The sequence below is a fragment of the Sphingomonas lacusdianchii genome, assembly GCF_022664395.1.
Taxonomy (GTDB): domain Bacteria; phylum Pseudomonadota; class Alphaproteobacteria; order Sphingomonadales; family Sphingomonadaceae; genus Sphingomonas; species Sphingomonas lacusdianchii.
This window is the reverse complement of record NZ_JAKRET010000010.1, coordinates 1-115343: the sequence shown is the minus strand read 5'-3', so window position 1 is coordinate 115343 and position 115343 is coordinate 1. Positions and strand designations below refer to the sequence as shown.

Annotated in this window: 90 protein-coding genes, 2 tRNA genes and 1 pseudogene (1 of these 93 running past the window's edge); 50 read left to right on the top strand and 43 right to left on the bottom strand. The window is 67.2% G+C overall.

Going from position 1 to position 115343, the window contains the following annotated elements; all coding sequences use genetic code 11:
- Together MF607_RS14345 and MF607_RS14340 are read left to right on the top strand one after the other, a co-directional pair.
- Nucleotides 1–1889 carry the 3' portion of a TonB-dependent receptor gene (locus MF607_RS14345; RefSeq protein WP_242119966.1) on the top strand. The gene continues 916 nt to the left of window position 1, outside the view, so 1889 of the gene's 2805 nt are visible here — the last part of the coding sequence; its start codon lies off the left edge, out of view; its stop codon occupies nucleotides 1887–1889.
- Nucleotides 1890–2018: 129 nt separating this feature from the next.
- Entirely contained in the window at nucleotides 2019–3644 is a 1626-nt protein-coding gene (locus MF607_RS14340) for a glycoside hydrolase family 32 protein (protein WP_242119964.1), read from the top strand.
- Nucleotides 3645–3702: 58 nt separating this feature from the next.
- On the opposite strand, the gene MF607_RS14335 is transcribed toward MF607_RS14340, so the two are convergent.
- Together MF607_RS14335 and MF607_RS14330 are read right to left on the bottom strand one after the other, a co-directional pair.
- Entirely contained in the window at nucleotides 3703–5052 is a 1350-nt protein-coding gene (locus tag MF607_RS14335; RefSeq protein WP_242119962.1) for a GntP family permease, read from the bottom strand.
- A gap of 435 nt (nucleotides 5053–5487) precedes the next feature.
- A tRNA-Gln gene (locus MF607_RS14330) sits at nucleotides 5488–5561 on the bottom strand.
- A gap of 166 nt (nucleotides 5562–5727) precedes the next feature.
- Here MF607_RS14330 and MF607_RS14325 point away from each other — a divergent pair.
- Nucleotides 5728–6768, top strand: coding sequence for a Ppx/GppA phosphatase family protein (locus tag MF607_RS14325; protein ID WP_242119960.1), 1041 nt, complete (start codon nucleotides 5728–5730; stop codon nucleotides 6766–6768).
- The gene (locus MF607_RS14320; protein WP_242119958.1) at nucleotides 6765–7490 is read left to right on the top strand and encodes an RlmE family RNA methyltransferase; all 726 of its coding nucleotides are present in this window, start codon (nucleotides 6765–6767) and stop codon (nucleotides 7488–7490) included. Before MF607_RS14325 ends, MF607_RS14320 begins: the two co-directional genes overlap by 4 nt.
- On the opposite strand, the gene MF607_RS14315 is transcribed toward MF607_RS14320, so the two are convergent.
- Nucleotides 7480–8541, bottom strand: coding sequence for an SDR family oxidoreductase (locus MF607_RS14315; protein WP_242119956.1), 1062 nt, complete (start codon nucleotides 8539–8541; stop codon nucleotides 7480–7482). The genes MF607_RS14320 and MF607_RS14315 overlap by 11 nt on opposite strands.
- Before the next feature lie 103 nt (nucleotides 8542–8644).
- Here MF607_RS14315 and MF607_RS14310 point away from each other — a divergent pair, with 103 nt between their 5' ends.
- The gene (locus tag MF607_RS14310; protein WP_242119954.1) at nucleotides 8645–9025 is read left to right on the top strand and encodes a winged helix-turn-helix transcriptional regulator; all 381 of its coding nucleotides are present in this window, start codon (nucleotides 8645–8647) and stop codon (nucleotides 9023–9025) included.
- A gap of 212 nt (nucleotides 9026–9237) precedes the next feature.
- Here the strand turns inward: MF607_RS14310 and rpoZ are convergent, their stop codons facing one another.
- Nucleotides 9238–9582 (bottom strand): DNA-directed RNA polymerase subunit omega, encoded by a 345-nt coding sequence (gene rpoZ / locus MF607_RS14305; RefSeq protein WP_055758348.1) that lies wholly within the window; start codon nucleotides 9580–9582, stop codon nucleotides 9238–9240.
- A gap of 125 nt (nucleotides 9583–9707) precedes the next feature.
- Between rpoZ and MF607_RS14300 the strand changes: the two genes are divergently transcribed.
- The 3 genes from MF607_RS14300 to MF607_RS14290 are packed head-to-tail and all read left to right on the top strand — an operon-like array spanning nucleotide 9708 to nucleotide 11616.
- The gene (locus MF607_RS14300; RefSeq protein WP_242119952.1) at nucleotides 9708–10856 is read left to right on the top strand and encodes a phospholipase D-like domain-containing protein; all 1149 of its coding nucleotides are present in this window, start codon (nucleotides 9708–9710) and stop codon (nucleotides 10854–10856) included.
- Between the two features lie 45 nt (nucleotides 10857–10901).
- On the top strand, nucleotides 10902–11246 hold the full coding sequence (locus MF607_RS14295; RefSeq protein WP_242119950.1) for a hypothetical protein: 345 nt from the start codon (nucleotides 10902–10904) through the stop codon (nucleotides 11244–11246).
- Nucleotides 11247–11280: 34 nt separating this feature from the next.
- Nucleotides 11281–11616 (top strand): hypothetical protein, encoded by a 336-nt coding sequence (locus MF607_RS14290; RefSeq protein ID WP_242119948.1) that lies wholly within the window; start codon nucleotides 11281–11283, stop codon nucleotides 11614–11616.
- A gap of 132 nt (nucleotides 11617–11748) precedes the next feature.
- Here MF607_RS14290 and MF607_RS14285 read toward each other — a convergent pair whose 3' ends face one another.
- On the bottom strand, nucleotides 11749–12339 hold the full coding sequence (locus tag MF607_RS14285) for a TlpA family protein disulfide reductase (protein WP_242119946.1): 591 nt from the start codon (nucleotides 12337–12339) through the stop codon (nucleotides 11749–11751).
- 16 nt (nucleotides 12340–12355) lie between these two features.
- Here MF607_RS14285 and argH point away from each other — a divergent pair, with 16 nt between their 5' ends.
- A complete protein-coding gene (argH, locus tag MF607_RS14280; protein ID WP_242120077.1) occupies nucleotides 12356–13717 on the top strand; it encodes an argininosuccinate lyase in 1362 nt (453 codons plus the stop codon).
- Nucleotides 13717–13953 (top strand): hypothetical protein, encoded by a 237-nt coding sequence (locus MF607_RS14275; protein WP_242119944.1) that lies wholly within the window; start codon nucleotides 13717–13719, stop codon nucleotides 13951–13953. The genes argH and MF607_RS14275 overlap by 1 nt, the downstream gene beginning before the upstream one ends.
- A 67-nt stretch (nucleotides 13954–14020) precedes the next feature.
- On the opposite strand, the gene gspN is transcribed toward MF607_RS14275, so the two are convergent.
- Nucleotides 14021–14659, bottom strand: coding sequence for a type II secretion system protein N (gene gspN, locus MF607_RS14270; protein WP_242119942.1), 639 nt, complete (start codon nucleotides 14657–14659; stop codon nucleotides 14021–14023).
- Nucleotides 14660–14730: 71 nt separating this feature from the next.
- Between gspN and MF607_RS14265 the strand changes: the two genes are divergently transcribed.
- The 4 genes from MF607_RS14265 (at nucleotide 14731) to MF607_RS14250 (ending at nucleotide 17798) form a co-directional block, all read left to right on the top strand.
- Entirely contained in the window at nucleotides 14731–15750 is a 1020-nt protein-coding gene (locus MF607_RS14265) for a type 1 periplasmic-binding domain-containing protein (RefSeq protein WP_242119940.1), read from the top strand.
- Entirely contained in the window at nucleotides 15747–16280 is a 534-nt protein-coding gene (locus MF607_RS14260; RefSeq protein ID WP_242119939.1) for a type II secretion system protein GspJ, read from the top strand. The genes MF607_RS14265 and MF607_RS14260 overlap by 4 nt, the downstream gene beginning before the upstream one ends.
- Nucleotides 16277–17146, top strand: coding sequence for a type II secretion system minor pseudopilin (locus tag MF607_RS14255; protein WP_242119938.1), 870 nt, complete (start codon nucleotides 16277–16279; stop codon nucleotides 17144–17146). Before MF607_RS14260 ends, MF607_RS14255 begins: the two co-directional genes overlap by 4 nt.
- 88 nt (nucleotides 17147–17234) lie before the next feature.
- On the top strand, nucleotides 17235–17798 hold the full coding sequence (locus tag MF607_RS14250) for a hypothetical protein (protein ID WP_242119937.1): 564 nt from the start codon (nucleotides 17235–17237) through the stop codon (nucleotides 17796–17798).
- A 106-nt stretch (nucleotides 17799–17904) separates the two neighbouring features.
- On the opposite strand, the gene MF607_RS14245 is transcribed toward MF607_RS14250, so the two are convergent.
- Nucleotides 17905–18288: a YraN family protein gene (locus tag MF607_RS14245; RefSeq protein ID WP_242119935.1), complete on the bottom strand. Its 384-nt coding sequence runs from the start codon at nucleotides 18286–18288 to the stop codon at nucleotides 17905–17907.
- A gap of 36 nt (nucleotides 18289–18324) precedes the next feature.
- Complete coding sequence (locus MF607_RS14240) at nucleotides 18325–19482, bottom strand: extracellular catalytic domain type 1 short-chain-length polyhydroxyalkanoate depolymerase (RefSeq protein ID WP_242119933.1); 1158 nt, start codon at nucleotides 19480–19482, stop codon at nucleotides 18325–18327.
- 237 nt (nucleotides 19483–19719) lie between these two features.
- Between MF607_RS14240 and MF607_RS14235 the strand changes: the two genes are divergently transcribed.
- Nucleotides 19720–21189 (top strand): glycoside hydrolase family 125 protein, encoded by a 1470-nt coding sequence (locus MF607_RS14235; RefSeq protein ID WP_431311955.1) that lies wholly within the window; start codon nucleotides 19720–19722, stop codon nucleotides 21187–21189.
- 350 nt (nucleotides 21190–21539) lie between these two features.
- Here the strand turns inward: MF607_RS14235 and MF607_RS14230 are convergent.
- Nucleotides 21540–21616 (bottom strand) — tRNA-Pro (locus MF607_RS14230).
- Nucleotides 21617–21780: 164 nt separating this feature from the next.
- Here MF607_RS14230 and lepA point away from each other — a divergent pair.
- The 6 genes from lepA to MF607_RS14200 all read left to right on the top strand — a co-directional run bounded on the left by lepA (nucleotide 21781) and on the right by MF607_RS14200 (nucleotide 27465).
- Entirely contained in the window at nucleotides 21781–23589 is a 1809-nt protein-coding gene (gene lepA / locus MF607_RS14225) for a translation elongation factor 4 (RefSeq protein WP_242119929.1), read from the top strand.
- Between the two features lie 624 nt (nucleotides 23590–24213).
- On the top strand, nucleotides 24214–24549 hold the full coding sequence (locus tag MF607_RS14220) for a phasin family protein (RefSeq protein WP_242119927.1): 336 nt from the start codon (nucleotides 24214–24216) through the stop codon (nucleotides 24547–24549).
- 67 nt (nucleotides 24550–24616) lie between these two features.
- Nucleotides 24617–25375, top strand: coding sequence for a molybdate ABC transporter substrate-binding protein (gene modA / locus MF607_RS14215; RefSeq protein WP_242119926.1), 759 nt, complete (start codon nucleotides 24617–24619; stop codon nucleotides 25373–25375).
- Nucleotides 25372–26064, top strand: coding sequence for a molybdate ABC transporter permease subunit (modB, locus tag MF607_RS14210; protein ID WP_277925915.1), 693 nt, complete (start codon nucleotides 25372–25374; stop codon nucleotides 26062–26064). Before modA ends, modB begins: the two co-directional genes overlap by 4 nt.
- The gene (locus MF607_RS14205; RefSeq protein ID WP_242119923.1) at nucleotides 26054–26674 is read left to right on the top strand and encodes an ATP-binding cassette domain-containing protein; all 621 of its coding nucleotides are present in this window, start codon (nucleotides 26054–26056) and stop codon (nucleotides 26672–26674) included. Before modB ends, MF607_RS14205 begins: the two co-directional genes overlap by 11 nt.
- An 89-nt stretch (nucleotides 26675–26763) precedes the next feature.
- Nucleotides 26764–27465 (top strand): hypothetical protein, encoded by a 702-nt coding sequence (locus tag MF607_RS14200; protein ID WP_242119921.1) that lies wholly within the window; start codon nucleotides 26764–26766, stop codon nucleotides 27463–27465.
- Here the strand turns inward: MF607_RS14200 and MF607_RS14195 are convergent.
- The 3 genes from MF607_RS14195 to MF607_RS14185 are packed head-to-tail and all read right to left on the bottom strand — an operon-like array spanning nucleotide 27456 to nucleotide 28872.
- Nucleotides 27456–27875 (bottom strand): hypothetical protein, encoded by a 420-nt coding sequence (locus MF607_RS14195; RefSeq protein WP_242119919.1) that lies wholly within the window; start codon nucleotides 27873–27875, stop codon nucleotides 27456–27458. The two genes, MF607_RS14200 and MF607_RS14195, sit on opposite strands and share 10 nt — an antisense overlap.
- On the bottom strand, nucleotides 27863–28312 hold the full coding sequence (locus MF607_RS14190) for a hypothetical protein (RefSeq protein WP_242119917.1): 450 nt from the start codon (nucleotides 28310–28312) through the stop codon (nucleotides 27863–27865). The genes MF607_RS14195 and MF607_RS14190 overlap by 13 nt, the downstream gene beginning before the upstream one ends.
- Nucleotides 28309–28872 (bottom strand): hypothetical protein, encoded by a 564-nt coding sequence (locus MF607_RS14185; RefSeq protein WP_242119916.1) that lies wholly within the window; start codon nucleotides 28870–28872, stop codon nucleotides 28309–28311. Before MF607_RS14185 ends, MF607_RS14190 begins: the two co-directional genes overlap by 4 nt.
- A 190-nt stretch (nucleotides 28873–29062) precedes the next feature.
- Between MF607_RS14185 and MF607_RS14180 the strand changes: the two genes are divergently transcribed.
- Nucleotides 29063–31576, top strand: coding sequence for a PhoX family protein (locus MF607_RS14180; RefSeq protein WP_242119914.1), 2514 nt, complete (start codon nucleotides 29063–29065; stop codon nucleotides 31574–31576).
- Between the two features lie 392 nt (nucleotides 31577–31968).
- Here MF607_RS14180 and gspD read toward each other — a convergent pair whose 3' ends face one another.
- The 5 genes from gspD to gspG form a co-directional block, all read right to left on the bottom strand.
- A complete protein-coding gene (gspD, locus tag MF607_RS14175; protein ID WP_242119912.1) occupies nucleotides 31969–34017 on the bottom strand; it encodes a type II secretion system secretin GspD in 2049 nt (682 codons plus the stop codon).
- A gap of 10 nt (nucleotides 34018–34027) precedes the next feature.
- The gene (locus MF607_RS14170) at nucleotides 34028–34813 is read right to left on the bottom strand and encodes a type II secretion system protein N (RefSeq protein ID WP_242119910.1); all 786 of its coding nucleotides are present in this window, start codon (nucleotides 34811–34813) and stop codon (nucleotides 34028–34030) included.
- Entirely contained in the window at nucleotides 34810–35229 is a 420-nt protein-coding gene (gene gspI / locus MF607_RS14165) for a type II secretion system minor pseudopilin GspI (protein ID WP_431311953.1), read from the bottom strand. Before gspI ends, MF607_RS14170 begins: the two co-directional genes overlap by 4 nt.
- 77 nt (nucleotides 35230–35306) lie before the next feature.
- Nucleotides 35307–35771 carry a prepilin-type N-terminal cleavage/methylation domain-containing protein gene (locus MF607_RS14160; RefSeq protein WP_277925924.1) on the bottom strand — a complete coding sequence of 155 codons (465 nt, stop codon included), beginning with the start codon at nucleotides 35769–35771 and terminating at the stop codon, nucleotides 35307–35309.
- Between the two features lie 2 nt (nucleotides 35772–35773).
- Entirely contained in the window at nucleotides 35774–36259 is a 486-nt protein-coding gene (gene gspG / locus MF607_RS14155) for a type II secretion system major pseudopilin GspG (protein WP_277925913.1), read from the bottom strand.
- A 34-nt stretch (nucleotides 36260–36293) separates the two neighbouring features.
- On the opposite strand from gspG, the gene gspL reads away from it, so the two are divergent.
- The 5 genes from gspL to glsA all read left to right on the top strand — a co-directional run bounded on the left by gspL (nucleotide 36294) and on the right by glsA (nucleotide 41775).
- On the top strand, nucleotides 36294–37379 hold the full coding sequence (gene gspL, locus MF607_RS14150) for a type II secretion system protein GspL (protein ID WP_242119902.1): 1086 nt from the start codon (nucleotides 36294–36296) through the stop codon (nucleotides 37377–37379).
- A complete protein-coding gene (locus MF607_RS14145) occupies nucleotides 37376–37870 on the top strand; it encodes a type II secretion system protein M (protein ID WP_242119899.1) in 495 nt (164 codons plus the stop codon). Before gspL ends, MF607_RS14145 begins: the two co-directional genes overlap by 4 nt.
- Complete coding sequence (locus MF607_RS14140; RefSeq protein WP_242119898.1) at nucleotides 37867–39348, top strand: GspE/PulE family protein; 1482 nt, start codon at nucleotides 37867–37869, stop codon at nucleotides 39346–39348. Before MF607_RS14145 ends, MF607_RS14140 begins: the two co-directional genes overlap by 4 nt.
- Before the next feature lie 163 nt (nucleotides 39349–39511).
- Nucleotides 39512–40738: a type II secretion system F family protein gene (locus MF607_RS14135; RefSeq protein ID WP_242119896.1), complete on the top strand. Its 1227-nt coding sequence runs from the start codon at nucleotides 39512–39514 to the stop codon at nucleotides 40736–40738.
- Nucleotides 40739–40857: 119 nt separating this feature from the next.
- The gene (gene glsA, locus MF607_RS14130; RefSeq protein ID WP_242119894.1) at nucleotides 40858–41775 is read left to right on the top strand and encodes a glutaminase A; all 918 of its coding nucleotides are present in this window, start codon (nucleotides 40858–40860) and stop codon (nucleotides 41773–41775) included.
- Between the two features lie 166 nt (nucleotides 41776–41941).
- Here the strand turns inward: glsA and MF607_RS14125 are convergent, their stop codons facing one another.
- Complete coding sequence (locus MF607_RS14125; RefSeq protein ID WP_242119892.1) at nucleotides 41942–43270, bottom strand: amidohydrolase; 1329 nt, start codon at nucleotides 43268–43270, stop codon at nucleotides 41942–41944.
- Nucleotides 43271–43714: 444 nt separating this feature from the next.
- Here MF607_RS14125 and uvrB point away from each other — a divergent pair, with 444 nt between their 5' ends.
- The 3 genes from uvrB to MF607_RS14110 all read left to right on the top strand — a co-directional run bounded on the left by uvrB (nucleotide 43715) and on the right by MF607_RS14110 (nucleotide 47407).
- On the top strand, nucleotides 43715–45922 hold the full coding sequence (uvrB, locus tag MF607_RS14120; protein WP_242119890.1) for an excinuclease ABC subunit UvrB: 2208 nt from the start codon (nucleotides 43715–43717) through the stop codon (nucleotides 45920–45922).
- 442 nt (nucleotides 45923–46364) lie between these two features.
- A complete protein-coding gene (locus MF607_RS14115; RefSeq protein WP_242119888.1) occupies nucleotides 46365–46883 on the top strand; it encodes a hypothetical protein in 519 nt (172 codons plus the stop codon).
- Nucleotides 46880–47407 carry a hypothetical protein gene (locus MF607_RS14110; RefSeq protein ID WP_242119885.1) on the top strand — a complete coding sequence of 176 codons (528 nt, stop codon included), beginning with the start codon at nucleotides 46880–46882 and terminating at the stop codon, nucleotides 47405–47407. The genes MF607_RS14115 and MF607_RS14110 overlap by 4 nt, the downstream gene beginning before the upstream one ends.
- Nucleotides 47408–47980: 573 nt before the next feature.
- On the opposite strand, the gene MF607_RS14105 is transcribed toward MF607_RS14110, so the two are convergent.
- The 4 genes from MF607_RS14105 to rpoB form a co-directional block, all read right to left on the bottom strand.
- Nucleotides 47981–48757 (bottom strand): formate/nitrite transporter family protein, encoded by a 777-nt coding sequence (locus MF607_RS14105; RefSeq protein WP_242119883.1) that lies wholly within the window; start codon nucleotides 48755–48757, stop codon nucleotides 47981–47983.
- Nucleotides 48758–48813: 56 nt separating this feature from the next.
- Complete coding sequence (locus tag MF607_RS14100; protein ID WP_242119881.1) at nucleotides 48814–49893, bottom strand: DUF5694 domain-containing protein; 1080 nt, start codon at nucleotides 49891–49893, stop codon at nucleotides 48814–48816.
- 523 nt (nucleotides 49894–50416) lie between these two features.
- Complete coding sequence (gene rpoC, locus MF607_RS14095; protein ID WP_242119878.1) at nucleotides 50417–54697, bottom strand: DNA-directed RNA polymerase subunit beta'; 4281 nt, start codon at nucleotides 54695–54697, stop codon at nucleotides 50417–50419.
- Nucleotides 54698–54828: 131 nt separating this feature from the next.
- Nucleotides 54829–58974, bottom strand: a complete 4146-nt coding sequence (gene rpoB / locus MF607_RS14090) for a DNA-directed RNA polymerase subunit beta (protein ID WP_242119876.1) — start codon at nucleotides 58972–58974, stop codon at nucleotides 54829–54831.
- A gap of 325 nt (nucleotides 58975–59299) precedes the next feature.
- Between rpoB and MF607_RS22725 the strand changes: the two genes are divergently transcribed.
- The 5 genes from MF607_RS22725 to MF607_RS14065 all read left to right on the top strand — a co-directional run bounded on the left by MF607_RS22725 (nucleotide 59300) and on the right by MF607_RS14065 (nucleotide 64110).
- On the top strand, nucleotides 59300–60442 hold the full coding sequence (locus MF607_RS22725; protein WP_277925911.1) for a hypothetical protein: 1143 nt from the start codon (nucleotides 59300–59302) through the stop codon (nucleotides 60440–60442).
- Between the two features lie 73 nt (nucleotides 60443–60515).
- Nucleotides 60516–61037 (top strand): DUF2975 domain-containing protein, encoded by a 522-nt coding sequence (locus tag MF607_RS14080; RefSeq protein WP_242119874.1) that lies wholly within the window; start codon nucleotides 60516–60518, stop codon nucleotides 61035–61037.
- The gene (locus tag MF607_RS14075; protein WP_242119872.1) at nucleotides 61037–61267 is read left to right on the top strand and encodes a helix-turn-helix domain-containing protein; all 231 of its coding nucleotides are present in this window, start codon (nucleotides 61037–61039) and stop codon (nucleotides 61265–61267) included. The genes MF607_RS14080 and MF607_RS14075 overlap by 1 nt, the downstream gene beginning before the upstream one ends.
- A gap of 19 nt (nucleotides 61268–61286) precedes the next feature.
- The gene (locus MF607_RS14070) at nucleotides 61287–62696 is read left to right on the top strand and encodes a M16 family metallopeptidase (RefSeq protein WP_242119870.1); all 1410 of its coding nucleotides are present in this window, start codon (nucleotides 61287–61289) and stop codon (nucleotides 62694–62696) included.
- Between the two features lies 1 nt (nucleotide 62697).
- Entirely contained in the window at nucleotides 62698–64110 is a 1413-nt protein-coding gene (locus MF607_RS14065; RefSeq protein WP_242119868.1) for a M16 family metallopeptidase, read from the top strand.
- 56 nt (nucleotides 64111–64166) lie between these two features.
- Here MF607_RS14065 and MF607_RS14060 read toward each other — a convergent pair whose 3' ends face one another.
- The 3 genes from MF607_RS14060 to rplJ form a co-directional block, all read right to left on the bottom strand.
- On the bottom strand, nucleotides 64167–65246 hold the full coding sequence (locus MF607_RS14060; RefSeq protein ID WP_242119866.1) for an energy transducer TonB family protein: 1080 nt from the start codon (nucleotides 65244–65246) through the stop codon (nucleotides 64167–64169).
- Nucleotides 65247–65464: 218 nt separating this feature from the next.
- Nucleotides 65465–65842 carry a 50S ribosomal protein L7/L12 gene (rplL, locus tag MF607_RS14055; RefSeq protein WP_242119864.1) on the bottom strand — a complete coding sequence of 126 codons (378 nt, stop codon included), beginning with the start codon at nucleotides 65840–65842 and terminating at the stop codon, nucleotides 65465–65467.
- Between the two features lie 48 nt (nucleotides 65843–65890).
- Nucleotides 65891–66406: a 50S ribosomal protein L10 gene (rplJ, locus tag MF607_RS14050; RefSeq protein ID WP_055761025.1), complete on the bottom strand. Its 516-nt coding sequence runs from the start codon at nucleotides 66404–66406 to the stop codon at nucleotides 65891–65893.
- Nucleotides 66407–66785: 379 nt separating this feature from the next.
- Between rplJ and MF607_RS14045 the strand changes: the two genes are divergently transcribed.
- Entirely contained in the window at nucleotides 66786–67529 is a 744-nt protein-coding gene (locus MF607_RS14045; protein WP_242119862.1) for a copper homeostasis protein CutC, read from the top strand.
- A 22-nt stretch (nucleotides 67530–67551) separates the two neighbouring features.
- Nucleotides 67552–70449 carry a beta-galactosidase GalA gene (galA, locus tag MF607_RS14040; RefSeq protein ID WP_242120073.1) on the top strand — a complete coding sequence of 966 codons (2898 nt, stop codon included), beginning with the start codon at nucleotides 67552–67554 and terminating at the stop codon, nucleotides 70447–70449.
- 162 nt (nucleotides 70450–70611) lie between these two features.
- On the opposite strand, the gene MF607_RS14035 is transcribed toward galA, so the two are convergent.
- The 8 genes and pseudogenes from MF607_RS14035 to MF607_RS14000 form a co-directional block, all read right to left on the bottom strand.
- Nucleotides 70612–72528 carry an alpha-L-fucosidase gene (locus MF607_RS14035; RefSeq protein WP_242119860.1) on the bottom strand — a complete coding sequence of 639 codons (1917 nt, stop codon included), beginning with the start codon at nucleotides 72526–72528 and terminating at the stop codon, nucleotides 70612–70614.
- Nucleotides 72525–74879, bottom strand: coding sequence for a hypothetical protein (locus MF607_RS14030; RefSeq protein WP_242119858.1), 2355 nt, complete (start codon nucleotides 74877–74879; stop codon nucleotides 72525–72527). Before MF607_RS14030 ends, MF607_RS14035 begins: the two co-directional genes overlap by 4 nt.
- Complete coding sequence (locus MF607_RS14025) at nucleotides 74876–77170, bottom strand: GH92 family glycosyl hydrolase (RefSeq protein ID WP_242119856.1); 2295 nt, start codon at nucleotides 77168–77170, stop codon at nucleotides 74876–74878. Before MF607_RS14025 ends, MF607_RS14030 begins: the two co-directional genes overlap by 4 nt.
- Nucleotides 77167–79752, bottom strand: a complete 2586-nt coding sequence (locus MF607_RS14020; RefSeq protein WP_242119853.1) for a glycoside hydrolase family 3 C-terminal domain-containing protein — start codon at nucleotides 79750–79752, stop codon at nucleotides 77167–77169. The genes MF607_RS14025 and MF607_RS14020 overlap by 4 nt, the downstream gene beginning before the upstream one ends.
- Nucleotides 79749–82361, bottom strand: a complete 2613-nt coding sequence (locus tag MF607_RS14015; protein WP_242119851.1) for a beta-mannosidase — start codon at nucleotides 82359–82361, stop codon at nucleotides 79749–79751. The genes MF607_RS14020 and MF607_RS14015 overlap by 4 nt, the downstream gene beginning before the upstream one ends.
- Nucleotides 82358–84643, bottom strand: a complete 2286-nt coding sequence (locus MF607_RS14010; RefSeq protein ID WP_242119849.1) for a beta-N-acetylhexosaminidase — start codon at nucleotides 84641–84643, stop codon at nucleotides 82358–82360. Before MF607_RS14010 ends, MF607_RS14015 begins: the two co-directional genes overlap by 4 nt.
- Before the next feature lie 139 nt (nucleotides 84644–84782).
- A pseudogene (locus MF607_RS14005) lies at nucleotides 84783–85568 on the bottom strand (TonB-dependent receptor domain-containing protein); the annotation flags it as partial.
- A 21-nt stretch (nucleotides 85569–85589) separates the two neighbouring features.
- The gene (locus MF607_RS14000; RefSeq protein ID WP_242119844.1) at nucleotides 85590–87509 is read right to left on the bottom strand and encodes a TonB-dependent receptor; all 1920 of its coding nucleotides are present in this window, start codon (nucleotides 87507–87509) and stop codon (nucleotides 85590–85592) included.
- A 485-nt stretch (nucleotides 87510–87994) separates the two neighbouring features.
- Here MF607_RS14000 and MF607_RS13995 point away from each other — a divergent pair, with 485 nt between their 5' ends.
- From MF607_RS13995 to MF607_RS13970, 6 genes are all read left to right on the top strand, one after another.
- Nucleotides 87995–88732 carry a GntR family transcriptional regulator gene (locus MF607_RS13995; protein WP_242119842.1) on the top strand — a complete coding sequence of 246 codons (738 nt, stop codon included), beginning with the start codon at nucleotides 87995–87997 and terminating at the stop codon, nucleotides 88730–88732.
- 31 nt (nucleotides 88733–88763) lie between these two features.
- The gene (locus MF607_RS13990) at nucleotides 88764–89822 is read left to right on the top strand and encodes an SIS domain-containing protein (RefSeq protein WP_431311951.1); all 1059 of its coding nucleotides are present in this window, start codon (nucleotides 88764–88766) and stop codon (nucleotides 89820–89822) included.
- The gene (gene nagA, locus MF607_RS13985; RefSeq protein WP_242119840.1) at nucleotides 89819–90946 is read left to right on the top strand and encodes an N-acetylglucosamine-6-phosphate deacetylase; all 1128 of its coding nucleotides are present in this window, start codon (nucleotides 89819–89821) and stop codon (nucleotides 90944–90946) included. Before MF607_RS13990 ends, nagA begins: the two co-directional genes overlap by 4 nt.
- Nucleotides 90947–91021: 75 nt before the next feature.
- Nucleotides 91022–93523 (top strand): phosphoenolpyruvate--protein phosphotransferase, encoded by a 2502-nt coding sequence (gene ptsP, locus MF607_RS13980; RefSeq protein WP_242119838.1) that lies wholly within the window; start codon nucleotides 91022–91024, stop codon nucleotides 93521–93523.
- The gene (nagE, locus tag MF607_RS13975) at nucleotides 93520–95199 is read left to right on the top strand and encodes an N-acetylglucosamine-specific PTS transporter subunit IIBC (RefSeq protein ID WP_242119835.1); all 1680 of its coding nucleotides are present in this window, start codon (nucleotides 93520–93522) and stop codon (nucleotides 95197–95199) included. Before ptsP ends, nagE begins: the two co-directional genes overlap by 4 nt.
- A 167-nt stretch (nucleotides 95200–95366) precedes the next feature.
- Nucleotides 95367–98423: a TonB-dependent receptor domain-containing protein gene (locus MF607_RS13970; protein WP_242119833.1), complete on the top strand. Its 3057-nt coding sequence runs from the start codon at nucleotides 95367–95369 to the stop codon at nucleotides 98421–98423.
- A 63-nt stretch (nucleotides 98424–98486) separates the two neighbouring features.
- Here MF607_RS13970 and MF607_RS13965 read toward each other — a convergent pair whose 3' ends face one another.
- Both MF607_RS13965 and hemW read right to left on the bottom strand, forming a co-directional pair.
- Entirely contained in the window at nucleotides 98487–99482 is a 996-nt protein-coding gene (locus MF607_RS13965) for a glycosylasparaginase (RefSeq protein ID WP_242119832.1), read from the bottom strand.
- Between the two features lie 59 nt (nucleotides 99483–99541).
- Nucleotides 99542–100693 (bottom strand): radical SAM family heme chaperone HemW, encoded by a 1152-nt coding sequence (hemW, locus tag MF607_RS13960; protein ID WP_242119830.1) that lies wholly within the window; start codon nucleotides 100691–100693, stop codon nucleotides 99542–99544.
- Between the two features lie 38 nt (nucleotides 100694–100731).
- On the opposite strand from hemW, the gene MF607_RS13955 reads away from it, so the two are divergent.
- Nucleotides 100732–101277 carry a CAP domain-containing protein gene (locus tag MF607_RS13955; RefSeq protein ID WP_347340888.1) on the top strand — a complete coding sequence of 182 codons (546 nt, stop codon included), beginning with the start codon at nucleotides 100732–100734 and terminating at the stop codon, nucleotides 101275–101277.
- 263 nt (nucleotides 101278–101540) lie between these two features.
- On the opposite strand, the gene MF607_RS13950 is transcribed toward MF607_RS13955, so the two are convergent.
- From MF607_RS13950 to rph, 3 genes are all read right to left on the bottom strand, one after another.
- Nucleotides 101541–101756, bottom strand: coding sequence for a hypothetical protein (locus MF607_RS13950; protein WP_242119826.1), 216 nt, complete (start codon nucleotides 101754–101756; stop codon nucleotides 101541–101543).
- Between the two features lie 166 nt (nucleotides 101757–101922).
- Nucleotides 101923–102552, bottom strand: coding sequence for an RdgB/HAM1 family non-canonical purine NTP pyrophosphatase (gene rdgB / locus MF607_RS13945; protein ID WP_242119824.1), 630 nt, complete (start codon nucleotides 102550–102552; stop codon nucleotides 101923–101925).
- Nucleotides 102549–103265, bottom strand: coding sequence for a ribonuclease PH (rph, locus tag MF607_RS13940; protein WP_242119822.1), 717 nt, complete (start codon nucleotides 103263–103265; stop codon nucleotides 102549–102551). Before rph ends, rdgB begins: the two co-directional genes overlap by 4 nt.
- Before the next feature lie 117 nt (nucleotides 103266–103382).
- On the opposite strand from rph, the gene MF607_RS13935 reads away from it, so the two are divergent.
- The 6 genes from MF607_RS13935 to MF607_RS13910 all read left to right on the top strand — a co-directional run bounded on the left by MF607_RS13935 (nucleotide 103383) and on the right by MF607_RS13910 (nucleotide 109346).
- Nucleotides 103383–103880, top strand: a complete 498-nt coding sequence (locus MF607_RS13935) for a DUF6438 domain-containing protein (protein WP_242119820.1) — start codon at nucleotides 103383–103385, stop codon at nucleotides 103878–103880.
- 176 nt (nucleotides 103881–104056) lie between these two features.
- On the top strand, nucleotides 104057–105097 hold the full coding sequence (gene hrcA, locus MF607_RS13930) for a heat-inducible transcriptional repressor HrcA (RefSeq protein ID WP_242119818.1): 1041 nt from the start codon (nucleotides 104057–104059) through the stop codon (nucleotides 105095–105097).
- A gap of 20 nt (nucleotides 105098–105117) precedes the next feature.
- Nucleotides 105118–105675, top strand: a complete 558-nt coding sequence (locus MF607_RS13925; protein WP_242119816.1) for a nucleotide exchange factor GrpE — start codon at nucleotides 105118–105120, stop codon at nucleotides 105673–105675.
- An 83-nt stretch (nucleotides 105676–105758) separates the two neighbouring features.
- On the top strand, nucleotides 105759–108455 hold the full coding sequence (locus tag MF607_RS13920; protein ID WP_431311954.1) for a [protein-PII] uridylyltransferase: 2697 nt from the start codon (nucleotides 105759–105761) through the stop codon (nucleotides 108453–108455).
- A 39-nt stretch (nucleotides 108456–108494) separates the two neighbouring features.
- A complete protein-coding gene (locus MF607_RS13915) occupies nucleotides 108495–108704 on the top strand; it encodes a hypothetical protein (protein ID WP_242119813.1) in 210 nt (69 codons plus the stop codon).
- A 213-nt stretch (nucleotides 108705–108917) separates the two neighbouring features.
- A complete protein-coding gene (locus MF607_RS13910) occupies nucleotides 108918–109346 on the top strand; it encodes a hypothetical protein (protein ID WP_242119811.1) in 429 nt (142 codons plus the stop codon).
- An 85-nt stretch (nucleotides 109347–109431) separates the two neighbouring features.
- Here MF607_RS13910 and infC read toward each other — a convergent pair whose 3' ends face one another.
- From infC to MF607_RS13885, 5 genes are all read right to left on the bottom strand, one after another.
- Complete coding sequence (infC, locus tag MF607_RS13905) at nucleotides 109432–109965, bottom strand: translation initiation factor IF-3 (protein WP_242119809.1); 534 nt, start codon at nucleotides 109963–109965, stop codon at nucleotides 109432–109434.
- A 63-nt stretch (nucleotides 109966–110028) separates the two neighbouring features.
- Nucleotides 110029–112041 carry a threonine--tRNA ligase gene (thrS, locus tag MF607_RS13900; protein ID WP_242119807.1) on the bottom strand — a complete coding sequence of 671 codons (2013 nt, stop codon included), beginning with the start codon at nucleotides 112039–112041 and terminating at the stop codon, nucleotides 110029–110031.
- A 205-nt stretch (nucleotides 112042–112246) separates the two neighbouring features.
- A complete protein-coding gene (locus tag MF607_RS13895; protein WP_242119804.1) occupies nucleotides 112247–113044 on the bottom strand; it encodes a hypothetical protein in 798 nt (265 codons plus the stop codon).
- A gap of 134 nt (nucleotides 113045–113178) precedes the next feature.
- A complete protein-coding gene (locus tag MF607_RS13890; RefSeq protein ID WP_242119802.1) occupies nucleotides 113179–114306 on the bottom strand; it encodes an acyltransferase family protein in 1128 nt (375 codons plus the stop codon).
- Between the two features lie 258 nt (nucleotides 114307–114564).
- Complete coding sequence (locus tag MF607_RS13885; RefSeq protein WP_242119800.1) at nucleotides 114565–114768, bottom strand: hypothetical protein; 204 nt, start codon at nucleotides 114766–114768, stop codon at nucleotides 114565–114567.
- Nucleotides 114769–115343: the final 575 nt, after the last annotated feature.

Sequence of the window (115343 nt, the reverse complement as noted above, 5' to 3'; positions counted from 1 at the left end):
GTGGCGAGGTGCTGCGCGACGCGTTCAACGTCAATTTCGAACGCCGCGACGCGAACGGCGTCGCCCCGACGCTCAGCAACGTCGTGTTGGTGGAGGGCGAGCCGGACAAGGCCGCGAGCTTTACCAAGACTGGCGGCTATGTCCCCGAATTCTATCGCTCGACCCAGAATGACCGCACCGATACGTGGCAAGCGGCGACCGGTTTCAAATGGACCACCGGCCGCGCGATCCTGTCGGGCGACTTCGCCTATACCAACAGCAAGTATCAGGCGTCGGAATACAGCCTCGACGCGCAGCTCGCCTCGGCCCCGACGATCAATGTCGACTGGGACGTGCGCGGATCGGCGGTGTTCGACCTGGGTGGCTATGCCATTGACGACCCCGCCAACACCCGCTGGCGCGGCTATTATCAGCGCGATTTCGTGACCAAGGGGGACGGGGTGCAGGGTCGGGTCGACCTCGACCTCGAAACCGACTGGGCATGGCTGCCGCGCCTGCAATTCGGATTTCGCGCCAGCGACCGCAACGCGTCTTCGCAGAACAATAACCGCTATGCCTATACCGCCGGGCTGAACATCGCGCTCGACAGCCTGCCGAGCGGCCCATTGGGCCTGATCACCGACGGCTTCCGCGGCGATCCGCAGCGGTTCCAGAACTGGCTGGCGCCCAGCCGCGAAGGGATACGCGACAATGGCGAGGCGCTGCGGCTGCTGGCGTTGCAGTCGGTGCAGCGCGCGACGGTGCTGTTCCCATGGGATAATGGCATCCGCGAGGCGGTGACGAAGTTCGCGACGGAGGAAATCCCGTTCGATCCGCTGGGCGGCTTCACCGCCAGCGAGGCGAGCTATGCGACCTATGGCCAGGGCAAGTTCGATATGGATGTGGGCGGGGTGCGGGTCGACGGCACCGTCGGCGCGCGCATCGTCAATACCGACGGCACCTATCGCGGGTTCAGCCGGGTGCAGGCCGCCGACGGCACGGTCGGCATCGTGCCGAGCACCACGCGGCAGAATTATGTCGATGTGCTGCCGTCGGCCATCGCCCGGGTCCGCTTCTCGAACGAATGGCAGATGCGGCTCGGCTATACCCAGACGCGGACCCGGCCGGGCTTCGGCCAGCTCAACCCGTCGATCAATATCACCCGTAACAGCGTCGGGCCGGATGGGACGCCGCCGGTCTTCGACGCGACCGGGTTCGGCGGCAATCCCGACCTCCGCCCGCTGACGTCCAAGAATTACGACGCATCGCTCGAATGGTATTTCTCGAAGAACGGATCGGCGTCGGTCGCTGCCTTCTACCGCGATCTTAACGGCTTCATCGGCTATTATACGCAGGTGGTGAACGATCCCGTCTATGGCCGGGTGCAGCTCAACCGACCGGAGAATGCCGGCGACGGCCGGATCAAGGGCGTCGAGGCGTCGCTGCAGACCTTCTTCGACTTCCTGCCCGGTGCCCTGTCGGGGTTCGGCGTGCAGGGCAATGTCACCTATCTCGACGGGACCAACCAGTTGCCGCAGGTGCTGGGCGAGGGCGATCGTCAGGTCGAGATCACCGGCCTGTCGAAATGGGCGTACAACCTGACCGGCTTCTACGAAAAGGCCGGAATCTCGGCCCGGCTGTCGTACAACTGGCGGTCGCGTCACGTCACCAGCTACAATCGCAACATCAACGAAGAACAATATGCGGGCGAATTGGTGCAGCCGATCTCCCGCCTCGATTTTTCGGCCAGCTATGACGCGTTCAGGAATATCTCGCTGGTCGCCAATGTGAGCAACATCCTGGCGCAGCCGTTCAAGAACTACCGCTTCTACAACGAAACCCAATCGTTCGGCCGCGACCTGCGGATCGAGGGCCGGTATTTCAGCCTCGGCGTCCGCTTCAAGATGTAACACCCGGCAGCGGCGCGCACCGTCGCGCCGTCGCGCTTGCACTACCACCATCCCGCGCGAACCGCCGGCACAGGCGACGCGCGAACCATGCCGCGCGGCCATCCGCCGCGCGCGGAGAGGATTTTTGCCATGAATTCGATCGTTTCACGACGTCAGACGCTCGGCCTGATCGCGACCCTACCCATCCTGCCCGCCTGCGGGGCATCGGGGGACGGGGGCGGGGGACTGGTCTCCGTCGCCGGTCCGGCGCCGACTCCTGCGCCCGGCCCGACGCCGACCCCGACCGCCACGACCGTCAGCGGCCGGCCCCGCTATCACATCGCCGCGCCCGATGGCGGGTGGATCAACGATCCGCAGCGTCCGGTGCGCATCGGCGATGGCTGGACGATGTGGGCGCTCTACAATCCGACCTGGCCGAACGGCGGTACCGAATGGCGGCGCTGGACCTCGACCGATCTGGTCACATGGACCGATCGCGGCGTGTCGATCCCCCGGCGCACGACCTCGTTCGGCGATGTGTGGAGCGGCAGCGCGGTGATCGACACGAACAACACCGCCGGCTTCGGGGCGGGCACGCTGATCGCGCTGGCGACGATGCCCGCCGACAACGCCGCCGGACAGAACCAGTCGACGGCCTTGTGGTATTCGCGCGACAATGGGGCAAGCTTTGCCTTTCACGCGATCGTCCATCCCAATTTCCCAGGCAACAAGCCGTTCCGCGATCCGACCGTGTTCTGGCACGCGCCCACGGCGCGCTGGGTGATGACCCTGTCGGAGGAGGGGAAGATCGGTTTCTACACCTCCGCCGATCTGAAGCAGTGGAGCTATGCCAGCGGCTTCCTGTCGACGCTGGTCGGCGGCGTGATGGAATGTTCACACCTCTTCCCGCTGCATCTGTACGAAGCGGACGGGACGACGAGCGTCGACAAATGGGTGTTGCTCGTCGGTGGGGACGGGACGGGCAGCGGCTTTACCGGCGGCACCTATTACTGGGTCGGCAGCTTCGACGGGACCGGCTTCACCGCGGACAGTGCGGCTGGCCAGTGGCTCGACGGCGGGGCCGATTATTATGCCGCGGTGGCGTGGCAGGATGCGCTGGCCGCCGACCCGCTGGCCGGGGCATGGACGATCGGCTGGATGAACAACTGGGCCTATGCCAACCAGTCGTCCGCCCCCGCGGGCTATCGCGGGCAGCTGAGCATGGTCCGGCACCTCCGCCTGCAACGCACCGCCGGGGGCGCGTCCCGCCTGCGCATGACGCCGATCGCGGCGCAGAACAGCGTCTTCCAAACGGCGGTCATTGGCACGGATCAGACGATCACCGACGGCAGCGACTATGTCTGGCCCGCTGGCGCCGAAATCGTTGCCGGGCGGATCGATCTGACGCTGTCGCGCGTCGGAGCCGACTGGCCGGGCGGGGCATGGCTGTCGGTGCGTGGCGGCGACGGCTATTTCACGCAGATCGGTTTCGAACTGCGCGACAACCGGCTGTTCGTGAAGCGCGACACCAGCGGCCCCGACGCACCCGACCATGCCGCGTGGCGCCAGAATCGCAGCATCCCGTGCGACGCCGCTGGCGGCAGGGTGACGGTCAGCATCTTCCTCGATACCGCCTCGATCGAAGTGTTCGTCAACGATGGTGACGGCGTGCTGTCCGAACGCATCACGGCACCATCGAATGCGGCGAGGTTGAACCTGAATGCGAGCGGTGGTTCGCTTCGCGTATCGGAGGTCCGCATATCGAAGGCGCCTTGAGAACATCGTCCCCGGCCGCCGTTCTCTGGTCCGGGGCGCGCGGCCGTTCTCGCCCGGATCAGACGATGTAGCTGAGGCCGATAACGAAGATGAGCCCGGCGACCGAGATCACCGTTTCCAGCAGCGACCATGTCCGAAAGGTGTCCGCGGTACTGGTGCCCATATAGCCCTTGACCAGCCAGAAGCCCGGATCGTTGACATGGCTGAAGAACACCGAACCCGCGCCGATCGCCAGCACGACCAGCTCCGGTGCGGCGCCGGAGGCGGCAACCACGCCCGGCATCACCCCGACCGCGGTGATCGTGGCGACGGTCGCCGATCCTGCGGCCAGACGGATGCCGACCGCGATCAGCCAGCCAAGCAGCAACGGCGATATCGAATAGGCCATGACGGTACGGGCGAGCAGATCGGACAGGCCGGCGCTGACCAGCACCTGCTTCAGCGCGCCGCCGGCACCGATCGCGAGCAGGATCGCACCGGCCGCACCCATCGTCTGATGCCAGATCGACTCCTGGACACCCGCCTCCCGAAAGCGCCGTCCGAACAGGAGTGGCATCGCCAGCAGATTGGCAAGAAGCAGCGCGATGACGGGATTGGCCGCCGCGTCGAGCAGCATCGACCCTTTGAGGCCCGGCACCAGCTTGCCGAGTTCGCCCGCCGCGATCAGGGCGATCGGCAGCAGGACGATGAACAGCGCCCTGCTACGGGATGGGGTCGCAAGCTGGCTGATCGGATCGCTCGGGACCGGCTCGGCCAGTCTGATCCCCGGCGTCACGAAACGCGCAAGCACCGGCCCGGATAGGATCGCGACCGGGATCGCGATCAGCGTGCCGTACAACATGGTCAGCCCGAGATTGGCGTTCAACGTCTCAACGGCCAGCAACGGCCCCGGGTGCGGCGGCACAAGCGCATGAACCACGCCCAAGCCGGCGAGCGCAGGCATGATCAGCCGCAACTTGGCGCTGTCCCGTGCAGCCGGATCCGCATCGGCAGCCATTTCTTTCGCGGCCGCGACGACGATCGGCAGCAGCAGCACCAGCCCCGTTTCGAAGAACAGCGGCAGACCGATGACGATCGCAATGCCGAGCGTCGCCCATGGCGCCGCGCGCGGACCGGTCAGCCGCAACGCGCCGGTCGCGAGCGACGCTGCCGCCCCCGACAATTGCAGCATCGCGCCGAGCGACAGGCCGAGCGATACCACCAGCCCGGTGCCGCCGATGATGTCGCCTACCCCTTTCTGTACCGCCTTGGCCGTGTCGATCAGCGGCAGTCCGGCGAGCAGCCCGACCGTGAAGGCGCCGCACAACAGGCCGATAAAGGGGTGTAGCCGGCCGCGCACGATCATGACGATCGCCAGTGCGATACCCGCGACCGCGGCCGTCACCAGCCGTACGTCACCGCCGCTCATGCGACCCGCCCCAAGGACAACGATCCGTATGCGGCATGCCCTGCCGCGTCAGGGACGGCGTACCATCTTTGCCGTCGTGCGGGGCGGGACGCGGTGCGGTTACACATTCGGCATACACGCTGTCTGGTGGGTCATACCGATTTGCCGGCCTTCTTGTCAGGGTGCGTTCGGCCGTGGCGAACGATGCCGTTCGCGGCATGCCGTCGCGCAACGGATCGTGCGCCAACGGAAGCTTGCAATGCGATCGCACGCGGAATTGCAGCATCCTCCCGCGCAATTGTCATCGAATAGCTAGTAAGTGCCTGATCCGGCCGATTGCGCAACGCCAATCTGCGGGGTGGTAGGAGCCGAACGGCCGGTCGAGACCGAAGCGCATGCCGCCCACAGACTGCTCCTGTCACGGAGGTCCGGTTTCGATGTCGATGGACAGGTCGCTGGATGCCCCGTGAGGATTCGAACCTCAATTAACGGAGTCAGAGTCCGTGGTCTTACCTTTAGACGACAGGGCAGCGTCGCAGCGAGGGCGGTCCGATAGGCTGGACCGGGAAGCGTGTCAACGCCGAATCATGCGATTCGTCGCAACGCCTTGTCGATCGCGACCGGCTTCGCTAGGTTGTCTGTCAGACACCGAGCGGCGTTCGGCCGTGACGGATAGAACATAAAGCGAGTGACGGCATGGGGGATATGTCCGCCCGGTTGCCGCACCGGGGAGCGCGTGGCGCTTCCCGCCCGGCACCGAATACGCCAGCGCGCCCGCGCTGGCCGGGCGCGCGTCATTATGCCGCGCTCGACCTGGGCACCAATAACTGCCGGCTGCTGATCGCCCGGCCGCAGGGGGACGGCTTCGCCGTCGTCGACGCATTCTCGCGGATCGTGCGGCTGGGCGAGGGGCTGGCGGCGACCGGTCGCCTGTCCGATCTGGCAATGGACCGCACCGTCGCCGCGCTGAAGATCTGCGCCGAGAAACTCAAGCGTCGCGACGTGACGCTCGCCCGCTCGGTCGCGACCGAGGCGTGCCGTCGCGCGAGCAACGGCCCGGCCTTTGTCGAGCGCGTGCTGGCGGAGACCGGCATCCACCTCGACATCATCACCGCCGAGGAAGAGGCGCGCCTTGCGGTCCTTGGTTGTCACGCGCTACTCGAACCCGGCACCGGCCCCGCTTTGGTGTTCGATATCGGTGGCGGATCGACCGAGCTGGTGCTGCTCGATGCTACCGGGCCGGTGCCGCGCGTGCTCGACTGGCATTCAGCGCCATGGGGCGTGGTGTCGCTGACCGAGAGTCTCGGCGGCGGCCGCGCCGCGCCGATGGCGTCGGGCGCCTATGCGCGGATGCGGGAATGCGTCGAGGAAAGTTTTGCGCCCTTCGCCAAACGCCTGCCGACGACCGACCAGCCGCGCCGCCTGCTCGGCACCAGCGGCACGGTGACGACGCTGGCGAGCGTCCATCTGGGCCTGCCCGCCTACGACCGGTCGCAGATCGACGGGCTGATCGTGCCGGCCGATGCGATGCTGGCGGTCAGCCAGCGGCTGGCGGGGATGGACCTCGCGCAGCGGGGCACGGTGCCGTGTATCGGCAGCGAGCGCGCCGATCTGGTGGTCGCGGGCTGCGCGATCCTTGAAACGATTCTGGCGCTCTGGCCTGCCGAGCGGCTAGGGATCGCCGACCGTGGGATTCGCGAAGGGATCCTGCGCCGTTTGATGGCAGGAACCCGATGACCCGCGGAAGCCCCCCCGGCCGGCAGCGCGTGCGCACCGCACGATCGCGCTCGGCCCAGTCGACACGCTGGCTCGAACGCCAGTTGAACGACCCCTATGTGAAGAAGGCGCGCGCGGAGGGCTATCGCAGCCGTGCCGCGTACAAGCTGATCGAACTCGACGAACGCTTCAAGCTGCTGCGGGGCGTAAAGCGGGTCGTCGATCTCGGCATCGCGCCGGGCGGCTGGACGCAGGTCGTGCGCAAGGTGCGGCCCGACTGCACCGTCGTCGGCATCGACCTGTTGCCGGTCGACCCGATCGACGGCGTGACCATCCTGCAGATGGACTTCCTCGCCGATCACGCGCCCGAACGGCTGCGCGAGGAATTGGACGGAGAGGCGGACCTCGTCCTTTCCGACATGGCGGCGAACACCGTCGGCCATCCGCAGACCGATCACCTGCGCACCATGGCACTGGTCGAGGCGGCGGTGATGTTCGCCTGCGAAATCTTGCGTCCCGGCGGCGATTTCGTTGCCAAGGTGCTGGCGGGCGGGGCCGACAACGAACTGGTCGCCGAACTGAAGCGTAATTTCCAGGCGGTGAAACATGCCAAGCCACCGGCGAGCCGCAAGGACTCGTCCGAATGGTATGTGATCGCGACGAACTTCAAGGGGCGGCGCGACGTGCCGGCGGGCGCCGGGGCGGGGACGGGCGAACCGTCCCCGGGCGACATCACGGAATGATCCGGTCGGCGCGCAGCCGTTCGAACAAGGCGAAGAACGCGTCGTCGGTCGCACGATAGCCGGTGAAGCCCAGCCGCCGGCTTTTCGACATGTCGGCGACGACCTCGATCGGGCGGCCGAGGTCGGCGTCGGTATGCCATGGCGAAGCGAGGCGGTGCAGATCGGCCTCGGCCAGCCCGTGGCGCGCGGCGATCGCTGCCCAGCGTGGCGCATCGTCGGCCATCTGCGCGGCGAGCGGACGGACCGTGCCGTTGAAGGGCGCGGCCTCGACTCCGAACCAGTCGGCGATGCGTTCCCACATCCATTGCCAGCGAAAGACGTCGCCATTGACGACGTTGAACGCCTGATCGTGCGCGGCGTCGGTCTGTGCCGTCCACAACAGATGTTCGGCGAGCAGCCCGGCATCGGTCATGTCGGTCAGCCCCTGCCACTGCGCCGCCGATCCAGGGAAGACGAACGGCCGGCCCGCGTCGCGGCACAGCGTCGCATAGACCGCCAACGTCGTGCCCATGTTCATCGCATTGCCGACCGCCTTGCCGATCACGGTGTGCGGACGGTGGACGCTCCACGTAAAGCCGTCGCGCGCGGCGGCGGCGAACAGTTCGTCCTCCTGCGCATAATAGAAATTGGCGATGTCGAGCCGCGGCTGCTCCTCGCGGAACGGCGTCTGCGGCAGCGTGCCCTGCCCATAGGCTTCGAACGGCCCCAGATAATGTTTAAGGCCGGTGACCAGCGCGACATGGCGCGGACGGTCGGGCGCGGGCAGGGCGTCGAGCAGGTTGCGCACCATCGCGCCGTTGACGCGGATATTCTCCGCCTCGCTGTCCTGCCGCGCCCAGGTGGTGACGAACACCGCGTCGGGACGCAGGTCGGCGAGCGCCGTGCGCGTTCCTTCCGCATCGGACAGGTCGGCGACGACCGGCAGCACGCCGTCCTGCGCGACCGGGCGGCGGGCGAGACCATGCACCGTCCACCCTTGCGCGTTCAGCAGCGTCGCGGTCGCGCTGCCGACGATGCCGCTTGCTCCCACCACCAAAGCCGTCTTCGTCATATCCAAACTTCCCTTGTCGAACGAAGTCAGCCAGCTAGGCACGATTACACCGGGGTTGAAGACGGCACCGGTCCCGCCCCCAGGCACCAGAAGGTACCCAGTCATGCAACCCGGATCGGACGAAGCCGAATGGCGCGAGGATTGCGCCCCGCGCCGCGTCCTGTCGCTGTTCGCGACCAAATGGACCAGCATGGTGCTGCACACGCTCCACGCCCGCCACGGCGGGGTGGCGCGGACCGGCGTGCTGCTGCGCAGCCTGCCGGGCATCTCCAAGAAGATGCTGACGCAGACGCTGCGCGAGATGGAGGCGATCGGCCTGATCGAGCGTGAGATACAGGCGGTGATGCCGCCCGCCGTCGAATATCGCCTGACGGCGCTGGGCCGGCGCTTCGTCGAGCCGGTGACGCTGCTCTACGATTGGGGGCGGCGCAATGCCGATGCGCTCGACGCGCTGGGCAGCCGCGCGGGCGCGCGGCGGGAATAAGGCTTCGATCCCGCCCGGTCTGTTCGTCCTGAGTAGCCATTGAGCAAAGTCGAAATGGCGTATCGAAGGACCGTTGGTCGCGGGTGCTTCGATACGAGTCTTCGACTTCGCTCAGCCCCTACTCAGCACGAACGGTTGTTCCCCGGGACGGAGCCAAAACAAAAAGGGCGGCCCCGCAGGACCGCCCCTTGTGTCTCGTCGATCCGACCGCCTCAGCCGTCGTAATCGCCACCGACATTCTGGTTGCGCGGCGGCGCGGCGGCGGTGAGGCGCAGCGCCTCTGCCGACGCGGCCAGCGAACCCAGTTCGTCCGGTGCCTCTTCGTCGTCGATCTGCACCTTCTGCATCGAGGTGATGACCGATTCACGCAGATGGTCCGGAGTGATGTTTTCCTCGGCGATCTCGCGCAGCGCCACGACCGGATTCTTGTCGCGGTCGCGATCGAGGGTCAGTTCGGCACCGCCCGAAATCTGGCGGGCGCGCTGCGCGGCCATCAGCACCAGGTCGAAACGGTTGGGGATCTTGTCGACGCAATCCTCGACGGTGACGCGCGCCATGAAACGCCTTCCTTGCAAAAACGGAGGGTATCGGAAAGCAGGCCGTGTAACCGTCGCCCTCCGCAAAGTCAATGAAACTCGCCCGCGCGCCGGCCGTTACGCCATGACAACGGATGGGAGAGGACATGGACGGCGCGGGCGAACCGACTTTCACCGTGGCCGGAAACCGCCTGACGCTGCTGACCGAAGGACCGGCGCGACTCGATGCGTTGCTGGCGCTGATCGCCGGTGCGCGCCGGTCGCTGCGCATCCTGTTCTATATCTGGGAAGAGGATAGTGCCGGCACGCGCGTGCGCGACGCGCTGGTCGAAGCGGCCCGGCGCGGGGTGCGGGTCGCGCTGATCGTCGACGGGCTGGGCGCCGAGGCGGCGGCGAGTCGCGGCTTCTTCGGACCGTTGCGCGAGGCCGGCGGCGACGTCTGCGTGTTCGTGCCGCGGATCGGGCGGCGCTATCTGCTGCGCAATCATCAGAAGCTGGCGTTGGCCGACGACCTGCGGGTGATCGTCGGCGGCTTCAATATCGAGGACGCCTATTTCGGCACGGTCGAGCAACAGGCATGGCGCGATCTGGGGCTGCTGGTCGAGGGGCCGGCGGCGGGGCGGCTAGCCGGCTATTTCGACGCGCTGAAGGCGTGGACCGCGCTGCCGGGCGCGCCGCTTCGCAAATTGTCGCGGATGCTGCGCGAATGGAGCGAGGAGAGCGGGCCGATCCGCTGGCTGCTCGGCGGGCCGTCGCGGCGGCTGTCGCCATGGGCGCGGACGGTGAAGCACGAAATCCGCACCAGCGAGCGCATCGACATGATCGCCGCCTATTTCGCGCCGGGGCCGTTGATGACCCGGCGGCTGGACAAGGCGGCAAAGCGGACCCGCCTGCGGATCGTCGTTCCCGCGAAGACCGACCATGCGATCGCGCTGCTCGCGGCGCGCTTCACCTATCGCAACCTGCTGCGCCACCGGATCGAGGTGTACGAATATCAGCCGACGAAGCTGCATACCAAACTCTTCATTGCCGATGATGCGGTGCATATCGGATCGGCCAATTTCGACATGCGCTCGATGTTCCTGAACATGGAACTGATGCTGCGGGTCGAGGATGCAGCGTTCGCGGCGCATCTGCGCGCCTATATGGATGGCGAGGTCGCCCATTCGCAGCGGGTGACGCGGCAACTGCACCGCGCACGGTCGGGATGGTGGGCGCGCGTCAAACAGGCCGGCGCCTATTTCATCATGTCGGTCCTCGACCCGCAGGTGACCGCACGGCTTAACCGGGATTAGCGCAAACCACTTGTGACTCGCGGCCGTGCGGTCCATCGGGCAGCGATGGATATTCCCGCTCTCTACGCCCGGATGATTCAGGCGATCGGCGACGGCACCGGCATGGCCGACAGCCTGCTCCATGTCCATGCCGGCATGGCGGTGCTGCTGATCACCCGCATCGTCACCGGCTATCGCCTGTCGACACCGGTGCCGCTGGCCGTCGTCGCGCTGGCCGAACTGGCCAATGAGGTGCTCGACCGCATTTATTGGGGGTCGTGGCGGTGGGAGGATACGTCGCTCGACATCCTCAACACCATGTTCTGGCCGACGATGCTGTTCATCGGCCTGCGCCTGCGCGACCGGTTCGAACCGCGTGCCAAACCGCCGGCGGCAGGGAACGTCGCCTGATCGCGAGCGGTTATGTCGGGCAAGGAGAATTGCCATGGCCGACACCCCCGCCCATCCCAAGGTCGATCCGGATCGCACCGAACCGCTGAACGCCTTCGACCGGCCAAGCGGCTATTCGGGGCAGGAATATGATCGCGAGCGACAGGCGGAACAGGCCGCTGCCGAGGCACGCCCCGTCAGCGCCGCTCCGACCGATGACAGCCGCGACATTCCGCCCGAAGCGGGCCGCCGCGCCTTCGTCGCCGCCAATGGCGAAGTCCATGGCAGCGGCGCCAATGCCGGTGGCGGTGCGCAGGGCGAGAATTTCGACGACGATGCGCCGGGTGAGGGGGCGGGGGTGCCGCCCGCGGAACGCGCGCCGGATCGGTAAGAGGAACAGTACACACCCCTGCCGCCCGTCATGCAATGTCACCCCAGCGCAGGCTGGGGTCTGGTGCGGCTCCAGCCGGGCGCTACTACCAGGAGACCCCAGCCTGCGCTGGGGTGACGTTTGCGGGAGGAGTTACCCCTTCGCCTCGCCAATCAGCTTCGCGGCCTCGGCACCGGCCCAGTCCATGCCGCCGGTCACCCGCCACACTTCCTTGCCCGTCGCATCGTACAGGATCGTCGTCGGCAGGCTGAGATTCATGCCGGTCGTAAACTGCAAATCGGCGTCGCGATAGGCGATCAGATTGGCAAGTTTGCGCTCGGTCAGGAACGGCTGGACCTTGGCCAGCTCCATGTCCTGCGACACCGTCAGGACGTGCAGCGCCGCCTTCTCCCGCGCCGTCAGCGCATCGAGCGTCGGCATCTCGCGCACGCACGGCGCACACCATGTCGCCCACAGGTTGACCAGCACCGGCTTGCCGCGGAACTCGGCCAGCGTCACCGCCTTCCCCGCGCCATCCTGGAACTTGTAGGTCGGCATCGCCTCGCCCTTGTGGCTGCGATCGACCTTGGCCGCCGCTTCGGGGGCGGCGTTGTTGGCGGGGGCGGCGACGTCGGGGACGGTGCCGTCCTCGGTCACGGCGGCTTGCTCCGGCGCGGCGGCTCGCTTATCGCAAGCGCCGACGAACAGGCTCAGTCCAAGGAGAAGCGCGATTACCGGGCGCATGGAAGGCTCCAACAGCATGTGGGGCGGGCGCTTCGCCGAAGGCCCGTCGGCGGTGATGCGTGAGATAAACGCTTCGATTCCCTTCGACAAGCGGATGTGGCGACAGGATATCGCCGGGTCCAGGGCGCACGCAACGATGCTGGGCGCGCAGGGCATCGTCGATGCGGCCGACGTCGCGACGATCCTCGAAGGACTGGACGCGGTCGCGGCGGACTATGCCGAGCACGGCGTGCCTGACGACCTGACGCTGGAAGACATCCATATGCTGACCGAGGCGCGGCTGGCCGAAAAGATCGGCCCGGTCGCGGGGCGGCTGCACACCGCGCGTTCGCGTAACGATCAGGTCGCGACCGATTTCCGGCTATGGACTCGCGACGCGATCGACGCGGTCGACGCGGCGCTGGGACAGTTGCAGGCAGCGTTGCTCGACCGGGCGGAGGAACATGCCGCGACGGTCATGCCCGGCTTCACCCATTTGCAGGTCGCGCAGCCGGTGACGCTCGGCCATCACCTGATGGCGTATCACAGCATGATCGCGCGCGATCGCGGGCGCTTCGCCGATGCGCGGGCGCGGCTGAACTATAATCCGCTGGGGTCGGCGGCGCTGGCCGGGACCGGCTTTCCGCTGGATCGCCATGCGACGGCGCACGCGCTGGGCTTTGCCGGGCCGACGGTCAATTCGCTCGATTCGGTCAGCGACCGCGACTTCGCGATCGAATATCTGACTGCCGCCGTGCAGTGCTCGCTACACCTGTCGCGGCTGGCGGAAGAGTTCGTGATCTGGGCCTCGCAGATGTTCGGCTTCGTCAGCTTGAGCGACCAATGGTCGACCGGCAGCTCGATCATGCCGCAGAAGCGCAATCCCGACGCCGCAGAACTGGTGCGCGGGCATTCGGGGCGGATCATGGGTTGCATGACGTCGCTGATGGTGACGATGAAGGGCCTGCCGCTCGCCTATTCAAAGGATATGCAGGACGACAAGCCGCCGGTGTTCGAGGCGACCGACCTGCTGGCGCTGTCGATCGCGGCGATGACCGGCATGGTCGAAAGCGCGACCTTCCGCCCCGAGCGGATGCGCGCGGCGGCGGAGACCGGCTTTTCGACCGCGACCGATCTGGCCGACTGGCTGGTTCGTGAAGCCGGGGTGCCGTTCCGCGAGGCGCATCATATCACCGGCCGCGCGGTCAAGCTGGCCGAGGAGAAGGGCTGTCGCCTCGACGGCCTGACCATCGACGAACTGACCGGGATCGACACGCGCATCCATGCCGGCATCTTCGACGTGCTGAGCGTCGATGCCTCGGTCGCCAGCCGCAAGAGCTTTGGCGGCACCGCGCCCGAACGGGTGCGCGAAGCCATCGCCGCGGCGCGGGGCCAGTGATGCGCGTCGTCGCGCTCCTCGGGCTGGCGCTGGTGCTGGCCGGGTGCGGGCAACGGCGCGACCTGCGTCCGCAGGAGAATGCGTCGCTGCCACCCGCCCCCTATGGCGCGACCGCGACGCCAAGCTCGGCCGACCTGCTGACCCCGACCACGCAGCAGCGCCCGTCGCGCAGCGACGAATTGCTCACCGAGTCGAAGGAACGCGGCGACGATCCCTTCGCCCTGCCGCCGCGTTAGGGTCTGATCCGGCAAAGCCGGAGTGGGCCGGTGCCGCTTCCACGCAAGTTGATCAGACCCCGACCGGTCAGAAACTGCCCTGCACGCTGGCGCCCGCAGGCAGGCCGGTGAAGGGCAGCATCGCCGCGCCGTCGCCGGTCATCGCGAAGCGCAGCGTCCCATCCTCGTTGATCGTCGCGTCCATCAGCGTGCGGCGGCGCTGACCATCGGGGACGAGGCGGATGCGCGATTGCTGGCCAATATGCTCGGCGGTCAGCAGCATCGCCGGGGTCGGCGTCGCGACATTGCCCGGGCGGGTCACGCAACTGCCCGGATCGATCGCGACGCGACCTTCGGCCATGGCCGACCCGGCGATGGTGGACACCACGGGCAAATCGACCTGCCAGGGCATATCGCAGGCAAAGGGCAGATTGGGTTGCAGCGCGGCCAGCAACGACGCGTCGGCCGACCCCGCCACCCGGTCGAGCCGCACCCCGCCCGGGCGCAGCAGCGCCTGCCCGCCGAGATCGGTGTCGGGGCCGGTCGCGGTCCAGTCGACCGCGAAGCCGAGGCTGGTCAGGCTGCGAAGCGGTGCGAAATGCCATTCGAGGCGGCTGCCCCCGGCGATGCCGACCTCGCCATTCCACACGGTGCCGCCGACTCCGCTGCGCCAGTCGTTATTGCCGATCATCAGGCTGGCGGGCAGCGTCGCGACGATCGCGACCACGAACGAGGCTATGCCGAGCGCGGCGAAGCGGATACTGTGCCTCCGTGCCTGCAACCTCGAAAGACTCGGTGATGCGATCGCGACGCTCGACGCTTGGGCTGTTCCGGGATGCGATGCTGCTGTCGTCTGCGGCATGGGCCGCCTCCCCCCTAATGGCTGCGCGCCGGGCCAAGCGCTCCGCCGCGTTGCTGGTTCCGCTGACCGGAGACCGAAGCGGCCTGGGGCTTAGCATAGCCAATGCGGCGAGGCTCGCCGAAACCGATGCGACCGCGCTGTCGGTGGTCGATACCGGCGGTAGCGCGGCGGGTGCGGTGCGCGCGGCGCGGGCGGCGGTGAAGGGCGGGGCGACGATGCTGATCGGGCCGCTATCGGCCGAGGAGACGCGCGCGGTGGCGGCGGCGGTGTCGGTGCCGGTGGTGGCGCTGACCAACGATGCGGCGGCACGCGGCGGCGCGGCGTTCGTGTTCGGCATCACCCCCGCACAGGCGGCGTCGGCGATCCTCGGCTACGCCCGGTCGCGCGGGGTACGGCGGGTGCTGGCAGTCGATGACGGGACGCCCTGGGCGCGGGCATCGGTGGCGGCGGCCAAGGCGGCGGAGGCCGATCTGGGCCTGACCATCACCGTCGTGCAACCGGTCGCCGGCACCCTGCCGGCGGGGCTGGAGGCCGATGCCGCGTTCGTGCCCGGCGCAGCGGTGGCGCTGGCCCCGGCGTTGAAGGCGCGGGGGATGCAGTTGCTGGCGACGATGCAGGGGCTCGATTACCGGCCCGATGCGGCGGGGGCGCTGGAGGGGGCGTGGATCGCCAGCCCCGATCCCGAACGCTTCGCGACCTTCGCCACCGCATATGCCGCGCGCAACGGCGGCAAGCCCGGTGCGATCGCGGCGCTGGGCAACGACGCGGCGATGATCGCGAGGACTTTGCGCGAGGCCGATGCGATGACCCGTGAAGGCGTGCTGCGCGAAGCGGGTTTCGACGGCGTGACCGGGCGGGTCCGCTTCCGCTCGGACGGGAGCTGCGCGCGCGACTTCGCGATCCTTGTCCCCACCAACGGCGTCTATCAGAAGGTGGCGGAGAGCCGCGGCGCATGACCCCGCGCCGGTCGGGGGAGGCAGGCTTCACCCTCCTCGAACTGATGATCTCGCTGGGGCTGTTCGCGCTGATCGCGGTCGCGGGGCTGGCGCTGGTCGACAGCGTGATCGGCGTCGACGGACGGACCGAGGCGCGGCTCGACCGGGTCGCCGATCTGCAACGGGCGATGGTGGTGATCTCCAGCGATCTCGACCAGATCGCGCCGGGGCCGCTGGGCGGCGATGCGGCGGGGCTGCGGTTCCGGCGAAGCGCGCCGGGGCTGGGCGGACCGCCGATCGGGGTCGGCTATCGAGTGACCGACGGGCAGCTGCTGCGCGTGGTCGATGGCCGGGCGCAGTTGGTGCTCGATCAGGTGACGGCGGCACGCTGGCGTTATTTCGACGGCGGCTGGCGGGACGGCTGGCCGCCCGCGCCCGACCGCTCACTCGACTGGCCGCGTGCCGTCGTGGTCGAGTTGCAGGTGGGCGGCCCCGGCGGCGGCAATTTGCGGCGGATCGTGACGCTGCCGATCCCGGCCAAGACCGCATGACCCGGCCGGTGCCCGAGCGCGAGGCGGGCATGATCCTCGTCAACGTGCTGATGTTCGTGGCGATTGCCAGCGGCCTCGTCCTGCTGATGATCAACCGCGAGGAGGTGGCGCTCGACCGGTCAATTCGGTCGCGTGAGGCGGCGCGGGCGCTGGCGGTGGTGCGCGGCGGCGAGCTGTCTGCGCTTTCGGCCCTGCAACGCGACGCGCGGGTCGCTCCCGAGGCGGACTATCCGGGCGAGCCATGGGGCGCGATCAGCGAGAACGGCATCGCGATCGAGGGCGGGCGGTTCGACCTCGCCATCGCCGATGCCGAGGGGCGCTTCAACGTCAATTCGGTGCGGCGCGAGCTGGACCCGATCCCGCAGCTGCTGTTCCTGCGCATCGCCAAGGCGGCGGGGATCGAGGAGGAAAAGGCGGTCGCGGCGATCGCGCTGATCCGCGAGAAGGGGCCGGTGCAGGACCTGCGCCCGCTCGCGGTGTTCCTGCCGCCCGAACAGGCGGCGCTGCTGGCGCGGATGGTGACCGCGCTGCCCGGCGATACCGCGATCAACCTGAATGCCGCGACGCCCGAGTTGATGGCGGTGCTGTTCGAACCGTCCAAGGCGCAGCGGCTGATCGCGTTGCGCAACCGGCAGGGCTATCTGTCGAAGGACGATCTGGCGCGCGAGGACGTGACCGCGCCCGGCGGCACGCGCTTCCAGTCCGACCATTACTGGGTCCGCACCCGCGCGACGATCGGCGAGACGGTGCAGCAGGGCGCGACGCTGATCCAGCGGATCAAGACCGATCAGGGTGTTGCGACGGTACCGGTCGAACGCTGGCGCAACGCGGCCATCCCGCCGGAAGTGCCGGGATTCGGCGGGTAAATGAGCCAAAGTTCACGAAGTTCACACTCGCCACGTTTTTGCGCGATGTGCGTCGGGGCGATGCGGCGGTGTCAAGGAGCGTGGGCGGATGGCGGCCAGCGATTATGGTCGCAGACTTGGCGGGTGTAGGAAAGTGGGGGATGGCGTGATCGGGTCGTTGGCGGACTTCCTGCCTTTGGCACAATGTCGGCAGATGCGAGCGCTTCTTTTTCTTGCCGTTCTGGTAACGAGTGGGGCGGCCTCAGCCTCTCAGCCGACCGGAAAGATGTTTGGAGCTTGGCGTGTCGTAAGCATCTCAAGCCTGTCAGGAACGGAAGGCAACGACGCTTCTGTGATGTTGACGCAAGGCGATGCGCCAAACACCTTGCAAGCTAGCTGGACGCAGGGTGGCCCCGTCGTGATATCGATCGATATCAAGAAATGTCTGGGCGAGAGCGACTTTCAAGCCTCCTACTCAGTAGAGGTAAAGCGATGGTTGCAGCTGTCCCGTCGCGGAGTCCAGAAGAGACTGCGCGCTGATATAAATGCGTGGCTTGGACAGGCCAAACTCTCTTGTGGATCGACGCTGGCAATCAACACATTCAGGATCGATGGTTTGGACGCTGCAGTTTCCAACTTTACAGATCGGCTGCGCTATTTCGCGGCCAATTGAACTTACTTTTCGAGAACTGGCGCGGCTTTGTTTTGGTGGCCAACCGAGCGACTGACGGCAGAGTTGTTGAACGTGCGTAAGGGGCGACAACTGCCCAAAGCGTGATTCAATACCCGATCCAGGCATTCTCGATATGGCGCGGCGGGGTGCCGGGTGCGAGGAGGATGACGTCGATGCGGACGTCGCAGCCTTCCGCATAGGTCGGCGCTAGTATCTCGGCCGCCGCCGCGACCCGCGCCAGACGGCGTTCGTCGATCGCGTAGTCGAGATCGGCGGTCGTCGCGCGCGTCTTGACCTCGACGAAGGCGACGATCGATCCGCGTCGGGCGATCAGGTCGACCTCGCCGGCCTTGGTCCGGACACGGCGGGCGAGGATGCGCCAGCCCTTCAGGCGCAGCCACCAGCCGGCGATGCGCTCGCCGCGCCGTCCGGCATCGTCGGCGGCGACGCGCGAGGCGCGCGAACGGGGGCGGGGCGGGCGGGCGAGCACGTGGCCGTTGTGCCGCGCCCGATCCGGCGCGGCAAGTCAGCGCATTAAGCCGGCGGCGCGCAATGCCTTTTCGATCGTCGCCTGCACCGTACCGGCGGCCTGGTCGGTAGCGCCGGGTTCGGGGGGCAGGCGTTCGAGCTTTGCAGCGCGAGGCGTGGGGACAGGCTGGGCGGCGACAGGCGGATCGACGGCCTCGGCCAAGCCCCAGCTCCGTGCGATCTCCATGGTGCTCGACAGGCCGACGTCGAGCATGAACGGGCCGGCCGCGCCGATACCGCTGACGCCGTCGATCGGCACGCCGTGGCCCATTGCTAGCACGCGCCATTCCTCGACCAGCGGGGTACCGGCCGGATCGCTCCACACGCGGTGCTGCCAGCCGGGCCGGACAGTCTGGCGCGGCGTAGCGGCGGACAGGCCGTGGACGCCGCGCCACTGGTCGAGCAGCGCATCCATGTTGGCGACGACGACCGTCGTGTCGGCGGTGCCGTGCCAGATGGCGACGCGCGGCATTCGCACCGGCCCCGCCACCGCGCGCACGGTTGCAGCGGCACCGTCGGCGCTCGGCAGACACTGCCCGCGCATCCGCTCCAGCGCTTCGCGCACGCCGATCGCGGTGCCATAGGGCAGGCCGCCGATGATCGCACCGGCGGCGAAGCGTTCGGGCCAGGTGGCGAGCATAACCGCGGTCATCGCCCCGCCCGCCGACAGGCCGGTGATGAAGATCCTCGCCGGATCGATGCCGTGCGCAGCGACCGCCGCGTCGATCATCGCCGCGATCGATTCGGCCTCGCCACCGATGCGGGCAATGTCGGCAGCCTCGAACCAGTTGAAGCACATATTGGCGTTGTTGGCGCGGCGCTGCTCGGGGAACAGCACGGCGAAGCCCTGTGCGTCGGCGAGCGTCGACCAGCCGGTGCCATGGTCGTAGACCGCCGCATCCTGCGTACAGCCGTGCAGCGCGACGACCAGCGCGGCGCCGGGCTTCAGGTCGGCGGGCACGTACATCCGCGCGCGCAGATTGCCGGGATCGGGCGCGAAGCCGGTCAGGTCGTGCAGCCGGTCGGGCACGCTCGGCCGCGCGCCGGGCGGTTGCATGCGCGACAGGCGGGAAATGGTGGTGGAGAGCGAAACCATGGTCGAAAACCTTGTCGTCGCGGCACCCCGCTGGCCGCCCGAACAGGATATGGTCTTCATGCTGCATTGCACAATGGGAAAGCGACGTCGGAGCGGATCGGACGGGTCGCGACCCGTATAACGGCACGCGATCCGGCTCCGGCCTCATGCATTTGCCCCAAGGAAAGAATCCGCAGATGGCGACGCGGACTTGCGAGCATGGTTGCAACGATGCCGATGCATCGGCACTGGATCGCCTGCCAGTACGAGGCAGCGGTCGCCCGCGCCGCCGACCTTCAGGATAACGGAGACCGTCCGATGCTTACCGACCGCCGCACGTTGATGACGCAGGGTGCCCTGCTGGGCGCCGGGCTGGCCTCCGGCACGCTCGCTCCGATCGCACGCGCGCAGGGCGGTGCGAAGGGCGGCTTTGCGAGCAAGCGTCCCGCCCCCGCCGACCGCCGATTCGTCAGCAAGGCGGTCGAACAGGAAATTGCACGGGTCAGCCGGATGATTGCCGATCCCGAGGTCGCGTGGCTGTTCGCCAATTGCTATCCCAACACGCTCGACACGACGGTGCGGATGGGCACGGTCGACGGCAAGCCCGACAGTTTCGTCATCACCGGCGACATTCCCTGCCTGTGGCTGCGCGATTCGGCGGCGCAGGTGAAATCCTACCTCCATCTGGCGAGGCAGGATGCGAAGCTGCGCGAACTGTTCCGCGGGCTGATCGCCCGCCATGCGCGCAGCGTGCTGATCGACCCTTATGCCAATGCCTTCATGGAGGATCCGACCGCCCCGACGTCGCTGGGCTGGGCCAAGGAGGACGTGACCGAGATGCGGCCCGGCGTCGCCGAGCGCAAATGGGAGATCGATTCGCTATGCTATTCGATGCGGCTGTCGCACGGATATTGGACCGCGACGCGCGATGCGACGCCGTTCGACGCGCAATGGGCCGACGCGATGCGGGCGATCGTGCGGACCTTCCGCGAACAGCAGCGCAAGGACGGGCCGGGGCCGTACAAGTTCCAGCGCGCGAGCCGCCAGCCGACCGAGACGCTGCTCGCCGGCTATGGCGCGCCGACGGTCAAGAACGGGATGATCCATTCGGGCTTCCGCCCCTCCGACGATGCCTGCCAATATCAGCTGTTCGTGCCTGCCAATCTGTTCGCGGTGACGACGCTGCGCGAAATGGCGCAGGTCGCGAGCGAAGCCCGCAACGACAATGCGTTGGCGCGGGACGCGACCGCGCTTGCCGACGAGGTCGCGGCGGCGGTCGCGCAGCACGGCACGATGCGGCTCGCCGATGGCAGCGTTGTCTGGGCCTATGAGGTCGATGGCTATGGCAATGCGATCTTCATGGACGACGCCAATGTGCCCTCGCTGTCGAGCCTCGCATGGCTCGGCTGCGTTCCGGCGAACGACGCACGCTGGCAGCGCACCGCGAAGGCGGCGTGGAGCGAGGCCAATCCGTGGTTCTTCAAGGGCACGGCCGGCGAAGGCATTGGCGGGCCGCATCAGGGCATGAACTATATCTGGCCGATGTCGCTGATCGTCCGCGCGCTCAGCGCCACCGACGATGCGACGATCCTTCGGTGCCTCGCCACGCTCAAGCGGACGCATGCCGGCACCGGCTTCATGCACGAGGCGTTCGAAAAGGACGATGCCGCCAAGTTCAGCCGCGACTGGTTCGCCTGGGCCAACGGGCTGTTCGGCGAACTGATCCTGCATATCGCCGCCACGCGACCGCAACTGCTCAAGGCGCCGCTCGATACGATCCGGGTCTAGGGCAAATCGACATTCAGTGGCGATCGTGAATTTTCGTCATTCCCGCGCAAGCGGGAATCCATATCCGCTGCCGTTTCGGCTGGATTCGGGACGCTGGCGCATATGGCCCCCCCGCCTCAGCGGGTGTGACGATAGCAGATAGAGCAGAGGTCCCGCGTCCAGCGAACTGAATGTCGATCGGCCTAGCCGGCAGCGTCGCCCCAGCGAAGGCTGGGGCCTCGTGCGGCTCCTGTCTCGCGCCATCACCAAGAGATCCCAGCCTGCGCTGGGATGACGTCTAATTCGGCTAAGATCGATCGAGCGCACGGAGTACGCCCGGCGTGCGAATGCGGTGAAGCGAAGACATCCAATGGTCGGGGAGAGAGGATTCGAACCTCCGGCCCCTGCCTCCCGAAGGCAGTGCTCTACCAGGCTGAGCTACTCCCCGACGGAGTATCGGCGGGGCGTCGAAAGCGCGCCTGCCGTTGCTTGGAGGCGCGCCTATAGCGGGCGGGTTCGGGGTCTGCAAGCGAGATTCGCATGGCCGCTGTTTGGCTTTGGCGGGGAAGCTGCTAGGGGCGCAGTCATCCTACTCTTTTCGAATGTGTGACCGTGGCCACTCCGCTCGACAAACTGCGCAATTTCTCGATCATCGCCCATATCGACCATGGCAAGTCGACGCTCGCCGACCGGCTGATCCAGCGGACCGGCGGCCTCGCCGAGCGCGAGATGTCGGCGCAGGTGCTCGACAATATGGAGATCGAGAAGGAGCGCGGCATCACCATCAAGGCACAGACCGTGCGTCTCGAGTGGAAGGGGCATGTCCTGAACCTGATGGACACGCCGGGCCATGTCGACTTCGCCTACGAAGTGTCGCGGTCGCTGGCGGCGTGCGAAGGTGCGCTGCTGGTGGTCGATGCGGCGCAGGGCGTGGAGGCGCAGACGCTCGCCAACGTCTATCAATCAATCGAGCATGACCATGAGATCATCCCGGTCATCAACAAGATCGACCTGCCCGCCGCCGAACCGGAAAAGGTCAAGAGCGAGATCGAGGACCTGATCGGTCTCGACACGTCGCGCGCCGTCCTCGCATCGGCGAAGGCCGGGATCGGGATCGACGATATTCTCGACGCGATCGTCGAACAGATTCCGCCGCCCAAGGGCGATGCGAATGCGCCCTTGAAGGCGATGCTGGTCGACAGTTGGTATGATCCGTATCTGGGCGTGGTCATCCTGATCCGGGTGATCGACGGGTCGATCCGCAAGGGTCAGCAGATCAAGTTCATGAATGCCGACACGACGCACCTGGTCGACCGGGTGGGGGCATTCCGGCCGAAGATCGAGCAGCTGCCCGACCTCGGCCCCGGCGAGATCGGTTTCATCACCGCGCAGATCAAGGAAGTGGCGCAGACGATGGTCGGCGACACGATCACCGATGCGAAGCGCCCGACCGCCGAGGCGCTGCCGGGGTTCAAGGAAGTGCAGTCGGTGGTGTTCTGCGGCCTGTTCCCGGTCGATGCCGCCGAGTTCGACAAGCTGCGCGAATCGATCAGCAAGCTGCGGCTGAACGACGCCAGCTTCACCTTCGAAATGGAAAACTCGGCGGCGCTGGGCTTCGGCTTCCGCTGCGGGTTCCTCGGGCTGCTGCATCTGGAGATCATCCAGGAGCGGCTGACCCGCGAATATGACCTCGACCTCATCACCACCGCGCCGTCGGTGGTGTATCAGATCGAACTGACCCATCCCGATCCGGCCGGCGTCACGCAGATCGACCTGCACAACCCGGCCGACATGCCCGACGTCAACAAGATCAAGACGATCAGCGAGCCGTGGATCAAGGCGACGATCTATGTCCCCGACGAATATCTGGGCGGCATATTGAAGCTGTGCCAGGACCGGCGCGGCATCCAGCTGAACCTGACCTATGTCAGCGGGCGGGCGCAGGCGACGTACGAACTGCCGCTCAACGAAGTCGTGTTCGATTTCTATGACCGGCTGAAGTCGCTGTCGAAGGGCTATGCCAGCTTCGATTACGAACAGATCGGCTATCGCGAGGGCGACCTCGTCAAGATGAGCATCCTCGTCAACGAAGAGCCGGTCGATGCGCTGTCGATGATCGTCCATCGCGGAACCGCCGAGGTGCGGGGACGCGGCATGGTCGAGCGGCTGAAGGAACTGATCCCGCGCCACCTGTTCAAGATCCCGATCCAGGCGGCGATCGGCGGCAAGGTGATCGCGCGCGAGACGATCAGCGCGATGCGCAAGGACGTGACCGCCAAATGCTATGGCGGCGACGCCAGCCGCAAGCGCAAGCTGCTCGACAAGCAGAAGAAGGGCAAGGCGAAGATGCGCGAATACGGGTCGGTCAGCATCCCGCAGGAAGCGTTCATCGCCGCGCTGCGCATGGGCGACGAAAACTGATCCCCGCCCCCGGCTATGCGCCAGGTGGATCCATTTCGACAGCACAAACGAAAGCGGCCGGCGCCTCAAAGGCACCGGCCGCTTTTCGTTCGATCGTTCGTGCCGTTCAGGCCAGAACGTTCAGAACCATCTGCACGGTCAACGCAACGCCGGCCCAACCGATCGCTGCCATGCCGACCATGGTGGCGATGGTCGCTCGCCCGGAATATTTGGTGTGCATCCTCGCCCTCCTTGTTCTTGTCTGGGACAGGTTGTTCCAAAACCGGGACGATTGCAAATTTGTGATGGTCATCCATTCGGCTAAATTGACGTCCGCGAACGCAGTTCTGCTGCGTCGCACAATGAGATTTGCGCGGCGCAAAACCGTCGTTTCGCGCGCACGTGCCAATTTGGAACGATTTTTTCGACGGCATTTCGCAGTTGCGATGTGTGGTTAATGCGGTGCGGCAGTCCGAAAATTTTTTTTCGGCGCCATTTGCCGCAGGGAAATTAGCGGGTTCGCGGGCTGCAAACGTTTCGCGTTCGTTTCGTACCGGGCGATTCGAAGCACATTTTGTCAGGGAACCTTTGGCTGATTCGAACGTCGGCGGGACGCCGGTTTCGGCACGACGACAGGAGAGCGACATGACCGATACCGACCGTCCGTTCGATGCGGCCAAGCAGGCGACCGACCAGATGAAGGCAGCGGGCGAGCGCATGCAGGCGGCGGGCACGCAGATGACCGAACAGGGATCGCAGCTCGGCCTGACCATCCTGTCGCAGGCAGAGTCCAATACGCAGGAAGCGTTCAAGGCGATGCGCGCCGCCGCCCAGGCGCGTGACCTGAACGAAGTGATGAAGATCCAGTCGGATTATATGCGCGAACAGGGGTCGCGATCGATGTCGCAGGCGCGCGAGGTTGGCGAGATGATCGCCCAGTTCGGACGCAACGCCATTGGGCAGATGACCGGGCGCGACTGATCGCGCTATGCCGGCCGTCCGTCGTGGCGATCTGCTGCGGCGGACCGCGCGCGCAGCTGGGGGTATGATGAAACGTTGGTTCCTGTGGCTGTTCGCCCTGCTGACGCTGGCAGGAGCCGCAGTCGCGCAGTCCCGGCCACCGGTGGTGTTGGCCGCCGCCAGCCTGCAGGAATCGATGAACGCCGCAGCGGACGCGTGGGCGAAGCGCGGCCATGTCCGGCCGACCCTGTCCTTCGCCGCCAGTTCGGCGCTGGCGCGGCAGGCGGCGGCGGGTGCGCCCGCCGACCTGTTCGTATCGGCCGATGTCGAATGGATGGACGATCTCGACCGGCGTGGGTTGCTCGCGTCGCGAAGCCGAACCAATTTGCTCGGCAACCGGCTGGTGCTGGTCGCACCGGCCGAAAGCAAGCTGCGCGTAGCGTTGCAGCCCGGAGTCGACCTGTCGCGCGCGTTGAACGGCGGACGGCTGGCGATGGCCGATCCCGATGCGGTGCCGGCCGGGCGCTATGGCAAGGCGGCGCTGACCCGGTTGGGCGCATGGGAGCGCGTCGCGCCGTCGGTGGTCCGCGCGGAGAATGTCCGTGCCGCGCTGGCGCTGGTCGAACGGGGGGCGGCCCCGCTCGGCATCGTCTATGCGACCGATGCCAAGGCGTCGGCGAAGGTCCGGGTCGTCGGCATCTTTCCGGCGGCGAGCCACCCGCCGATCGTCTACCCAATTGCGCGGCTGAAGGCGTCGCGAAGCGTCGAGGGTGAGCGCTTCCGCCGCTTCCTGACCAGCCCGGCGGGCAAGGCGATCTTCGTGCGCTACGGTTTCTCCGCGCGTTGACGTTCGATCGCGGCGAATGGGCGATCGTCCTGCTGTCGGTGAAGATCGGCGGCGTGGCGATGCTGGCGGCACTGCCGATCGCCTATGCGCTGGCGTGGATGTTGGCGCGGGGGCGGTTTCCGGGGAAGGTGCTGCTCGATGGCGTCGTTCATCTGCCATTGGTGCTGCCGCCGGTGGTGACCGGGTGGCTGTTGCTGCTGGCCTTCGCGCCGAACGGACCGATCGGTGGCTGGCTGGAGAATTGGTTCGGGGTCAGCGTGCTGTTCCGCTGGACCGGCGCGGCGATCGCGGCGGCGGTGATGGCACTGCCGCTGATGGTGCGCGCGATCCGCCTGTCGATCGAGGGGGTCGACCGGCGGCTGGAAAGCGTCGCCCGGACGCTGGGGGCGGGACGGGCGCGGGTGTTCTGGAGCGTGACCGCGCCGCTCAGCCTGCCGGGCGTGCTGGCCGGGATGGTATTGGGGTTCGCGCGCGCGTTGGGCGAATTCGGAGCGACGATCACCTTCGTCTCGAACGTGCCGGGCGAAACCGCGACGCTGCCGATCGCGATCTACAGCGCGTTGCAGGTGCCGGGCGGCGAGGCCGGCGTCGTGCGGCTTGCCGGCATGTCGGTGGCGCTGTCGCTGATCGCGCTGGTCCTGTCCGAATGGCTGGCCCGCCGCAACGGTCGGAGTGGCCATGTCCTTTGACATCGACGTGACCGTCCGGCTGGGTGAGGCGGTGGTCGGCGCCGTGGTGCCCGATGACGGGCTCGACAGCGGCCTGACGGTGCTGTTCGGCCCGTCGGGCGTCGGCAAGTCCAGTGTGCTCAACATGGTCGCCGGATTGTTGCGACCGGCGGCGGGGCATGTCCGGGTCGGGGGTGCCACGCTGTTCGACAGTGCCGCCGGGATCGACGTCGCGGTGCAGGATCGCCGCTGCGGCTATGTGTTTCAGGAGCCGCGCCTGTTCCCGCACCGCCGGGTCGCGGCCAATCTGCGTTACGGCATGGCGCGCGGTACGCCGCCGATCGGCTATGACGACATGGTCGCGCTGCTGGGTCTGGCGCATCTGCTCGATCGCTGGCCGGCGACGCTGTCGGGCGGCGAAGCGAAGCGGGTCGCGATCGGGCGGGCGCTGCTGTCGGGCGCACGGTTCCTGCTGATGGATGAACCGCTCGCGTCGCTCGATCGCGGACGACGCGAGGAGGTGATGGTCGCGATCGAGCGGCTGCGCGACACGCTGCGGCTGCCGATCCTGTACGTCACCCATGACGCGGCGGAGGCGGAGCGGCTTGCGACGCGGATCGTCGCGATGTGACCACCCGCAACGCCCGCGTCGCGATCCGAACATCGTGCCGCCGTAATTGAGGGGTGATGTCGGCGCCGAAACGATCGGGAGTTCGGGTGATGCGGCAGGTGGTTCTGATAGCGGCGACCTTCGTAGCTCCGCCCGCCATGGCGCAGGAGGCCGAACCCGATGGCCCCGACATCGTCGTGATCGCCGGCAAGCCGTTGCGGGTCGATGCGAAGCTGCTGCGCGCGGCGCAACGACGCTTTGCCGAGGACCGTCCGAGCTATGCGCCGCAGGGGACGCTGCGGTTCGAACTATGGCGGGGGGCTGATCGGATTTCGGCGGCCGGCGTCGGATTGGCGCTGACCGACGGGGCGGGGCGGCAATTGCCGGTGACGATCGATGCGGATGGCCGAGTGGCGTTCGCGACGCTGCCGGCCGGTCGCTGGTTCCTGACCGCCCCCGCCCAGTCGCAGGGGATGCGCCTGCGCCCGATCGTCCTGTCGAGCGGTACCAGTGTCGAGGATCGGCGGCTGGGCGATCTGCGCGCGCAATGCCGGGTGGCCGTGTCGATGGCGAAAGCGGATGCATCGTTGCTGGCAATGCCGTTGATCGGCATGTTCGACGCGATTGGCGGCTGTGCCAGCAAGCGCTTCGGTTTCTACCACATGGTCGAACATCCGCTGGCCAGCGCCACGGCGACGGGTGCGGGCGTTACCCGGACGCTGCGGCTATCGGCGAAGCGGACCTCGTACGAAGCGCCGCTGTCGGATCGCACGCTTTCCAACGAGGCGCGAGTGCGGCTGGCCTATCGCTGATCGTCGCTGCCGGGCATGGGTACGCGTGCCGTCTGTCCGCCGCGAGTGAAATAGGCGGCGTCGATCGCGAGGCTGCGCAGCTGCCAGCCATCGACGCTGTCGCCGGGTGACAGGGTACGCGTACCCTCCGCACCGCGCACCAGCGCGACGGCATCGCGGCCGAGCCGTCCGACCACGCCGAGCAGGGCCGGTGCGTCGTCGGGCAGCGCATCGGCGGCGGGCGGTGCGAACAGCGTTCGAGCGAAGGCGGCGCGCAAGGGTGGCGGGGCGACCGGGGCGGCAAGCGGCGCGACGGCGGGTACCGGTGCCGTGCCGCGATCGCCCTCACGCAGCAACCATGGCGGCAGGACGAGCGCCACCAGCACCGCCGCCGCGATCAGCCCATGGTCGCGCAGCCTCATCCCCGCCATGGCGCCACCAGCCGCGCGTCGAGCCGCACGCCGCCCGGTGCCGAGGTCAGCCGCCACGCCGCCATCCGCACCGGCGGGCCGCCGCGTTCGAGCGCGTCGGCGAACGCCACCACCGCCTTCTCGCTGCCCGATGCGCGCAGCGTGAGCATGGCCAGCGGGGCGGGGGCGGCGGGATCGGCGGCGAGGTTCTCGATCAGTACGCCGCCGCGCGCGGCATCGCTGCGGATGCGCGTCGCGAGGCGGCGGGCGGCATCCCCGGCATCGTCGGCGGGAAAGGCCGCCGCGGCGACCGCGAGCGGTGCCGGATCGGCGGCTGCCTCCACCCGGGCGACGTCGCGATCGGTGCGGGCGGTCGCGAGATCGTCGAGCGCGGCGGCGGTCGGCATGGCGAGCAACGCGGCCAGCCCCAGCGCGATCAGCGGCAGGCGCGGCGTCATCGCGGCTGTTCCAGCGTGATCCGCATCCGCCCGTCGCCCTCCGCGCGGCTCTGCGCCACGGCGCGCAGTCCGCCGAACGCCGGGTCGCGCCGCAACGCCGCCACGGCGCGATCGGGGTCGGGCGCGGCGAGGTCAATCGTCACCGGCCCGGCACCGCGCTCGACCCGCAGCAGCGCGGCATCCTCGGGCAGCGAGCGGGCGATCGCTTCCAGCGTCGCGCCCAGCGTCGGGCCGTTCCATGCGGCGGCGAGCAGCGCACGGGCGCGGTCCTGCCCGGCACGCGCCGCGACCGCCGGGGCCGATCGCTCTGTCGACCTTCGTGTTTCGTGACGAAGCTGCACGGTCGTCAGCGTCGCGCCGGCCAGCGTCAGCAGCGGCGTGGCGAGGATCGCGGTCGCCAGGAGGATGCCCGCCCGGTCCGGGCGCGAAGCTGCGGTCGGCTCCGGATCCCGATCGGCAGGAGGTGTCGTACCGGGCGCCCGCCGCGCCGCACCCAGTGCCCGGTCGAACAGGCTGGGCCGGACGGGCGCGCTGTCATTGGCGGGACGGGGGTCGGCCATGCCCGCTCCTACGCCCGGCATCGGTGGCGGCACAAGCGCGAACGGGGTTGCGGGGGTCACGTCACCGAACCGTCTTCATTCCGCCATCCAATCGTCTTCGATCCGCAATCGCCCTGTCGCAGCTTTGCGCCAACGCGGGTCGGGGAGGGACGCCGGCAGGGCCGGCTTCCGGAAATATCGCGGGGATTTCATGGCGAACAACGACCTCATCATCGATTACGACGACGGCGATATCGAAACGAACCCGAGCACGGGGCCGAGCCTGCAGGACCTGGTCGACCAGCGTTATTCGCGGCGGCAGGCGCTGCGCGGCGGTGCGTCGACGGCGGCGGTCGCCGTATTCGGCGGATCGCTGCTCGCCGCGTGCGACGACAAGGTGCAGGGCATCGACAACACCCCGCCGGTCGTCGGCGGCACGTCGAGCGGTGCGACCAGCGGCGGCCGCGTCGTCACGCTGACCGGCACCGTCACCGACGATAATGCGATCGTATCGCAGGCGTTTACGCAGGTGGCGGGGCCGACCGTCGCGCTGTCGAATGCGAACACCGGTGCCGCGACCTTCATCGCGCCCGCGGTCAGCACCAACACCAATCTGGTGTTCCGCTATGCCGCCACCGACGTGAAGGGCGCGACCAGCACCACCGACATCACCGTCGCCGTCGCGCCGCCGACGCTGGGCTTCACGGCGGTCGGCCGCAGCCTTGCCGATACAGTCGTCATTCCCACGGGCTATACCGCCAGCGTGATCTATCGTCTCGGCGATCCGCTGAGCAGCGCGACGCCGGCGTTCGCCAATGACGGCACCGACACCGGCTATTCGAACCGCGCCGGCGACCATCATGACGGTATGAGCTATTTCGGTCTCGCCGCCAGCGGCAACACCCGCGACGCGAACAACTCGACGCGCGGCCTGCTGGTGATGAACCACGAGAACATCTCCGAGCAATATCTCCATGTCGCCGGCGTGACGGCGGGCGCGACGCGCGTGACGTCCGAAGTCGTCAAGGAAATGGAGTGCCACGGCGTGTCGGTGGTCGAAGTGACCCGCGCGTCGAACGGCAGCTGGAGCTATGTCCAGAATTCGTCGTTCAACCGCCGCATCACCCCCTATACCCCGACCGCGTTCAGCGGCCCGGTAAAGGGCAGCCCGCTGCTGTTCACCGCCTATTCGCCCGACGGCACCACCGGGCGCGGCACCATCAACAACTGCGCCAACGGCCATATGCCGTGGGGCACCTACATGACCTGCGAAGAGAATTGGGCGGGCTATTACCGGCGCGATGCCGGCGACAATGCCGTGCGGACCGCGCTGATCGGCGCGAAGTCGACCCAGGCGTTCACGCGCTACGGCCTGTCGCAGCGTACCGGCAACTATGCATGGACGACCGCGGCCGAGGCGACCCCCGGCGCGACGCTGATCCGCAAGTTCAACGCGACGATCGACCAGACCCAGCCGGTGAACGGTACCGGCGATTTCCGCAACGAGCCGAACCAATATGGCTGGTGCGTGGAGATCGATCCCTATGATCCGGCATCGACCCCGCGCAAGCGCACCGCGCTGGGCCGCATGAACCATGAAGGCTGCTGCCCCGGCCGCGCCATCGCCGGCGTCCGCCCCGCCTTCTACATGGGCGACGACGCGCAGAACGAATATATCTACAAATTCGTGTCGAACACGCCATGGGTGGCGGCCGATGCGACCGCCAGCGACCGGCTGGCGATCGGTGACAAGTATCTCGACAATGGCACGCTGTATGTCGCCAAGTTCAACGCCGACGGGTCGGGCGAATGGATTGCGCTGGTGTTCGGGCAGAACGGCCTGACCGCGACCAACGCGCTCTATCCCTTTGCCGATCAGGCCGACGTCCTGACCCATTGCCGTCTGGCCGGTGACGCGGTCGGCGCGACGCGGATGGATCGGCCGGAATGGACGGCGGTCAATCCGGCGACCGGCGAGATGTACTGCACGCTGACCAACAATTCGTCGCGTGCGCCGGGCAACGTCGATGCCGCCAACCCGCGCTCCTATATCGATCCGCGCATCAACGGCACGCGTTCGACCGGCAATGCCAACGGCCATATCGTCCGTCTGCGCGAAGCCGGCGACACGACCGAGGCGACGCGCTTCACCTGGGACGTCTATGCCTTTGGCGCCGGGGCCGATCTCGACCCGACCAACATCAACCTGTCGGGACTGGACGCGACCAACGACTTCTCCAGCCCGGACGGCCTGTGGTTCGGCAGCCCGACCAACGCGTCGGGACAGGTCACGCCGGTGCTGTGGATCCAGACCGACGACGGCGCGTACACCGACGTCACCAACTGCATGATGCTGGCGGCGATGCCGGGGTCGGTCGGCGATGGCGGCACGCGCACCATCACCAACACCGGCGTGTCGGCGACCAGCACCGCGACGACCCGCATCGGCAAGGCTCCGGGTACGGCGCTGCGCCGCTTCCTGGTCGGGCCGGTCCAGTGCGAGATTACCGGCATCGAATCGACGCCCGACGGTCGGTCGCTGTTCGTGAACATCCAGCATCCGGGTGAGGGTGGTACGTTCAGCGCGCCGACCAGCAACTGGCCGCCGCTGCCGGCGAGCGGCAGCACGACGATTTCCGCGACGGCAACGGTCACCGCCGGCACCCGGCCCCGGTCGGCGACGATCGTCATCACCCGGACCGATGGCGGCGTGGTCGCGCTGTAACGCGGCTTTCGATTGAGGCGGGAGGGGGGGCGGGGACCGCAGGGTCTCCGCCCCCTCGTCGTTGATGATCATGCCGGCAGCCTGTCGAGCGCCAGCCGCGCTGCTCCCAGGCTGTGCTCCGGCTGATAGAAGGGCGACGTTGCAGGTCGTATCGAACCGCGCCGGTGCCGTCGGATCGACACGGAGCGGCGGAGAGCTATCGACCTCATCCGATCGGTCGACCCGCCCGACGGCCGGTATCGCACCCGATCCGGCAAAACGGCGCAATTCGCTGTCACAGTCCAGATGCCGAGATGGATCGCCCATAGGCGAACCACTAGACGATATGATAATCACTATCAATAGCGGAAGCGGATCGTTTCTTCCTACCGGCCGTGGTGAACGCCAAGCCGTCAATAAATTCCGTCGATTTCCATCGTCAGGCGCGGTGCGGGCGGGTTGAGCAGCAGGCTGCGTTTCTCACCCTGCAGCACCTCTTCCTGCCGCAGCCGGTCGTAGCGGCTGCGCGCGGCGGCGGCTGCGTCGGCACCGTCGCGCAGGATCGTCGGCTTCAGGAACACGAACAGGGTGCGCTTCTGCCGGCTCTCGTTGCGGCCCTTGAACAATTCGCCGACGATCGGAATGTCGCCGAGGATCGGCACCTGGCTGCGGACGCGCTGGTAATCGTCGCTGGTCAGGCCGCCCAGCACGATCGTCTGGCCGTTATCGGCAAGGACGGTGGTGTTGGCCGAACGTTTGTTGGTGATGATGTCGGCGGCGCCACTGACCTGGGTCGGGGCGATCGAGGATGCCTCCTGACTGACTTCGAGACGGATCGTGTCGCCGGCATTGATGCGCGGCAGGACGCGCAGGGTGATGCCGACGTCCTTGCGCTCGATGGTGGTATAGGGATTGGCGGTGCCGTTGCCGGTCAGGATCGATCCGGTGACGAACGGCACTTCCTGCGCGACGACGAACTCGCCGAGCTTGTTGTCGAGCACGGTGATCTGCGGCGTCGACAGCAGATTGGCCTTGGTCGACTGGCTGAGCGCCTGCACGAGGATCGAGAAATCGTTGCCGATGCCGATATTGCCGGTGATGCCGCTGCCGAGCAGATTGCCGGCCGGCACGCCCAGCGCGCGCAGGATTCCGCCGAGCGACGCGCCACCATTGTCGAACGACGTCGCCACCCCTTCGACGCGGGTCAGCGCCGCGCCCGACGTGCCGATCTGTACGGCCAGCTGTTCGGCGTCCTGACCGGTAATCTCCGCGATCGCCGCCTCGATCAGCACCTGCGGGCGGCGGACGTCGAGGTCGGGGATCAGCCGTTCGATCTGGGCGATGGCGGTGGGGGTGCCGCGCACGACGACGGCGTTGATGTCGGGGGCGGGCTGGACGGTGATGTCGGGGGTGGTGAAGCCCTGTGCCGGGGTGGTCGACTGATTCTGGCCGACGGTGCTGATGCTGCCACCCGTACCGGTGCCCGCGCCGACGCCGCTCGCCGCGGCGATCCCCGCCGCGCTGGCGCCGCCATTGGCGATCAGGCCCGACAGCGCCGCGCCGGCATTGTTGCGCTGGCTGGTGGTCGAAAGACTGCGTGCGACCGGGTTCGACGCCGATTGCTGTTGGCCAAGGATGCCGCGCAGGACTTCGGTCACGCTTTCGGCGTCGGCATAGCTCAGGCGGAAGACGCGGGTCGAGGGCGTCGCGCCGCTGCCGCGTGCGTCGAGCGACTGAGCGATGCGCCGCGCCTCGGCGACGCCGGCCGGGGTGCCGCGCACGAGGATGGTGTTGCTGCGCGCGTCACCCGCCACCCGCGCGCCGCCTTCGCCGAGCACCGCCTGCATCGCGGTCGCGATATCGGCCGCGTTGCCGTTCTGGAGCGTGATGGTGGCGAAGGTCGATCCGCCGCCACCGTCGAGGGAGCGGGCCAGTGCCTCGATCCGGCGGACATTGTCGGCATAGTCGGTGACGACGATCGCATTGGGCTGGGTCAGCGGCTCGACGCTGCCGAAGCTCGCGACCAGCGGGCGGACGATCCGCGCGGCATCGGCCGAGGGCACGTTCGACAGCCGCACCATGCGCGTGGTCAGTTCCTGCCCGCCGACGCCACGCGCGCGCACCCCGCCGTCGCGCACCGCATTGGCCTGCGGAATGATTCGCCATGCCGAGCCCGATCGGACCGCCGCGAAGCCGTTGGCGCGCAGCACCGACTGGAAGAGTTCCCACACCCCCGCCGGCGACAGCGGTTCGGCGGAGGTGACCGTCACCTGCCCCTTGACCGTCGGGTCGAGGATCAGCGTGCGGCCGGTGATGCGGCTGATCTGATCGGCGACGTCGGCGATCTCGACGCCGCGCATGTTGACGACGATGTCGGCAGGCTGCGTCTGGGCCGCGACCGGCGACAGGCTGGTCGCGGCGAGCGTGACGGACAGGAACGCGGAAACGAAGCGATGGCGCACGGGAGTTGCCCTAACGGATGGGAATGGAGACGGTGGTCGGCTTACCGTCGCGAAGGATGGTGACTTGTGCCTGCCCCGATGCGGCGGCGCTGGCGATGGCGGCATTGACCGCCGACTGGTCGGTCAGCGCGGCGCCGTTGACCGACTGGATGACATCGCCCGCGCGCATGCCGGGCGGGGGATTGGCGCCGATCGCATAGCCGCCCGCGACGGGCGTGGCGTTCAGCCGCGACAGCACCGTCTGCGCGCTGGGCGGCGGCGGGGCGGCGGCGGGGGCGGCAGGGGCCGGGACGGTGAAATTCGCGGCCGGCGCCGGGGCGGGCTGACCCGGCGTCGGCGTCGCCTGTCCGAACGGGTCGGGGAAGGCGAGATATTCTAGCCGCCCGCCATTGTTCAGGATGATGCGGTCGCGGCGGATTTCGGTCACCTGCGCGCCGGCCAGCGCGTCGCCGGGCTTGAACGGCTTGGCCGGTTCGTTGCCGATCGACACGAACGCGACCGACAATTCGGCGGGGCGGGCGAAGACCACGCCCTTCAACACCGCCTGAATGGCGGTCGGGCTGGTGGCGTCGGCGGCGGTCGGGCTGCCGAAAGGCTGCCACGCGACCGCCGGGCCAGTATCGACGGTGACCGCGCGGGTGCGTGCCTCGCTCGGCACGGTGATCGCACCGGTCCCGGCATGGCCGGCGATGCGCCAGACGAGGCCGGCAAGCGCGAAGGCGACCGAGACGATCGCGGCGGCGGCGAGCCAGTCGACCCAGCGTTCGCGCCAGCGGAGCCGTTCGACGACGATCATGCCGCGTCCTTGCGCAGAAAGCCGTCGAGCCGGGCCATGGGCGCGGCCTCCCCCGCCGGGGCGACGCTGATCGTCACCCGGTCGAGCGCGGGATCGCTGGTCGCGGTCCGGCTCACCGCCACGCTCCATTGCCGTCCCAGCATGTCGACCAACTCCGCATTCGCTTCCGGCGTCCCCACTTCCAAATCGGCGAGCCGGTTTTCGGCCACCCACATCGCGATCGCGCGGCGTTCGACGCCGCGGGTCGAATCGATATGCTGCTCGACCGCGCCGATCAGCCCTACCGTGGCGATCGCCAATACCGCCAGCGCCACCATCGCCTCGATCAAAGAAAAGCCGGCTTCATTTAGATCCTCCCCGCCTGCGGGGAGGGGGACCGTCCGCGTAGCGGATGGTGGAGGGGGAGAGCGGCGCAATGCAACGGCAGCGCTTGCGGCGACGCCCCTCCACCAGCCTATGGCTGGTCCCCCTCCCCATGTAATGGGGAGGATTTTCATTGCGTCACCTTTGTCGCGCGCGCGGTAATGCCGTCATAGCGCACCCGCCATGTCTGATCCCCGCCGCTGATCGTCGCGCCCAGCGCTTGTCCGGTGCCGTCGACGCCGAGGATCACCGGCGGCGGCGTGTCGAGCGTCATCACCATCCCGCCGGGCAGGGTGTGGAACGCCAGTGGCCCCTCGGTCTGCGGGATCAGCCCCTTGGCGCCCACCCGCGCAAAGCCATAGCCATGGGTTTCGGTGGTCAGCGCGATCAGCTGGTCGCCGAGCATCGCGTCGTCCGCCGCCGCCTGCAGCCGCACGGCGAAGCGCCGCGCCTCTGCCTCGACATTGGGCGCGCGGGTCGCGGCACCGATGCCGAGGCTGACCGCGCCCGCCGCCACGCCGATGATGGCGAGGACGATCAGCATCTCGATCAGGGTCATGCCCCGTTCGGCATCGCGAACCGGGCGGCGGGGCAGGGTCAGCGGGTCGTTCCGTCGATATCGGCGTCGAGCCCCTCGCCGCCGGGCTTGCCGTCCTTGCCGAGCGACTTGATCGCAAAGCGCCCGCCGGTCGATTCGTAGACATAGGGATTGCCCCAAGGGTCCTGCGGCATCTGGGACAGATAGCCATCGGGCGGATAGGCGCCCGGCACCGGCGGCTGGGTCGGTTTCTCGACCAGCGCCTTCAGTCCCTGCGTCGTCGTCGGGTAGTCGCCATTGTCCAGTCGGTACATTTTCAGCGCGGCGGAGATCGATTTGATGTCGGTGCCGGCGGTCGTCACCCGCGCCTGATCGGGGCGGTTGATGACGTTCGGCACGATCAGCGCCGCGACCAGCGCGATGATCGCCAGCACGACGATCATTTCGACCAATGTCAGCCCCGCCTCTTGGGTTGGGACAGAAACCTTGCGGGCGGCGGGGTTCGCGGCCAAGGTGTCACGAAACTTTCGGAATAAGATGCGCATCCACGCCCCAATGCGTCCACACGATGAAGCCATTGTGACAATCGAACCCGCCCCCGCCGGTCCGGCCGCCGGCGTGTGGGCTGTCGCGGGCGGCGCCGCCATCTTAGTCGATGGCACGGTCCCCGCAACAACCTTGCTCGTGCCGTCCGAATCGGTCCTTTTGCTTCCGGTCGACCTGCCGCTGCCCAACCGGGCCAAGCGGCTGGCGGCGTTGCCCTTCGCGGTCGAGGACCGGATCGCCGATCCGATCGATGCTGTCCATCTGGCGCTGGGCGACGCGATCGGCGACCGGCGCTATCTGGTCGCGGTGGTGCGGCACAATGTCATGGCCGAATGGGTGGCGATCGCCGAAGGCGCCGGGATCGGCGCGGCGGCGTTCGTGCCCGATGCGCTGACCCTGCCGGCACCGGTCGAGGGATGGAGCGTCGAGGTGACCGGCGGCCGGGCGCTGGTCCGCGCCGCCGATGGCACCGGCTTCGCCATTCCGCTGCCGATGCTGGCCGCGGCATGGGAGGCGGCAGGGCGACCGGTGGTGCAGGCGCTCGGCGAGCCGCTGCCGGAGGCGATGGCGGGCGATGGCGCCGCTTTCCCGCCCGCCCCGCTTGCTGAACGCATCGCCGCGGCGCCGATTGATCTGCGACAGGGCGCCTATGCCCGCCGCCGCACGGCATGGCCGAGCACGACGCGCAAGGTGGCGATGATCCTCGGCGCGGCGGCGCTGGCGCATGGCGTCATCGCCATCGCCGATACGCTGATGCTGGAGCGGATCGCCGCGCGGCGGCAGGCGGCGCTTCAGCAACTGGTCGCGACGACCGCGCCGTCGGTGCCGACCGGCGGCGATGATTTCATGGTCCGCGTCGCCGACCTGCTGCCGCGCCCGACCGGCAGCAACCGGTTCGTGCCGCTGCTGTCGCGCGTTGCCGGGGCGCTGTCGCCTATCGGACCGGCATTGGTGGTCAACCGCATGGATTTCGAAGGAAACGCACTGACCCTCGATTGCCAGTCGCCCGAAACCGGCATGGCCGACCGGCTGCGCGCTGCATTGTCGGCAGCGGGGGTCGCGGCACAGGTGAGCGCCCAGCCGGGCGGGGCACTGCGCATCGTGGCGCGCGGGGCATGATCGTCGTACGCAGGAGCGCCCGCATCGAAGCGGCACTGGCCCGGTTCGATGGCTGGTGGCAGGGGCTGACCACGCGCGAGCGGGTGCTGGTCGGAACGCTGACGGTGCTGCTCGCTGGAATCGTGCTGGTCTATGGCGTGGTCAAGCCGGTACAGGCGGCACGGTCGCAGGCGCGTGCCGATATCCGTCAGGCCGAGACGCTGATGGCGCGGGTGCGCGCCGCCGGACGGCTGGAGTCCGCGCCGCAGATGACCGCCGCCGGACCGCCGCAAAGCGTGATCGCGTCGGCCGCCGCGACCGCCGGGCTGCAACCGACCCTTGCCGAAGCCGGTGGTGGCATCACCGCGACGCTGACCGACGCGCCCTATCCGGCGGTGGTGACGTGGCTGAGTTCGGTCGCATCGACCAGCAAGATCAACGTGCGGCGGGTCACGATGCAGCGCGGGTCGACATCGGGCCGGGTCAACGCGACGGTGGAGTTCCAGCCATGACCGACACGCTGCTCCATGCCGAACCGGTCCGGCTGCCCTATGGCTATGCGCGCAAGGGCGGCGTGCTGATCCGGCTGGGCGCGCAGGGCATGGAATGCGTCCATCGCGGCGATGCGACGCTGGATGCGATGCTCGAGGTGCAGCGGGTCGCGCCGGGCATCCCATTCGTGGCGCTCGACGATGCGGCCTTCGATGCGGCGTTGCAGGCGAGCTATGGCGGCAGCGCCACCACCGCTGCGGACATCGAACTGGCCGAGACCGATCTGGCGGCGCTGGCCGACAGCGCGGCGGCGGTCGACGATCTGCTCGACGCGCGCGACGATTCGCCGGTCATTCGCCTCATCAACGCGCTGTTGCTGGAAGCGATCAAGGAAGGCGCGTCCGACGTCCATGTCGAGACGCAGGAAAAGCGCCTCGTCGTCCGCTTCCGCATCGACGGCGTGCTGCGCGACATCGTCGAGCCGCCGCGCGCGCTCGCCCCGTTGCTCGTCAGCCGGATCAAGGTCATGGCGAAGCTCGACATCGCCGAGCGCCGCACCCCGCAGGACGGCCGCGTCACGCTGCGCATCGGCGGCCACGACGTCGACGCCCGCGTGTCGACCATGCCGACCCAGCATGGCGAACGGGTGGTGCTGCGTCTGCTTGAACGCGGGGGCATGATGCTCGACCTCGCCGGTCTCGGCATGTCGGAGCGCGACGAAACGGTGTTTGGCCGGTTGCTCGAACGGCCACACGGGCTGCTGCTGGTCACCGGGCCGACCGGCTCGGGCAAGACGACGACGCTCTATACCGCGCTGACCCGGCTGAACGATCGCCGCCGCAACGTGATGACGGTCGAGGACCCGATCGAATATGAACTGGCCGGCATCGCCCAGACGCAGGTCAATCCGCGTACCGACATGACCTTCGCGCGGGGACTGCGCGCGATCCTGCGGCAGGACCCCGACGTCATCATGGTCGGCGAAATCCGCGATCAGGAAACCGCGCAGACGGCGGTGCGATCGTCGATGACCGGCCATTTCGTGCTGTCGACGCTGCACACCAACACTGCGATCGGATCGGTCACGCGGCTGATCGACATGGGGGTCGAACGCTATCTGCTGGCGCCGATGCTGGTCGGGCTGGTCGCGCAGCGGCTGGTGCGGCGGTTGTGTATCCATTGCCGCTGGCAGGACCGCGCGACCGACGCCGACAGCGCGCTGCTGGGCGGGGCGATCAAGCCGGGCAAGAAATTGTGGCGCAAGGGCGGATGCGAGGCGTGCCATCATGAGGGCTATCGCGGGCGCGCCGGGCTGTACGAAGTCGTGGCAGTCGACGACCGGTTGCAGGCGATGATCCACAATGGCGTCGCCGAGGCCGAACTGGAGCGCGCGGCGCGGGTCGACAATCCGGCGTTGCTCGATGACGGCGTGGCGAAGGTGAAGGCCGGGGTGACCACCGTCGAGGAGGTCGCGCGGGTCGTGCGGGAGGAGGGGTGACAAATTCCCCTCCCAACTCCCTACCGTTTGGTTCGAGTAGCGATCGAGCGCGTCGAGAGCGCGTATCGAGAACGGGGTTCCGCTGGGCGGGAGTTCTCGACGGACGCTTCTCGACAAGCTCGAAGCTGCTCGAACCGAACGGAGTTTTGACGGGGGTAGGTAGGTGACCGCCTACACCTACCGCGCCGCATCTCGCACCGGCGCCACCGTCAAGGGCGTGATCGAGGCGTCCAGCCCCGCCGCCGCCCGCGCGATGCTGCGCGAACGCGGCGAACTCCCGCTGTCGGTCGAGGAGGCTGCCGAGAAGGGCCCGAAACTCGGCAGCATCCAGCTTCCCCGCCTGTTCCGGCGCGGCGTGTCGGCCAAGGCGCTGGCGACGCTCACCCGCCAGATCGCGACCTTGGTCGGATCGGACATCTCGATCGAAGAGTCGCTGCGCATCGTCGCGGGACAGGCCGACAATGCGGCGGTCAACGCGCTGCTGCTCGACGTGCGCGCCGCGATCCTCGACGGGCGCAGCTTCGCGCAGGGGCTGGGGCGGCACCCAAAGGCATTCCCAGAATTCTACCGCGCCTCGGTCGCCGCGGGCGAACAGTCGGGGCGGCTGCCCGATGTGCTCAACCACCTCGCCAATTTCGTCGAGACACGGCAGGCCAATGGCCAGAAGATGCAGCTGGCGCTGCTCTATCCGGCGCTGCTGGCGACGGTCAGCTTCGGCATGATGGTGCTGCTGATGGTCTATGTCGTGCCCGACATCGTCCGCGTATTTGTGTCGCGCGGGGCGGAGTTGCCGTTCCTGACCCGCGCGCTGATCGCCCTGTCGGCCTTCATCCAGAATTACGGGCTATATGTCGCGGTCGCGGCACTGATACTGTTCCTCGTCGGCGCGCGCTGGCTGAAGGTGCCGGGCAACCGGCTGGCGCTCGACAAGCGTTTCGCGACGCGGCGACCGTTCCGCCGCTTCAGCCGCCAGCATAATGCCGCGCGCTTCGCCGGCAGCCTCGCGACGCTGGTCGGCAGCGCGGTACCGCTGGTCGAGGCGCTCCACGCCGCCGCCGCGGTCACGCCCAACCGCTTCGTGCGCGACAAGGCACTGACCGTCGCGGCGCGGGTCCGCGAGGGGTTGAGCCTGCGCGCCGCGATGGCGGAGGCGGAAATCTTTCCGTCGATGCTGGTCGCGATCGTCGCCTCGGGCGAGACGTCGGGGCGGCTGGCCCCCGCGCTCGATCGCGCGTCGGGCGAACTGGAGCGCGAACTCGACGCGCTGGTCGCGACCCTGGTCGCGCTGGTCGAACCGATGGTGCTGCTGCTGATGGGCGGGCTGGTGCTGATGATGGTGCTGGCGATCCTGCTGCCGATCATCAACCTGAATAATCTGGTGCAGATATAGGGTTGTAGAAGCACGTCATCCCAGCGCAGGCTGGGATATCCTTCCACGGGAGCGCGCGCTCATGCGGAGGAATGCCCCAGCCTACGCTGGGGCGACGCTTTGCTACACAAGGAATTGCCATGACCGACCTCGCCCGCATCGTCGCCGAGGTGACGGAGGAGATCACCGCCAACGCTGCCGAGATCGAGGCGGCGGCCGAAGCGGGCCACGACTATCCGCCCGACTGGTTCGGCATGGCGGTGGCGACGCCCGATGGCGCACTGTACCATGGCGGCTATTCGCATATCCGCTTCCCGCTCCAGAGCATCGCCAAGGTCTTCGCGCTGGAACTGGCGCTGGAGGCATGTGGGGACCAGGTGTTCAAGCGGGTGGGGCGCGAGCCGTCGGGCGATCCGTTCAATTCGATCGTCGACCTCGAACGCAACAAGGGCGTGCCGCGCAACCCGTTCATCAACGCCGGCGCGCTGGTGGTGTGCGACATACTGGTCGAGCACAAGGGCGATGATGCGTCGGCGCGGGCGGTGGTCGAGTTCGTGCGCGAACAGGCGGGGCAGAGCGACGTCATCCTGAATGACGACGTACTGGAAAGCGGGCGCAAGGGCGGCGACCTCAACCGCGCGATGATGAGCTTTGCCAAACATCACGGCAATCTCCACTGCGACATCGACGAGGTGATGGAAGCGTACGTCCATCAATGCGCCATCGAGTTGAGCGCACAGTCGCTGGCGAAGACCGGCCTGTTCCTGACCCGCACCGCGAGGACCGGCGATGCCGAAGGCGACAAGCGCGCCAAGCGGACGCGGCGGCTGCTGTCGCTGATGACGACCAGCGGGCAATATGACGGATCGGGCGACTTCGCCTATCGCGTCGGGCTGCCGGCCAAGAGCGGGGTAGGGGGCGGTATCCTCGCCATCGTGCCGCAGGTCGCGTCGATCGCGGTGTGGTCGAACAATCTCGACCGGCAGGGCAATTCGATCCTGGGGGTCAGGGCGCTGGAGTTGCTGGCGGACAAGGCGGATTGGTCGGTGTTCGGGTAGGGGGCTTTGCCGCCTTATCCACCCCACCCGTTTGCTTCGAGCGGCGGTTCGAGTTTGTCGAGAACCGAAGTCGAGAAGGGGTTGCCCCAAGCGACAAGGTTCTCGACGGACGTTTCTCGACTTCGCTCGAAGCTGCTCGAACCGAACGGGGGTGGGGGCGGGTAGGTTAGTTCCCCGACTGCGGTCCCAGCAAGTCCAGCACCGCCGCCGTCATCGCGATCGTCCCCGTCACGATCGACGGCTCGGGCGCGACCTTGAACAGCGGCGAGTGGTGCGACGGCACCGGCGGCCCGCCATTCTTCGCGGCGGTGATGTCCGCCATCGGTGTCCCGCCGACCGCGAAATAATAGCCTTTCACCTTCGAATCCGGCTGGACCAGATAGGCGAAATCCTCCGCCCCCATGCCGGTCTGTTCGAACGGCACGACATTCTTCGCCCCCAGCGTCGTCGCCATCACCGCGTTCAGGCGGCGGGCGAGGGGGGCGTCGTTGATCGTGGTCGGCGTGCCTTCGATCACCTTGGCGGTCGGCATCCGGTCGGCGGGCATGCCGTTCAGCGTGCCGATGCCGGTCGTCACCCGCTGGATACCGTCGAGCAACTGCTTGCGCGTGCCCTCGTCATTGGCGCGGACCGTCACCTGCAGCTTCGCCATGTCACTGATGATGTTGTGTTTGAGGCCAGCATGGAACGATCCGACGGTGATGACCCCGGGATCGAGCGGCTGGCGTTCGCGGCTGATGAGACCCTGCAGCGCGATCACCAGTTGCGACGCCATATAGACTGGGTCCTTGCCGGCATGCGGGCTGGCCCCGTGCGCGCCGATGCCGGGCACGTTGATATCGACCGAGTCCGACGACGAATATTGGATGCCCTCCGATGCCGACACCATGCCGGCCGGCAGCCCGGCCGCGACATGGAAGGCGAGCGCATAATCGGGCTTGGGGAAGCGGTTGTAGAGGCCGTCGGCCAGCATCGCCTTCGCCCCGCCGACGCGTTCCTCGGCGGGCTGGACGATGAAGACGATCGTGCCCTTCCACCGGTCCTTCAGCGCCGCCAGCCGGCGGGCGGTGCCGACCATCGACGTGATATGCGTGTCATGGCCGCAGGCGTGCATCACCGGCGCCTCGACCCCGTCGATCCCGACCTGCCGCGCCTTGCTGGCATTGGGCAGGCCCGATTTCTCCTCGACCGGCAGCCCGTCCATGTCGGCGCGGACCAGCACGGTCGGGCCGGCGCCGTTCTTGAGCACGCCGACGACGCCCGTGCCGCCGACGCCGGTGGTGACCTGCATGCCCGGCACCTTGCGCAGCTCGGTCGCCATGCGCTCGGCGGTCTTGACTTCCTTGAACGACAATTCGGGGTTGCGGTGGAACCAGTCCCACATGCTCCCCAGCGACGCGCTGTAATCGGCGCGCACGGCGGGGGCCCAGTCGGGTTCGGCCATGGCCGGCGTCGCGGCGAACAGGCAGGCGGCGGTGGCGATCAGTTTGCGCATGGTTCGGGGTCCCCTTTGCGCGTCAAGCTATCGGGTTCGGAGCGGGTGTCGAGGGGGATTTGGTTCACGCGAAGGCGCGAAGGCGCGAAGGCGCGAAGGGCGCGAAGGGCGCGAAGTTTAAGAAGAAGGGAGTGGTTCGCGCAGAGGCGCAGAGGCGCAGAGGAGGTTTCGTGACCGGCCAGCGTTCGCCTGGCCCAGAACGTCACCCAGCGCAGGCTGGGGTCTCCCGGTTGTGAAGCGCGCTCCTCGCCGCACGAGATGCCAGCCTTCGCTGGCATGACAATATCCGGCGGATGGGGTCGCCAAGGTCGAGAGACTCAAAACGGCGCGACAGGCCAAACCCCTTTCGCGTCTCCGCGCCTCTGCGCGAAAACTACCTTCTTCTTCGTGTCTTCGCGTGCAGCAATGTTGCCGTCCCGTTCCGCCACACCCATATTCCGACCCATGGCGATCATGATCCGCACCGACCTGTCCGAGCCGGAAACCGGGCAGACCTTCATCCCCCACCGCCCGGCCCGCCCGGAGAAGGTGGATGCGGGCAAACGCTTCGTGATCCAGTCCGAATATCAGCCCGCCGGCGACCAGCCGACCGCGATCCGGGAACTGGTCGCGGCGGCACGCGCCGGCGAAAAGGATCAGGTGCTGCTGGGCGTCACTGGCTCGGGCAAAACCTTCACCATGGCGAAGACCATCGAGGAGCTGCAGCGGCCGGCGCTGATTCTAGCGCCGAACAAGATACTTGCGGCGCAGCTGTACGGGGAGATGAAGTCGTTCTTTCCCGATAACGCCGTCGAATATTTCGTCAGCTATTACGACTATTATCAGCCCGAAGCCTATGTGCCACGCTCGGACACGTACATCGAAAAGGAAAGCTCCACCAACGAGGCGATCGACCGGATGCGCCACTCCGCGACCCGCTCGCTGCTGGAGCGTGACGACGTCATCATCGTCGCATCGGTATCGTGCCTCTACGGTATCGGATCGGTCGAAACCTATTCGGCGATGATCTTCGACCTGAAGAAGGGCGATGTCGTCGACCAGCGCGAGATCGTCCGCAAGCTGGTCGCGCTGCAGTACAAGCGCAACGATGCCGCGTTCCAGCGCGGCAATTTCCGCGTGCGCGGCGACAGCCTCGAACTCTTCCCGTCGCACTATGAGGACAGTGCGTGGCGGATCACCTTTTTCGGCGACGATATCGAGGATATCACCGAATTCGACCCGCTGACGGGCAAGAAGATCGCGAACCTCAACTCGATCCGCGTCTATGCCAATTCGCACTATGTGACGCCCGGCCCGACGCTGAAACAGGCGGCGGAGGCGATCAAGCATGAGCTCGCCGAGCGGCTGAAGGAACTGGTGATGGAGGGCAAGCTGCTGGAGGCGCAGCGGCTGGAACAGCGCACCAATTTCGACCTCGAGATGATCGCCGCCACCGGTTCCTGTGCGGGGATCGAGAATTACAGCCGCTTCCTGACCGGACGCCTGCCCGGCGAACCGCCGCCCACGCTGTTCGAATATCTGCCTGAAAACGCGCTGCTGTTCGTCGACGAAAGCCACCAGACGATCGGCCAGATCAACGGCATGTCGCGCGGCGACCATCGCCGCAAGATCACGCTGGCCGAATATGGCTTCCGCCTGCCCTCGGCGATCGACAACCGCCCCTTGCGCTTCAACGAATGGGACGCGATGCGCCCGCAGACGGTGTGCGTCTCGGCGACGCCGGGCGATTGGGAGATGGAGCAGACCGGCGGCGTGTTCAGCGAACAGGTCATCCGCCCGACCGGGCTGATCGATCCGCCGATCACGATCCGCCCGGTCGAGGAACAGGTCGACGACCTGATCCATGAGGCCAAGGAGACGGCGAAGCTCGGTTATCGCACGCTGGTCACCACGTTGACCAAGCGCATGGCCGAGGATCTGACCGAATTCATGCACGAGGCGGGGCTGAAGGTCCGCTACATGCACAGCGACGTCGAGACGCTGGAGCGCATCGAGCTGATCCGCGACCTGCGCATGGGCGTCTATGACGTGCTGGTCGGCATCAACCTGCTGCGCGAGGGGCTGGACATTCCCGAATGCGGGCTGGTCGCGATCCTCGACGCCGACAAGGAAGGGTTCCTGCGCTCCGAAACCTCGCTGATCCAGACGATCGGCCGCGCCGCGCGCAACGTCGAGGGGCGGGTGATCCTCTATGCCGACCGGATGACCGGCAGCATGGAGCGCGCCATCGCCGAGACCGATCGCCGCCGCGAAAAACAGCGGGCGTATAACGAGGAACACGGCATCACGCCGACCACGATCAAGCGCCAGATCGGCGACATCATCGCCGACGTCGCCTCGCGCGATCAGGTGACGGTGGAGATCGACGAGGACCGGCCGCACATGGTCGGCCATAATCTGCGGTCGTACATCGAATCGCTCGAAAAGCAGATGCGCGAGGCGGCGGCGAACCTCGAATTCGAGACCGCCGGCCGGCTGCGCGACGAAATCCGCAGCCTCGAGAACGAGGAACTCGGCCTGCCGGCGAGCGAGCACAAGGCGCCGATCATGGGCCGGTCGAACGAGGGCAAGCCGGGAACGCGCAAAACGCGCTATGGCAAGCAGAAGGCGATGCGCATGGCCGGGGGCGGGGGCGGGGGACGGCGGCGGTAGCGGCCTTGGTTGAGCAGGCGGGAGCCGATACACGCCGTCGTTGCGCGTTTGGCCTGACGGTAGCGCGTATGGACTCCGGCAAGCGCGAGACCTCTGCGAAAGTCCTTTTTCTGTACCCCGGCGAAGGCCGGGGCCCAGTTGGGGGAATCCGAAAAATACGGAAGAACCTTCCCGACTGGACCCCGGCCTCCGCCGGGGTACGCGTAGTTTTCTGCTGCGCGCCGACGTTCGCAGAGGCCGCGTTTGCGCGGAGTGGCGATAATCCAAAGATCGTCATCCCGGCGTAGGTCGGGATCCATTGTGTCGGGTGGTGTCGACTCCATTATGACCTTTCCCAATCCGTAGATTCCGGCCTTCGCCGGAATGACGGGCGGTTCGATGCAAGGGGCGCTTCGCCCCATCCCCGGTTGAGGCCACCGCCCGCATCGCCCATAAGGTGGCCATGCGTATCAAGTTCCTTGCCCCCGCTCTCCTGCTGGCCGGGTGTGTGCCGCCCGGCGCGCCGCCTGCGCCCGAAACGGTCCCGTCGCCCACGCCGCGCCCCGTGCCGGTTACGCCGGCCCCGCCACCGGTCGGCGACTGGCGCGATCTGCCGCGTGCCCCCGGCGACTGGCAGTATCGCGGTCTCGGCAGCGGGTCGGCCGCGACCTATGGCGTACGCGGGGCGGCACCGGTCGCGACGCTCACCTGCAACCGTGCGGCCCGCCAGGTGACGATGGTCTTCGCCTCGCCGCGTCCCGCCGCCGGCACGGTGACGATCCGCACCACCAGCACGCAGCGCAGCCTGACCGTCCAGCCGATGGCCGGCGGGGTCGGCGCGTCGCTGCCCGCCAGCGACAAGCTGCTCGACGCGATCGGGTTCAGCCGCGGCCGCTTCGTCGTGGAAGGTGCCGCGATCGGCCGGCTGGTCCTGCCGAGCTGGGCCGAAATCCTGCGCGTGACCGAGGATTGCCGCGCGTGAGGCGGGCGGCGGCGTTCGCGGCGCTGGCGCTTGCCGCCTGTTCGAGCGAACCGCCGCCCGCGCCGAAGCCGACCGTGCGCCCGACGCCGACCCCGCGCCCGACCCCGTCGCCGCGCGCGCTCAGGCCCGGCGAACTGCCGACCCCCGAACTCGACGGGGCGGCGCCGCTTGCCGGCAACTGGCGCTATCAGGCATCGGCAAGCGGTAGCGCGGTGCGCTACGAAGCGAATAGCGCGGCGGCCTTCACCATCCGCTGCGATCCGCAGGCCCGGCGCATCGTCTTCGCCCATCCGGGGCAGGGCGCGACGATCCGCCTCTATGTCGCCGATGCTGCCGCGACCTTCCCGACACAGACCGTCGACGGCGCGGCCGAAGCGGCGGTGACCACCGGCCAGACCTTCCTCGACGCGCTGGCCCGTGCCGACACCATCGGCTTCGCCATCGATGACGGTCCGGTCGCGCGGCTGCCCGGTGACAAGGCGATCCGGACGGTGGTGCGGGGGTGCCGGCCGGGGCTGCGCTGACTCGCGGGCGGGGCCGCGAAGTATGGCGGAAACATTGTGCAATACAAGTCTTGTACGCGGTCGCGCGATGCCCCAGATTCGGGATGCGCACCGATCGGTGCGTAACGGCTTTAACTAGCGAAAGGAGGTGATCCGATGTCTCATGGTTCAGCAATGGGGTCGGTTCAGTTCGTTCGGGAGACGCGCCGCTAACGCGTGAGGCCGCGTGCGGGGGGTATCCTCCCCCAGTCAACGCCGCGGCATCATCAATGCGGCTCGCATGGTCTCCCGGGCTGGAGCTTCCGGCCGCTGACCATGCTTGAGGTCGCCGGGCGTCGAGAGACCCCGGCGGCCTCTTTCATGTTTGGCGCAGATGGGGTGAATCTGCGCAGGCTGCTGTCGTCATCGCGGACGGCATCCTGGGTTCCGCTTCGTCGTCTACCGCCATCCGGGTTTGATTCGTCCGACCAAGACCGTCGCCCCAGCGCAGGCTGGGGCCTCGACCGGCCACTGTTCCGTGCGATCACCGCGAGATCCCAGCCGGCGCTGGGATGACGTCTGGTTCAGACGGGGTGACGCAGGACGACCCAACCGTTATTCCCGCAACGTCCGATGCCCTGCCGCCAGCACGATCGCGACCAGCGATCCGCCGACGATATTCCCCGCCGTCGCCAGCAGCAGATTGCCGAGCAGCGCGCTTATCGGCACCGCCGCCGGGTCCAGCCCCCACGCGACCGGCAGCAGCGTCATGTTGGCGACCGAATGTTCGAACCCCGCCGCGACGAACAGCGCGACCGGCCCGATGACGGCGATGATCTTGCCCGCCACCGATTGCGCGCCCGTCGCCATCCATACCGCCAGACATACCAGCATATTGGCGAGCACGCCCGAGGCGAGCAGTTCGGCCCAGTCCTTGGCCAGTTTGGTATCGGCGGTCTTCAGCGCCGCCTGTCCGACCGCGCCGTCGATCGCCCCCGTCGCGCCCGATGCGACGAACAGCGCGGCGATGGCGAGGCTGCCGATCAGATTCGCGACCCATACCACGCTCCAGTCGCGCAGCGTTTCGCCGATGCTCAGGCGATCCTGCGCGGTGGGCAGGACCAGCATGGTATTGCCGGTGAATAATTGCGTGCCGGTCACCATCACCAACATCAGCCCGACCGAGAAGGCGAGGCCCGACAGCAATTGCGTCGCGCCGCCCGGTTCCGCACCGGCCTGCGCCACCAGATAGCCGATCGCGCCGAAGCCGATCTGCGCGCCCGCGGCGATGCCGAGCAGGACCATGGCGCCGATCGGCGGGCGCGTCTTGGCCAGCAGCGCGTCGTCGACGCTGTCGGCCAGACTGTCGGCGGTGGCGTCGTCCTTGGCCATGGCGTTCCCTTCCGGATGGTACAGGAACGAAACGACCGGGACGGCTTGCGGCTCCGTCAGCGCAGCATCGGGCGGATATCGACCACGCGGACGTCGTGCATCTGGTTGAGGTAGGCCTCCAGATACGGCTTGTGCGACGCCCCGACCACGACCAGCGCGCGCATGCCCGGCCCCGGCGCCTCGGCCAGCATGTCGCGGATGTTCGCCGCCATGCGCAGGTTGCGTACCTCCCAATAGGCGACATATTGCCGCCCGAACCGCTGCGGCGACGGCTCTTCGAGCGCCGCGCCGAAGTCGGTATCGAACACGACCTTCCCCTGACTGGGTGCGTTATAGCCGCGGTACATCGCCAGCACGCCAGCGCCGGTCGCCAGATCGACCTGCGACGCATCGATCGCCGCCATGCGCCGCTTCATCGCCGGACTGTCCCAGACCGCCTGCATCGTCTTGCCATAGGCGGCCTCGTCCGCCTTCGGCACCGATCGGTCGGCGGTGTGATCGTCCATGGCATAGACGCGCTGGAGGCTCAGCCGGGCGGCGAGGCGTGCCGCGATCATCAGACTTTCGTCACGCCGTGTCTCCAGCTTGGTCAGCCGCGCGGCCAGCGTGTCGTCCAGCCCGTCCCCGGCCTTGCGCTCTGCCGCCGGCAGCCGGAGCCACTGGACCAGCGCCGATGCCTGCTCGCCCCCGGCAAGGAACAGCGCGGCCAGCTTGCGCCGCTCGGCCGCGGTCGGGTTGGGCGGCAGCGTCGTCAGCATCGCTTCATAGGCGGCGGTGGCGGCCGGCACGTCGAGCCCGGTCGCCGCCTTGGCGGGTGCCGGGTCCCAGCAATAATCGGGCACGGTATCGGCATAGCGATAGGGATAGCGGCGCAACTGGTCGCATTGCGCGCCCGACAGCGCCTCGATCGCGATCGCCTGCGGCTTCCACGCCGCCAGCCGGTCGAGCAGCGGCGCGAGCGCTTCGGGCCGGAACCGATCGGGCAGTTGCGACAGATGCGCCGACCCCAGCACCGCGACTTCATTGGCTGGCCCCGACCGTGGCCCCTTATGCGCGGCGGGATCGAAGTCCGGACGGTAGCTTTGCGCCGTGGCGGGCGCTGCGAGCAGCAGCAAGGTCGACAGAATGCGTTTCATGAACTTCCCCCTTAGCCCCGAACCTAGGGCCGTAGGCGGGGAAGGGGAATGCCTGATGCAGCCGTCCCTCGCCCCGATAGGGGAGAGGGATGCGCAGACTTGGTCTTTGCGAGAGCAAAGGCCTAGTCGAAGCTGGGAGAGGGGAAGCGCTCGACTATGCGAGCGCGCGAGCCGGAGGCTCGCTTCGCCCCTCTCCCAAGCTGCGCTGGTCCGATCACATAAGGCTGATCCGTTCGTCCTGAGTAACCATTGAGCTTGTCGAAATGGCGTATCGAAGGACCGCTTGGGGCTGGTGCTTCGATACGGGTCTTCGACTTCGCTCAGCCCCTACTCAGCACGAACGGTTCTACCTGTTGGGGTCACGCTCCAGCCAGCAAGCTGGCAAGCTCCGCTATCCCTCTCCCCTGCCCGGGGAGAGGGCAACGGTCTGCGCTCGCGCAGCGAGACTTCAAATACTCCAAATACAAAACCGCCGCCCGGTTGCCCGGACGGCGGTTCGTTGCTCTCACGAAGACCCGAACGATCAGTCGTTCAGATATTCGCCCGCATCGGCGTCGGTGCCGGTGCCCGAAGGCACGACATCGGCCAGCGGATCGCTGACGCCCTGACCGTCGCGGGGCGAGCGGGCCAGTTCGGCGGCGTGTTCTTCCTCGGCCGAGTTCGGCGCGACGAAGCCGGCCAGCGCCTTTTGCTGGGCCCGCAGCGCCGCGTCGCGCGATGATGCCGCGACCCGCAGGCGGTTCATACCGGCACCGGTGCCCGCCGGGATCAGGCGGCCGACGATGACGTTTTCCTTCAGACCGTTCAGGCTGTCGATCTTGCCCTGCACCGATGCCTCGGTGAGGACGCGGGTCGTTTCCTGGAACGAAGCGGCCGAGATGAACGACCGCGTCTGCAGCGACGCCTTGGTGATGCCGAGCAGCACCGGCTTGCCCTGTGCCGGGGCCAGACCCGGCGCGAGCTTCGCATTGGCTTCGTCCATCTCGTCACGGTCGAGCTGTTCGCCGGCCAGCAGGGTGGTGTCGCCACCGTCGGTGATCTCGACCTTCTGCAGCATCTGACGAACGATCGTCTCGATGTGCTTGTCGTTGATCTTCACGCCCTGCAGTCGGTAGACACCCTGGATTTCGCTGACCAGATATTCGGCCAGCGGCTCGATGCCGAGCGTTTCCAGAATGTCGTGCGGGTTCGGCGAACCACCGATCAGGTTGTCGCCGCGCTTGACATAGTCGCCTTCCTGAACGTCGATCACCTTCGACTTCGGGATCAGATACTCGACGACCTCGCCGCCATCCTCGGGCTGGATGCCGATCTTGCGCTTCGCCTTGTAATCCTTGCCGAACACGACGCGGCCCGAGACCTTGGCGATGATCGCCGCCTCCTTCGGGATGCGCGCCTCGAACAGTTCGGCGACGCGCGGCAGACCGCCGGTGATGTCGCGGGTCTTGGCCGATTCACGGGCGACACGGGCAAGCACGTCACCCGCCTGTACCTGTGCACCATCCTCGACCGACAGCACCGCGCCCGGCGCGAGCATGTAGCGCGCGGCCTCGCCCGAATTCGCGTCGAGCAGGGTCATGCGCGGACGCAGATCCTCCTTCGACTTCGACGTCGCGCGATATTCGATGATCTCGCGCTGGGCGATACCGGTCGCTTCGTCGACACGCTCGGTGACCGTCTTGTTCTCGATCAGATCGATGAACTTCACGGTACCGGCGGTTTCGGTGATGACCGGCGCGGTGAACGGATCCCACTCCGCCATGCGGTCGCCCTGCGAGACGATGTGGCCATCGTCGAACAGTACGTACGCACCGTACGGGATGCGGTGCACCGACAGATCGCGGCCGTCCATGTCGACGATCGCGATCTCGCCCGAACGGCTGAGCACCACGCGCCGGCCACGCTGATCCTCGATCAGGCGCAGGTCGCGGAACTCGACCGTGCCGTCGACCGGCGCTTCGAGGTTCGACTGTTCGTTCAGCTGCGCCGCACCGCCGATGTGGAAGGTACGCATGGTCAGCTGCGTACCCGGTTCACCGATCGACTGCGCCGCGATGACGCCGACCGCTTCGCCGATATTCACCGGCGTACCGCGGGCGAGGTCACGGCCATAGCATTTGCCGCACACGCCGATCTTGGCTTCGCAGACCAGCGGGCTGCGGATCTTCATCGCCTGCAGGCCCAGCTTCTCGATCCGCGCGACCATGGCTTCGTCGAGCAGCGTGCCGACCGGGAACACGACTTCGCCGGTCTTCGGATCGGTCACGTCCTCCGCCGTGGTGCGGCCGAGGATGCGCTCGCCGAGCGACGCGATCGTCGCACCACCTTCGATGATCGACCGCATTTCCAGCGCGCGCTGGGTGCCGCAATCGTCCTCGATGATGACGCAGTCCTGCGACACGTCGACCAGACGGCGGGTCAGATAGCCCGAGTTCGCCGTCTTGAGCGCCGTATCCGCCAGGCCCTTCCGGGCGCCGTGGGTCGAGTTGAAGTATTCGAGGACGGTCAGACCTTCCTTGAAGTTCGAGATGATCGGCGTTTCGATGATCTCGCCCGACGGCTTGGCCATCAGCCCGCGCATGCCGGCCAGCTGCTTGATCTGCGCCTGCGAACCGCGGGCACCCGAGTGCGCCATCATGTAGATCGAGTTGATCGGCTTCTCGCGACCCTTGTTGGGGCCGTCGTCATAGCGGCGGACCGCCTTGATCTCGTCCATCATGCTGGTCGCGACCTGATCGCCGCAACGGCTCCAGGCGTCGATCACCTTGTTGTACTTCTCCTGCTGCGTGATCAGGCCGTCCTGATATTGCTGCTCGAAGTCCTTCACCTGATCGCGGGTCTCGTCGACCAGCTTGTCCTTGTCGGGCGCGATCAGCATGTCGTCCTTGCCGAACGAGATGCCGGCGCGGAACGCGTGACGGAAGCCCAGCGCCATGATCGCGTCGGCGAACAGCACCGTCTCCTTCTGACCGGTGTGACGATACACCTCGTCGATGACGTCGCCGACGTCCTTCTTGGTCAGCAGGCGGTTGACCGTTTCGAACGGCACCTTGTGCGACTTGGGCAGCGTCTCGCCCAGCAGCATGCGACCCGGGGTGGTCTCATAGCGCTTGAGATACTGCTTGCCGTCCTCGTCGGTCTGCGGAACGCGGCTGACGATCTTGGTGTGCAGCGTGACGGCCCCGGCGTGCAGCGCCTGATGCACCTCCGCCATGTCGCCCAGCAGCATGCCTTCGCCCGGCTCGCCGGTCTTTTCCATCGACAGATAATAGAGACCCAGCACCATGTCCTGCGACGGCACGATGATCGGCTTGCCGTTGGCGGGCGACAGGATGTTGTTGGTCGACATCATCAGCACGCGCGCTTCCAGCTGCGCTTCGAGCGACAGCGGAACGTGGACGGCCATCTGGTCGCCGTCGAAGTCGGCGTTGAACGCCGAGCAGACCAGCGGGTGGAGCTGGATCGCCTTGCCCTCGATCAGCACCGGCTCGAACGCCTGGATGCCCAGACGGTGGAGCGTCGGCGCGCGGTTCAGCATGACCGGGTGCTCGCGAATGACTTCGTCGAGGATGTCCCAGACTTCCTTGCGTTCCTTCTCGACCCACTTCTTCGCCTGCTTGAGCGTCATGCTCAGGCCCTTGGCGTCGAGGCGCGCATAGATGAACGGCTTGAACAGTTCGAGCGCCATCTTCTTGGGCAGGCCGCACTGGTGCAGCTTCAGCTCCGGACCGGTTACGATGACCGAACGGCCCGAGTAGTCGACGCGCTTGCCGAGCAGGTTCTGACGGAAGCGGCCCTGCTTGCCCTTGAGCATGTCGGACAGCGACTTGAGCGGACGCTTGTTGGCACCCGTGATCGTGCGGCCGCGACGGCCGTTATCGAACAGCGCGTCGACCGCTTCCTGCAACATGCGCTTTTCGTTGCGGACGATGATGTCCGGCGCGCGCAGTTCCATCAGCCGCTTCAGACGGTTGTTGCGGTTGATGACGCGGCGGTACAGGTCGTTCAGATCCGACGTCGCGAAACGACCGCCGTCCAGCGGCACCAGCGGACGCAGTTCGGGCGGGATGACCGGCACGACGTCGAGGATCATCCATTCGGGACGGTTACCCGATTCGAGGAAGCTCTCGACGACCTTCAGCCGCTTGATGATCTTCTTGGGCTTCAGTTCCGACTTGGTGACCGCCAGCTCTTCGAGCAGGTCGCGCTTTTCGCCCTCGAGGTCGAGGTCGATCAGCATCTGCTTGACCGCTTCGGCGCCGATCCCGGCCGAGAAGGCGTCCTCGCCATACTGGTCCTGCGCGTCGAGCAGTTCGTCCTCGGTGAGGAGCTGATACTTTTCGAGCGCGGTCAGGCCCGGCTCGATCACGATATAGCTCTCGAAATACAGCACGCGCTCGAGCTGCTTCAGCTGCATGTCGAGCAGCAGGCCGATGCGCGACGGCAGCGACTTCAGGAACCAGATGTGCGCGACAGGTGCGGCCAGTTCGATATGGCCCATCCGCTCACGGCGAACCTTCGACACCGTGACTTCGACACCGCACTTTTCGCAGACGATGCCCTTGTACTTCATGCGCTTGTACTTGCCGCACAGGCACTCGTAATCCTTGATCGGACCGAAGATGCGCGCGCAGAACAGGCCGTCACGTTCCGGCTTGAACGTGCGATAGTTGATCGTCTCGGGCTTCTTGATCTCGCCGAACGACCATGAGCGGATACGCTCCGGCGAGGCGATGCCGATCTGGATCTGGTCGAAAGTCTCCGGCTTGGCCACCGGGTTCGCGAAATTGGTCAGTTCGTTCATGATCTTACCTCATAGCCCTCGCCCCTTCAGGGGAGAGGGTTGGGAGAGGGGAAGTGCGGAGAGGGTAGTGGGCTGGACTGCCCCTCTCCCCGACCCTCTCCCCACGCTGTGGGGAGAGGGAGCAGGAAGGCTTACTCCGCCGCCTCGGCCAGTCCGTCATTCTCCTCCAGGCTGCTCAACTCGATGTTGAGGCCCAGCGAGCGCATTTCCTTGACCAGCACGTTGAAGCTTTCGGGGATGCCGGCCTCGAAGGTGTCGTCGCCCTTGACGATCGCTTCATAGACCTTGGTGCGGCCGACCACGTCGTCGGACTTCACCGTCAGCATTTCCTGGAGCGTATAGGCGGCGCCATAGGCCTGGAGCGCCCACACTTCCATTTCCCCGAAGCGCTGGCCACCGAACTGCGCCTTGCCGCCCAGCGGCTGCTGGGTGACGAGCGAGTACGGCCCGATCGAACGCGCGTGGATCTTGTCGTCGACGAGGTGGTGCAGCTTCAGCATGTAGATGATGCCGACGGTGACCATCCGGTCGAACTGATCGCCGGTACGACCGTCGAACAGCACCGACTGACCCGAGCTGTGCAAGCCGGCCAGCTGCAGCATGTCCGACACGTCGCTTTCGCGCGCGCCGTCGAACACCGGGGTGCCCATGGGCACGCCCGTGCTGATGTTCTGGACCAGTTCGGCCAGCTGCTCGTTCGAACGGCTGTCGATATCCTCGGCATAGTGATCGCCATAGATCTCCTTCAGCCGATCCTTGACCGCCGCCGGCATTTCGCCGCCGACCGCATCCGGGTTCGCCTCGCGCCAGTCGCGCAGCGACCGTGCGACCTGCATGCCGAGGTTGCGTGCCGCCCAGCCAAGGTGCGTTTCGAAGATCTGCCCGACGTTCATGCGCGACGGCACGCCCAGCGGGTTGAGCACCAGGTCGACCGGGGTACCGTCCTCGAGGAACGGCATGTCTTCCTGCGGCAGGATGCGGCTGATGACGCCCTTGTTGCCGTGACGGCCGGCCATCTTGTCGCCCGGCTGCAGCTTGCGCTTCACCGCGACGAACACCTTGACCATCTTGAGCACGCCCGGCGGCAGCTCGTCGCCCCGCTCCAGCTTCTCGCGGCGATCGTGGAACTTGTCGGTGATCCGCTTCACCGCCTCGTCATACTGCGCCTTGATCGCTTCGAGATTGCCCTGCGCCGCATCGTCGGCGACGGCGAACCGCCACCATTCATGCTTTTCCACGCTGTCGAGCAGGTCGCGGTCGATGACCACGCCCTTCTTGACGCCCTTGGGCGCGGCCGTCGCGGTCTGCCCTTCGAGCATCTCGCGCAGGCGCGACCAGGTCGCCCGGTTGAGGATGCCGCGCTCGTCGTCCGAGTCCTTCTTCAGGCGCTCGATCTCCTCGCGCTCGATCGCCATCGCGCGCTCGTCCTTGTCGATGCCGTGGCGGTTGAAGACGCGGACGTCAACGACCGTACCCGACACGCCCGGCGGCAGGCGGAGCGAGGTGTCGCGCACGTCGCTGGCCTTTTCACCGAAGATCGCGCGGAGGAGCTTTTCCTCCGGCGTCATCGGCGATTCACCCTTCGGCGTGATCTTGCCGGCGAGGATGTCGCCCGGCTCGACCTCGGCACCGATATAGACGATGCCTGCCTCGTCGAGGTTGCGCAGCGCTTCTTCACCCACGTTCGGAATGTCGCGGGTGATGTCTTCCGGCCCGAGCTTCGTGTCGCGGGCCATCACTTCGAACTCGTCGATATGGATCGACGTGAACACGTCGTCCTTCACGATCCGCTCGCTGATGAGGATCGAGTCCTCATAGTTGTAGCCGTTCCACGGCATGAACGCGACCAGCGCGTTGCGGCCCAGCGCCAGCTCGCCGAACTCGGTCGACGGGCCGTCGGCGATGACTTCGCCGGCCTTCACCACGTCGCCCACCTTCACCAGCGGACGCTGGTTGATGCAGGTCGACTGGTTCGAACGCTGGAACTTCATCAGCGTGTAGATGTCGACGCCGCTCTCGGTCGCATCGACCTCGCCGGTCGCGCGGATCACGATACGGGCCGCATCGACCTGATCGACCACACCCGCCCGCTTGGCCGAGATCGCCGCGCCCGAATCGCGCGCCACGGTCTCTTCCATGCCGGTGCCGACGAACGGCGCTTCCGCCTTCACCAGCGGCACCGCCTGACGCTGCATGTTCGAACCCATCAGCGCGCGGTTGGCGTCGTCGTTTTCCAGGAACGGAATGAGCGACGCGGCGACCGAGACGAGCTGCTTCGGGCTGACGTCCATCAGCGTGACGTTTTCGGGCAGCGCCATCAGGAATTCGCCGGCCTGACGCGCCGACACCAGTTCCTCGGCGAAGCTGCCATCCTCGTTCAGCGCCGCCGACGCCTGCGCGACGGTGTGCTTCTGCTCTTCCATCGCCGACAGGTACACGACTTCGTCCGACACCTTGCCGTCGATGATGCGACGGTACGGGGTCTCGATGAAGCCGTACTTGTTGACGCGGCTGAAGGTGGCCAGCGAGTTGATCAGACCGATGTTCGGGCCTTCCGGCGTTTCGATCGGGCAGATACGGCCATAATGGGTCGGGTGGACGTCGCGGACTTCGAAGCCGGCGCGTTCCCGCGTCAGACCGCCTGGCCCGAGTGCCGAGACGCGACGCTTGTGCGTCACTTCGGACAGCGGGTTGGTCTGGTCCATGAACTGCGACAGCTGCGACGAACCGAAGAATTCGCGCACCGCGGCGACCGCCGGCTTGGCGTTGATCAGGTCGTTCGGCATGACCGTCGATACGTCGACCGACGACATGCGCTCCTTGACCGCACGCTCCATGCGCAACAGCCCGACGCGATACTGGTTCTCCAGCAGCTCGCCGACCGAGCGGACGCGGCGGTTGCCGAGATTGTCGATATCGTCGACTTCGCCCTTGCCGTCCTTCAGGTCGACCAGCGTCTTGACGACGGCGAGGATGTCCTCGCTGCGCAGCGTGGTCACCGTGTCCGGCGTGTCGAGGTCGAGACGCATGTTCAGCTTGACGCGACCCACGGCAGACAGGTCGTAGCGCTCGGGATCGAAGAACAGCCCGGCGAACAGCGCCTCGGCGGTTTCCAGCGTCGGCGGTTCGCCGGGGCGCATCACGCGATAGATGTCCGACAGCGCCTGTTCGCGCTCCTCGGCCTTGTCGACGTTCAGCGTGTTGCGGATCCACGGACCGGTCGACACGTGATCGATGTCGAGCAGCTCGATCCGCTCGATGCCGGCCTGGTCGAGCAGTTCGAGATTCTCGGGCGAGACCTCGTCGCCGGCTTCGATATAGATCTGGCCGGTCGTCTCGTTGATCAGGTCATAGGCGCTGTAGCGGCCGAAGATTTCCTCGGTCGGGATCAGCAGGTCGGTCAGGCCGTCCTTGCCCGCCTTGTTGGCGAGGCGCGGCGAAATCTTGGTGCCGGCCGGGAACACGACTTCGCCGGTGTTCGCATCGACGATGTCGAACGACGGCTTCTGGCCGCGCCAGTTTTCCGGCGCATAGGGAATGCGCCAGCCGCCTTCGCCACGGACGAAGGTCACGCGGTTGTAGAAATGGTTGAGGATGTCCTCGCCGGTCATGCCCAGCGCATAGAGCAGCGACGTCACCGGCAGCTTGCGCTTGCGGTCGATACGGACGTTGACGATGTCCTTGGCGTCGAATTCGAAATCGAGCCACGACCCGCGATACGGGATCACGCGGGCGGCGAAGAGATACTTGCCGCTGGCATGGGTCTTCCCACGGTCATGGTCGAACAGCACGCCCGGCGACCGGTGCATCTGCGACACGATCACGCGCTCGGTGCCGTTGATGAAGAAGGTGCCATTCTCGGTCATGAGCGGCATGTCGCCCATGTACACGTCCTGCTCCTTGATATCGAGGACCGAGCGGGCCTCGGTATCGGCATCGACCTCGAACACGATCAGGCGCAGGGTGACGCGCATCGGCGCGGCATAGGTGATGCCGCGCTGACGGCATTCCTCGACGTCGAACTTGGGGTCTTCCAGTTCGTAGGTGACGAAGTCGAGCTCGGCGGTGCCGGCGAAGTCGCGGATCGGGAACACCGACCGCAGCGTCTTTTCGAGGCCGGAGACATAGCCGATCGACGGGTCGCTGCGCAGGAACTGTTCATAGCTCTCGCGCTGGACCTCGATCAGGTTCGGCATCTGCACCACTTCGTGGATGTCGCCGAACACCTTGCGGATGCGGCGCTTGTGCGTGCCGGTTGCGGTTGCCTTGGTCGCCATGGAGTCGTGGGCCTCGCTTGCAGTCAAATCTCGTGCCCGGTTGCCACCGGGCTGGCGTGCGATCGGGACGACGAAAGCCGCGTCACCCAATATGGGCCGCAGCTGATCGAGCGTCCTGGAATGGCGACAGGCCTATACATGCAATGCGTTGCGCGACGACGCATTCTTTCCCGGTCCTGAAGCAAGCCCGCCATATAGAAGCGGGGGCGGAGTATGTCAACGCGGGCCAACGATTGTTTCGACTGGGCGTGGAACCAACTCGTTTCGTCGCAATGCCGGGTCCGGCGGGCTGACAGGTGGCGCGAAAGCCCGGTTGAGGTCGGGCATGCAGTTCCAGCTTTCGTGCGCGGCCGTCGTCGCGAGTCTCGCCATGCCCGCCGCCGCGCAGCAGACCAATCCGGGTGGGTCGATCCCGATCTACGACATCACGCCGCAGGTCGCGCCGACCCCGGTGCCAACTTCGACGCCGATCGCAACGCCGACGTCGACGCCGACCCCGCGCGCCACGCCCGCGCCGCGCCCGACCGCCACCCCGACTCCGCCCGCGCAACGTCCGCGCGTGACACCTTTGCCAACTTCCACGCCTTCGCCCGCACCCGTCGTCCGCCCGACTCCGGCTCCGGCACCGACCCCGGAGGCGACCTATGTCGGCCCGCAGGTCCTGCCGACCCCCGAACCAACCGCGACCTCCGAACCCGCCGTCGCGCCGACCGCGACCGCCGAAGCCGCCCCGGCCCAGGCCGGCGACGCGCTGCCATGGTGGCTATGGTTCCTCGGCGGGATCGCGGTCGCCGCCGCCGCGGCGTTCCTGTTCACCCGCCTCCGCCGCAAGCCGCCGGCTGTCGTCGAGGAGATCGCCCCGGTCGCCCCCGTCCCGGTCCGGCCACCCGAGCCGGTCGCTCCGCCCCCGCCGCCGCGCCCCGTCACTGCGTCGCCGCCACCGCCACCGCCCGCGCCCGTCGCGCCGAACCCCGGCCCGTTCCTCGAATTTCAGCTCGCCCCCCTGCGTGTCGGCACCGAGGGCGACCGGATCCTGCTCGATTTCGACCTGACCGTCGGCAATCCCGCACCGATGCCGGTGGCCGAGGTCCGTATCGCGACGATGCTGCTGACCGCCCATGCCGAACAGGACGAAGCGATCGCGACCTTCTTCGCCAACGATGCCAAGCGCGGGCTCGACCCGTTCGCGCTGGGTGCGGGCGAGCGCCGCCATCTCGAAGCGACGATGACCCTGCCGCGCGTCGCGGTGAATATCGTCACCGCCCGGGATCGCCCGTTCTTCGTGCCGATGATCGCGATCGACGCGCGCTATCGCTGGGAGGACGGCCGGGAGTCGCGCACCACCGCCGCCTTCATGGTCGGCCCGACCGCACCGCAGGGCAAGCTCGCCCCGATCTTCACCGATCGCGGTGACCGCATGACCGACCGACTGGAAGTCCGGCTCTATGGCGAGGTGCGGCGGACATAGGGCGGTGCGCCATTCTGCTTGGCGCTAATCGATATACCGATTAGCGTCCGGACCGGATCGAATTGGGGGCGGCATGGGGCGACGGGACCGGATATTGCGATTGACGCTTGGCGTGCTGCGGCTGCTGCTCGCCCTCAACATCCTCTTCGCGGTCGCATTCCTGCTGGCGGCGATCGCCAGCCTGCCGCTGCACGATCTGCTCGCAGCGCGGATCGCCGCAAAATATCCGGCCATCGATGTCGAGCGCATGGTCGGCGGTGTCCGCGCGCTGCTGCTGCTGGGCGTCGTCGCGGCGGTGCCCGCGCACGTCATCTTCTCGCGGCTGACCGCGATCATCCGCACCGTGCTGGCGGGCGAGACCTTCGCGTCGCCCAATGCGCGGCGGGTGCGGGCGATCGGCTGGGCGCTGCTCGCCATCCAGCTGCTCGACATTCCGCTGTTCCTGATCCTGCCGCGCTTCGCCGGCACCGGTGTCGGGCTGGACGGGTCGTCCTTCTCGATCGGCGGATGGCTGTCGGTGCTGGTCGCGTTCGTGCTGGCGCGCGTGTTCGCCGAAGGCGCGGCGCTGCGTGAGGATCTGGAGGGGACGGTCTGATGGCGGTATTGGTCCGCCTCGACGAAGTGTTGCTCGCGCGGCGCATGACGCTGACCGAACTGGCGCAGGCGGTCGATATCACGCTTGCCAACCTGTCGATCCTGAAGACGGGCAAGGCGCGGGCGATCCGGTTCACCACGCTCGATGCGATCTGCCGTGTGCTTGAATGCCAGCCCGGCGACATTCTGGTCCATGCCGATACGGCAGAGGAAAGCGCTACCGACGACTGATTTGCAAAAGGGGGGACCGATGACGCGTATCATGAAACGGCTGTTGCTGGGGGCGGCGCTGGCCGTGCTGCCGGCGATGGCGACCAATGCGGCGGCGCAACCGAGCCCCGCCGCCGCACCGGCGAAGCTCGCCATCGACATGCGCTACTTCACGCTGCCCAACGGGCTGAAGGTCGTGCTGTCGCGCGATACGCTCGCCCCGACCGTCACCGTCGGCGTCTATTACGGGATCGGGTTCCGCGTCGAGCCGCGCGAGCGGACCGGCTTCGCCCATCTGTTCGAGCATCTGATGTTCCAGGGATCGCAAAATGCGCCGAAGGGCGTGTTCATCCGCACGATCAGCAATGCCGGCGGGGTGCTGAACGGATCGACGCGGTTCGATTTCACCAATTATTTCGAGATCGTGCCGTCGAACGCGCTGGAGCGCATCCTGTGGCTGGAGGCCGATCGCATGGCCCGCCCGGTCATCAACGACACGGTGCTCAAGAACCAGCAGGGCGTCGTCGGCAACGAGGTGAAGGTCAACGTCCTCAACCAGCCCTATGGCACCTGGCCGTGGATCGACCTGCCGATGCTGGCCAATACCAACTGGTATAACAGTCACAATTTCTACGGCGACCTCAAGGAGATCGAAGCGGCGACCGTCGCGGATGCGAAACAGTTCCAGTCGGAATTCTACCGCCCGAACAACGCGGTGCTCGTGGTCTCGGGCGACATCGACTATGCCGGGGCCGAGGCGATGGTCCGCAAATATTTCGGCCCGCTGCAAAAGGGCGCGCCCGTGGTGCTGCCCGACCTCGCCGAACCGCGCCAGACGGTGGAGAGGACGCGGAGCCGCGTCGACGCGCTGGCGCCCAAGCCAGGCTGGGCGGCGGGCTATCACATGCCGCCGCGCGGCACGCCCGAATGGTATGCGATGGGGCTGATCGACCAGATGCTGGTACAGGGCGACGACAGCCGCCTGTCGCGCAAGCTGGTGGCCGAAACCGGCATCACCGGCGACCTGTCCGGCGGCATCAATGCCTCTCTCGGCAACATGTACAATTATAACGGTCCGATGCTGTGGGCGTTCAACTTCACCCACGACCCCAAATTCACCGACGCCCAGATTCGGCAGGCGGTCGACGGGGTCGTCGAACAGCTCCGCACGACGCCGGTGACCGTCGCCGAGCTCGACCGGGCCCGGACCAAGCTGCGTTCCGACCTCTATTCGTCGGTCGACGGCGGCACCCGGGTCGGTCTGATCGACCTGCTCGCCGTCTATGCGCTGTTCGACAATGATCCGCAGGCGGTGAACCGGATCGAGGCGGGTTTCGCCAAGGTGACCCCCGCGCTGATCCAGAAGACCGCGCAGGAGTATCTCCGCCCGACCAACCGCTCGATCTATACCATCGTGCCCGGCAATGCCGCAGCCCAGGGAGCCAAGTGAGATGCGCCGTTCGATCCTGCTCGCCGGCCTCGCGCTGATCGCGGCGCCGCTCGCCGCGCAGACCCAGCCGCCGGCACTACCTGCGCCCGAAATTGGCGCGCCCAAGCCGTTCACCGTGCCCGCATCGGAAACCTATACCCTGCCCAATGGCATGGGCGTGACGCTGATCCCCTATGGCAATGCGCCCAAGGTCACGATCATGCTGCGCGTCTATGCCGGTAATCTGGAGGAGGGGCGCGATACCTGGCTGTCCGACCTGACCGGCGACATGCTGAAGGAAGGGGCGGGGAGCCGCGATTCGACCGCGCTCGCCACCGCCGCGGCCGGCATGGGCGGCAATTTGTCGGTGCGCACCAGTTATACCGGCACGTCGATCAACATGAGCGGTCTCAGCGAATTCGCGCCGCAGGCGGTCGCGCTGGTCGGCGACGTCGCGCGCCGGCCGACCTTCCCCGCCGGCGAGTTCGCGCGGGTCAAGGCGAACAGCGCGCGGTCGCTGGCGCAGGCGCTGGCGCAGCCGGGCACGCTTGCCGATTATGCGCTGGCCCGCGCCACCTATGGCGATCATCCCTATGGCCGAACCGTGCCGACCCCCGCGCAGCTCGATGCCTATACTCTCGATCAGGTGAAGCGCTTCTACGCCACCAATTTCGGGGCGCAGCGCGCGCGGCTGTACGTCGCGGGCCGGTTCGATCCGGCGGCGGTCAAGGCCGCGGTCGAAAAGGCGTTCGGCGACTGGCAGAAGGGGCCGCCGCGTCTGTCGCTGGTCCCGACCGCCACGCCGGGACCGCGGGTGCTGCTGGTCGATCGCCCCGGTGCGCCGCAATCGACGATCCGCCTCGCCTGGCCCGCGCCGCTGGCCGGCAGCGCGGAGGACATCCCGATGCGCGTCGCCAACGCACTGCTCGGCGGCAGCTTCTCGTCGCGGATCACCCGCAACATCCGCGAGGACAAGGGCTATACCTATTCGCCCGGATCGGGGATCGATCAGCGTCCCGGGGATGCCGCATGGACCTTTGACGCCGACGTAACCACCGCGGTGACCGGGGCGTCGCTCAAGGAAGTGTTCCACGAAATCCGGACGCTGCAATCGACCCCGCCGGCGGCGGACGAGGCGGCGGGCATGCGCAGCTACAATGCCGGGCTGTTCGTGTTGCGCAGTTCGGACAGCGCCTCGCTGATCGGGCAGTTGGCGACGCGCGACGCGCTCGGCCTGCCCGCCGACTGGCTCGATCGCTATGTACCCGCGACGATGGCGGTCAGCGACGCGCAGTTCAGCAGCGCGATCAAACAGAACCTGCCGCTCGACCGGTTCACGCTGGTCGTGGTCGGCGACCTCGCCAAGGTAAAGCCGCAGCTCGATGCGCTGCCCGAGTTGAAGGGCGTGCCAGTCGAGACGGTGACGGTGCCGTAAGAAAGGCTTCCGCCTGCTCCCCTTCCTTGTCGGGAAGGGGGGGGGCTTCTGCCGGCTTAATAGATCGGCGCCGTGTTGGGGTCAGCGGGCATGCCGTTCGACCGGATCTTGAACAACACCCGGTCGATGCACCCGCTGGCCCCGGTCGGCGACGGCGCCCGTCGAGCGGAACGGATGACCTGCAGCGCCTGCTCGCCAAAGGCGGTGGCTGGCTCGCTGGCCAGGACACGGACGTTGCCGACATCGCCCCATGGCGCGACGTCGTAGGTCACCACCGCCCAACCCTCGATCGAGCGACGGTTCCACGCGCCGGGATAGGTGAGGCGCGGCGGCTGCACCCATGGCGCGGCGGGGCAGTTCGGCGTGGTACCGAAACTCGCCTCTTCGGGCGCGACGGGCGCGGCGATCGGCGTCGCGGCGTGCCAGTAAGGATAGAGGCAGCCGGTCCGGGCTCCGGCGGTGAAGCGGGACGCGACGATCGCCTTGCGCCCGGCGGCGTCGAGTGCGCGGTTGGCGGTGCCGGCGATGGTGCGGACGTTCACCGGCGTGCCGCTGCCGGTCAGATCATAGCCGATCATCGTCCAGCTGCGCTCGCCCGGCGACCCGGCAATCGTGTCGAAATCGGGATAGGCGCGCAGCAGCGGCTTGGGATAGGGCGGGCGGAGGCAATCGCTGTCCGGGGTTCTGATCCGGTCCCACCCGGCCTGCGGCAGCCGACCGCTGATCGGATCGATCGTATAGGCCATCAGCTCGATCAGGTCGGCATCGGCTAAGGGTACCGCCTCGGCGCGATAGGTGATGGTGCAACCGGCAAGCGCTTCACCCGGCGCGAAGCGGGCAGCGGCGAGTGCCGGGCCGAGGTCCTCGCTCGACGGAACGTAGCGGGCCGGTGCCGGGGCGATCGACAATGCGCGGCCGGTGGCGTCGATACGGAAGGTGAAGGTGATCGGTTGCGGATCCGCCGGCCCCCATAGAAGGCCCGACAGCGGACGCGGGGCGGCAAGCGGCGTGACGGCGCGATCGCCACAGCGGATGCTCTCCACCTGCCAGCGCAACAGCTGCTGCTGTGGCGGGTTGGGTACGGCCGGCGCGATTGGTGAGGCGGCGGCGAGCAACAGGGTTAGGGCGGCAGGCATGGGCGCGATGGTGTCGCGGTTTCGTGACGTCCGCAAGTCATTGTCGCGATTGATGTTTGCGGGCGCAAAAAGGGGCGGTCCCCATTTGGGGCCGCCCCTTCTTCGTACCGTGCAAGCCGGGATCGAAGTGAATTCGATCCCGTCGGTCGGGCCTTGCAGCCCGCCGGCCGGCCTTGACGGAGATAGCGGAGCCTCGGCTCCGCTGTCCCGTCTGCGGCTTACTTGACTTCGACGGTCGCGCCGGCGCCTTCGAGCTGCGCCTTGATCTTGGCGGCTTCGTCCTTGTTGACGCCTTCCTTGACGGCCTTCGGAGCGCCTTCGACCAGCGCCTTGGCTTCGGTCAGGCCGAGACCGGTGATGGCGCGGACTTCCTTGATGACGTTGATCTTCTTGCCGCCGTCGCCGGTCAGGATGACGTCGAATTCGGTCTGCTCTTCAGCAGCCGGGGCAGCGGCGCCACCGCCAGCGGCCGGAGCGGCGGCAACGGCAGCAGCGGCCGAAACGCCCCACTTCTCTTCGAGCAGCTTCGACAGTTCAGCCGCTTCGAGGACGGTCAGTTCGCTCAGCTGGTCGACGAGCGCGTTCAGGTCAGCCATGATATTCTCCGTAAATCAGATAGGGGTAAATTGGTCGGAAGCCGCCGATCAGGCCGCGTCCTTCTCCGCATATGCCGACAGGACCCGGGCGATCTGTGCCGCGGGAGCCTGGGTGATGGTCGCCAGCTTCGTTGCCGGGGCAACGATGAGGCCGACGATCTTGGCGCGCAGTTCGTCGAGCGACGGCAGCGAGGCGAGTGCCTTGATACCTTCCGCATCGAGGAGCTGACCGCCCATCGCGCCACCGACGATCTCGATCTTGTCGTTCGTCTTGGCGAAGTCGTTGATGACCCGTGCCGCGGCAACGGGGTCGGTCGACGTCGCCAGCGCCGTCGGGCCGGTCAGCAGGTCGGCGATCACCGCGTACGGCGTGCCTTCGGCTGCGATCCGGGCAAGACGGTTCTTCGAGACCTTGTAGCTCGCGCCGGCGTCACGCATCTTGTTGCGCAGGCCCGTCGATTGCGCGACGGTCATGCCGAGGTTGCGGGTGACGACCACCACGCCGACCTCGTTGAAGGTGCGGTTCAGCTCGGCGACGGCTTCACTCTTCTGAGTGCGATCCATGCCGTTCTCCTTAACTGGGGCGGTTCCCGAACCGGAAAACGCCCGCGTACAATCCGCCCGCCGCGGTTGCGACGAACGGGGCGACAGTCCGTGAAGGGGCATGGTCGCCATGCGAAGGAACCGGGCAGTCGCGCGGATTTCCCATGGCTGGCCTGGCGTCGCGAAAGCTGCGCCCGGCGATAAAACGCATTCCCCGCCTCGGCAGGACATTAAGCGGGAAACCCGCACCTGCTGTCTCGGACGGACGTCGGACATGGACGAATCCCGCCACGACGCTTGGCGGCGCGCTTATGCCGGACAGGCGCGCGAGTCAAGCATGGGAAGCCGCTTGACCTTCGGCGACGACGCTTCATTAGTCTTACAAACCGACGGGGGTCGCATGGCGCGTACGACGCTGGAAATCTGTATCGACAGTGTGGCGGGGTTCGATGCCGCCATTGCCGGGGGCGCGGACCGGGTCGAATTGTGCGGGGCGCTGTCGGTGGGCGGACTGACGCCATCGCCGGGCTTGACCGCGCTCGTCGTCGCGCGGGCACGGATGGCGGGCATCCGGGTCCATGCCATGGTCCGGCCGCGCGCGGGCGATTTCACCTATTCGCCCGGCGAGGTCGCGACCGCGATCGCCGATGCGCAGGCGCTGGTCGCCGCCGGGGTCGACGGGCTGGTGTTCGGGGCGGTGCGGTGCGGTTCGATCGACGAAGCGGTTACGGAGCAATGGGTTGCCGCCGTGCGGACGGTGCGGCGCGATATCGACCTGACGCTGCACCGCGCGGTCGACCTGCTGTCCGATCCGGTCGCGGCGGTCGAACCGGCGGTAGCGCACGGCTTTGCGCGCATCCTGACCTCGGGCGGTGCGGTGCGGGCCGTCGACGGGGCGGGGGTGATCGCGGCGATGACGCGCGCGGCGGCGGGGCGCATCGTGGTGATGCCGGGATCGGGCGTTCGGCCGGACAATGTCGCGGCGCTGCTGACCGCGACGGGCGCGGTGGAGGTCCATGCCTCGGCCGGGGTGGCCGTGCCGCAGGACGATGCGCTCGTCCAGGCGCTGGGCTTTGCCGGGCCGGGACTGGCGCGGACCGATGCGATGGTCGTGCGGGCGCTGCGCGCCGCGATCGACGAATAAGGAGACAGATCGGATGAGTTTCATGCCCCTTGGGCGGCGCGCCCTGCTGACCGGAACGGCGGGAACGCTGGCGGCGGCGACCCTGCCGATGCGGGCGCTGGCCGCACGGCGCGCGACCGAGCCGAACGGCTTGCTGCACGGCCTCGCCCCGCGCGACGGCTTGTTCGAACGCTTGCCCGTTGAGGATCCGTCACGGACGCTGCTCGCGCGCGGCTGGCTGTTCCACGAAGGCGACATCACGCCCCCGCCGCCGGTCACGCATGACGATACGTATAGCAACGCCAAGGCCGGCAATGCGCGCGGTGCGGCGGCGATGGACCATGACGACAGCGATTGGGCGGAGGTGACGCTGCCGCACGACTGGGCGTCGGCGCAGGGGTTCGTCGAGACCGCCAATGTCGCGCAGGGCTATCGCCCGCGCGGGATCGGCTGGTATCGCCGGACGCTCCGGCTCGACCCTGCGGATCGCGGCAAAAGGCTGGAACTGCACTTCGGGGCGATCGCAACCGCGGCGACGATCTGGATCAACGGCAGCATCGTCGCGCGCAATTTTTCGGGCTATAATGCGATCGATATCGACCTGACGCCGTTCGCGCGCTTCGGTGACGAATTGAATGTCATCGCGATTCGCGTCGACGCCAACGCCATGGAAGGCTGGTGGTACGAAGGCGCTGGCCTGTACCGCCATGTCTGGCTGTCGAAGCGGCCGCCGGTGTCGATCGCGACCTATGGCGTGCATTGCGATCCGCGGCTCGGTGGCGATGGTCGCTGGAGCGTGCCGGTGACCGTGACGCTGGACAGCATCGCGCGCGAGGCGGCGACGGCGAACGTGCTGGTCGACCTGCTCGATCCGGCGGGGAAGGTGATCGGCAGCGCTCGCGGGCAGGCGCAGTTGCAGCCGCTGGCGCAGGCGGAGGTCGCAGTCACGCTGCCCGTCGACAATCCGGTGCGCTGGTCGATCGAGACGCCGACGCTCTACACCGTCCGGGTGACGACCGATGCGCCGGGCGGCGGCGACGAACGGCGCATTCCGATCGGGTTTCGCACGATCCGCTTCGATGCCGAACAAGGATTCTTCCTGAACGACCGGCACGTCAAGCTGAAGGGCGTGTGCCTGCATCAGGACCATGCCGGGGTCGGCGTCGCGGTGCCCGACGCGCTGCTCGAATGGCGGTTGCAACGGATGAAGGATACCGGCGTCAACGCCATCCGCTGTTCGCACAATGCGCAGGCCGAGGCGTTCTACCAGCTGTGCGACAGGATGGGGTTCGTTCTCATGGACGAGAACCGTATATTCAACCCGGCGCCGGAGAATATGGCGCAGCTCGAATGGCTTGTCCGGGCGCATCGCAATCATCCCAGCATCATCCTGTGGTCGGTCTTCAACGAGGAACCGATGCAGGGGACCGAAGCGGGCGTCGAGATGGTGCGGCGGATGGCCGCCCATGTCCATGCGCTGGACGACAGCCGGCCGGTGACGGCGGCGATGAACGGCAGCTTCTACGACCCGCAGAATGTGTCGAGCGTGGTCGATGTCATGGGGTTCAATTATTATCAGGGCGATTACGACAAGTTCCACGCGCTGAACCCCGCCAAGCCGAGCACGTCGTCGGAGGACACCAGCGCGTTCATGACGCGCGGTGCCTATGCGACCGATCAGGAACGCCATGTCATGTCGTCGATGGACGACGAAGCCGCACCGTGGGGCGCGACGCATCGCAAGGCATGGGCGGAGATCGCCAGGCGCCGTTTCATCGCCGGCGGCTTCGTCTGGACCGGGTTCGACTATCATGGCGAACCGACGCCGTTCACCTGGCCGACCATCGCCAGCTTCTTCGGCATCCTCGACCTGTGTGGCTTCCCCAAGACCGCCTATGACATCCATCGCGCGCACTGGATCGACGACACGGCCGTGGTCGGTATCGCGCCGCACTGGACATGGCCGGGCAAGGAAGGGCAGCCGATCGCGCTGCTCGTCACCAGCAATGCCGAACGGGTGCGCGTGGTGCTGAACGGCCGGATGATCGGCGAGCAGGCGGTCGACCGGATCATGGGCAACAGCTTCACCGTCCCTTATGCGCCTGGCAGGCTGGAGGCGATCGCGCTGAAGGGCGGGCGCGAGGTCGCGCGGGCGGTGCATGAGACAGCGGGGCCGGCGGTCGCGCTACGGCTGACCCCGGCGCGACGGCAGATGCTGGGCGACAACGAGGATGTCGTGCCGGTCACGATCGATGCGGTCGATGCGAAGGGGCGGCATGTGCCGACCGAGAACCGGATGACCCGCTTCACCATCGATGGTGCGACATTGATCGGCGTCGGCAATGGCGATCCCAACAGCCATGAAAGCGAGAAGGCGCCACAGCGGTCGCTGTTCAACGGCCTCGCGCAGATGCTGGTGCAGGCGGGCGAGGGGCGCGGCAAGGTGACGATCGTCGCCAGTGCCGACGGATTGCGCCCGGCGCGGCTGGTGATCGACCGGGTCGCGGCGACCCCGCGGTCGCAGGTGGCGGTGACGCCGCCGGGGGCGTTCATCCTCAACTGGCGGCGCTCGCCTTCGTTCGCGACCGCGCCCGATCCGGGGCTGATGCCGCCGGTCAACGACAATAACAGCTGGGACTTTACCCGCAGCGGCAACACGACGGGGCCGGAGGCGGGCGCGTCGTTCCGGCTGTATCGCGCCACGCTGCCGGTCCGGCGGCGGGTGGTGGAGGAAGGCGGCAACGTCACCTTCGCCCGGATCGACGGGCGGGCCAGGGTCTTTGTCGATGGCAAGGAGGTCGCGGCCAAGACCGACTTCGCCGCCGCGCCGCTGGTCGCGTCGATCCCGCCGGGGGCCAAGACCATCGCGGTGATCGTCGAGGCGCAACCCAACACGCGGTCCGGGTTCAACGGCACGGTGCGGGTCGCGCCGAAGGGATAGCGACCGTTCCCCTCCGTTCGCTTCGAGCGGAGGTTCGAGCTTGTCGAGAACCGTCGTCGAGAAGGGGGTGCCCCAAACGGCTGCGTTCTCGACGGACGCTTCTCGACTTCGCTCGAAGCTGCTCGAACCGAACGGATGGTGATGGAGGGGACGGGCGCTACCTCACCGGAACGCGCCGATTTCCGCTACCGCGATTGCCGGCGCCGGCACCGCCGGTTGCGGGAAGGCGAAGCGGAGGTAGCGGGCCGGCCGCGCTTTCGGGAAGGGCAGGCGCTGGGTCGCGCGGGCGTAGTTGATGTTCTGGAACTCGCCTTCGCCGCCGGGCGTCCAGCTCTTGCCATCGACGCTGGTTTCGACGCGATACTTCATCGGCGGGGCGGCCTGCGGATCGACATGGCGCGTCGGGGTCAGGGTGAAGCCGGCGAGTGTCTCGCTGCGGCCCATGTCGATCGTCAGCGACGCAGGCGCGGGACTGACCCACGCGGTGCGGGGGCTGGCGTCGAGGATCGCTTCGCCGCCGGGCGCGCTGGCGGCGGTGATCTTCCAGCCGGTGCGGTCGACGATGCTCGCGTCGCTGACCTTCAGCGGGGGCAGGTCGACCGGCGCAACAGACTGGAACAGCGCGAATTCGCGGATCGCCGGACCGGCTTCGGCGGCGACGGTGCGGAAGCGGACGCGGCGGGGGCTGATCGGGGCAGGCAGGCGTACGAGGCGCTGCGGGCCGACCATGTCCTTTTCGGCGACGGTCGTCCACTGGTCGCCGCCATCGGACACGTCGATGGCGAAGCGGGTGACGCGCAGGCCCAGCGGCAGCCATTCCTGCAACCGGATCGTGTCGAAGCTGCGGCCGGGCGGCATGTCGAGGATAAGGCTGGCGTTTTTCGCTTCCGGCGGGGCGAGCCAGAAGGTGTCGGGGCGGCCGTCATTGACGAATTTGGCCGACGCGCCGGACAGGTCGGCGCTGGCGGTGGCGACCGCGCCATCGGCCTGGTTGTTGCCAAAGGTTGCACGTAGCGCGTTGCCGAAGGCGGTCAGGCTGGCGACGTCGCGGTCGTGGATCCGGCCCCGGCGATCGGGGGGCAGGTTCAGGTGGAAGGTCGTGCCATGACCGACCGAATCATTGTACATCTCCATGATTTTGCTGGGTAATTTTACCTGCGCATCCTCATCGGCATGGTAGAACCAGCCCGGCCGGATCGAGACGTTGGTTTCCGCCGGCCACCATAATTCGGCCCCGCGGACGCCGGTGTTACCTTCGGTCTGGTCATAGGGGTGGTTCGGCATGGTCGGCCAGCACGGGTCGGCGGCGTGGCCGTCCTCGTTCCCGACCCAGCGGATATCGGCGCCCAGCGGATCGAAGGTGCAGGCGTTCGGTTGCAGTTCGTGGACCAAGGCGATGATCGAGGGCCAGTTATAGTATTGAACCGCATCGATTTTCCGCGTCTCGCGCGCGCCGCCATAATAGCCGTCGCCACCATTCGCGCCGTCGAACCACACTTCGAACAACTCGCCATACCGGGTGCAGAGTTCGGTCAGCTGGGCACGGTAATAGGTGATGTAGCTGGGCGTACCATAGTCGGCGCGGTTGCGGTCCCATGGGGACAGGTACACGCCGAAGTTGATACCGCCGCGCCGGCATGCCGCCGCGAGTTCGCCGACAATGTCGCCTTTCCCCTGTTTATAGGGCGAATTGCGGATGCAATGCTCCGTCAACATCGTCGGCCACAGGCAGAAGCCGTCATGATGCTTGGCGGTCAGGATCAGGCCGGTGAGTTCGCCCGCCTTGGCCGCCGCGACGATCTGATCGGGATCGAAGTCGGTCGGGTTGAACAAAGCGGGGTCTTCGTCGCCATAGCCCCATTCCTTGTCGGTGAAGGTGTTGATCGAGAAATGGATGAAGCCGTATTGGCGATGGTCGTGCCATCTGAGCTGGCGCGGCGACGGCGTCGCGCCCCATGCCGGGGGCAGGACGCGGTTGCCGCCGCCACCGGCCGCCGCGACGGGCGACACGCGCGGGGTGCAGGCGGCGGCACCGGCGATCAGGCTGCTGCCCATCAGGCTGCGGCGGGAAAACTTCATTGCTCTGCTCCGGGTGCGTTTGATTCGGGGACAAGGGGTTCGGGGATCAGCCAGGTCTGCGCGATCTGATGACCGCGCCCGCCGCCGCCGACGCCCGGCGGGCGATGCCATTCGAGGGTCAGCGCGCCATCGGCGGTCAGGCTTTGCGGGATGGCGGTTTCCACCGTCTCGCGCTCGCCGTTGCGCGCGCGGAAACCGTGGAGCTCGACGCCGTCGCCGGTCAGCCGCATCGGCAGCGCATAGCCCTCCCCCGCCCAGCGCGCGACCAGGCGGTAGCGGCGACCCCGCTCCAGCCCGGAATAGGACAGGCGCACGGGGGTTTCGTACAGCCCCTCGGCATAGCTCAAATCGGCCATGCGCCAGCCCTGATCGGGGATATGGTCGGCGACGCCGTCGATCGCGCTGTCGAGCGATTGGGGGTCGGCATCGAAACCGGGGCCGCGCACCAGATGCGGTTCGGCGGTCGGATCGCCGAGATCGTCGTAGATCGCCATGTCGCGGCTGCGCCATGGGTCGCCGATCGCAACGAGCCGGGCGGCGGCGTCTTGATGGGTCAGCGCCTCGGCCATCTCCGCCTCGGCGACATTGCGGTCGTTCAGTTCGATATCGGCGCGGTCGAGATTGGCACCGCGTTCCCAGTTGGAGGCGCCGTGGCGCGGCACCGACAGCTGCATCCGGGCGCGATCCCATAGCCGATCGGCGATCGCGATCAGATCGGCCCGCAGCGGGGCGACGATCGCCGGTTCGGGGCGGGCATAGGCGAAGCGGGCGGCGGCGACGGTAGCCTCCGCACCGATCGCCGGGGCCTGCCGCAGCGTCCAGCGTGCCTCGCCTTCATTGGCCTTGGCGGCGATCAGGCGGTGGCGGACCAGCGCGTCGTAGGTGGCGCGGTAGCGGTAGAGGTCGATGCGCCAGTCGGCCCATGGCGCGGGGCGAAGATCGGCGACCAGCCGGGCGGTGGCGTCGATCCCGGCATTGGCCGACGGGTCGCCGCGCCAGTTTCCTTCGAGCGCTTCGGGTATGGCAGCGAACCGATGGTCGCCGACGAACATGCGGGCATAGTCGGCAGCGATGTCGGTGGCGGGCGTTGCCGGGTTCCAGCCGAGGCGAAACCATTGGCTGACGTTCCAGTCGTCATTGACCCCTTCGCTATAGGTCACGAAGCCGCGCGTGCCGGGGGCGAGATAGGCGAAGATGCGCGTCGTCGCGGCGGGGCGCGGGTTGACCGGTTCGCGCCCTTCGGTGAGCGCGAAGGCCGGGTGCCAGTCGGGGATCGGGAATTGCGCGTGCATGGTATGCGCGGTGTCTGGGTAGGTTTCGATGGGGAAGCGGCCGGCGATGCGGCGGCGATGCTCGGCGATGCTGTCGCGGGTCTGCGGGCCGACGAAGATCGCGGTCAGCCAGCGCGGGTTTCGCGCGAGTTGTGCGTGGAAGGCGTTCAGGCCGGCGGCGTCGAACCCTTGCGTCGACAGCAGCACTTCGGCGTGCACGAAACGTTGGCGCAGCGCGGCGGCGATGCGTTCGGCCACCGGGAACAGCCGGTCGGGCGCGGTATGGCCGGGATCGCCGCCGGGGATGTAGAGCGCGTCGAGGGCGGGCAGCTTCGCGGCGAGGGTGGTGAAGTCGGCGACTTCGGCCTGTGCGGCTCCGGCTTTGTCGTAATCGCGCAGCAGCGGGTAGAAGAGCGCGACGTCGAGGCCGAGGCGATGGGTGGCCGCCGCGACCGCGACCAGCGTTTCGGTGGCGGGCAGCGGCGATAGCGGCGAGGTGGCGGCATCGTCGGACACGGGCGCGACGAACTGGATGCGGTTGCCGCCCAGCAGCGCGAAATCCTCGATCCGGCGGGTGAGCATGGCGACCGTCCATGCATCGTAGCTGTTGTTCTTGGCGCGGTAGCCGATCTGGGTACCGCGGATCGCCATCGCGGGGGCTTCGGCGATGTAGGTCGGGGCGGTGAGGGCGAGGTTGTCGAGGTGGCGCAGCAGCCAGCCGGCGGCGAACAGGCGGGCGCGGGTGGTCGCGGCGCGGATGGTGATGGCGTGGCGACTGGTGGTGATGGCGAAGGATTCGGGGGCGAGCCTTGCCGATATGAATTTGATCGCCACGGGCGTCATCCCAGCGGAGGTTGGGATCTCCTGGTTTTCGGGCGGGACAGGAGCCGGGGGAGGCCCCAGCCTGCGCTGGGGCGACGGTTTGGGGCCGGTGGGATTGGTCGGGGAGGGGCAGGATGCGCCGCGCTCGGCGAGCCGCTCGCGCAGCACCTGCGCCGCCGGATCGGTGCCGACGACGCAGGCGGCATCGAGCGGTACTGTCAGCGGCGCGGCAGTGGCGAGGAGCGTGGCGAGAATCACTTGGCGCCCGGGCGGTCCTGCGGCGCGCGGCCGAATGCCTTGTTCGGTTCGGCGGCCATGTCGAACACCAGCCGTCCGCCCTTCACCAGATCGGCATGCGCGATCCAGCTTCTGTTCCAGGGGCGGCCGTTCCAGGTGACGCTGCGGACATAGGGGCGGTCGGGGGCGTTGCCGCGCGCCTCGACGATCAGTTTGCGGCCAGCCCCGACCTGTACCGTCGCGCGGTCGAACAGCGGGCTGCCCAGCACATAGGTCGCGCTGACCGGATCGACCGGATAGAAGCCGAGCGCGGACAGGAGGTACCATGCGCTCATCTGCCCGCAATCGTCATTGCCGATGATGCCGTCGGGGCGGTCGTGATACATTTCGGTCAGCAGGCGGCGGACCATCGCCTGAGTCTTATAGGGCGCGCCGCAATAGGCATACAGATAGGCGACATGGTGGCTGGGTTCGTTGCCATGCGCATATTGCCCGACCAGCCCCGAAATATCGGGCGGGGCGTCGGCGGGGAGTTCGGAGGAGGCGGTGAACAGCCCGTCGAGCTTCGCCTCGAACGCGGCATCGCCGCCCATCGCCGCGATCAGCCCATGGACGTCATGCTGGTTGAGGAAGGTCGCCTGCCAGCCATTGCTTTCGGTGAAATCGCGCCATTTCTTCGAATGGCCGAGCGCATTGGGGGCATAGGGTTCGGCCCAGCTGCCATCGGCCATCCGACCGCGGGCGAAGCCGATCTTCGCGTCGAACACGTTGCGCCAGTTGCCCGACCGCTTGCGTAGGCGCGCCGCGCCGGCGGCATCGCCCGCCGCATCGGCGATGTAGGCGCCGGCATAGTCGTCATAGGAAAATTCGAGCGTCTTCGACACGCTTTCGAAGATGCGGTCGGCGGGCGCATAGCCGAGTTCGTCATAGGCGCGTACGCCGATGCTGTTGTCGAGGTTGGGCGTCGACCAGTCGAACGAACGCTTGCGTACGCCGCCCCATGCGGCGGCATAGTCGGCGGCGATGCCTTTCGCGCGGGCTTCGGCCATTACGGGCACGGCGTGCCAGCCGATCATGCAGCCAGTCTCCACCCCCTGTAGCGGCCAGACGGGCGGGCCATAGGGGCTTTGCTGCGTCTGGCGGATCAGGTCGCGGACGAAGGTCTGTGTCCGCGCCGGGCGGATCAGCGTCTGGAGCGGGTGGAAGGCGCGATAGGTGTCCCAGAGCGAATAGGCGCTGTAGGCCTGCTCGCCGCGCGGGACTGTGTGCGTCCGGCGGTCGAGGCCGACATAGCGGCCGTCCACGTCGGAGAAGAGCGTCGGGCCGATCGAGGCGTGGTAGAGCGCCGATGCGGCGACGGTGCGCTGTTGCGGCGTGCCCCCTTCGAACCGGATCAGGTCGAGTTCGCTTGCCCATGCCGAGCGGGCGGCGCGGGCGTAGCGGTCGAAGTCCCAGTGCTTCGCTTCGGCGGTGAGGTTGGCCTTGGCGCCTGCGATGTCGACCGCCGAGATGCCGGTGCGGATCACGATCGGCGCGGCGCCGGCATTGTCGTAATGGAGCACCGCTTTCAGGCGCTTGCCGGTGACGCCCCGGTTGCCGGCGGCGGTGTCGTTATCGCCGAAGAATTCAATGCGGTCGGGTTTGCGCGACAGCTGCATCGCGAAGTAGATGCGGCGGCCCTTCGCCCAGCGGAAGACGCGGCGGGTGCCGGTCAGGGTGCCATCGGCTTCGAGCGAGAGCGCGGCTTCGTCGATATAGGGCGACTGGTTTGGCCCCTCCATCACCAGATGCGACAGGTCGATCAGGATATGGCCGGGGCCGGCGGGGAAGCGATGGCGCTGGATGCCGGTGCGGTCGGTCACGGTCAGTTCGGCGCGCACCCCGCTTTCGAGGGTGACGGCGTAATAGCCGGGTTCGGCGACCTCGTCCTTGTAGCGCTGGCGATAGCCCTTGTCGGGATCGTCGAGCGGGCCGCCGTCGAGCAGCACGGCCCCACGCGTCGGCACGACCAGCACGTCGAGCATGTCGCCGATGCCGGTGCCCGACAAATGGGTATGGCTGAAGCCGAGGATCGAGCCGTCGCCCTTGTGATAGCCCGAACAGGTCGCCCAGCGCGCGGTATCGGTATCGGGGGAGAGCTGGACCATCCCGAACGGCATGGTCGCGCCGGGAAAGGTATGGCCGTCGCCGCCGGTGCCGATGAACAGGTCGGGCCTGGCGGGGGCGGTGCCGGCTGCGCCGACGGGGAGTGCATCGACCAGCGCCAGCGCGGCGGTGCCGCCGAGCAGGGCGCGACGCGAGAACATGGTCATTTCGGCAACTCCTGCGTGCCGGTGATGGTGAAGGCGACTTCCTGTCCGGTCGTGTCGCCCGGCTGGCCGCCGCCGATGAACAGACGGTAGCTACCGGGCCGCACCGCGCGGGTGCCGTCGAGCGAGACGGTGCTGAGCAGGCGCGGGTCGAGGGTGAAGGTCACCGTCTTCGCCTGTCCGGGCTTCAGCGCGACGCGTTGGAAGGCGACGAGGCTGTGGCGCAGGACGGGGTCGTTCCACGCGCCGATCTTGTTGAGATTGTCGGGCGCGATCAGATAGGCCTGTGCGACTTCCTCACCGGCGCGTTTGCCGGTGTTGGTGATACGGGCGGTGACGGTGAGCGGCTGGCCGGCGGTCAGGGTCGCGGGGGCCTTGGCATCGGCATAGGCATAGCTGGTGTAGCTGAGACCATGGCCGAACCCCCAGAGCGGGTGGCCGTCGAAATAGCGATAGGTCCGGCCCTTCATATTATAGTCGACGAAGGCGGGCAGGTCGCTCGTCTTCGCATAGAAGGTGACCGGCAGGCGGCCCGACGGGTTGGTCGTGCCGTCGAGCACATCGGCGATGGCGGTGCCGCCGACCTCGCCCGGATACCAGCCGGCGACGATCGCATCGGCATGGGCTTTGGCCCATTCCATCGCGACGGCGCTGCCCGACAGGAGGACGACGATCAGCGGCTTGGCGCTCGCCTTGACCGCTTCGAGCAGTTGCTGTTGCGCCTGTGGCAGCGCGATGTCGGTGCGGTCGCCGCCCGAGAAGCCGGCGACTTCGAGGCGCAGCGCCTCGCCCTCGACCGCCGGGGACAGGCCGACGAACGCGACCACCGCATCGGCATTGCGGGCGGCGGCGACGGCTTGTGCCCGCTGCGGATCGGCGGGGGCAATCCACGTCAGGCGGATGCTGTCGTCGGTGCTGGCATGGGTCAGGTCGAGGCGGAAGGGCTTGGGCGAGGCGTCGGCGAAGTCGAGCGTCGCCTCCATCCGTTCGGACTTGCTGTCGTTGGCCGCGCCTTCGACGGCGGCGGCGGTACCGGTGGCGCTCAGCACGTCCTTGCCATCCACCCACAGCTTCACAGCGTCACGCCCCGAGCATTTGTCCCAGCAGCGGTTGATGTCGATGCGCAGCGTGTAGCGACCCGGCCCCGGCGGAGTCAGCGTGCCGGTCCAGCGCACGCCGTAGCGGTTCACCGGAAGGTTCGCGGCAGGGCTGGTGCGTGCCCAGTTGAAATCGATGGTGCGGTCGGTGCGGGTCAGCGCCGGGGTGCCGGTCATCGCGGGATCGGCGAAATATTCGGCCTTCAGCCCCGATCCGAACGCGGTCTGGGGGACGGGGAGGGGGACGCCTTCCGCCAGTGTCGACCCCTGTGCATAGGTGACGGCGAAGCGATCGGTCAGGCCGTGGAGCGGAGTGACCGGATCGGCCGAGGTGCCGTTGTAATTGGCCTCCAGCACGTCGAGGCTGTCGGCATTGGGGCCGACGACCGCGATCTTCGCGCCGCGCTTCAATGGCAGGACGCCGTTGTTCTGGAGCAGGACCAGCGACTTGCGCGCCGCCTCCAGCGCCAGCGCACGGTTGGCGGGGGTGTGGAGCGCGCTGGCCGGGATCGAATCCCAGCGGCTTTTCGCACCGAACGCGTCGCCGAGGCGCTTACGGGCTTCGAACGTCCGTTCCAGCGCGCGGTCGATGACGGCCTGCGTGGTCAGCCCGCGTTCGAGCGCTTTGGGCAACGCAGCATAGGCCGAGCCGCAATTCAGGTCCATGCCGGCATTGATCGCGGCGGCGGAGCCGGCGGCGTTGTCGAGGGCATAGCGCTGATAATGGGCGATATTGCCGATCGCGTCGCAGTCCGAGACGACCAGCCCGTTCCACCCCCAGTCGCGGCGGATACGCTGGTTGAGCAGCCAGTCGGCGGCGCACACCGGCACGCCATGCACACCGTTATAGGCGCACATCACCGATTGCGCCTTCCCCTCGGTCAGTGCGCGGCGGAAGGCGGGGAGGTAGGTCGCCTCCATGTCATAGGGCGCGGTCTGCACGCTGAACGCGTCGCGCCCCGCCTCCGGCCCGCTATGCGCCACCAGATGCTTGGGCGTGGCGATGACGCGGGGTTGCAGCGGGTCCGGCCCTTGCAGGCCACGGACGTAACCCACTGCCAGCGCGCCGGTCAGCACCGGATCCTCGCCATAGGTTTCCATCCCGCGACCCCAGCGCGGATCGCGGAAGATGTTGATGTTGGGCGACCAGATGGTCAGCCCCTCATAGCGGCGCCGGTTCTTGCCCGGCAGCGCATTATATTTGGCGCGCGCCTCGGTCGAGACGACGGTGCCGATCCGCTCCATCAGTGGCGCGTCCCACGTCGCGGCGAGGCCGATCGCCTGCGGAAAGACGGTGGCGACACCGTTGCGTGCCAAGCCGTGCAGCGCCTCGTTCCAATAGTCATAGGCGGGCAGGACATCGCCCTGCGCCGGCGCCGTGCTTTGCAGTTGCGCCGCCTTTTCCGCAGGCGTCATCGCGGCGATGGTCGCGGCGATCTGCGGGTCGGGTTCGGCCGCGCCGGCAAGCAGGGCGAGGAGGATGCTCACTTGGCGGCTCCCAGCGTTTGCAGGCGCAGCGCCTTTTTCAGCGCGCCGGTCGATGCCTTGCCCTCGATCGTCACCGTCACGCTTTCGCCCGGCAACAGGTCGAGGAAATTGTCGGATGCCTGCACATCGAGCGTGCCAAAGCCGATCCACAGCGCGCGGGCGAGGCGGGTGGCGGTCACGGTCAGCGCGGGTTTGCCGTCGACGACCGACCAGCGCGTGACGAGGCCGGGATCGGGCAGGTCCATCGCCTTTTCGGGCAGCGCCGAGACCAAAGCGCGCGAGGCGACCTTGCCATCGACCAGCAGTTCGAACACGGCAAAGCTGCGCTTGGGATCGGCGCCCTTGAACAGATCGGCGTCGGTCAGCGTCGCGATCTTCGTCGAGGACAGCGCCGGCAATTGCACCGCACGTTCGAACTGGTTCGCGACCTTGCCCGCGACGTCGATCGTCCGCACGCGCCAGCGGGCGGTGACCGGCCGGGTCGCGTCGGAGATCAGCGCGACCTCGGTCGGTCCCTCGGCCTTGCGCGCCGCCGAGATGGCGAGCGGGGCGTAGAAGCGGCGGGCGGCGAAGTGCAGCGCCTTCCACCGGCCATAATAGTCGATGCTCGACCATGACGCGCCGGGCCAGACGTCGTTCAACTGCCAGTAGAGCGAGCCGCTGGTGACCGGGCGGCAGGCGCGGTGATGGAGCGCGCCCAGCTGGATGCCGTCGGCCTGCATGACCTGGCTGAGATAGACGAAGTCGGCGAAGTCGCGGGGTTCACGATAGCGCATGCGGATATAGTCGAGCAGCCGCTGCTGCCCGGCACCCTTCAGAAACTTCTGGTGCGCGGTCATGACGGGGGAGTCGACGGCATAGTCGCTGGGCTTCGCGAACTTCGCGATGGTCGCCATGTCGGGCATCGCCTGCAGCCCATATTCGGACATGAAGCGCGGGCAGCTGTCGAGGTACGCAGTGGCAGGCTTCTTGCCGCCCCATACGTCCCAATAATGGCGGTCGCCATTGCCGTCCTGATCGGGCTTGCCCTCGTAATTCGCGCTCGGGCTGCCGGGCCAATAGGGCACGTCGGCATCGCGCCGTTCGGCGGCGTCGCGCAGTACGCGGTCGAACAGGATCGCCATGCCGACGCCGACGCGTTCCTGTTCGTCGGCCCCGACGCGCTTCTTGAAGGCGGTGCGGTCGCTCCAGCCCTCCCAGCCCGACAGCACTTCGTTATTGCCCGACCACAGCACGATCGAGGGGTGCGCCTGTACCCGGTCGACCTGTTCCTCGGCCTCGATCTTCACACTTTCGCGATAATCGGGATCGTAGGGGGTGATCGCGCCGCCGAACATGAAGTCGGACCAGATCATCAGCCCCACCCGGTCGGCGGTGTCGAAGAAGCTGTCCGGCAGATACATGCCGCCGCCCCAGATGCGGACCATGTTCATGTTTGCCGCCTTCGCGTCGCCCATGATCTTCGCCATATAGGCGTCGGTGACGCGCGGGCCGAAGCTGTCGAACGGGATCAGGTTCGCGCCCTTGGCGAACACCGGAATACCGTTGATCTTGAACAGGAAGCCGCGGCCGATCGCGTCTTTCTCGCGGACCAGTTCGACGGTGCGGATGCCGGTCGAGCGTTGCTGTGCATCGACCAGTTCGCCGTCGAGCCGGGTTTCGGTGGCGACGGTGTAGAGCGGCTGCGCGCCATAGCCGGCGGGGTACCAGAGTTTGGGATTGGCGATGGCGAGCGGCACGCTCACGCGGTTCTCGCCTGCCGTTACGGCGACGGTGCGGGTCGCGCGGACCTTGGCGCCATCGGGGGCGGTGACGATCGCATCGACCTGCACCGTGGCGTCGCGATCGGCGATCAGCGTGACGTCGGCGGACAGGCGTGCCTCGGCCGGGGTGACCGCCTCCTGCTGGACGCGCAGCGTATCGATGCGGACATCGTCCCAAGCATCGACCTTCACCGCGCCATTGGGACCGACATTGAGGATACGGGGACCCCAGTCCCAGCCATAGTGGTACTTCGGCTTGCGGATATAGGGCGAGGTCTGGCGCGCTTCCGGCTCGTCGCCGGCGGTCGAATCATATTCGCCGGGCAGCGGGTTCTCGATGTTGGCGACCATCGGCTTCAGCACGCCGAGCGGCGATTTGAACGCGATGCGAATCTCGTTCGCACCGGCCTTCAGCAGCGGTTTGGCGTCGGCACGCCAGCGGCGATGGGCATTGTCGGCGGCGAGCAGCTTCTGGCCGTTGACGAACACTTCGGCAAAGGTGTCGAGCCCGTCGAACACGAGGTCGACATGGTCGCGCGCGAGCAGCGCCGGGCTGGCGGTGAGGCGCCCGCGATAGTCCCAGTCGCTGCGTCCGACCCATTGGATCGTCGCTTCGTTGAGGCGGACGAAGGGGTCGGGCGTGATCTTTGCCGCGATCAGATCGGTCTGGACATAGCCGGGCACCTTGGCCGGCACCCAGCGCGCGGCCCTGGGATGGTCCTTCGCCGCCGGATCGCCCGGCGCGAGGCGGACTTCCCAGCCCTTGTCGAGCGTCACCGTTTCGCGCGGCGCCGCCCAGAGTGCGGCGGGGGCGGCGGCAAGCAGCAGGAACAGGGTAGGCTTCACTTCGACTCTTCCAGTTGCAGCGTGTCGACGGTGTAGAAGGGGTCGGATAGCGGCGAGGTGAATTGCAGGCAGATATCCGCATCGCCCGGCTGTTTCGGGAAGCTGCCGGTGAAGTCGAACCGGTTGGGCGCGGTGTCGGGATCGGGCAGCGGGAAGGTCGCGGCGACGATGCCGTCGCACCCGCCGACGCGCATTACCAGTTCGCCATAGCGGGTGACGGCATAGTGGAGGCGGACCTTACCCTCGTCATGGGCGAGGCCATAGTGGCGCGGCAGGCGGGCGACGGTGACCTTGAACGCCTGCGCCACGTCGAGCGGCATTTTCGGCGCCTGGGTACAGGTGTCGAAGATGTTAACGTTGTAGGCGGGGGCGTCGCCGCTCTGCCCCGATACCAGCGGTACGCGGAGACCAAGCGCGCCCTTGGGACAGGCGACCATGTCGCTGCTGCCGGTCGCGCGGAGCAAGGCGGGGCGGGTCGCGTCGAAGCGGCGCGGCACGGCGAGCGGGTGGCCGTCCTTCGCGAAGGCGGTGGCGGTGACGACCTGTCCGGGCTTTACCGCGATCGGCGCTGCGTAGGTGCGCGAGCGGGCGGTCGGCTGGCTGCCGTCGGTCGTGTAGCGGATCGTGCCGGCACCGGTCTGGGTGGCGAGCGTCAGCTTCGGCGACTTGCCGCGCAGCACGTCGCCCTTGGCGCCGTCGAGCGTATAGGCGACCGCGAAGGCGGCGTCGGCGGCGGCGATGCCCTGCCGCTGGTAGCGCAGCATCTGCGGCTGGAGGCGTTCGACGAACCCCTTCCAGTCGCGCTTGTCGCGTGGGCTCCACGTGAACTCGGCGATGGCGGACAGGCGTGGGAAGGTGGCGTGTTCCTTCTGCCTGGCCGTCGCCAGATATTCGGACCACGCATTGCCCTGCGCGCCGAGCACATGCGCGGCGGCCTCCGCCGTCACGCCGGGGCGGACCGGCTCATAGCCATAGACCATTTCCAGCGTCTGCAGCCCGATGCGGCCGGGCGGTTCGTCGCCCGCGGTCGACTGGATATTGTCGAGATACAGGTTCGGGGCGGGCGACATGACCACGTCATGCCCCTTGTTCGCCGCCTCGACCGCGCCCGCCTCGCCGCGCCACGACATGACGGTGGCGCTGGTCGGGACGTCGCCTTCGAGGATTTCGTCCCAGCCGATCAGGCGGCGGTTCTTCGACGCCAGATATTTGCCGAGCTCGGAGATCATCCAGCCCTGCATCTGGTTCTCGGTCTTGAGGCCCAGCGCCTTCATCTGCGCCTGCACTTCCGGCGAGCGTTGCCACTGGTCCTTCACCGCCTCGTCGCCGCCGACATGGATGAACTGGCCGGGGAAGATGTCGAGCAGTTCGTCGAGCACGTTCTTGATGAAGGTCATGCTGCGCGGGGAGGGGGAGAAGAGCCACGGATTGACGCCCCAGTCATGGCCGACCGGCGGACGATCGCCGAGCACGCCGACCTCTTCGGGGTAGGCCGCAACGGCCGCCTGCGCATGGCCGGGCATGTCGATTTCGGGGACGATGGTGATGCCGCGTTCGGCGGCATAGGCGACCAGCTTGCGCAGTTCGTCCTGCGTATAGAAGCCGCCGACCTTCGGCCCCGGCTGGCCACCGGCGACGGGCGGATCGCGGAAAGCCCCGATCTCGGTCAGCTTCGGGTAGCGCTTGATCTCGACGCGCCATCCCTGATCGTCCGACAGGTGCATGTGCAGCGTGTTGAGCTTCTGCGCGGCCATGGTGTCGATGACCGGATAGAGCGTGTCGATCGGCTGGAACGAACGGGTCACGTCGACCATCAGCCCGCGCCAGCGGAAGCGGGGTGCGTCGTCGATAGTGGTCGCGGCGACGCGGACCGGCTTGCCGAAGACGGTGTCGGGGCTGAGCAGCTGCGCCAGCGTCATCGCGCCCCAGATCAGGCCACGGTCGCCGCTGGCGGCGATGGTGATCGCACGCGGCGTGACGGTCAGGCGATAGGCTTCGTCGCCGGCGACGGCCGCGTCGCGGACGAAGCGGATCGTGCCGGTGGTCGCGGTCGTCAGCGTCAGGCCGCGATCGACCTTCACCCGGTCGGCCAGCAGCCGTGCGGCGGTGGCGGCAGCGGTATCGCCGGCCGGCACGACGACGCCCGCGCCGTTGCCGATGGTGATCGCGCCCTTCGCCGGCGTCACCCGTGCGGGCAGGGGAAGGAGCGGGGCGGTCTGTGCATGGACCGGCGCGATGGTCGCCGTCGTCGCGGCCAGTGCCGCCCGGATCAGATGCTTCACGCGGATACTCCCCTTGGGTGGCAGGCCGATTCGTGCCCGCCCGAAACTCTAGCGGCCCGAACGAAAAAAGGCCCCGGCAAAGCCGGGGCCTGTGACGAAGCGGGGAGCGCGGGCCGCACCCCCCGTATCGCCTAGCCCCTTACATGCGGAAGGTGGCGTTGAGCGAGAAGACACGGCCGTTCTTGTACACCGAGGTCGGCGCGTTCGGCGTGCTGCTATACTGGTAATAGGTTTCGTCGAGCAGGTTCGAAGCCTGTGCCGTGATCGAAACGCCTTCGGTCAGCTGATAGCTGATCTGCGCGTCGAGCTGGCGATAGGCGTCGGTGTAATCCTGCGACGACTGACGGCCGAAGCGGTAGAAATACTTCGAACGACGGTTGTAGCTGACCCGCGCCTGGAACGGGCCGTTCTCGTAATAGGGCGAGAGCTGGAGCGTGTGACGCGACAGGTACGGCAGGCCGGTCGCCAGCGACGCTTCGGCATCGGCGAAGGTGTAGCTGCCCTGGAAGCCGAAGCCCCAGATCAGGTTGGTGTTGCCCGACAGCGAGAAGCCGGTGACCTGCGCGGTACCGCCATTGACCGGCCGCGACACGGCATAGGTCGCATCGCGGGCGAGCAGGACGTTGAACTGCGTCTCGTTGTTCACCTGATTGACGGTGTAGTTCGAAATGTCGCGGTAGAAGAATTCGGCCGCGAGGAAGCTGGCCGGGGCAAAATACCATTCCGCCGACAGCCCGTAGTTGGTGGCTTCGTACGGCTTGAGCGCCGGGTTGCCGCCGCTGCCGCTCAGCTGGTTGTCGTCGAGCGACAGCGAACCGGCGAGGTCGCTGTAGCGCTGACGGGCCAGCACCTTCGCCGCCGATGCGCGCAGCACGACGTCCTCGCCCGCCTGATAGATCACGTTGGCCGACGGCAGCAGGCGGTTATAGTCGTTCTTGACCGGCGTTTAGGTATAGATCGGGAAGGTCTGCCCCGAACGGTTGCTGGCGGTGTAGAACTTCGCTTCGTCGCTGGTGTGAGCAAAGCGGACGCCGACGTTGCCGCGGAACTTGCCGGTTTCAAAATTCGCCTGGGCATAGGCGGCCGCGATCTTTTCGTTCACGCCAAAGAATTCGTTGAACGAGAAGCCGCGATCGATCTGCTTGTTGCCGTACTTGGCAAGGCTGGCGATGATGCCGTCGCGGTCGAGCGTGGCATAGGGAGCGCCGTTCCCCGACACGCCGAGGCCGTTATACAGGCCGCCCGGCAGGACGTAGTAGGGCAGGTCGGCCAGCGTGAAGTTCTGGTTGGTGAACACCGCGTTGCTGTAGGTCGTCTGCTTGTTGTCGTGATCGACATAGCGGCCGCCGAACAGGATTTCGGTCACCGGACCGAAGTTCACCGGGTGCTTGAAGTTCACTTCGGCGAACTTTTCCTGATCGAGCGTGAAGCCCGACTGCAGCGGGATACCGCCGATCTGACGGCCGAAGAACTGTACGCCGCCGTTGCGGGCCAGATCCTGCGCACCCAGATTGCTGCCGCCCGATGCGGTGAAGTTGCTCAGCCACATCGTCGGGTCGCTGGCCGGCTTCGCCCAGTTGACGACGGTGTCCTGGCCGTTCGCGCCGGCGGTGAAGCCCTGCTGCGTCCGGAAGTCGAGCAGATATTCCGGGTCCTTGCCGCCGGTGGCCTTGGTGCCGCCGACATTGCCGGTGATTTCCCAGTCGCCCGGCTTCCAGTCGACGAGCAAGGTGACCGAGTCGTTCTTCAGGCGGGTACGGCGATAATTGGTGTCGAGCTGGCCGGTCGCGCCGGTCTGGCCGGTCGGGATGCCGCCAAAGGTCGCCGAGGTGACGATGCCGTTGGACGATTCCGCCGAGATCAGCCGCGATCCTTCAAAGCCATAGGTATAGGCCGAGTTCGACACGTTGTCGTAATTGCCGCGGATGAACAGGCCGGTGGCGGTCACGGTCAGGTTGTCGGTCGGACGCGCCTGCACCGCACCCGAGAAACCGATGCGCTCACGCTCCTGCTTGAAGAATTCGCGCGCAAGGAACGAGGCGAAGCGCGCGCTGCTGAAGCTCGAACGCTCGGCAGCGGTCAGCGCCGTGATGTTCTTGCCGTTGATCGTCGCGGTGGTCGGCGCGTTGGCGAGCAGCGCGTCGCCGGTGCGATACCAATAGACCGCCGAACCGGCGCGGCTCAGCTGTTCCTTGTCGTAGCTGACCGAACCTAGGAAGCCGATCGTGTCGTCGGCATTGTGCCAGCTGTACAGCGCCGAACCGCGGAAGCTGCCGCGCTTCGCCCGGTCGTTATATTCGCCGCCGGCGGTCGCGGCGATCGTGCCCGACTTCAGGTCGAGCGGCTTGCGGGTGACGACGTCGACGCTGGCGCCGATCGCGCCTTCCTGCAGACGTGCTTCCGGGGTCTTGTAGACGACCGCCTGGCTGATGATCGTCGGCGACAGCAGCGAATAGTTGAAGGTGCGGCTCGAACGGTCGGACGGGTTGCCGCCCCAGTCGGCCGAGGCGACCGAGTGGCCATCGACGGTCAGGCGGTTGAGCGCCGGCTCGACGCCCGCGATCGAGAGCTGCTCGCCTTCGCCGAACTGGCGATCGACGGTGACGCCGGGCAGGCGCGCCAGCGAATCGGCGACGTTCGCGTCGGGGAACTTGCCGACGTCTTCGGCCGAGATGACGTCGACGATCGAACCCGCTTCGCGCTTGGTCTGGATCGAGTCGGCGATCGACCGGCGGATGCCGGTGATGGTGATGGTGTCGTCTTCAGCCGTCGTGCCGGCCGGCGCGGGCGCTTCCTGTGCCAGTGCCGGAGTCGCCACTGCGACCAGCGCGGTGGAGGCTAGATATGCGAAACGCGAAAAAGCCATGGTCCCCTACCCCTTCTAATCGGGCGCGATATGCGCCCTCCCCGATTGGCCGCGACGGGCAAAGACGACGTGCGTCGTGCTCTGGTACTATATTGGCACCATGCAAGCTCGTTTTGGTCGAATGCAATGTGACCAATTCCAATCATAAAATCTACATAAAAATGAAAAACAGATGTACTGGTGAGAAAATCCGTCTTCAGCGAGCCTGTGCTTAGCTGAAAATGGCCCCCGTTTTGCCGTTTGCTGTAATATAATTACAGGGAATGAAGTTGCCCGGTTAACGCGGTCCGGCCTGCGAGGCCAACTGCGGATCGACCCGGCGATGATGCCAATGCGCCGGCTGGCAGGCGGGAAGGCCGTTCCGGGCAGCCTTTCGTGCAAACTAAATGGGGTTGCGTAGTACCAAAAACATACCTATCACGGCGATTGTGATCGTTCCCATCGCCCTTTACGTTGACCGTTCGAGAGGTTCGAAGGGCGTAGTCATGGGTTTTTCAGAGAGGATCGGTCGGTTGCGCGACGACGCGCACGCACCGCTCTATGTCCAGTTGCAGCAACTGGTACGCACCGCGATCGAGCGGAAGGTCCTGCAACAGGATGATGCGATCCCGCCCGAGCGCGAACTGGCGATCGAATATGACGTGTCGCGCATCACCGTGCGCAAGGCGATCGAGGGGCTGGCCAAGGAAGGGCTGGTCGTGCGCCGTCGCGGCGCGGGCACTTTCGTCGCGGCGCGGGTCGACAAGAGTTTTTCGAAACTGTCGTCCTTTTCGGAGGACATGGTCGCGCGCGGCCGGGTGCCGAGCAGCGCATGGGTGTCGAAATCGACCGGGCTGGTGACGCCCGAGGAATCGATGTCGCTGGGGCTGTCGCCCGGTGCGCCGGTCTATCGGTTCCAGCGGATGCGCTATGCCGACGATGTGCCGATGGCGGTCGAATATGCGACCATCGCCGGCAATTGCCTGCCCAGCGTCGATGCGGTCGGCGACTCGCTCTATGCCGCGCTGGAGGCGGCGGGATCGCGGCCGGTGCGCGCGTTGCAGCGGCTGCGCGCGATGGCGTTTCCGGCCGAACAGGCCAAGCGGCTGGGCGTCGAGACCGGCCATGCCGGGCTGTTCATCGAACGCCGCGGCTTCCTGGCCGATGGCGACACGGTCGAATTCACCCAATCCTATTATCGTGGCGACGCGTACGACGTGGTCGCCGAACTCAACGCAAGCTGATCCGGCGGGGGCCGGCACCAAGAGGGGGTTCATGACGTCCACCGTCGAAGCCGGGCCAAAGCCGGTCGTTGCCGAGCATACCGCCATGCACCGCGAAGCAGGGGAGGGCGGCGCGTCGGTCGCCCGATTCCTGTCGCGCAATGCGCAGGCGCTGGCCGAACTGGGCGCATCGCTGCGTGCCGATCCGCCGGCGCTGGTCGTCACCTGTGCGCGCGGGTCGTCGGACCATGCCGCGACCTATGGCAAATATCTGGTCGAGACGCTGTGCGGCGTGCCCGTCGCCAGCGCCGCGCCGTCGGTCGCGTCGGTCTATGCGACGCGGATGGAGCGGATGAACGCGCTGGTAATCGCGGTGTCGCAATCGGGCCGCAGCCCCGACCTGCTGCGCACCGTCGAAAGCTACAAGGCGGCGGGCGCGCGCGTGGTCGCGCTGGTCAATGTCGAGGATTCGCCGCTGGCGGGTCTGGCCGATACCGTGCTGCCGCTGTCGGCGGGGCCGGAAACCTCGGTCGCGGCGACCAAGTCGTTCATCGCCTCGCTGACCGGCCTTGCCGCGATCGCCGCGCATTGGAGCGAGGATGCGGCGTTGCTGGCGGCGCTCGACACGCTGCCGCAGCAGCTGGAGGCGGCGTTCGCGCTCGACTGGACGGCGGTCGCCGACACGCTGGTCGAGGCGCGCAACCTGTTCGTGATCGGGCGAGGCTACAGCTTCGGCGTCGCGCAGGAAGCGGCGCTGAAGATGAAGGAAACCTCGGCGCTGCATGCCGAGGCGTTCAGCAGCGCCGAGGTCCGCCACGGGCCGATGGCGATCATCAACGACGGCTTTCCGCTGCTGGGGTTCGCGACGTCGGACGATGCCGGCGACGACGTTCGCGCGGCGGCGGCCGAGTTCGCGTCGCGTGGTGCGGCAGTGCATCTGGCCGATGCGTCCGATGACGACAGCCATCCGCCGACGATCCGCAGCCATGCCGCGATCGAACCGATCCTGATGATCCAGAGCTTCTACCGCATGGTCAACACGGTGTCGCTGCGCCGGGGGCTGAACCCCGACCAGCCGCCCCATCTGCGCAAGGTCACCGAAACGCGATGAGCAGCTTCGTCTTCCGCGGCGGGCGCGTGCTCGCCGATCAGTGCCAGCACGACAGCTGCGCGTTCGAGGTCGAGGGCGGCGTCATCGCCGGCTTCCATGCCGTGGGCGATGCCGAGACGATCGACCTCGACGGCGGCTGGCTGATCCCGGGCTTCGTCGACACGCAGGTCAATGGCGGCGGCGGGGTGTTGTTCAACGATCATCCGACCGTCGAGGGCATCCGCGCGATCGGCGCGGCGCACGCGACCTATGGCACCACCGCCTTCCTGCCGACGCTCATCAGCGACCGGCTGGACGTGGTCGCCGCTGGCCTCGACGCGGTCGATGCCGCGATCGAAGCGGGCGTGCCGGGCGTGGTCGGCATCCATGTCGAGGGACCGTTCCTCAATCCACTGCGCAAGGGCATCCACGACGCGAACCATTTCCGCGCGCTGGACGATGCGGCGATCGCGCTGCTGACCCGCCCGCGCAAGGGCGTGGTGATGGTGACGCTCGCCCCCGAACGCAACGATACCGCCGCGATCGAACGGCTGGTCGCGGCGGGGGTGATCGTCAGCATCGGTCATAGCGATGCGACCTATGAACAGGCGCGCGCGGCGATCGATGCCGGCGCGCGGGGCGTGACGCATCTGTACAATGCCATGTCGCCGCTCAAGCATCGCGATCCGGGCGTGGTCGGCGCGGTGCTGGAGGACCAGTCGGTCTATGCCGGGCTGATCGTCGACGGCGCGCATCTGCACCCGGCGGCGATCCGCGTGGCGCTGGCGGCGCGCCCGCTCGACCGGTTCATGCTGGTGACCGACGCGATGCCGACCGTGGGCGCCGAGAGCAAGACCTTCGTGCTCAACGGCCAGCCGATCCATGTCGAGAACGGCGTGTGCGTCGATGCCAATGGTACGCTCGCCGGCTGTGATCTCGACATGGCGACGGCGGTGGCCAACACGGTCGAACTGGGGGTCGCGTTCGAGGATGCGGTGGCGATGGCATCGACCCATCCCGCCGCGTTCCTGCGCCTGTCGCACCGGATTGGCAGCCTCGATATCGGGCACAGCGCCGATTTCGTCTGGCTCGACCGCGACCTGACGGTGCGCGGCACGTGGATCGCGGGCAACCGCATCGTCTGACCCCGGTGCGCCGCGACGAACAACAGCATCCGCGCGGGTCGCCGGGGGGCGGACGTGCGCACGAAGGGGCCGATCATGACCGCCATCCTGCTCACCGCACCGTTGCAAGGCTGGGCTAGCGCGCTCGACGACGTGCCCGACGCGGTGTTCGCCGGGCGGATGCTGGGGGACGGCGTCGCGATCGACCCGACCGGCGGTACGCTGCACGCCCCCTGTGACGGAGAGGTGCTGACGCTGCATGCGGGTGGCCATGCCATCACCCTGCGCGGCGAGGGCGGGGTCGAGCTGCTGATGCATATCGGCATCGACACGGTGCAACTGGGCGGCAAGGATTTCTCCGCGCGCGTTGCCGTCGGCGACCGGGTCGAGCGCGGCCAGCCGCTGATCGATTTCGACCTTGATGCGCTGGTGCGGGGCGCGCCGTCGCTGATGACGCCGCTGATCGTCACCAATGCCGATGCGTATCGCATCGTCCGGCGCGAGACCGACCGGGTGGTCGGTATCGGGCAGCTGCTGTTGACGGTCGAGCCGGTCGCGGCGAGCGCGCCGGCCACGATGACGGAAGAGGGCGGGCGCATCGTGCGGCAGGTGCAGGTGCCGATGGCCCACGGCCTGCACGCGCGCCCGGCCGCGAAGATCGGCGAGATTGCGCGCGGCTTTCTCGCAACGAGCTGGCTGGCCAAGGACGGCAGCGAGGCGCGTGCCACCGGCGCGGTCGGTCTGCTCGGGCTGGGCGTGCGGTTCGGCGACACGGTCGACGTGATCGCCAGCGGCCCCGACGCCGCCGAAGCGGTCGCCGCGCTGGCGACGCTGATCGAGGGCGGGATGGGCGAGCGCGCCGAACGGGCGGCGGTCGAACCGGTGGTCGCGCCGCCGCCGCCGCCCGCCGCCACGCTGCCCGAGGGGCAGTTGGCGGGCACGCTGGCGGCGCCGGGCTATACGATCGGCACCGCCCGCTGGCTGCGCGTTGCCGAGATCGAGGTGCCGGTCGACGGGCAGGGCGCCGCGATCGAGACCGCCCGGCTCGATTCGGCACTGTCGGCGGTGCGTGAGAAGCTGGCGGCGACGACCGGGGAAGGGGCGGCGATCCGCGCCGCGCATATCGCGTTCCTTGACGACCCCGATCTGCGCGACGCCGCGAATGTCGCCATCGCCGATGGCCGCGATGCCGGCCATGCATGGCGCACGGCGACGCGGGCGCAGGCGGCGACGCTGCGGGGCCTTGGCGACGCGCGGCTGGCCGAGCGCGCCGACGATCTGCTCGACCTCGAACGGCAGGTGCTGGGCGAACTGACCGGCACGGTCGCGGAGGCGATGACGTTCCCCGCGGGCACCATCCTGCTCGCCGACGATCTGCTGCCGTCGCAGGTGATGGCGATCGATCCCGCCGCCGTCATCGGCCTTGCGGTCGAGCGTGGCGGGCCGACCTCGCACGTCGCGATCCTCGCGGCGACGATGGGGCTGCCGGCGCTGGTCGCGATCGGCGCGCCGCTGAACGACGTGACGGATGGCGCGACGCTGATCCTCGACGCCGATGGTGGCGTGCTGCACGTCGATCCCAATGCGGCAAAGCTCGCCGAGGCGCGCGCCCATGCCGATCGCCGCATTGCCGACCGCGATGCCGCGCTTGCCCGCTCCGGCGAGGCCTGTGTGACGCTCGACGGCGTGCGGATCGAGGCGTTCGCCAATCTCGGCTCGATCGAGGATGCGAAGGCGGCGATGGCCAATGGCGCCGAAGGATCGGGGCTGCTGCGCACCGAATTCCTGTTCCTCGACCGTGACAGCGCGCCCGATGCCGCCGAACAGGCCGCGCTGTACGGCGCGATCGCCGCCGAACTCGACGGGCGGCCACTGATCGTGCGGCTGCTCGATATCGGTGGCGACAAGCCCGCCCCCTATCTGCCGATCGCGCCCGAGGAAAATCCGGCGCTGGGGCTGCGCGGCATTCGTGTCGCGCTGGCCATGCCCGACATTCTCGAAACCCAACTGCGCGGCATATTGTCGGTGCAGCCGGTCGGGCAATGCCGGATCATGATCCCGATGGTGGCGAGCGTCGCCGAGATTGCCGCCGTCCGCGCGGTCGTCGACCGGTTGCGCGCCGACCTCGGCATTACCGAACGCGTCGAGATCGGCATCATGGTCGAAACCCCCGCCGCCGCGGTCACCGCCGCGACGCTGGCGGCGCATGCCGATTTCCTGTCGATCGGCACCAACGACCTGACGCAATATGCGCTGGCGATGGATCGCGGCAATCCGGCGGTGGCGCCCGGCATCGACGGGCTGCACCCGGCGGTGCTGCAACTGATCGCGCATACGACCGAGGGGGCCGGACGGCATCGTCGCTGGGTCGGGGTGTGCGGTGGCCTCGCGTCGGACCGGCTGGCGATCCCGCTGCTGGTCGGGCTGGGCATCACCGAATTGTCGGCGTCGCCGCGCTTCGTGCCCGAATTGAAGGCGCTGGTCCGGCGGCTCGATACCCATCGCTGCCGCCTGCTGGCGGTACGCGCACTCGCGGCGGCATCGCCCGCCGAGGTGCGGACCATGGTTCGCGAATTTTTGCAGGAGCTGGGTGCATGAAGTCGGTCGTCGAAACGCTGCAGCCGATCGGCCGCGCGCTCATGCTGCCGATCGCGGTCCTGCCGGTGGCGGGGCTGTTGCTGCGGCTGGGCCAGCCCGACCTGCTCGACATCGGCCTGCTGGCGGCGGCGGGCGATGCGCTGTTCAACAATCTCGGCCTGCTCTTCGCGATCGGCGTCGCCTGCGGCATCGCCCGCGACGGCAATGGCGCGGCGTGCCTTGCGGGCGTCGTCTGCTATCTGGTCGTCAAGAATGGCGGGCCGGTGTTCCTGACCGTCCCGGGCGAGGTGACGCAAGGCTTTGCCTCGGACGTCGCGGCGACCCTGTCGGCGGCGTGGAAGGCAAAGGCGTTCGCCAAGCTCGACGTGCCGATCGGCATCGTCGCCGGGCTGATCGGCGGCCATGCCTATAACCGCTATGCGACGATCAAGGTGCCGGAATATCTCGCCTTCTTCGGCGGACGGCGCTTCGTGCCGATCGTCAGCGGCGTGGCCGGCATCGCCATTGCGGTCGTGGTGGGCCTGAGCTTCGGCGGCATCACCACCGCGCTCGACCTGCTCAGCCGCGGGCTGGTGGCATCGGGCAGCTTCGGCCTGTTCGGCTTCGGCCTGCTCAACCGGCTGCTCCTGGTGACCGGGCTGCACCATATCCTCAACAACGTCGCGTGGTTCGTGCTCGGCGATTTCGAGGGGACGACCGGCGACCTGCGCCGCTTCTTTGCCGGCGATCCCACGGCGGGGGCGTTCATGGCCGGTTACTTCCCGGTGATGATGTTCGGCCTGCCCGCCGCATGCCTTGCCATGTACCGCTCGGCATTGCCCGACCGGCGCAAGGCCGTGGGCGGCATGTTGCTCAGCCTCGCGCTGACCAGCTTCCTGACCGGGGTGACCGAGCCGATCGAATTCTCGTTCATGTTCCTTGCCCCCGTGCTCTACGCGATCCATGCGGTGCTGACCGGCCTGTCGATGGCGCTGATGGACTGGCTGGGGGTGAAGCTCGGCTTCGGCTTTTCGGCGGGCCTGTTCGACTATGTGCTGAACTATGGAAAGGCGACGAAGCCGCTGCTGCTGCTGCCGGTCGGTGCCCTTTATTTCGCGCTCTATTACGGGGTGTTCCGCTTCTTCATCCTGCGTTTCGACCTCAAGACGCCGGGCCGCGACGCCAGCGCGCCGTCGCTGACCGGCGCCCCGGCAACCGGCGGCGGCGAGCGGGGGCGGGCGTTCCTCGCGGCGCTGGGCGGCAGCGGCAACCTCGCCAGCATCGGGGCCTGCACCACCCGGCTGCGGCTGGTCGTCGTCGATCAGGCGCTGGTCGACGAAGCGGCGCTGAAGGCGCTGGGCGCGATGGGCGTACTGCGTCCCTCGGCACGCGCGGTACAGGTCGTGGTCGGCCCGATCGCCGATCAGGTCGCAGAGGAAATCCGGGAAGCAGGGACGGGCGGTCCGGCCGCTGCGCCGGTCGCGGTTCCCGAAACGGCAACGGACGCTGCAGCGCCCGTGTTGTCGGCAGCCCTGATCGAAGCTCTGGGCGGGGCGGGGACGATCGCCCGCACCGAACCCCTTGCAGGACGGATCCGGGTCGAATTGCGGCAACCGGCCGCGATCGACCTCGGATCGCTGCCGGATATCCGCGCCGCGGCGCAGGTTGCCCCGACGGTGGTGCATCTCCTCGTGTAGACGATCGAATTGCTTCTGGGGTGTGTTGCCCAAGTGCAACGGCACCCCCGAATTGGGATAGGATACCGAAGAAAGTATCAAAAAATATTGATTCCCCCTCTCGCCGGCGGAACACTTGTTGCACCGGTGAAACAACCCGCGCGACGGGACGCCGAAAAGGGGGAACCATGCAATCGATCAAGAAGCTGCTCGCGACATCATGCCTGGCGACGGTGCTGACCGGCGCTGCGCACGCGCAGAGCGTACCCGTCGAACCGCTGCCCAAGACAGCGACGACCGATGCCGACGATGACCAGACGATCACGGTCACCGGCACGCGCATCGTGCGCCCGAACAACAAGTCGGCAGCGCCGATCGTGTCGACCACGTCGGCGGAAATCGCTGCGCAGGGTGCGACGACGATCGAGGAGGTGCTGAACCGCCTGCCGCAGATCCAGCCGAACGCGGAACAAAATTACGCCGATTCAAGCGGTGCACAGCGCATCAAGTTGCGCAGCCTTGGCTTCGAACGCACGCTGACCCTTGTCGACGGCCTTCGCCTCGGCCTCGTCAACCAGATGGACACCAGCATCATCCCCACCGCGCTGGTCGAACGTATCGACATCCTGAGCGGCGGCGCATCGTCGGTCTATGGGTCGGACGCGGTGTCGGGTGTCGTCAATTTCATTCTGAAGAAGAATTTCGACGGCGTCCGTCTCGACGCCAATTACAGCTTCTACAATCACGACAATCGCCCGAACGCGGTGACCGAGGCGGCTGGTCGCGCCTTCTTCCCGGCGCGGACGGGCATGGCCAATGACGGTCGCCGCCTGAACGTGACGGCGTCGTTCGGCAAGAACCTGTTCGATGGTGCGGTGAACATCACCGGCTTCGTCAACTATCGCGATTCGACGCTGATTCGCACCGCCGACCGTTCCTATTCGGCATGCGAGGTGACACAGCCGACCAGGGACGGTCCGCTGGTGTGCAGCGTCGCCAGCTTCACGCCGAACGGTACGATCATTCCGCAGTCCGGCGCCAATCGCGGCCGGCAGTTGGTCAACAACCCGCTGAACAACGGGACGTTCGTGCCGATCAATTCCGGCCCCAATACTGCGGCCAACCCGTTCGACGGCCAGAGCTGGCAGCGCGAGTTCAACCGGATCAACACCGGCGGCTTCCTGACCGCGCGGATTTCCAGCGATATCGAACTATATTCGTCGGCGCTGTTCTATCGCGACAAGTCGCGCAATCCGCAGCTCAACCGGACGTTGAACTTCGGTGCTTTCGGCAGCTCGCCTTACTCTTTGCCTTGCAACAACCCGTTCCTGTCGGCGTCGCAGGCGCAGACGCTGTGCGGTAGCGCTGCGGGCACGAGCACCTATGTTCCAATCGATCTGCGCTACCGCTTCGACGGAGCGCCGCCCGTCGACGCGGTCTTCATCAACAAGGGCTTTCGGGTCACCGCGGGCCTGCGCGGGCAGGTGCTGGACGGGGTCTGGAACTACGACGTCGCCGGCGTGCTGTCGCGGCTCAATTCCACCAGCTTCGGTCTGGCCTATCCCGACTATGACCGGGTCAATCGGTCCCTCGACGTGACGCTGGTCAACGGTCGCCCGACCTGCCGTTCGGCAATCAATGGCGAGGATCCGAACTGCGTACCGTTCAATGCCTTCGTCCCGTACAATAGCGATCCTGCAGCGAACGCCTATTTCTTTGGGCCGGGTCAGTACAATTACTCGAACACGTCGACGACCGGCAGCCCGCAGATGTGGCAGGCGCTGGCGACGTTGAGCGCCGACCTCGGTAAATACGGTTTGACTTCGCCGCTGGCGGATCAGGGAATTGCGGTTGCCTTTGGCGGCGAGTTCCGGGCCGAGAAGCAGACCAATACCGCCAACGCCGCGTATCGCGAAGTCTTCGGCGGCGACAACCAGCGCTTCACCCAGAATATTGTCGAGGTGAACGCCGAGTTGCAGGCGCCCCTGATCGAGAATCAGGCGTGGACCGATCTGCTGCAGTTCAACGCGGGCTATCGTGTATCGAAGTACAACCGCCTGCAGGGCAACTTCAACACATGGAAGCTGGAGGGTATCTGGTCGCCGATTCCCGACATCAGCTTCCGCACCGCGTTCAACAAGGCGCAGCGCGCACCGAGCGTAACCCAGGCCGCGTCCGCCGCCAACATCGGCTACACGACCGAGGGTTCGCGCAACGATCCATGTGCGACGGTCCGCAATCCCAACTATGATCCGGGCAAACCGGCCACCGGCACCAACCAGCCGTTCTTCGCGCCGACCGCGACGATCGAACAGTGCCGTGCGACGGGGCTGCCCGACAATCTGTACGGCAGCGAGACCCTGGATTGCCCGGACGGTTTCTGCACGATCCGCAACGGCGGGTTCAATCTGACGCCCGAAACCGCCTATACCAAGACGTTCGGCGTCGTGCTGCGTCCGCGGTTCGTGCCGGGTCTGACCGTGTCGGTCGACCGGATCGTCGTCAATCTGAACGACGCGATCAACTATTCCGCGGCCAACGACTTCTTGACCGGCTGCTTGACGTTCCGCACCGAATATTATTGCCGCGGCGTCGTACGCAATCCGGGCACCTTCACCCTGTCCAGCCCGACGAGCGGTAATCCGACCGCCGGCTATTTCGCGCAGGGCCTGACCAACGGGTACAAGTCGAACTTCAGGAGCTGGGATTTCCAGGGACAATATGGCCGTGGCCTCGGCTCGGCGGGCCGGATCGACCTCGCGTTCAACGGGTCGTTGACGACGAAGGTCGGCGGACAGGCGACGCCGGAATCCGTCGATGGCAACTGCGTCGGCTATTATGGTCCGTTCTGCGGCGAAAGCCTGCCGCGCTGGGCGCACAATATGAGCGCGACCTGGACCGCCCCCGACAATGTGTTCAGCGCTTGGATCAACTGGCGGCATGTCAGCCCGACCACGATCACCTATAATGTCCGCGATCCGGAGGGGACGGGCATTCCGTTCACCGCCGCCGACCGGCGCACCACCTATACCGGCATCGACGCCTATGATTATATCGACGTCTCGCTGGCGTTCGATATTGCCAAGCGCATGACGCTGCGGCTGTCGGTCAACAACGTGTTCGATACCGATCCGCCGCTGGTTCCCAATTCACGCAACGTGCTGGGGCTGTTGCGGACCAATACCGTGTTCCGCTACGACCTGCTCGGTCGCAACGTCGTCGCGGGCGTCGGCCTGAAATTCTGATCCGCTTCCGCAAGGGGAAGCGAATGGCTCCGTCACCGATGCGGTGACGGAGCCATTCTCTTGTCAGGCGCTGCGCAGGCTGGCCGATTGCAGCACCGTACTGCGCCCATCGTCGCCGGTGACGGCATAGGTGAAGCCCGGCAGTATCGCGAAGGCGCCGACCTGTCCGTTCCGGTCCATTGCGAGGAAGCCGACCTGCACCCCGTCCAGCGCCGATCCGCGCAGCTTCGCGATATGCTCCACCGCCTCGCGACACGCCGCCATCGGCGTCATGCCGGCACGCAGCGACGATACGACGCGGGCGGTGCCGGCGATGCGGGTCACCTCCTCGCCCAGCCCCGTCGCGGTGGCGGCACCGACCCCGGCCTCGACGAACAGGCCGCTGCCGACCTGCGGCGAATCACCGACCCGCCCGTGCAGCTTGAACGCCATGCCCGACGTGGTGCACGCGCCGGCCAACTCCCCGTTCGGTGCACGCGCGATCATGCCGATCGTGTCATGGTCGAGCGGCCCGCCCAGCGGCGCGCGGCCATTCTCGCTATTGGCGACCGGCGCATATTTCGACGTCTTGAGCCATTTGCGCCATTCGGCCTCGGCCTCCGGCGTGAGCAGTTTTTCCGCGGTGAAGCCGTTGGCCAGCGCGAATTGCCGTGCCCCATCGCCGACCAGGAAGGTGTGCGGCGTGCGCTCCATCACCGCGCGCGCGACCGAGATCGGGTGGGCGATGTCCTCCATCGCCGCGACCGCGCCGACATGCCCCTTGTCGTCCATGATGACCGCATCGAGCGTCACCCGCCCGTCGCGATCGGGATAGCCGCCCCTGCCGACCGAATGGTTGGCCAGGTCGGCCTCGGGCACTTTCGCCCCCGCCTCCAGCGCGTCGATCAGGCTGCCGCCGCTTCTGAAGCGGACGACGGCGGCATCGTTGGCGGCGGCGCCGAAGTCCCAGGTCGAGGCGATGCGCAGCACGCCGGTCGATCTCGGCTGGGCGGGCAGGGTGGCCGATCCGGCAACGGCGGCAAGGCCGGTGATGGCGGCGCGGCGGGTGATGGTCGGCATGGGTTCCCCGTTTCACTGGTGATGCGCGGTTGTGCGCAGTCGCCGGGGGCGGGGCAAGCCTATAGCGCGATCTCGCGCAGCACCGCGTCGAGCACCGGAAAGCCGGCGGGTGTCAGCGCGAGCCGATCGCCATCACGCGCCACCAGCCCCTGCCGCGCGAGCAGCGCCACGGCATCGGTCCGCACCACCGCATCGATCGGCCGGTCGCCCAGCGCCGCGACACGGGCAAGGTCGATGCCCTCGCGCATCCTGAGGCCCATCACCAGCGCCTCGGTCACGCGTTCGTCGGGGGTCAGCGCGTCCTCGCGTTCGATGCCATGGCCGTTGCGCTCCACCGCCGCGATCCAGTTCTCCGGCTTCTTGCGCCGGACGGTCGCCAGCCCCTCGCGCCGGCCATGCGCGCCAGGGCCAATGCCGGCATAGTCGCGATAGCGCCAATAGGTCAGGTTGTGGCGGCTTTCCGCGCCCGGCCGGGCATGGTTCGACACCTCGTACAGCGGCAGGCCGGCGGCCGACGTCATCGCCTGCGTCACCTCGAACAGGTCGGCGGCAAGGTCGGGATCGGGCAGCGTCAGCGCCCCCTTGGCCGCCAGCGTCGCGAAGCGCGTGCCGGGTTCGATGGTCAGTTGATAGAGTGACAGATGCTCGGTCCCGAACGACAGCGCGCGGGCGAGTTCGGCTTCCCATGCCGCCAGCGACTGGGCGGGCCGGGCATAGATCAGGTCGAAGCTGACCCGCGCGAAATGCCGCTGCGCCACGCCGAGCGCGGCCAGTGCCTCCTCCACGCCATGCGCGCGTTCGAGGAAGGCGAGGGCGTCGTCATGCAACGCCTGTACGCCCAGCGACACCCGGTTGACCCCGGCGGCGGCGATATCGGCGAAGCGTGCCGCCTCGACCGAGGACGGGTTCGCCTCCAGCGTGATCTCGATATCGTCGCTCGGCGGCCATGCGCGGCACGCGGCATCGATGATCGCGGCAACCGTCGCGGGGGGCATCAGCGACGGGGTGCCCCCGCCGAAGAAGATCGACGCCAGCCGCCGCCCCGGCAGTGCCGCCGCCTCATGCGTCAGATCGGCGAGGAGCGCCTGCAACCACGCCGCCTGATCGACCGCGTCGCGGACATGGCTGTTGAAGTCGCAATAGGGGCATTTCGACACGCAGAACGGCCAGTGGACGTAGAGCGCAAGGGGGGGAGGTTGGTCGGGCGCCATCGCCGTCCCATATGGGCGCGATGCGATCGATACAAATATTGGCGCCGCTTTTGCTGCTGGCCGCCTGTTCACCGGGCGTCGAGGCCGGTCCCGAACGCATCGTCGAACCGCGCACGTTCGAAGGGCCGGCGCCGCGCGGGGTGGCACTGCTGCGACAGGCGATGGAAGCCGGCCACCGTGCCGCGCGCGGCGAGGCGGGACTGCCGCCGCTCGCCTGGGATTCGGCGCTGGCACGCGATGCGAAGACCTATGCCGATACGCTGGCGACGACCGGTCGGTTCGAACATTCGGGGCAACCGCGCGGGGTGCCTGAACAGGGCGAGAATCTGTGGACCGGCACGCGTGGCGCGTATCGCTACGACGAAATGGTCGGCCATTGGGTCGCGGAGAAGCGCGACTATGTGCCGGGCGTCCTGCCCGCCGTGTCGCGCACAGGCAAGTTCGGCGATGTCGCCCATTATACCCAGATCATGTGGCGCACGACGCAACGCTTCGGTTGTGCCGAGGCGGGCAATGCGCGCGACGATTTCGTGGTGTGTCGCTATGTCCCGGCGGGGAATGTCGCGGGGCAGCGGGCGTTCTGAAGGTCGGGTCGGGGCGGCGAATAAGAAGCTGGCGAAGTCGCGCTGCGTTTGCACCTCTGCATTGCAGCCTTACGCGACCTTCGCAAAAGTCGTGCGCTTAACCGGAAAATTTCGTACCCCGGCGGAGGCCGGGGTCCAGTTGGGAAAGCTTCTCGCCTCTCGCCGACGTCCCCCGACTGGGCCCCGGCCTTCGCCGGGGTACGGAAACGGGGGTTTAGCAGCGGTTTCGCCGGCGTAGGGTTACGGCATCCGAGGCCGCGACCCTACCCCCGCGCACCGGCGATCATCTTGGCGGCGATGTGGCGGACGGCATGGTCGTCCTTCTCGCCGCCCTGGCTCGGATCGCCGAGCTTGTCGAGGCTGGCTTCCAGCGAGTCGAGCAGGCCTGGATGCTGTTCCTCGACATAGCGCATCGTCCAGAACAGGAGATGCTCGACCGCGATCTCGCGGTGGCGGGTTTCGGTGATCGCATCGGGCATCGGAATTCCTTTCGGGGCGTCCAATGCGCAGGGTTGGGTGGGCGTTCCGCTTGGTACGCCCGACCCGATGCCAAACCGTTCGTGCTTCAGAAGAGTGTTTCGATACGGGTCTTCGACAAGCTCAGCCCCTACTCAGCACGAACGGCTTTCCATGTGATAAAATGGTTCAGAACACCGCCTTCACCAATTGCGCGAACGCATCGGCGCGGTGGCTGATCGCATGCTTGTGGTCGGGATCGATCTCGCCATAGCTCCGGTCCATCCCGTCCTGGACGAACATCGGGTCATAGCCGAAGCCAAGGTCCCCACGCGGCGGCCATACCAGTTGCCCGTCGACGCGGCCCTCAAACCATTCGACATGCCCATCGGGCCATGCCAGCGCCAGCGCGCACACGAAATGCGCCGCGCGGCTATGGTCGGGGCCGGTCGCCTGCATCCGTTCCTCGACCAGCCGCATCGCCGCGTCGAAATCCTTGGACGGCCCCGCCCAGCGCGCCGAGAAGATGCCCGGATCGCCGTTCAGCGCCTCGACGCACAGCCCGCTGTCATCGGCCAGCGCCGGCAGCCCCGACAGGTCGGCCGCCTGCAACGCCTTCAGTTCGGCATTGGCGACAAAGGTCGTGCCGGTCTCTTCCGGTTCGGGCAGGTCGAGTTCGCCTGCCGAGATCGGGGTGACGCCATAGGGCCCGAGCAGCGCGGCGATCTCGCGGATCTTGCCGGGATTGTGGCTGGCGATGACCAGCTTGCCCGGGGTGAGCTTGCGGATCGCCTGTGGTTCCTTGCCCTCGCCGCTCATCGCCCGGTTGCCCGCAGCTGTTCGGCGAAGATGCGGCCGCAGCCGATGCGGGCGAGGCGCAGCAGGCGCAGCAGCGCCTCTTCGTCATAACAGGCACCCTCGGCGGTCGCCTGCACCTCGGCGATATTGTTGTCGCTGGTCAGCACGAAATTGGCGTCGGCATCGGCCGCCGAATCCTCGATATAGTCCAGGTCGAGCACCGGTGTGCCCTGATGGATGCCGCAGCTGACCGCCGCGACCTGCCGGCTGATCGGATCGACCTCCAGCTTGCCCTCACGCATCAGCCCGTCGACCGCGAGGCGCAGCGCCACCCATGCGCCCGAGATCGACGCGGTGCGGGTGCCGCCATCGGCCTGGATCACGTCGCAATCGAGCGTGATCTGCCGCTCGCCCAGCGCCTTCAGGTCGACCACGGCGCGCAGCGACCGGCCGATCAGCCGCTGGATTTCCTGCGTCCGGCCCGACTGCTTGCCCTTCGCCGCTTCCCGGTTGCCGCGGGTATGGGTGGCGCGGGGCAGCATGCCGTACTCGGCCGTCACCCAGCCTTCACCCTTGCCGCGCAACCATGGCGGCAGCCGCTCCTCGAGCGAGGCGGTCACCAGCACCTTGGTATCGCCGAAGCCGATCAGGCACGAACCCTCGGCATGGCGAGTGAAGTTCGTCTCGATCGTGATGGGGCGCATTTCGTCGGGGGTGCGGCCGGATGGGCGCATGGGATTCTCCTGAAATTTGCCAAGCCCTAGCCGCCCGTTCATCGCCGCGCCAGTCGCCGCGCGGTACGCCCATGATGACGGGTCCGAAACGACGGGTCCGCAACAGGGAGCGACGTCATGAAGATCATCGCCTTGGGTTTGCTGCCGATACTGGGCGGCTGCGTGATGGCGGTCGGCAACACGACCACCGAAACCGCGCCGGTCGCGATCGAGCGTGAGACGATCAGCTATGAAACCTCGCCCTGTTTCGGCACCTGTCCGGTGTACCGGGTGACGATCCAGCCCGACGGCACGGGCGTGTTCGAGGGGCGGCGCTTTACCAAGGTCGTCGGCACCCGCGATTTCAAGGCGACGCCGGCGCAGTATCGCGCCTTCGCCGCGAAACTACAGCCCTACCGGCCGCAGGGCGAGCGGCTGGTGCAGCCGGGTCAGCCGGGATGCGACAATGCGCCGACCGACATGCCGTCGGTCGATGTCCGATGGAATGAATTGTCGGGCGCGGCGCAGCATCTGTCCTTCTATTATGGCTGCCGGATGCGCGATCAGCGGATGAACGAAGCGCTGCGCGCGGCGCCGAACGAACTGCCGATCCGCCAGTTTATCGAGACGCCTTAGATCCTCCCCGGTACGGGGAGGGGGACCAGCGAAGCTGGTGGAGGGGGAGCGCGGCATACGGAACGGCGGCGTTGCGCGGCGAACCCCTTCCACCACCGCTTCGCGGCGGTCCCCCTCCCCACGGGGTGGGGAGGATTGGCTTTCCCACAAGCGGCAACCGCCCTACATGCCCACGCATGGCCCAACCGATCCACGAACTGACCGACCGCGCCCGCGACGTGTTCCGGATCGTGGTCGACAGCTATCTCGCCACCGGCGCGCCGGTCGGTTCGCGCACTATCGCGCAATTGTCGGGCCTGAACCTCTCGCCCGCGTCGATCCGCGGGGTGATGCAGGATTTGGAGGAGGCCGGGCTGCTCGCCGCGCCGCATGTCAGCGCCGGGCGGATGCCGACCGAAACCGGCCTCAGGCTGTTCGTCGACGGCATGATGCACGCGATGGAGCCATCGGCACAGGAGCGCGCGACGATCGAGGCGCAGGCGGATACCGCCGGTCCGGTCGAGGAAGCGCTCGCCGGGACCGCCGCCGCGCTGTCGGGCCTCTCGGCCAGTGCGGGCGTCGTGCTGGTGCCCAAGCGCGAGCCGGTGCTGAGACAATTGTCGTTCGTGCCGCTGTCGGGCACTCGCGCGCTGGCGGTGCTGGTCGGGGCGGACGGATCGGTCGAGAATCGCGTGCTCGATATCGCGGCCGGGACCAGCGTCGCTGCGCTGGTCGAGGCGGGCAATTACCTGACGGCGCGGCTGTCCGGCCTGACGCTCCCCGAAGCACGTGCCCGGATCCTGCGCGAAATCGGGCGGGAACGTGCCGAACTCGACGCGACCGCGCGCGCGCTGGTCGAGGCGGGGCTGGCGATGTGGAGCGAGGATGGCGGGCAGCGCCCGGTGCTGATCGTACGCGGTCAGGCGCGGCTGATCGACCCCGCCGCCGCCCACGACCTCGACCGCGTACGACAGCTGCTCGACGAACTGGAGGGCAAGGAAGAGATCGCCCGGCTGCTCGAATCGGCACAGGACGGCGATGCCGCGCGCATCTTTATTGGCTCCGAAAACAAATTGTTCGCATTGACCGGATCGTCGGTCATCGCCAAGCCGGTCCGCGCGCTGGACGGGCGCGTGGTCGGCGTGGTCGGCGTGATCGGGCCGGTCCGGTTGAACTATGCGCGCGTCGTGCCCATGGTGGATTTCACTGCCGCGACGCTGACGCGGCTGCTGGGCTGACAGGACAAGAAGAGACCCGAATGAACGACACTCCCGCCAACGACGATACGAACGACCTGCGCGAAGCCACCGCCGAGGCCGCGCCCGAAGTCGCCGAAGCGGATCGCCTCGCCGAACTCGAAGCCAAGCTGGCCGACTCGCAGGCCGAAACCCTCTATGCCCGCGCCGATCTGCAGAATGTGCGCCGCCGCGCCGAAAAGGAGGTGGCCGACGCCCGCGCCTATGCCGCGACCGCCTTCTCACGCGACATCCTGTCGGTGGCCGATAATCTGTCGCGCGCGCTGTCGGCGATCCCCGAGGATTTGCGCGGCGACGACCGGCTGAAGGGGCTGATCACCGGCCTCGAAGCGACCGGGCGCGAGCTGGAAAGCGTGTTCGGCCGTCATGGCATCACCAAGATGGTGTCGGTCGGCGAGACGCTCGACCCCAACAAGCATCAGGCGATGTTCGAGGTGCCGTCGAACGACGCCGCGCCGGGCACCGTCGTGCAGGAAATCCAGACCGGCTATATGATCCGCGACCGGCTGTTGCGTCCGGCGCTGGTCGGCGTGGCCAAGGCGCCGGAGGGCGGCGCCTGAACGAGACGGTCCGGCCCGACCTGGCCACGCCGCCCCGGTTCGAACGGATCGTCCATCCGGAGGCGATCGTCGAGCCGGCGGCGCTGGCGGCTTCGCTCGCGGCACTCACCACCGGCGATCAGGACGGCACGGCATTGCGCCGCGCCGCGACCGCGGTGCTGCGCGATGCGATGGCGCGCGGCCGGACCGAGATCGAACGCCGGCTGCGCGCCCGTCCCAGCCATGGGCTGGAGACGGCGGCGGCCTATGCCTATCTGACCGATGCGATCCTCGTCGCGCTGACCGGTTTCATCGTCGATCACGTCCACCCGAACCCCAATCCGACCGCGGCCGAGCGGATGACGCTGATCGCGGTCGGCGGCTATGGCCGGGGGGAGATGGCGCCGCATTCGGACGTCGATATCGGCGTGCTGACCCCGTGGAAGCAGACCGCCTGGTCCGAACAGGTCATCGAATCGATCCTTTATGCGCTATGGGATCTCGGGCTGAAGGTCGGCCATTCGTCGCGCTCGCTCGACGAAATGGTGCGGCAGGCGAAGGGCGATGTCACCACTCGCACCGCGCTGGTCGAGGCGCGCTATGTCTGGGGCGATACCGCGCTCTATGGCGAGGCGGCACAGCGCTTCAAGAACGAGGTGCAGGACGGGACCGCGCGCACCTTCATCGCCGAAAAGCTGGCCGAGCGCGACGCGCGGCACAAGCGGATGGGCGATACCCGCTATGTCGTCGAACCGAATGTGAAGGAGGGGAAGGGGGGCTTGCGCGACCTGCATGCCCTCTTCTGGATCGGCAAATACGCCTATAATGTCCGCCGCGCCGCCGATCTGGTCCGCGTCGGGCTACTCAGCGCGCCCGAATTGCGCAAGTTCAACCGGGCCGAGGATTTCCTGTGGGCGGTGCGTTGTCACCTCCACCTCATCACCGGCCGGGCCGAGGAACGGCTGACCTTCGACGTGCAGACCGAGATCGCGACGCGGATGCGCTATAGCGACCGGGTCGGCAAGTCGCGCGTCGAACGCTTCATGCAATATTATTTCCTGCAGGCGAAGCGGGTCGGCGACCTGACCGGCATGTTTCTCAGCCATCTCGACGAAACCTATGCCGCGCGCGGCAGCCGCTTCGGCTTCCCGCGGTTGCGGCGGCGACCGGGGCGGTTGAACGGCTTCGTGCTCGACCGCGGGCGGCTGGCGCTGCCCAAGGACGATTTCTTCGCCCAAGACCCGGTGCGGCTGATCGAAATCTTTGCGCTGGCCGACCTGCACGGCCTCGAAATCCACCCGCTGGCGATGCGCGCCGCGTCGCGCGATGCGCGGATGGCGGCGCAGGTCCGTTCGCACCCGCGCGCCAACCAGCTGTTCCTCGACGTGCTGACCTCGCCGCGCGATCCCGAACTGGTGCTGCGCTGGATGAACGAATGCGGCGTGTTCGGCCGCTTCATTCCTGATTTCGGCCGCATCGTCGCGCAGATGCAGTTCGACATGTACCATCACTATACGGTCGACGAGCACACCATCCGCATGATCGGCCTGTTGTCGCAGGTCGAACGCGGCATCTGTCGCGAGGAGCATCCGCTCGCCACCGCCCTGTTCGGCGGCATCGTCCAGCGGCGCGCGCTGTTCGTTGCGGTGCTGTGCCACGACATCGCCAAGGGGCGCGGCGGCGACCATTCGATCCTCGGTGCCGAAGTCGCCGAACGGCTGTGCCCGCGCCTAGGCCTCACCCCGGCCGAGACCGAGACGGTGGCGTGGCTGGTCCGCTACCACCTGTTGATGTCGGCGACGGCGTTCAAGCGCGACCTCAGCGATTTCAAGACGATCCTCGACTTCACCGGCATCGTGCAGTCGCCGCAGCGGCTACGCATGCTGCTGGTCCTCACCGTCGTCGATATCCGCGCGGTCGGTCCCGGCACGTGGAACGGGTGGAAGCGGCAATTGCTGACCACATTGTTCGAAACCGCCGAGGAAGTGCTGCGCCTCGGCCACAAGCAGCGCGGTCGTGACGAACGCATCGCCGAGAAGCAGGAACGGCTGCGGCAGACGCTCGGCTGGGACAAGGATACGCTGGCCGCCTATGTCCGGCACCTGCCGCCCGCCTATTGGATCGCCGAGCCGGACGACGTGATCGCCGCCAATGCGCGGATGGTCGATCAGTCGGGCGATGCGCGACTGACGATCGAGACCAGCGTCGACGAGGATCGCGGCGCGACGCTGGTCACGGTCCATGCCGCCGACCATCCCGGGCTGTTCTATCGCATCGCCGGCGCGATCCATGCGGCGGGCGGCAACATCATCGATGCGCGCATCCACACCACGCGCACCGGCATGGCGCTCGACAATTTCCTCGTCCAGAATCCGCTGGGTGGTCCGTTCGACGAAGCCGGGCAGTTGCAACGGCTGAAGACGGCGATCGCCGATGCGCTGGCCAATCGCATGAAGCTGAACGACCGGCTCGCCGCCAAACCGCTGTCGCGCGTCCGTGCCGAAGCCTTCCCGATCGAGCCGAACGTGCTGATCGACAATGCCGCATCGAACCGCTTCACCGTGATCGAGGTCAATGCCCGCGATCGGCCGGCGCTGCTGCATCATCTGGCACAGGCGCTGTTCCAGTCGAAGGTCACGCTCCACTCCGCCCATGTCGCCACCTATGGCGAGCGGGCGGTCGATACCTTCTATGTCACCGACCTGACCGGCGACCGAATCACCGGGCAATTGCGCCTGAAATCGCTCGAACGGCGGATGCTGGATGCGGCGGCGGGCAAGGATTTCGGGGTGTTCGCCTAATCCCTTGCGGTTCAGTATGGATTGAGGCAGGATCGGGTCATGGACCTGATCCTGCTGGCCGTTCTGGCCATCGCCGTTCTGCTGATCGCCCTTGTCGCGGCAGCATCCAACCGTCGCAAAGCCCGCCGAGCCGGGGTGGATGACGGGGGCGGAGACGGTTTCTTCGGATGGTTCGATGGCGGCGGTTCGTCCGGTGACTGCGGTAGCGACGGTGGCGGCTGTGACGGCGGGGGCGGCGGCGGCGATTAAGCGGCTTGAGCCGACGCCGCCTGACTGTTACGAAACCGAATGAACCGTTCGTTCGCCCGTCTGCAACAACAATGCCGCAATTCGACGGCGGTGTTTGTGCGCGCGCTCGGTTCGAGGGATTGCTGACCAGCTATTCCGAACTGTGACGTTGACCACCCCGCCCGACCGGCGGGGTTTTTTATGCTGGTTGGGCCTGACCCACGGACCAAAGGCATGTTTCTCGACGATTCTGAAATCGAACGGATTGCGCTGGGCATGATCGATCGCAGTCTGCCCAAGCGCGACTGGACTCATGCAGGCCATTTTGCAGCGGCGCTTTGGCTGCGCCGGCACCGACCGGATCTTACCGGCGCGGAGGCGATCCGGTCGCTGATCTCGTGCTATAACGAAGCGACGCATACGGCCAATACCGATAGCGGCGGCTATCACCACACGATCACGCTGGCGTCGATGCGCGCGGCGGCGGACCATCTCGACCGGCATCCGGCAGAAGCCCCGCTTGCGGTCGTTTTGTCGGGATTGATGGCTTCGGAGCTTGGCCAACCCGACTGGCTACTGGCCTATTGGAGCCGGGAGTCGGTGTTCAGTGTGTCTGCGCGCCGCGAGTGGGTCGAACCCGACCTTGCACCGTTACCGTTCTGACAGGCTGCATTACCTACCGAAAAGCCGCCACGTTCCCGTTGGAACATGGCGGCTTTTCGACGTCGCAAACCCGACGAGCAGGCGCTTACTTCGGTGCCAGCACCATCAGCATCTGCCGGCCTTCCATGCGCGGATAGGCTTCGACCTTGGCGATTTCCTGGGTCGCTTCGGCGACGCGCTGTAACACCGCCATGCCGAGCTGACCATGGCTCAGTTCGCGACCGCGGAAGCGCATCGTCACCTTGACCTTGTCGCCCTCGGTGATGAATTCCTCGACCTTCTTCATCTTCGTATCATAATCATGATCGTCGATGTTAGGACGCATTTTGATCTCCTTGATCTCCTGCGTCTTCTGGGTCTTGCGGGCGAGGTTCGCCTTTTTCTGCGCCTCGTACTTGAACTTGCCCACGTCGAGGAACTTTGCGACGGGCGGATCGGCGTTCGGCGACACCTCGACCAGATCGAGCCCGACCTCGGCCGCCTGCGCGATCGCTTCGCGCGTGTACATCACACCCAGATTCTCGCCCTCATGGTCGATCACGCGGACCTTCGGCGACTGGATGAACTCGTTGAATCGGGGGCCGTTCATCGGCGGCGGCGCATTGGGGCGACGCATCATGGGCGGACGGATAGGTACTGCTCCTTCAGTGTTCGAAAGTCCTATATAGTCAATTCTGCGCGATTACGAAAGGTTCCGCGCAAGATCGGGTGCCAGCGCTTCGTTCGACAGCATCGCGACCAGTTCGTCGAGGGCGATGACCGACTGCCCCTGGCTGCCCAGCCGGCGCAGCGCGACGGTACGCTCCTCCGCCTCGCGCTTGCCGACGACGACCAGCGCCGGGACCTTGGCCAGCGAATGTTCGCGCACCTTATAGTTGATCTTCTCGTTGCGCAGATCGGTTTCGACGCGGATGCCGGCCGCCTTCAGCGCCGCTGCGACCTCGTTGGCATAGTCGTCGGCGTCGGACACGATCGTCGCGACCACCGCCTGTACCGGCGACAGCCACATTGGCATGCGGCCCGCATGATGTTCGATCAGGATGCCGAGGAAGCGTTCGAACGTGCCGAGGATCGCGCGGTGGAGCATCACCGGGCGGTGGCGGTTGCCGTCCTCGCCGACATAGGTCGCGTCGAGTCGTTCGGGCAGCACCCGGTCCGACTGGATCGTGCCGACCTGCCATGTCCGCCCGATCGCGTCGGTCAGGTGGAACTCCAGCTTGGGGGCGTAGAAGGCGCCTTCGCCGGGCAGTTCCTCGAACTTCGCCTTGATGTCGTCCGACAGGTTCGACGACAGCACCGCCTCGCGCAGTTCCGCCTCGGCCTTGTCCCACATTTCTTCGCTGCCGAAGCGCTTCTCGGGACGCAGCGCCAGCTTCACCGCATAGTCGGTGAAGCCCAGATCCTGATAGACCGAGTCGAGCAGTTCGCAGAAGTCGCGGACTTCCTCGATCAACTGATCCTCGCGGCAGAAGATATGCGCATCGTCCTGGGTGAACTGGCGCACGCGCATGATGCCGTGCAGCGCGCCATGCGGTTCGTTGCGGTGGCAACAGCCGAATTCGGCCATGCGAATCGGCAGGTCGCGGTACGACTTGATCCCCTGGCGGAAGATCAGGACGTGCGCCGGGCAGTTCATCGGCTTCAACGCCATCATGTCGGCATCGGCGCTGACGATCGCGCCCTCATCCTCGGTATTGGGGATTTCGTCGGGCACCACGAACATATTCTCGCGATACTTGCCCCAATGGCCCGACTGTTCCCATTGCCGCGCGTCCATCAACTGCGGCGTCTTCACTTCCTGATAGTCGTGCGCGTCGAGACGGCGGCGCATATACGCCTCCAGCTGCCGCCACATCATATAGCCCTTGGGGTGCCAGAAGACCGACCCCTGCGCCTCGGACTGGAGGTGGAACAGGTCCATCTCGGCGCCCAGCTTGCGATGGTCGCGCTTGGCGGCTTCCTCCAGCCGGGTGAGATGCGCGTCGAGCTGCTTCTTCGACAGCCAGCCGGTGCCGTAGATGCGGCTGAGCATCGCGTTCTTCTGGTCGCCGCGCCAATAGGCGCCCGACACGCGGGTCAGCTTGAATGCCGCCGGGTCGAGCTTGGCAGTCGATTCGAGGTGCGGCCCGCGACACATGTCGAGCCACGCGCCTTGCCGATAGATGGTCAGTTCCTCGCCTTCGGGCAGTTCGGCGGCCCATTCGGCCTTGAACGTCTCGCCCTGTGCGGTCCAGCGATCGATCAGCTGCTGGCGCGTGACGACCTCGCGCTCGAACTTTTCGCCGCGGGCGATGATCTTGCGCATCTCCGCCTCGATCAGCGGCAGGTCCTCGTCGGTGAACATGCCGCGACCCGGCGCGGGTGCGAAGTCGTAATAGAAGCCGTCCTCGGTCGCGGGGCCGAAGGTGATCTGCGTGCCCGGGTACAGCGTCTGCACCGCCTCCGCCATGACATGCGCGAAGTCGTGCCGATGGAGTTCGAGCGCGTCCGCCTCGTCCTTCGCCGTCACCAGCGCCAGCGACGCGTCGCCGTCGAACGGGCGGTTCAGGTCGCGCACCTGCCCGTCGACCCGCGCGGCGATCGCGGCCTTGCGCAGACCCGGCGAGATCGCGGCGGCGATGTCGGCTGGGGTAGTGCCCGGCGTCACCTCACGGACGGCACCGTCGGGGAGGGTGATGCGGAACAATGCGGACATGCGAAGCGACCTGCGATGCGAGGGGGATAAACGCCTGCCGACTAGCCGCTGGGGGCGGGGAGGGCAAGGACAGGCGCCGCATCCGGCTCCCATCGTCATTCCGGCGAAGGCCGGAGTATATTGTGTCGGGTGTTCGCGGCTCGATCGAAGCCGCTCGTTTCCTTCGGTTTCAGCCCGTGCCGGAAGAACGGCAGGATCGAGGGCGTCACTCCACCGCCGCACCGGCATCGGTATAGGTGATGCGGATCCGGACCCAACTGCCTACCAACGGCCGACCACCGACGCGCGGCGGCAAAATGCGGAACTGCCACGCCGCCTGTCGCACCGCGCGCGCCAAGCCCGACCCGCTTGCCGACTGGCCGATCTCGCGGCAATCGGTCACCTGGTTGTTCGGGATCGTGCGGCACGCGACCTCGCCCCAGCCGGGCGGCGCGTTGCGCGGCAGATAGGTCGACAGCTCGGCATGGGTCGGGCGGCGATACCAGTCGGCGGCGTAGAGTCGCTCGCCGCCACCACTGCCACCACCGGCATCGGCCTCCGCATCGCCATCGCCGCTGTCGCCGGTCGTGCTGCCGGTACCGACCCCTTCGGTCCCGCGCGTGCCGGGCGTGATCGCGGCGCGTGCGAATTCGCGACCGGTCATGGGAATGACCTTCGACCAGACGTCGGACGGTCGCTCGGCAGGGACGGGCGGGGGTGGAACCTCGGGCGGCGGGGTTACGGTGGCGGTCGGCTTGGCGGTCGCGGCACTTCCCGCAGCGGCCTTGCGCTGGACCTGCTTGGCCGGGGCGGCGGCGGGGGCTACCCGGTCGGCGGGCAGCATGTCGACGACCAACGGCGATTTCTCGCCCGGCGGCGGCGACATCAGCGTCGGGGCGATGCGCAGCAGCAGCCACAGGATCAGCGCATGAATCGCCACGACCAGCGCCAGCGTCGTCAGCCGACGCGACAGCGGCGGCGGGCTTTGCGCGGAGAACCGTTGCTGAAGTGCCTGCGTCGCCACGCCGAACCCCCTAGCGCAGCCCAGGCATCAGGGCGACGGGAAAGAAGGCCCTTGCCGTTCCGTCAGCGACGGCGTGCGTATCGCGGATACCGGTCGGCAAGCGGGACCGATCGCGAGCCGATCGGGAACTCCGCCTATGACCTTGCGGCGACCGTCGCCTTCCTTGGACCAAGCGCTGCACGCACGGCATGTGCTCCGTAGAGTTCCACCGTTCTGGAGCTGCCGACCGCCAGCGCGAGGGTGATGACCAGACCGCCGACGACCAGCAGCATCGCCCCAAGGGAATGTGCGTTGCCAAAAGCGACGTTCTGCATACCGACCAGCTTCGGCGACAGAAGCTGAAACAATATCGTCGCGACGATACTGTGGATCAGGTAGATCCCGAATGAGTATTTCGCGATACGGCGCAGCGCAGACATATGCAGCGGCGTCTTGATGCCAGACGAGTCGATGACGACGACCGAAAATACCAGGATATAGACCAGCAACAGCCGTTCGACTCCATGGACGGCCGCGCCCCGGCCGAACAGCATGAAGGCCGCCAATAGGAAGGTCGCGATCGCAACGCCCCTTGGAATCCTGACGTCCCGGTTGCGCGACAACAAAACGCCGAACAGAAAGGACGGGACGCAGCGGAGGATCCCGAGCGACTCTTCCTGGATGGCGGTGATGCTCGAATCCAACTGCGTGGCGATATAGGAACATATCGCGAGCGCGGCCGCGAGTATTACCAGCAGCGCGAGATTGAGGGAGGGCAGCCGCCGCAAGATTCTGAGGGCTGGAAGGGCGAGGCAGCACCCGAAAATCGCGCTGACCGCCCAACTCGGATAGTTGTACGTTGCGAATTCGCCGAGACCCCAGCTGTGGGTCAGCGTCAGATGCGGGGCGAAGGACGATAGATCGTATCGATCCGGGTTCTTCGGGTGAACCAGGTCGAAGACGAGCGCGACCGCCAGCATGAAATAGAAGCCGAGGGTCGCGATATGCAGCGGATATAGTCTTGCCACGCGATCGACGATGAACTGGCGATACAGCTGCGGACCATAGGTTTTGCGATCGACCACGTTGCCGACGAAGAATCCGCCGAACACGAAGAATATATCGGTGAAACAGGCGAAATAACGCGAGACGTCATAGGGCAGATCGCCCTTGGTAAAATAATAGGGGAGATAGTGATACAAGGCGATGCCGAGGCACATTACGCCACGCAGTCCGTCGAGACCGTGTAATCGTGTCGTTGGTGTTGCGGCTTGCACGGACATATCCCCTTTTCGCCCGACCTGTGAAGATGGGAACGTAGCCCGTTCCGTAGTGGCGATTTGTTCACGCCGCGTTAGCGGCGACGGCAGAAGCCGGCTTTGCTCGCCAGCCTACTCGTCGCGTGCGTGTGTCGATATTCGGCACGGATCCGTGTTAGCCAGCCGATACTCGGTATCCTGCGCGGTCGAGCAGCCGTCTCGACGCCCCTTGGCATTACCCCGCATGCATGGCGCGGCACATCGAAAGCAGGCTCAGCAGGCTCAGCAGGATCGCCGTTGCGTTGCCGACCCCTTCAGTATCTCTTGCAAGTGGCGCGTCTTTTCCGACATATTTCGGTTCGCTCCGCCATCGGCGGCGGCGTCCGTTCCGAAATAATATTGACACCAGATATTCTGATCGGTGTCCCGTTGATCGGCACGGAAAATATCGAATACTGCATTCAGTAATTCAGTACCGGCGACCATGTCTTACCCCCAGACAAACTGACCCCGTTCAGCCCCGGCCGGCATGGTAACGGTTTCACTATATGAATCCTATAGTGATTTTAGATGACTGTCTCACGCCGGTCCGGCGGCTGGTGGTCGGTGCGGGGCAGGGGCGGGCCAGCACGCACGCAAAGCACAGGCGCGTGCGATCGTTTGCTGGTAACGGTCAGTGCCCGTCCTTGCCGGCATATGGTCGCCGGTGTTCTGCCGGACCGATGGTCTGTGGGGGGCGCGTAGTTGGGCGTGCAGGCAAGAATGTGCATCGCCAACATTGCGCCCGGCATCCGCGCTTGCCGGTCGGGCGGCAAGCGGGCACTCTTTCGACAAGGCGGCGCAGCGTCGAACCACGAAGTCCATGACGATTGGTGTCTGTGGAGTGAAGTAACGCCAACCACAGTTCGCGGTATATTGTCGAGTCTTCAAAAAGACTGGAGCGGGCGAAGGGAGGCGAGCGATGGCCTTCTTGAGCGTCATCATCCTGAGCGTTTTCGACCGCTTCCTGACGGCTCTGGACGCGTTGGAGGATGGTCGAGATGGTGACGGGCCGACCATCG

Coding starts and splice junctions, on each gene's coding strand:
- MF607_RS14340 (WP_242119964.1), top strand. CDS start 2,019: ATGAATTCGATCGTTTCACGACGTCAGACGCTCGGCCTGATCGCGACC.
- MF607_RS14335 (WP_242119962.1), bottom strand. CDS start 5,052: ATGAGCGGCGGTGACGTACGGCTGGTGACGGCCGCGGTCGCGGGTATC.
- MF607_RS14325 (WP_242119960.1), top strand. CDS start 5,728: ATGGGGGATATGTCCGCCCGGTTGCCGCACCGGGGAGCGCGTGGCGCT.
- MF607_RS14320 (WP_242119958.1), top strand. CDS start 6,765: ATGACCCGCGGAAGCCCCCCCGGCCGGCAGCGCGTGCGCACCGCACGA.
- MF607_RS14315 (WP_242119956.1), bottom strand. CDS start 8,541: ATGACGAAGACGGCTTTGGTGGTGGGAGCAAGCGGCATCGTCGGCAGC.
- MF607_RS14310 (WP_242119954.1), top strand. CDS start 8,645: ATGCAACCCGGATCGGACGAAGCCGAATGGCGCGAGGATTGCGCCCCG.
- rpoZ (WP_055758348.1), bottom strand. CDS start 9,582: ATGGCGCGCGTCACCGTCGAGGATTGCGTCGACAAGATCCCCAACCGT.
- MF607_RS14300 (WP_242119952.1), top strand. CDS start 9,708: ATGGACGGCGCGGGCGAACCGACTTTCACCGTGGCCGGAAACCGCCTG.
- MF607_RS14295 (WP_242119950.1), top strand. CDS start 10,902: ATGGATATTCCCGCTCTCTACGCCCGGATGATTCAGGCGATCGGCGAC.
- MF607_RS14290 (WP_242119948.1), top strand. CDS start 11,281: ATGGCCGACACCCCCGCCCATCCCAAGGTCGATCCGGATCGCACCGAA.
- MF607_RS14285 (WP_242119946.1), bottom strand. CDS start 12,339: ATGCGCCCGGTAATCGCGCTTCTCCTTGGACTGAGCCTGTTCGTCGGC.
- argH (WP_242120077.1), top strand. CDS start 12,356: ATGTGGGGCGGGCGCTTCGCCGAAGGCCCGTCGGCGGTGATGCGTGAG.
- MF607_RS14275 (WP_242119944.1), top strand. CDS start 13,717: ATGCGCGTCGTCGCGCTCCTCGGGCTGGCGCTGGTGCTGGCCGGGTGC.
- MF607_RS14265 (WP_242119940.1), top strand. CDS start 14,731: ATGCGATCGCGACGCTCGACGCTTGGGCTGTTCCGGGATGCGATGCTG.
- MF607_RS14260 (WP_242119939.1), top strand. CDS start 15,747: ATGACCCCGCGCCGGTCGGGGGAGGCAGGCTTCACCCTCCTCGAACTG.
- MF607_RS14255 (WP_242119938.1), top strand. CDS start 16,277: ATGACCCGGCCGGTGCCCGAGCGCGAGGCGGGCATGATCCTCGTCAAC.
- MF607_RS14250 (WP_242119937.1), top strand. CDS start 17,235: ATGGCGGCCAGCGATTATGGTCGCAGACTTGGCGGGTGTAGGAAAGTG.
- MF607_RS14240 (WP_242119933.1), bottom strand. CDS start 19,482: ATGAAGACCATATCCTGTTCGGGCGGCCAGCGGGGTGCCGCGACGACA.
- MF607_RS14235 (WP_431311955.1), top strand. CDS start 19,720: ATGCTTACCGACCGCCGCACGTTGATGACGCAGGGTGCCCTGCTGGGC.
- MF607_RS14220 (WP_242119927.1), top strand. CDS start 24,214: ATGACCGATACCGACCGTCCGTTCGATGCGGCCAAGCAGGCGACCGAC.
- modA (WP_242119926.1), top strand. CDS start 24,617: ATGAAACGTTGGTTCCTGTGGCTGTTCGCCCTGCTGACGCTGGCAGGA.
- MF607_RS14205 (WP_242119923.1), top strand. CDS start 26,054: ATGTCCTTTGACATCGACGTGACCGTCCGGCTGGGTGAGGCGGTGGTC.
- MF607_RS14200 (WP_242119921.1), top strand. CDS start 26,764: ATGCGGCAGGTGGTTCTGATAGCGGCGACCTTCGTAGCTCCGCCCGCC.
- MF607_RS14195 (WP_242119919.1), bottom strand. CDS start 27,875: ATGGCGGGGATGAGGCTGCGCGACCATGGGCTGATCGCGGCGGCGGTG.
- MF607_RS14190 (WP_242119917.1), bottom strand. CDS start 28,312: ATGACGCCGCGCCTGCCGCTGATCGCGCTGGGGCTGGCCGCGTTGCTC.
- MF607_RS14185 (WP_242119916.1), bottom strand. CDS start 28,872: ATGGCCGACCCCCGTCCCGCCAATGACAGCGCGCCCGTCCGGCCCAGC.
- MF607_RS14180 (WP_242119914.1), top strand. CDS start 29,063: ATGGCGAACAACGACCTCATCATCGATTACGACGACGGCGATATCGAA.
- MF607_RS14170 (WP_242119910.1), bottom strand. CDS start 34,813: ATGATCGTCGTCGAACGGCTCCGCTGGCGCGAACGCTGGGTCGACTGG.
- gspG (WP_277925913.1), bottom strand. CDS start 36,259: ATGCGCATCTTATTCCGAAAGTTTCGTGACACCTTGGCCGCGAACCCC.
- MF607_RS14145 (WP_242119899.1), top strand. CDS start 37,376: ATGATCGTCGTACGCAGGAGCGCCCGCATCGAAGCGGCACTGGCCCGG.
- MF607_RS14140 (WP_242119898.1), top strand. CDS start 37,867: ATGACCGACACGCTGCTCCATGCCGAACCGGTCCGGCTGCCCTATGGC.
- glsA (WP_242119894.1), top strand. CDS start 40,858: ATGACCGACCTCGCCCGCATCGTCGCCGAGGTGACGGAGGAGATCACC.
- MF607_RS14125 (WP_242119892.1), bottom strand. CDS start 43,270: ATGCGCAAACTGATCGCCACCGCCGCCTGCCTGTTCGCCGCGACGCCG.
- uvrB (WP_242119890.1), top strand. CDS start 43,715: ATGGCGATCATGATCCGCACCGACCTGTCCGAGCCGGAAACCGGGCAG.
- MF607_RS14115 (WP_242119888.1), top strand. CDS start 46,365: ATGCGTATCAAGTTCCTTGCCCCCGCTCTCCTGCTGGCCGGGTGTGTG.
- MF607_RS14105 (WP_242119883.1), bottom strand. CDS start 48,757: ATGGCCAAGGACGACGCCACCGCCGACAGTCTGGCCGACAGCGTCGAC.
- MF607_RS14100 (WP_242119881.1), bottom strand. CDS start 49,893: ATGAAACGCATTCTGTCGACCTTGCTGCTGCTCGCAGCGCCCGCCACG.
- rpoC (WP_242119878.1), bottom strand. CDS start 54,697: ATGAACGAACTGACCAATTTCGCGAACCCGGTGGCCAAGCCGGAGACT.
- rpoB (WP_242119876.1), bottom strand. CDS start 58,974: ATGGCGACCAAGGCAACCGCAACCGGCACGCACAAGCGCCGCATCCGC.
- MF607_RS22725 (WP_277925911.1), top strand. CDS start 59,300: ATGCAGTTCCAGCTTTCGTGCGCGGCCGTCGTCGCGAGTCTCGCCATG.
- MF607_RS14080 (WP_242119874.1), top strand. CDS start 60,516: ATGGGGCGACGGGACCGGATATTGCGATTGACGCTTGGCGTGCTGCGG.
- MF607_RS14075 (WP_242119872.1), top strand. CDS start 61,037: ATGGCGGTATTGGTCCGCCTCGACGAAGTGTTGCTCGCGCGGCGCATG.
- MF607_RS14070 (WP_242119870.1), top strand. CDS start 61,287: ATGACGCGTATCATGAAACGGCTGTTGCTGGGGGCGGCGCTGGCCGTG.
- MF607_RS14065 (WP_242119868.1), top strand. CDS start 62,698: ATGCGCCGTTCGATCCTGCTCGCCGGCCTCGCGCTGATCGCGGCGCCG.
- MF607_RS14060 (WP_242119866.1), bottom strand. CDS start 65,246: ATGCCTGCCGCCCTAACCCTGTTGCTCGCCGCCGCCTCACCAATCGCG.
- rplL (WP_242119864.1), bottom strand. CDS start 65,842: ATGGCTGACCTGAACGCGCTCGTCGACCAGCTGAGCGAACTGACCGTC.
- rplJ (WP_055761025.1), bottom strand. CDS start 66,406: ATGGATCGCACTCAGAAGAGTGAAGCCGTCGCCGAGCTGAACCGCACC.
- MF607_RS14045 (WP_242119862.1), top strand. CDS start 66,786: ATGGCGCGTACGACGCTGGAAATCTGTATCGACAGTGTGGCGGGGTTC.
- galA (WP_242120073.1), top strand. CDS start 67,552: ATGCCCCTTGGGCGGCGCGCCCTGCTGACCGGAACGGCGGGAACGCTG.
- MF607_RS14035 (WP_242119860.1), bottom strand. CDS start 72,528: ATGAAGTTTTCCCGCCGCAGCCTGATGGGCAGCAGCCTGATCGCCGGT.
- MF607_RS14025 (WP_242119856.1), bottom strand. CDS start 77,170: ATGACCATGTTCTCGCGTCGCGCCCTGCTCGGCGGCACCGCCGCGCTG.
- MF607_RS14000 (WP_242119844.1), bottom strand. CDS start 87,509: ATGGCTTTTTCGCGTTTCGCATATCTAGCCTCCACCGCGCTGGTCGCA.
- MF607_RS13995 (WP_242119842.1), top strand. CDS start 87,995: ATGGGTTTTTCAGAGAGGATCGGTCGGTTGCGCGACGACGCGCACGCA.
- MF607_RS13990 (WP_431311951.1), top strand. CDS start 88,764: ATGACGTCCACCGTCGAAGCCGGGCCAAAGCCGGTCGTTGCCGAGCAT.
- nagA (WP_242119840.1), top strand. CDS start 89,819: ATGAGCAGCTTCGTCTTCCGCGGCGGGCGCGTGCTCGCCGATCAGTGC.
- ptsP (WP_242119838.1), top strand. CDS start 91,022: ATGACCGCCATCCTGCTCACCGCACCGTTGCAAGGCTGGGCTAGCGCG.
- nagE (WP_242119835.1), top strand. CDS start 93,520: ATGAAGTCGGTCGTCGAAACGCTGCAGCCGATCGGCCGCGCGCTCATG.
- MF607_RS13970 (WP_242119833.1), top strand. CDS start 95,367: ATGCAATCGATCAAGAAGCTGCTCGCGACATCATGCCTGGCGACGGTG.
- MF607_RS13965 (WP_242119832.1), bottom strand. CDS start 99,482: ATGCCGACCATCACCCGCCGCGCCGCCATCACCGGCCTTGCCGCCGTT.
- hemW (WP_242119830.1), bottom strand. CDS start 100,693: ATGGCGCCCGACCAACCTCCCCCCCTTGCGCTCTACGTCCACTGGCCG.
- MF607_RS13950 (WP_242119826.1), bottom strand. CDS start 101,756: ATGCCCGATGCGATCACCGAAACCCGCCACCGCGAGATCGCGGTCGAG.
- rdgB (WP_242119824.1), bottom strand. CDS start 102,552: ATGAGCGGCGAGGGCAAGGAACCACAGGCGATCCGCAAGCTCACCCCG.
- rph (WP_242119822.1), bottom strand. CDS start 103,265: ATGCGCCCATCCGGCCGCACCCCCGACGAAATGCGCCCCATCACGATC.
- MF607_RS13935 (WP_242119820.1), top strand. CDS start 103,383: ATGAAGATCATCGCCTTGGGTTTGCTGCCGATACTGGGCGGCTGCGTG.
- hrcA (WP_242119818.1), top strand. CDS start 104,057: ATGGCCCAACCGATCCACGAACTGACCGACCGCGCCCGCGACGTGTTC.
- MF607_RS13925 (WP_242119816.1), top strand. CDS start 105,118: ATGAACGACACTCCCGCCAACGACGATACGAACGACCTGCGCGAAGCC.
- MF607_RS13915 (WP_242119813.1), top strand. CDS start 108,495: ATGGACCTGATCCTGCTGGCCGTTCTGGCCATCGCCGTTCTGCTGATC.
- MF607_RS13910 (WP_242119811.1), top strand. CDS start 108,918: ATGTTTCTCGACGATTCTGAAATCGAACGGATTGCGCTGGGCATGATC.
- infC (WP_242119809.1), bottom strand. CDS start 109,965: ATGATGCGTCGCCCCAATGCGCCGCCGCCGATGAACGGCCCCCGATTC.
- thrS (WP_242119807.1), bottom strand. CDS start 112,041: ATGTCCGCATTGTTCCGCATCACCCTCCCCGACGGTGCCGTCCGTGAG.
- MF607_RS13890 (WP_242119802.1), bottom strand. CDS start 114,306: ATGTCCGTGCAAGCCGCAACACCAACGACACGATTACACGGTCTCGAC.
- MF607_RS13885 (WP_242119800.1), bottom strand. CDS start 114,768: ATGGTCGCCGGTACTGAATTACTGAATGCAGTATTCGATATTTTCCGT.